A 111,748-nucleotide genomic window follows, 5' to 3' on the forward strand; every position below is an offset into this window, starting at 1 on the left:
CCGACCACTTGTCGGGCTCCTCGGCGAGCACGCACGCGGCGGCGCTGCCCGCGACCACGCCGTACTTCGTGACGATCTGGATGGGGTGGTACACGATGCGCACCTGGCCCGTGGCGGCGATCCGGTCGAGCAGCGGGCCGGTCTCGGCCTCGTACTGCGCGCAGTGGGGGCACGAGTAGTCCTCGTAGACGTCCATGGTCACGGGGGCGTCGGCCGCCCCGACGCTGACGCCGGTGGGCTCGGTCGCGATGCGCACCTGGTCCCCCGTGGAGAGCGCCGCCGTCGTGTCCTGCACGGGGCCCGCGGCGCTCGCCGCCTGGGACTGCCCGAGGAGGTAGACGCCGCCGGCGATGGCCGCGATGACGATGACGAGGCCGCCCGCGACGGAGAACTGGGTGATGAGGCGGCGGCGCTTGCGGCGCCGGTCGTCGAGGGCCCTCTCGATGCGTGCCTTCTCGCGGATCGCGCGTACCTTCTCGTTCTCATGCCGGGCCATGCCGACGATCCTAGGGATCCGCAGGGCCGCGCCCCTGGGAGGCGCCACAGCGCCTCGTATGGATAGGCTCGGCGCGTGCCCGACGACGTGACGTACGTACCCCGCCTCCCCACCGGTCAGCAGCACGAGCTCGTCGCGGAGGTGGACGGCCGGACCCAGCGCATCGTGATCGCCGAGGTCGGCGCCGCGCTCCGCGTGCTCCAGGTGGACGGGACCGACCTCGTGCAGGCCTACCCCGACGAGGCCCGGCCCCCCTTCTGCAGCGGCATCGTGCTCGCGCCGTGGCCCAACAGGATCCGCGACGGCGTCTGGGAGCAGGATGGCGTCACGCACCAGCTCGACATCACCGAGGTCGACCGCGAGAACGCGATCCACGGGCTGCTCCTGCACTCGCCGTACCGCCTCGTGGAGCGCGACGAGGTCTCCGTGACGCTCGCCGCCGACGTCCACCCGCAGCGCGGCTACCCCTTCGCCCTCGAGACGAGCGTGCGCTACGAGCTCACGGGCTCCGGCGTGCGCGTCACGCACGTGATCCGCAACGTCGGCGACGCGGACGCGCCCGTCGCCGTGGGGACGCACCCGTTCCTCCGCGTGGGCGACGTGCCCACCGAGGACCTCGAGGTCGTCATCGACGCGCCCACCCACATCGAGGTGGATCCCGTGCGCCTCAACCCCACGGGCGCCCAGACCCCGGTCGAGGGCACCCGCTACGACCTGCGCCAGGGCGTGCGCGTGCGCGACGCGCAGCTCGACGACGCGTGGGCCGACGCCCGCGTGGTCGACGGCGTCACGCGGCACGGCGTCCAGGCTCCCGACGGCCGCCGCACCGAGATCTGGGCCGATGGCGAGTTCACCTACTGGCAGGTCTTCGTCACGCCGTGGTACCCCGTCGCCGACGGCCACGTGTGGGCCGTCGCGGTGGAGCCGATGACGGCGCCGGCCGACGCGTTCAACTCGGGCGACGGCCTCATCACGCTCGCGCCTGGATCCGAGTGGTCGGGCACCTGGGGCATCGACCTGCACGACTGACCGGTGCGCGGTCGTCGCCTCCGGGCGCCGCGTGCGGGGCCGTGGTCGGAAACCGAAGCGGCCCGGGACGCCCGGCGCCGACCGTTCTAGCGTCGGAGGATGACCGTCACCAGCGCGACCACAGCCCTCGACTCCATCACCGGCGTGCACCACGTGCGCCTCTCCGTCACCGACCTCGGCCGCTCGCGCGCCTTCTACGAGGGCGTGCTGGGCCTCACCCCCGCCATCGAGAGCGAGGGCGACGTGAGCGACCCCGCCGTGCGCGAGGATCCCGCCCAGTACTTCGGCGGCGTCATCTACGGAGTGGGCTCGCAGCTGCTCGGCCTCCGTCCCGTCTCGGACGGCGGGGCCGCGGGCGACGGCGCCGCATTCGACCCCGCGACCCGCGGCCTCGACCACGTGAGCCTCCAGGTCGGGTCGCGCGACGACCTCGTCCGTGCGGCGGCGCTGTTCGCGGAGCGCGGCATCGCGCACGGCGAGGTCATCGACTTCCCGACGGGCATGTCGATCCTCTCGGTGCAGGACCCGGACGACATCAACGTGGAGCTCGTCGTCGCGGGCTGATGCGCGCATGTGCGTAGCATCTCCCCCAGTGCCGAATAGTTCACGGCGCCGGCCGAGGAGGATGCGATGACGGTGACGGACCCCCTGGCGCTCGAGAGCCAGGTCTGCTTCCAGGCGGTCGTCGCCGCCCGCACCGTGGTGGCCGTCTACCGGCCGATCCTCGAGCCGCTCGGGCTGACGCACACGCAGTACCTGGTGATGCTCGCGCTGTGGGAGCGGGACGAGCGCTCGGTCTCGGACCTCGGATCCGCGCTGCAGCTGGAGCCCGCGACGCTGACCCCGCTGCTCAAGCGCCTCCAGACCGCCGGGTTCGTCGACCGGGCTCGGAGCGCCGCGGACGAGCGCGTGGTCGTGGTCTCCCTCACCGCCGCGGGCCGCGACCTCCGCGACCGCGCGGTCGACGTGCCCGCGCAGGCGGCCGCGCGCACCGGCATGACCGTCGCCGAGCTCGAGGCGCTGCGCGACGCGCTCGACGACGTGGTGGGGCGCCTCACGGGCGCGCTGGCGGAGGACGCGGCCGCCGGCTGATCGGGGGCGCGCTGCCTCCGCGACGGGCTGCTCAGCGGCCGACGTCGAACGGGGTCCAGCTCGCGTCGGTCACGCGCGTCGTGCCGTCGACGGCCTCGACGGAGAGGCCCGCGGCGTCGAGCGTCCCGACCGTCGCGCTCGTGAGGACGGCCCCGTCGCCGTCGACGAAGGCCTCCAGCGTGCGGTCGTCCAGGACGATGTCGAGCGTGACCGGATCCCCGGCCGCCACGTCGGGCAGCGGGGCGGTCGCGGGCCGGTCGTAGGCGTCCGGCATGATCCCGTCCGGGTCGTCGTCGCGCACGACAAACGCCTGCCGGCGCTCCGCGTCGTAGCCGACCGTCACGGTGCCCCCCTCGGGGGAGGCGAGCCGCACGCGGGTCTCGCGCGCGGGATCCGCCGGGTCGGGCGTGAGGGTGAGGCGGAGGCGCGACGGGCCGCCCGGGGCGGGGGCGAGCGGGGTCGTCGCATCGACGCGCGTGTCGGCGACGGGCTGCGGGTCGCCCTCGCGCGCGGCCAACGCGTCGAGGGGCGACGACCGCAGCGCCCACCCGTCGCCGTCCGGCACCAGCCGCAGCTCGCGCACGAGCGACTGGCCGCCGCCCGCGCCGCCGTCCCGGAGCGGGAGCCGGTCCGCGTAGTCCCAGCTGCTCGTCCAGCCCATCGCGTAGCGGCGGGTGGACGCTGCGCCGTCGGCCGGATCCGCCCACGTGACCGCGGCGTAGAGGTCCGCGCCCTGGTCGAGCCAGCGCGGCGCGTCGTCGTCGGTCGTGAAGCGCTCGCCGTCGAAGTCGCCGACCCAGTACGCATACCCGGTGCCACGGCCCTGGGCGGCGCCGTTCGCGCCCGCCCCGAGGACCCAGCGGACGCGGTCGGGATCGCCAGCGCTCGTGATGGGGAACACGTCCGGGGTCTCGAGCGTGCCGAGGTCGCCGCGCGCGAAGTCGGAGCGGTAGGTCCAGTGGATGAGGTCGGGCGACGTGTAGAAGCCGATGCGCCGGCCCTCCGTGAGCGCCATGCTCCACCGGCCGTGCGCGCCGTCCCACACCACCTTCGGGTCGCGGAAGTCGGGGCCGCCCGGGTTGTCCATGACCGGGTTCTGCGCGTAGGCCTGGAACCGGTAGCCGCCGTCGGTCGAGTAGTAGAGGGACTGCCGCTGCACGCCATCGGACTGCTGCGTGAGGATCGCGATCACCGTCCCCGCGCCGAGCCCGGACGTGTTCCCGGTGTCGACCACGACGCTGCCGGTCTCGGCGTCGCCGAGCGGGGTGTCGTACTTGTCGATCGCGATGCCCTCGTCGTGCCACGAGACGAGGTCGGCGGACGTGTAGTGCCGCCACGAGGATCCGTCGCCGCCCGGGTGGTCGACGTTGACGAGGGCGTAGGCGTGCCAGACGCCGTCGAGGAGGAACGGGCGCTGCGGGTCGTTCATGAACTCGCCCGACGGGCGGATGTGGATCCGGTCGTCGGCGGCGCGGGGCGAGGGCGGCGGGGCCTCGACGGGGCCGCGGTCGGCGCCCGTGATGCCGCGGCAGGCGACGACGAGCGCCGCGACCAGGAGGATCGCGCCGATCGTGATGAGCGCGCGGCGATGGCGGCGGGCGAGGGGGCGGATGCGGTCGCGCAGCCGGGTCGCGACGCCCGCGGCGGGCGGGCGCGACGGGGATGCGGTCATGTCGTCGGACTCCTCGCGGTGGGCGATCGGGGGCAGACGGGTGGCGGAGCGGAGCGGGAGAGCATGCACCGCCGCACGACCGATCCGGAGACAGTACAGGGTCAGCCGGGCCACGTCCACCCCATCCGGGGGACACGCCCGGGATCCGTGGCCGACCCCGTCCGGGGGCGCGGGAACGGCCCGTCACCCCCTAGGCTCCCCGACCGGGGGAGCGTGCACCGCGCGACGCGATCGGACTCATTGACACGAGAACGAGAGTGAGAACAGGTGACAAAGAGAATCAGGCGCGGGCTGTCCGCGTCCGCCGCAGTGACCCTGGTGGTGGCGTCCGCGCTTCTCGCCGGGGGACCCGCCCAGGCCGCGGGCACGACGCCGCCGCGGCCCACCGTCCACACCCAGAAGGCGTACGCGCCCGAGGACGACTTCACGGCCCACTGGACCCGGGCGGACGCCAAGCAGATCGCGAAGCTGTCCGACCCGAAGGCCCCGTCCCGGCAGAACTCCATGCCCGAGGCGCAGACCATGCCGCAGGTGCCGCAGGACTTCCCATCGATGACCGACCAGGCGTACGTCTGGGACACCTGGCCGCTGACGGACTCCTCGGGCCAGACCTATAGCGTCGACGGCTACGACGTGATCTTCGCGCTCACGGCTCCGCGCACCCTGTCGTTCGACGAACGGCACACGGCGGCGAAGATCGGCTACTTCACGCGACCCACCGGCATCCCGGCGGAGCAGCAGCCCGAGAACGGCGGCTGGACGTACCAGGGCAACGTGTTCGAGTACGGCGTCACGGACGGGATCTTCCCCGACCAGTCGTTCACGCAGCAGGCCGAGTGGTCGGGCTCCGCGCGGATCATGGCGGACGGCACGGTCAAGCTCTTCTTCACCGACGTGGCGTTCTACCGCGACGCGAAGGACCAGGATGTGAAGCCCGCCGACCCGGTCATCTCGCTCAGCCAGGGACGCCTCGAGAAGAGGGACGGCGCGGTCAAGGTCGCCGGCTTCGAGACGGTGACCCCGCTCCTGCGACCTGACGGCCAGCGGTACCAGACGAGGGACCAGAACCCGTACGTGAACTTCCGCGACCCCTTCACGTTCACGGATCCGGACCACCCCGGCAAGACGTACATGGTGTTCGAGGCGAACGTCGCCGGCAAGCGCGGCGAGCGGCAGTGCGACGCGACCGACCTCGGCTACCGCAAGGGCGACCCGGCGGCGGAGTCCTCGAAGGAGGTCACCGCCACGGGCGCGAACCTGCAGATGGCGTCCATCGGCCTGGCGGTCGCGGACGACGCGGACCTCACGAAGTGGCACTACCTGGATCCGCTGCTCGAGTCGGCGTGCGTCACCGACCAGACCGAGCGGCCCGAGGTGATGATCCAGAACGGCAAGCACTACCTGTTCACGATCAGCCACCGGTCGACGTTCGCGAACGGCATCGACGGCCCCGAGGGCGTCTACGGCTTCGTGGGCAACGGCCTCCGCAGCGACTACAAGCCGATGAACGGCGGATCCGGCCTCGTGCTCGGCAACCCGACGAACCTCAACTACGCGGGCGGCACCGCGTACGCGCCCGACTACAACCAGACGCCGGGCGCGTTCCAGGCGTACTCGAGCTACATCCTCCCGGGCGGGCTGGTGGAGTCGTTCATCGACGCCGTCGGCACGAAGGAGTCCTTCCGCCGCGGCGGGACGCTCGGGCCGACGGTGAAGCTCCAGTTCCGCGGCGACACCTCGAAGGTCGACCGCGGATACGGCGAAGGGGGGCTCGGCGGGTTTGCCGACATCCCGACGACCAAGGCGTTCGACCCGGCGAACCCGCCGCAGTAGCGCCAGGCGCGGCGACGGCGGCATCCGCCGTCGCCGCGTCCTCCCGGGCCGCTCATCTACACTCGCTGTCGATGCCCGCCCCGTCCCCGTCACCGATCCCGCCGCGCGTCCAGCGCGTGATCCGGGGGCTCGCCGCATCCGCCACCGCCACGTTCGTGGCCGCGCTCTTCCATGAGGCCGGCGGCGGGGCCGCTCCGTCGTGGGGCGTCGTCGCGTTCGGGCTCGCCCTCGCGTCGCTCGCGGCCATCGCGCTCGCCGGCGCCCGCACCGCGCTGTGGCGCCTCGTCGCCGCGGTGGGCGTCAGCCAGCTCCTCTTCCACGGGCTGTTCACGGCGGCCGGGGACGCCTCCGCGGCCTCCGTCGCGGCGGATCCGCACGCGGGCATGGGGCACGGTGCGGCGACGATCGTGCTCCCGGGCCTCGACGCCGCGCCCTCGGGAGCGGCCGGCGCGGTCGACCCCGGCATGCTCCTCTCGCACGGCGCGGCCCTGGTCGTCACCGTGCTCGCGCTGCGGCACGGCGAGGCCGCCATCCGCGCGCTCGTCGACGCGTCCGCGCTGCGCGTCGTGCACGCCCTCGCGATCCCGTTCCTCCGGCCCGAGGGGCGGCGCACCACCGAGCTCGCCCGGGCCGCCCGCGCGCCGCTCGCGCTGCGCGACCTCTGCGCCCGGCTCGGGCGCCTGCGGCACCGCGGCCCGCCGCGCGCTCGCGCCCTCGCCGCAGCCTGACGCGCCGGCCGGATCCCGCGACCCGCGGATCCTCCGCCCACCGCGCGAGCCCGCTCGCGCCGCGGACGCGATGCCCGAGCATCGCCCGCCCTCCTCTCTCCCTCCCCGGACGCCGGCACCGCCGCGTCCGCTCCCGGGGCCGCCCCGCGCGGCCCGGAACAGGACATGCCATGAACCGCTCATCCACCTCCGCCCCCCGCCGCCGGATCCTCCGCTCGGCCACCGCGCTCGTCGGCGGCGTCGTGCTCGCCGTCGCCGTGCCGCTCGCGGCCTCCGCGCACGTGCGCGTCTCGCCCGACCAGGCGGCCGCCGGCAGCTACAGCACGCTGACCTTCAAGGTCCCCACCGAGTCCGCGACCGCGACCACCACGAGCGTCACGGTCGACCTGCCGAAGGACACCCCCTTCTCGAGCCTCTCCACCGAGCCCGTCCCCGGCTGGACCGCGAAGGTCACCACCGAGAAGCTCGACACCCCGGTGAAGACGGACGACGCCACGATCACGGACGCGCCCATCGAGGTCACCTGGACGGCGGACGACGGCGTGGGCCTCAAGGCCGGCGAGTTCCAGCGCTTCACGGTCTCCGTGGGACCGGTGCCCGACACCGGCAGCATCATGCTCTCGGCGCACCAGGGCTACTCGGACGGATCCGTCGTCGACTGGGACCAGGCCACCCCGGCCTCCGGTGAGGAGCCCGAGCACCCCGCGCCCACGCTCTACGTGGACGATGCCCCGCCCGCCGACTCCATGAGCGCGATGACGACCACCGCGGCGCCCGACGCCACCGTCACCACGGCCGCGTCGGACACCAGCGCCACGAGCAGCGCGGTCGCGGTCGGCCTCGGCGTGGGCGGCCTCGCCCTCGGCGCGGTGGCCCTCGTGGTCGCCGTCTTCGCCCTCACCCGCGTGCGCCGCGAGGGCGGCGGCCAGGCGTGACGCCCGGCGGACGGATCCCGGCCAGGGGCGGCGCCGGCCGGCGGCCGCTCCGGACGCTCGCCGCGGCGGTCGCGGGCGCCGCGCTCGCGACCGGCGCCTTCGCGCTCGCGGGGCTGGCGCAGGGGAGCGGGCCCGACGGCGCGCTGTCGGCGTCCGCGCACGACTACCTCGTGTCGAGCTCGCCCGCGGCCGGATCCACGATCGACGCGCCGCCGTCGGAGGTGACGCTGACCTTCAACGACGTGATCCTCGACCTCGGCACTCCGGGCGGTGCCGGCGGCGACGCCTCGACCGGCTCCGGGACCGGGGCGGGCGGCTCGTCCATCGTGCAGGTGACCGGACCGGACGCGCAGGGCATGCACTTCGAGACCGGCTGCGCGACCAACTCCGGGCGCACCGTCTCGGTGCCCGTCGCGCTCGGGGGATCCGGGCAGTACACGGTCACGTGGCGCGTGGTCTCGGCGGACGGGCACCCCGTCTCCGACTCCATCGCGTTCATGTACCAGGCGCCGGCGGGGGTGACCGCCTCCTCGGGCACGGCCGACGGCCCGGGCTGCGCGGCGGCGCAGGAGGGAGCGGCCGGATCCGGCGCGGCCGCGTCGGGCGGGTCCGGCGGCGCCGGCTCGTCGACGGACGCGGGCACCGCGGCCGGGCAGGAGCAGGGCGTCACGCCCTACCTCGGCGTCATCGTCGGCGTGAGCATCGGGATCGTCGTGCTGGCTGCGGCCGCGGTCGTGCTTATCGTGGTGACCGGGCGGCGGAAGCCGGCCGCGAGCGCCGCGGCCCCGGTGATGGGCGACGCTCCGCCCGAGGGCGGACCGCCCGCGGCCTGACCGCGCACGCCCCGCGACGACGGGCCCGGATCCCGCGCGGATCCGGGCCCGTCGTCGTCCGCGCCCGGATGCGCGCGCCCGGCCGCGGGTCAGCCCGCGCCGGTCCCCATGACCTCCACGGCGCGCGCGAGGGCGTCCCGGCATGCGCGGATCCCCGGCCGGTCGAGGCTGCCCACGCGCGACGACGTGAACACCGTGCGCCGCGGCGAGCCGGGCAGGCCGATCAGCCGCACGTCGGGCTCGCGACCGGCCCACACGAGGTCGGGCAGCACGGAGGCCGCGTGCCCGCCGCGCACCAGGTCGATGTGCGCCTGCAGGTCGGCCGTCACGTACCGCACGTCCGGCTCGAAGCCCGCGACGCGGCACACCTGCTCGGCGAAGTGGCGCGAGGCCGTGCCGGCGGGCTCCATCACCCAGGGCAGGCGGCGCGCGTCGGAGATGGAACGCACGTCGTCGCGGCCGGGCGGGAGGCCGAGGCGGAGCGGATCCACGCACAGCTCCTCGCGGTCGAGGTCGGCCGGCCTGGGTGCCGCGTGCGCCGGGTACTGCTCGGCGATGACGAGGTCGTGGTCGCGCGCCCACACGTCGTGGAGGCCCGACTCGGGCTCGCGCATCGTGATCTCGACCCGCAGGTCCGGGTAGTCGTCGCGGAGGATCGTGAGCGCGGGCGGCACGAGCGCGAGCAGCGCCGACTGGAACGCGGCCACGCGGATGGTGCCGGACACGTTCGCGAGCGACGCGTTCACCTCGGTCTCGGCGCGCTCCAGCCGCTCGAGCAGGGCCGTCGTGTGCTCGACGAGGATCTCGGCCTGCGGCGTGAGCACCACCCGCCGGCCGACCCGGCGCAGCAGCGTCACGCCCGCCTCGCGCTCCAGCTGCGACAGCTGCTGCGACACCGACGACGGGCTGAACGACAGCGCGTCGGCGACCGCGCCGATCGTGCCGCGGAGCTTGAGCTCGCGCAGGAGCCGCAGCCGTCGCATCTCGAGCACGTGCGCCTCCCGGGGATCCGCGACGAGCATGGAATCATCGGCAGGGCCGCACGATGATCATCGGAAACGTTCAGCGCATCCGATGTGAGCATGGTCGCACACTGGGAGGACGCGCCCGCAGCGCGGCCGACGACGGGGCTCCGGCCCACCTGAGACGAAGAGGTTCCCGCATGACCGCCGAGACCGCATCCGCCCCCGAGACCGCTGCCGTCCCCACGGTCGACGGCGCATCCGCCGCCCCCGACCGCGAGGCCCTCGCTGACCGCTCCGTCGCGCTCGTCCGCACCTGGCTCGCGGAGGCGGCCCAGCACCCCGCCGACCCGTCCGCCGAGCGCCTCGCGGGCGTCCTCAAGGACGAGAACGGCCTCGACTTCACCATCGGCTTCGTCGACCGGGTCGTCCGCCCCGAGGACCTGCCCGTCGCCGGCAACAGCCTCGCCGCCCTCACCGCCAAGACCCCCGGCTTCCTGCCCTGGTACATGCAGGGCGCGATCCGCGCGGGCGGCATCCTCGGACCCGTCCTCCCGCAGGTCGTCGTGCCTGTCGCGCGCCGCGTGCTCCGCGAGATGGTTGGCCACCTCATCGTCGACGCCACGAGTGACAAGCTCGGGCCCGCCATCGAGAAGCTGCGCGCCGGTGGATCCCGCCTCAACCTCAACCTGCTCGGCGAGGCCGTGCTCGGCGAGAAGGAGGCCGCGCGCCGCCTCGAGGGCACGCGCGAGCTGCTCGCCCGCGACGACGTGGACTACGTCTCCATCAAGGTGTCGAGCGTCGTCTCGCAGCTGTCGATGTGGGCGTTCGACGAGGCCGTCGACAAGGTCGTCGAGCGGCTCACGCCGCTGTACGAGCTGGCGCTCGCGTCGCCGCGGCCCAAGTTCATCAACCTCGACATGGAGGAGTACAAGGACCTCGACCTCACCATCGAGGTGTTCACGCGCGTGCTCGATCAGCCGCAGCTGAAGGACCTCGAGGCCGGGATCGTCCTCCAGGCCTACCTGCCCGACGCGCTCGCCGCTCTCCAGCGGCTCACCGCGTGGGCGCAGGAGCGGCGCGCGGCCGGCGGCGCGCCCATCAAGGTGCGCATCGTCAAGGGCGCGAACCTCGCGATGGAGCAGGTCGACGGCCGCATGCACGACTGGCCGGTCGCCACCTGGGCCACCAAGGAGCAGACCGACAAGCACTACAAGCGGATGCTCGAGCACGCGCTCCAGCCCGCCACGGCCGACGCCGTGAAGGTCGGCGTCGCCGGCCACAACCTCTTCGACGTCGCGTACGCCTGGCTGCTCGCGGAGGAGCGCGGCGTGACCGACCGGATCGAGTTCGAGATGCTGCTCGGCATGGCGACCGGCCAGGCCGAGGCCGTGAAGCGCACCGTCGGCGGGCTCCTCCTCTACACGCCCGTCGTGCACCCGACCGAGTTCGACGTGGCCATCTCGTACCTCATCCGCCGACTGGAGGAGAACGCGAGCCAGGAGAACTTCATGTCGGCGGTGTTCGAGCTGAGCACCTCGAGCGAGCTGTTCGCGCGCGAGGAGTCGCGGTTCCGCTCGTCGCTCCGGGCCGTGGACGACACGATCCCGGCGCCCAACCGCACGCAGGACCGCCGGTTCCCGCCGGAGCTCGACGACGTGGATCCGCTCGCCGAGCCCGAGGCGACCGAGGAGCCGGAGGACGAGGTCGACCCGCAGCTCACGAGCGTGGTCATGGGCTTCACGCGCGGCTCGCTGCTGACGCCCGACGCGCTCGTCGACCCGGACGCGTCCACCACGCCGTTCCACAACGCGGCCGACACGGATCCGGCGCTGCCGACGAACCGCGCCTGGGGCCGCGAGATCCTGTCGCGCGTCGGCGCCTCGCAGCTCGGCGTCGCGACCATCGACGCCGCGCGCATCGACTCCACCGACCAGCTCGACGATCTCATCGACGGCGTCCGCACGGCCGCCGCGTCGTGGGGCGCCCGCCCCGGCGACCAGCGCGCCGCCCTCCTGCACCGCGTCGGCGTCGCGATCGAGCGCAACCGCGCGCGCCTCATCGAGGTGATGGCGTCGGAGACCGGCAAGACCATCGCCGAGGCCGACCCCGAGGTCAGCGAGGCCGTCGACTTCGCGCACTACTACGCCGAGCGCGCCCGCGACCTCGACCGGGTGCAGGGCGCCCGCTTCGTGCCGTCGCGCGTCACCGTCGTGGCGCCGCCGTGGAACTTCCCCGTCGCGATCCCCGCGGGCAGCATGCTCGCGGCCCTCGCCTCCGGCAGCGGCGTCGTCGTCAAGCCCGCCGGCCAGGCCCGCCGCTCCGGCGCCGTGCTGGTCGAGGCGCTCCGCGAGGCCGGCGTGCCGCGCGAGCTGCTCGCGCTCGTCGACGCGGGCGAGGCCGAGTTCGGCGAGCACCTCATCTCGCACAAGGCGGTCGACAGGGTGATCCTCACGGGCGGCTACGAGACCGCCGAGGTCTTCCGCTCCTGGAAGAGCGACCTGCCGCTCCTCGCCGAGACCAGCGGCAAGAACGCCATCATCGTCACGCCCAGCGCCGACCTCGACCTGGCCGCCGCCGACGTCGTGAAGAGCGCGTTCGGCCACGCCGGCCAGAAGTGCTCGGCGGCGAGCCTCGTGATCCTCGTGGGCTCGGTCGGCAAGTCGCGCCGGTTCCTCACGCAGCTCACCGACGCCGTCTCGTCGCTGCGCGTCGGCTACCCGTCGGACCCGACCACGCAGATGGGCCCGATCATCGAGCCCGCCGCCGGCAAGCTCAAGCACGCGCTCACGCAGCTGGGCGTCGGCGAGAAGTGGCTCGTCGAGCCCGAGGCGAAGGACGAGACCGGCCGCCTCTGGTCGCCGGGCGTCCGCGACGGCGTGAAGCCCGGGTCGTACTTCCACCTCACCGAGTTCTTCGGGCCCGTGCTCGGCGTGATGCGCGCGCGCACCCTCGAGGAGGCGATCCGCTTCCAGAACGCCATCCCCTACGGCCTCACCGCGGGCCTGCACAGCCTCGACGCGCGCGAGCTCGAGCAGTGGCTCGAGACCGTGGAGGCGGGCAACCTCTACGTGAACCGCGGGATCACGGGCGCGATCGTGCAGCGCCAGCCGTTCGGCGGCTGGAAGCGCTCCTCGGTCGGATCCGGCACCAAGGCCGGCGGCCCGAACTACCTCATGGGCCTCGGCTCCTGGGTCGCCGACGAGGGCCGGCACTCGAGCTCGCTGCACCTGCGCGGGCTCGCGCCGCGGGTCACGGAGCTCATCGAGTCGGCGCAGCCCGCCATCCGCTACGAGGACTTCGACCTGGTCCGCCGCTCGGCGCTCAGCGACGCGGTGGCCTGGCACGACGAGTTCGGCCAGGTGAAGGACCCGAGCGGCCTCGGCGTGGAGCGCAACCTGTTCCGCTACCGGCCGCTGCCCGTCACGGTGCGCCTCACGGAGTCGGGCGCGCTCGCCGACCTGCTCCGCGTGCTCGCGGCCGGGCGCCTGGCGCGCGCCGAGATGCACGTGTCGGTCCCCGGGATCCTCCCGGCCGGCCTCGGCCAGGTGCTCGACGACCTGCCGAGCGTGCACGTGACCATCGAGACGGACGACGTGTGGCTCGCCCGGGTCGCCGCGGACGGGATCGCGACCGAGCGCGTGCGCCTCGTCGCCGCGCGCGACTCGCGGCTCGTCGAGGCGCGCGCCCTGTCCGACGCGCTCCGCGGCACGCCTGACGTCGCCGTCTTCGCCGACGAGGTCACCGCGGCCGGCCGCGTCGAGATGCTCACGTTCCTGCGCGAGCAGGCCATCAGCATCACGGCCCACCGCTTCGGCAACCCGGACGACTGGAGCGAGGCGGTCATCTAGGTGACCGCGATCGAGGTCCGCGCGCTCGCGGCCTCGGAGGTCGGGCGGCTCGAGCAGGAGGAGCCGCCCGGCCGCGGGTTCGCGCGCGCGATGTGGGCGGCGCAGGCGGCGGGCGGATCCACGCTGCTCGTCGCGTGGGACGGCGACCGGCCGCTCGGATCCGGCCAGCTCGACACCCGCGGAGCCGTGCCCGAGCTGCGCAACCTGCGGGTGGGCGCGGCCACGCGGGGTCGCGGCGTCGGCACGGCGATCGTCCGCGCGGCCGAGGAGCGCGTCACCCCCGGCCGCCTCACCGTCGGCGTCGCCCTCGCCAACCCGCGCGCCCGGGCGCTGTACGAGCGGCTCGGCTACCGCGGCACGGGGGAGATGACGACGAGCTCGTACGCGTACGTCGACGACGCGGGCGTCACCCGGCAGGCGACGGAGACGGACGAGCGGCTGGCGAAGGGCCTGGGATAAACGGGAGCGGGGTCCGCCGGGATCCGCGACCCTGGGCGCATGCAGACCTCCGAGGCCGTCGACCGCGCCCGGACGCTGTGGGACGGGGGCCGGCGCCGCGACGCGATCGTCGCGCTGCGGACCCGGGTGCGGAAGGAGCCGGGTGACGCGGTTGCGCGGCTGCTCCTCGCGTCCTGGTACCGCGAGGTCCGCGCGCCCGACCAGGCAGCCCGGTGGGGGATCGCCCTGCCCGGTTGGACCACCGCGCGCGAGCGCGAGCTGCTGGCGCGCCTGATCGCCTCGTCCGGCGTGCGCGACGAGCACCTCGGGCGCTTCCTCGCGCTGCCCGCGGGCGAGCGGCCCGCGGAGCTCGACGAGGTCATGGCGATCGTGGACGGCCTGCGCGCCCCCGACGGCTGGCGCGGCGCGAAGCCGCTGCGACCGTGCGACCTGCGGAGCCGGATCACGCACGCCGTCCACGTGCTCGGCTGGCTGATGCTCGCCGGCGCCCTCCTGACGTCCGGGCTCGTGGCGCTGATCGGCGACGATGCCACGTCCCCCGCGCGCGGCGGCGTCGCGGTGGGGCTCGTCCTGCTCGCCGTGGCCGCGGTCGTGGAGGGCACGCGGGCCCGCCAGGGCTGGTGGTGGATCGGCCCGTCGGCGGTGCTGCTTGCCGCGGCCCTGACGGCGGCCGCCGTGGCGCTCGCGCGCATGGCCGTCTGACCGCCGCCTAGGGTCGACACGTGATCCCCGGACCCGCGCTCGTGCACGTCGTGGTGGTGCCGGGGCCCGAGACCGCCGACCGCGCCGCCCGCACCGCCGCCGGCCGCGTCGCGCTGCGGTCGCTCGCCGCGGAGCTCGTGGGCGCGGATCCCGCCGACGTGACGGTCCGCGCCCGCTGCGCCACGTGCGGCGGCGCGCACGGGCGGCCGGTGCTCGGCGGATCCGGCGCGCTCGACGGACTCCATGCGAGCGTCGCGCACGCGGGGGACGCGGTGGTGGTCGCGGTCAGCGCGGACGGCCCGATCGGCATCGACGCCGAGCCGCACGGCCGGGAGGCGCCGCCCGGGACCACTCTCGCGGAGTGGGTGCGGATCGAGGCGGTGCTGAAGGCCGACGGGCGCGGGCTCCGGGTGGACCCGGGGCGCGTGCGGTTCGCCGACGAGGGCGCCGACGGATGCCTCGCGTGGATCGATGGAGAGGACGCGCGCTACCGCCTCGTCGACACGGACGTCGGCCCCGACCTCGTGGCGGGCGTCGCCCGACGCGGCCTCGGGGAGCTCGACGTGCGGATCCACCGTCTGAGCGGACCGGGCGTCGGGATCTGACCCCTCAGCGCCGCCCCACCCGCGGCAGCGCCGGCAGCGGCGCGTCCGCGAGCCACGCCCGCAGCAGCGCGCCCGCGTCGCCGGCGGCGCCGACGAGGTCGGCGGTGGTGCGCGGCGCCGTCCATGCCGGATCCGTCCAGCGGAGGAGCAGCGCGCGCCACGCCGCGTCGCCGAGCGTCAGCCGGAGCGCGTGCACCGCGAGGGCGCCGCGCTTGTAGACGACGTCGTCGAACATCGCCTCGGGGCCGGGATCGCCGATGCGGACCTGCGTGCCGTACCGGTCGAGGCGCGCGTGGTGCTGGCGCGCGAGCTGATCCGCGGTCGGACCCCCGGACTCCTCCGACCACAGCCACTCGGCGTAGCAGGCGAAGCCCTCGTTGAGCCAGATGTGCTGCCACGACGCGAGGCCCACGGAGTTGCCGAACCACTGGTGCGCGAGCTCGTGGGCGACGAGCCGCTCGGATCCGCCCGTGCCGTCGGCGTGGTTCGCGCCGAGCACCGCCATCGCCTGCGCCTCGAGCGGGATCTCCAGCTCGTCGTCCGCCACCACGACCCGGTACTCGTCGAACGGGTACGGCCCGAACAGCGTCTCGAAGAACGCCATCATGCGCGGCACGAGCGCGAGGTCCTGCAGCACGCGGGCCTCGCGCGGCTTCGGGTACGCGAAGACCGCCTGGGTGGATCCGGCGGGCACGCGCTTCTCGACGTACCGGCCGATCTGCACGGTCGCGAGGTACGGCGCGGTGGGCGCGTCCTGCTCGTAGGTCCAGGTGGCGCGGCCCGAGCGCTCGAGCCGGGAGACGAGCCGGCCGCTCGCGATCACGGAGTAGTCGACCTCGCACGCGACGCGGATCCGGAACGCGGCCCGGTCGTCCGGCCGATCGTTGCAGGGGAACCAGGTGGACGCGCCGCTCGGCTGCGACGCGACGAGCACGCCGTCGCCGAGCTCCTCCCAGCCGAGGTCGCCCCAGACGGTGCGGCGGGGGCCGGGCTCGCCGGAGTAGGCGACGTCGACCGTGAAGGTGGTGCCCGCGGGGATGGGCGCCGCGGGCGTGACGACGAGCCGCCCGCCGCGCTGCACGTGCCGGGTCTCGCGGCGGCCGTCGACGCGCACGTCGCCCGCGCGGAGGCCCGTCAGGTCGAGCTCGAAGCGGGGGAGCGGCTCGCGGGCTACCGCGGTGATCACGGCGCGCGCCTTCAGGCGGTTGCGGGCGACGCGGTAGTCGAGGTCGAGGTCGTAGCGCTCGACCGCGAAGGCCGTGGATCCGACCTCGGGCGTGTACGCGTCGCCGGACGACGGACCTGCGGCGGCCCTCACCGGTGACCGGCGGTCGCGCGCGCGGCGGCGTCGGTCGGAGCGGCGGCGGATGCTGCGGGCAGGTACCGCCCGAGCGTCACCTCGCGCCACGGGCCGATCGGGTTGCCGCTCCAGCGGCTCGCCTCGGGCACGAGCTCCCCGCGCATCACGAGGCTGGCGGGCCCCACGGTGGCCTGCGGGCCGATGCGCGCCGCGGGGAGGATGACGCTGTGCGGCCCGAGGGTCGCACCGGCGTCGAGGGTGACGGTGTCCATGCTCATGATCCGATCATGGAACAGATGCGTCTGCACGACGCACCCGCGGTTGACCGTGGACGCGTCGCCGAGGGTCACGAGGTCGGCCTCGGGCAGCCAGTGCGAGTCGCACCACACGCCGGATCCGATGCGCGCGCCGAGGCTCCGCAGCCACCACACGAGCGCGGGCGTGCCCGCGGCGGGCGACGCGAACCAGGGCGCGGCGACCATCTCGGTGAACACGTCCGAGACCTCGCTGCGCCATACGAACGACGACCACAGCGGGTGCTCCTCCGCGCGGATGCGGCCGATGAGGATCCACTTCGCGGCCGTCGAGATCCCCGCCGCGACCGCGCCGGCCACGAGCAGCACCACGCCGCCGAGGAGGAACGCGACGAGCGGGCCCCACGCCTCGGTGATGGCGGCGAGCGCCACGAGCACGGCCAGGCCGATCGCGCAGGTCACGAGCACGGGCACGACGCGCAGCAGCTCCCACAGGATGCGGGCGACCCGCAGCCGCGTCGGCGGGCGGAACGTGCGGGAGTCGTCGGCCGCCGCGACCGTGCGCCGGAGCCGCACGGGCGGGGAGCCGAGCCACGAGGATCCGGCCTTCGACTTCGTGGGCGCCGCCGAGAGCACGGCGACGAGGCCGTCCTTCGGGACCTTGTGGCCGGGCCCGGCCATGCCGGAGTTGCCGAGGAACGCGCGCTGGCCGATCTCGGCGCGGGCGACGCGCATCCACCCGCCGCCGAGCTCGTAGCCGGCCACGAGCGTGTCGTCGGCGAGGAAGGCGCCGTCGCGGATCGTCGTCATGGCGGGGATGAGGAGCACGGTCGACGCCTCGACGTCCCTGCCGACGCGCGCGCCGAGGAGCCGCAGCCACACGGGCGTGAAGAGGCCCGCGTAGAGGGGGAAGAGCACCGTGCGGGCGAGGTCGAGCAGGCGCTCGGTGGTCCACAGCTGCCAGCCGACGCGGCTGCGTACTGCGTGGATACCCTCGGTGACGCCGAGGCCGAGCAGGCGCACGGATCCGACCACCAGCAGCGCGAGCACGATCCCGGTGACGAGCACGGCGGGCACGAGCGCACCGAGGCCGCGCCACCACGCGTCGCCGAGGTCGGCGGATCCGCGGATGGCCGCCGCGAGGATCCCGCCGCCCGCGACGAACGCGACCACGGGCACGAGCGCGGTCGCGACCGAGGCGGCGCCGTACGCCGCGACCCAGCGCGTGTTGCGCGGCGGCCGGTGGTCGGGCCACCAGACCCGGGCCTTGCCCTCGCGCGCGGCGGGGGATCCGGCCCAGCGCTGGCCCGACGGCACGCGCCCGAAGACGGCCGAGCCCGGCGCGATCTCCGCGCCCTTGCCGATGCGCGTGCCCGGCAGGAGCGTCGAGCGCGTGCCGACGGTGGATCCCGCGCCGATGCGGACCGCGCCGACGCGCACGGTGTCGCCGTCGATCCAGTACCCGGAGAGGTCGACCTCGGGCTCCACCGAGGCGCCGCGGCCGATGCGGAGCATGCCCGTGACGGGCGGCAGCGTGTGCAGGTCGACGTCGTCGGCGATGCGCGCGCCGAGCGCCCGGGCGTAGTAGGTGATCCACGGCGCGCCCGCGAGCCCGACCGCGCCGATCTGCTGCGCGATCTGCTCGGCCAGCCAGAGCCGCAGGTGCCAGCGTCCGCCGCGCGGGTGGTCGCCCGGCTCGAGGCCGCGGAGGAGCAGGCGCGCGGCGACCGCGGAGATCGCCATGCGCCCGAACGGCGTCGCGAAGAGCAGGAGGCCGGGGACGAGCAGCAACCACGACACCTCGGGGAGCGCGTCGAACCCGCCGAGCGGGCGGAGCAGCGCGCTCGCGGTGAGGAGCAGCGCGAGCCAGCGGAGGCTCTGCAGCGCGAGGAGCGGCGCGCCGAGGAGCGTCTGGATCCACTGCGTGCGGCGCGGGGTCGGCGTCACGTCCACCTGCGGCCCGCGGCTCTCGGCCCGCGGCGCGCGCCCGGCGATCGCGGCGTGCATCGCGCCGAGGCGCGGGTGGGCGTAGACGTCGGCGACCGTGAACTCGGGGGCGATGGTGCGGATGCGGGCCACGAGCTGGGCGGCCGAGAGGGATCCGCCGCCGAGGTCGAAGAAGTTCGCGTCGGCGCTCGCGACGGGGGTGCCGAGCGCGGCCGACCACATCTCGGCGAGCGGGCGCAGCTCGGCGTCGAGGTCGGCGCCGTCGTCGCCCGCGGCACCCGGCAGCGGCCAGGGGAGCGCGGCCTTGTCGACCTTGCCGGAGGTGCGCGTCGGCAGCGACTCGACCACGCCGATGAGCGGCACGAGCGCGGCCGGCAGCGCGACGCGGAGGCGCTGCACGGCATCCTCGCGCGAGAAGGTCGCGGGATCCCGCGGCACGAGGTAGCCGACGAGCACCGGGTTGCCCGCGCCCGTGGTCTGCACGGCGACGGCGGCGCCGTGCACGTCGTCGAGCGCCTGGAGCGCCGCCTCGATCTCGCCCAGCTCGATGCGCCGGCCGCCGACCTTCACCTGGTCGTCGGCGCGGCCTTGGAAGACGAGCCCCTCCGCCTCGAAGCGCACGAGGTCGCCCGAGCGGTAGGCGCGGTCCCAGCCGAGCGCGGGGAAGGGGGCGTACTTCTCGGCGTCCTGGGCGGGATCCAGGTAGCGCGCGAGCCCGACGCCGCCGATGATCAGCTCGCCCACGCCGCCCTCGGGCACGCGCGCGCCCTCCGGGTCGACGACCGCGAGGGTCCAGCCGTCGAGCGGCAGGCCGATGCGCACGGGGCCCGGCCCGCCGAGCGGCGCGGCGCACGCGACGACGGTCGCCTCGGTGGGGCCGTACGTGTTCCACACCTCGCGCCCGTCGGTCGCGAGGCGCTGGCCGAGCTCGGGCGGGCAGGCCTCGCCGCCGAAGATGAGCAGGCGCACGTTCTCGAGCGACTCCGCGGGCCACAGCGCCGCGAGCGTCGGGACGGTCGAGACGATCGTCACACCGTGCGTCGTGAGCCAGGGCCCGAGGTCCATGCCGCTGCGGACGAGGCTGCGCGGCGCCGGCACGAGGCACGCGCCGTGGCGCCAGGCGAGCCACATCTCCTCGCAGCTGGCGTCGAAGGCGACCGAGAGGCCCGCGAGCACGCGGTCGCCGGGGCCGATCGGCTCCTCCTGGAGGAACAGGCGCGCCTCCGCGTCGACGAAGGCCGCGGCCGAGCGGTGCGAGACGGCGACGCCCTTGGGGGTGCCGGTGGATCCCGAGGTGAAGATGATCCAGGCGTCGTCGTCCGGCGCGGGCGGCGCGACGAGGGGGAGCGCGGAGGTGGAGGCGTGCGCGGCGGCGGCGGGGAGGATCCGGAGCGCGGCGGCGTCAGCCGTCTCGGCGGCGTCGGCGGTGTCCGCGGCGCGCGGCGTGTACTCGCCGGTGCCCGTCACGACGCCCGCGACGCGCGCCTCGCCGAACACGAGCCGCGCGCGCTCGTCGGGGTCGTCCGCGTCCACGGGCACGTAGGCGGCGCCGGCCGCGAGCACACCGAGCACGGTGACGTAGAGGTCGCGGGATCCCGACGGCATGCGGATCCCGACCCGGTCGCCCTTGCCCACGCCCGCGTCCCGCAGCGACGCGGCGACCTGAACCACGCGGGCCATGAGCTCGCGGTAGCTGAGCGCGCCGTCGCCGTCCTGGATGGCGGACGCGTCGGGGTGCGCGGCGACCGTCGCCCGGAGCACGTCGACGAGCGTGCGCGGCGGCGTGACGGCGTCGGCCCGGTCGAGCACGCGCTGGGCGTCGTCGTGCGGCGTCGCCGCCTCCGGGGAGGACTCGGGCATGTGGTCTCCGTTCGGATCGGGCGGCGTGAGCACTGTCGGGCCTCCGGGTGAACGGGAGGTGGAATCGCGGCGACCCGGCGTCGCCGCCGCGCCCGAGCCAGCCGTCATCCGGCCGCGAGCGCCTCGTCCACCAGGCGGCGCGCCTCCTCGTCGGCCACGCCGAGCCGACCGGCGAGCCGCGCGTACGCGACGGCCGCCTCCCGGAGCGCGCCGGGCACGTCGTCCCGCGCGGCGACGAACGAACCCGCGCGGCCGCGCGTCTCGATCACCCCGTCGGCCTCGAGCTCCTTGTACGCGCGGGCCACCGTGTTCACGGCGACGCCCGCCTGCTCGGCGAGCGCGCGCACGGTCGGCAGCCGCGCGCCGACGGGCAGCTCGCCCTCGGCGGCGCGGCGCGCGACCTCCGCGCGGAGCTGCTCGTAGGGCGGGGTCGCGGAGCCCGGGTCGATGCGATAGCCGGGCGCGGGATCCATGCGCCGAGGCTAGCGAGGCAGGGGTGGCCGGCGGGCGCGAGATGCACGGCGGTGGGCGCGGGGGACACCCGCGGCGGGGCAGGATGGGAGGGCGGCGCACCGGCCGCCGACGGGAGGATCCGCATGTCCGAGCTCGAGCTGATCACGATGTGGTCGCGCGCCCGCAAGCAGATGATCACGAGCCAGCTGGGCCCGATCTTCCTGCTCACCTCCACGGTGGTCCTGCTCCGCACGGGTCTCGCCGACGCCGACCTCGGCACGCGCCTCGCGGCGGCGCTCATCCTGCTCGCGACGGGCGTGCTCGGATCCGCCGTGCAGTTTTCCATCAACTCGCAGGCCATCGCCATCGCCCGCGACCTCCGCGACGCGGGCGCGACCTCGCACGCGGGCCGCGCGGTCATCGCCTCCGAGGGCCTCACGAACCTCATCCGCTACGTGATCCCCGCGCTCTTCGTCGTCATCTACGTCGTGATCCTGGTGGCGCTCTTCTCCTAGCGCGAGCGCTACTCCAGCGTCCGGTTCACCAGCCGCGACAGCACGATCGCGCTGCGCGTGTGGTCGACGTTCGGGGCGAGGCGCACCTTCTCGAGGGCGTCCTCGAGGCTCGGGATGTCGCGGGAGCGGATCCGGACGATGGCGTCCGCGTCGCCCGTGACGGTGCCCGCGTCGACGACCTCGGGCACGCCCTGGAGGATCCGGCGGAGCTCGTCGGGCGCGACCGTCCCGCGGCAGAACAGCTCGACGTAGGCCTCGGTGCTGAGGCCGTCGACCGCGGGGTCGACCTGGATCGTGAAGCCGCGGATCACGCCGTCGGCCACCAGTCGGTCGACCCGCCGCTTCACCGCGCTGGCCGAGAGGCCCACCGTCCCCCCGATGTCGCCGTAGCCCGCGCGGCCGTTCTGGCGGAGGAGGTCGATGATCCGGTGGTCCAGGTTGTCCATGCTCCGAGCCTATGGCGGGATCGTGCGTGCGAAGGGTCTCTCACGCGCGGGATCCGCGTCGCACCCCCTCGAACGGGCGCGATCCGCATGCCAGGCTGGCGGCAAGGCGTCCCCTCGGGGCTCTGGGACATCGTCCGCCTCCACGACCGCGCCGCGAGGCGCGCCGCACGAAGCAGGAGCACCATGCCCTCCACCCTTCCCCTGCCCACCGAGACCGCAGCCGGCCGCACGCCCGTCGCGAAGCGCGTGCTCATGTGCCGGCCCGACCACTTCGACGTGGTCTACAAGATCAACCCCTGGATGGATCCCGCCGTCCCGACCGACACGTCGCTCGCGGTCCGCCAGTGGCAGACCCTCTACGACACGTACGTGGGCCTCGGCTTCCAGGTCGACCTCATCGACGGGATCGCCGGGCTGCCGGACATGGTCTACGCGGCCAACGGCGGGTTCACGCTCGACGGCATCGCGTACGGCGCCGCGTTCCAGCACGCGGAGCGCCAGCCCGAGGGCCCCGCGTACATGGACTGGTTCCGCGAGGCGGGCTTCGACGTCCGCGTGCCCGAGCAGATCAACGAGGGCGAGGGCGACATCCTCCTCGTCGGCGACACGATCCTCGCCGGCACCGGCTTCCGCAGCGACAGCACCAGCCACGCCGAGGTCGCCCGGATCTTCGACCGCGAGGTCGTGACGCTGCGCCTCGTGAACCCGTCGTTCTACCACCTGGACACCGCGATCGCGGTGCTCGACGACACCAACATCGCCTACCTCCCGAGCGCCTTCGACGCCGCGAGCCTCGACGAGATCGAGCGCCGCTACCCCGACGCGGTCGAGGTGAGCGAGCAGGACGCGTCGATCCTCGGCCTGAACTCGTACAGCGACGGGTACAACGTCGTCATCGCCGAGAGGGCGGTCGGCTTCGAGGCGTCGCTGCGCGAGCGCGGGTACGAGCCGATCGGCGTCGATCTGTCCGAGCTGCTGCTCGGCGGCGGCGGCGTGAAGTGCTGCACGCTCGAGCTGCGGAAGTAGGGGGCGGCGAGATGACCGACACCATCGACCGCCCCGCCGCGTCCGGCGCCGGCGCCCTGGCCATCCACGCCGAGGAGGCGCACGCCGCGCACAACTACCACCCGCTGCCCGTCGTGGTCGCGTCCGGCCAGGGCGCCTGGGTCACCGACCTCGACGGCCGACGCCTGCTCGACTGCCTCGCCGCCTACTCGGCCGTGAACTTCGGGCACTCGCACCCGGACCTCGTGCGGGCCGCGACCGAGCAGCTCGGGCGGATCACGCTCACGAGCCGCGCCTTCCACAACGACAAGCTGGGGCCGTTCGTGACGGCGCTCGCCGAGCTCGCCGGCAAGGACATGGTCCTGCCGATGAACACGGGCGCGGAGGCCGTGGAGTCCGGGATCAAGGTCGCGCGCGCCTGGGGCTACCGCGTGAAGGGCGTGGCCGCGGGCCGCGCGAAGATCATCGTCATGGCCGGGAACTTCCACGGCCGCACCACCACCATCGTGAGCTTCAGCGACGACGAGGAGGCGCGTGCCGACTTCGGGCCGTTCACGCCCGGGTTCGTCACGGTGCCGTACGGCGACGCCGCGGCGCTCGAGGCCGCGATCGACGAGGACACGGTCGCGGTGCTCGTGGAGCCGATCCAGGGCGAGGCCGGCATCGTCGTGCCGCCCGCGGGGTACCTCGCCGACGTGCGGCGGATCTGCACGCGCGAGCAGGTGCTGATGATCGCCGACGAGATCCAGTCGGGCCTCGGCCGCACGGGCGCGACCTTCGAGTGCGACAACTCCGACGTCGTGCCCGACCTGTACCTCCTCGGCAAGGCGCTCGGCGGCGGCATCGTGCCCGTCTCCGCGGTCGTCGGCGACGCGGACGTGCTCGGCGTCATCCAGCCGGGGCAGCACGGATCCACGTTCGGCGGCAACCCGCTCGCCGCGGCCGTGGGCCACGCGGTGGTCGAGATGCTCGCGTCGGGCGAGCCGCAGGAGCGCGCGCGTCGCCTCGGCGCCGTGCTGCACGCGCGGCTCGCGGATCTCGTGGACCACGGCGTGCTCGAGGTGCGCGGCCGCGGCCTGTGGGCGGGCATCGACATCGACCCGGCGCTCGCCACGGGCCGCGCGGTGTGCGAGCGGCTCGCCCAGCGCGGCGTGCTCGCGAAGGACACGCACGGTTCGACGATCCGGCTCGCGCCGCCCATCGTGGTGGAGGAGGAGGACCTCGTCTGGGCCGTCGGCCAGCTCGCCGAGGTGCTCGCGGAGCTCGGGGCGCGCTGACCCGCGTCCGATCGATCCGCGCCCGGCCGCCCTACGACGCGGCCGGGCGCGATCGTGTCCGGGGCTGGGCGTCGGCGGGCGCCCGCGTCGCGATGGCCACGCCCGCGGCGACGCACACCACGACGATCGCGCCGAGCTGCATGGGTGACAGCGTCTCGCGCAGCACGATCACGCCGAGGACCGCCGCCACCACCGGGCTGAGGCTCGTGAGCACGGCGAACAGCCGCGGGGTGATGCGGCGGAGGATCACGGTGTCGAGCGAGTAGGGCACGGCGGACGACAGCAGGCCGATCGCCACGAGCAGGCCGAGGATCCGCCCGTCGAGCGCCGCGACGTCGAGCGTGAGGAGCGCCCACGGCACCAGCACGACCAGGCTCACGATGCTCGCGACTGCGATCCCCTGGAAGCCCGGCAGCCGCTCCGCCACCCGGCGCGTGAACACGATGTAGCCGGCCCAGGTGACGGCCGCGGTCGCGCCGCAGACGAGGCCGAACGCGTCGATCCGGCCCTCGAGCCCGGTGAGCACGACGACGCCCGCGGCCGCCACGAGCGCGCACGCGGCGTCGAGCAGGCGGCGCGAGGCGAGCAGCGCGATCGACAGCGGGCCGAGGAACTCGATGGTCGCGGCGATGCCGAGGCCGAGCCGGTCGACGGCGGCGTAGTAGGACAGGTTCATCAGCGAGAGCGCGAGGCCGAGCATCACGGCGGGAACGAGCTGCGCGCGCGTCATCCGGTGGATCCGGGGCCGCGCCACGGGCAGCACGAGCGCCGCCATCATCACCTGACGCGCGGCGACGACCAGCACGGGGCCGACCGCGGGGATCACGAGCCCGGCGAGCGACGACCCGTAGCTGACGCTGACGATGGTGCCGACCTGCAGCGCGGCGCCCGCGGCGGTGGTGCGGGCGCCGGGGTCGGCCGCCGCCGATGGCTCACCCGGAGCCCCGGCGATGGCGCCCTCCAGCGCGGCGGGCGTGGATCCCGACCGGGGAGCGGGCCCGCGGTCGGATCCGGCCGTGCTCATCGCGGCAGCGCGTTCCCGTCGGCGTCGAGGTGGTCGCGCCAGCTGCGCGTGGGCTCCCAGCCGAGGAGGCGGCGGGCCTTCGCGGTCGAGATCCCCGACGAGTCCACCCGCTCGATCGCCCGCAGCTCGATGGCGTCGCCGTAGTACCGGCGCAGCTCGGTGGCGAAGTCGTGGCCGCCCGCGTTGTCGGCGGCCGCGATGTAGAAGACCTCGTGGCCGGGCAGGTCGGAGGCGACCGACAGCACGATCGCGTCGGCCAGGTCGTCCGCGTCGATGTAGCTCCAGAGGTTCGCGGTGAGGACGGACGCGTCGCGCACCTGCTTGCCGAGGTTCGACGCGTAGTTGTCGCCGTTGTGCACGGTGCTCGGCCGCAGCGAGATGATACGGATGTCGGAGCGGCGCACGGCTGCGTCCATCAGCTGCTCGCCGAAGGCCTTGGAGAGCGCGTACGGATCCTGCGGGCGGAGCGGGTGCTCCTCGTCGACGGGTGCGTAGTCGGGCAGGAACGGCCGCTCGGGGAAGAAGTTGCCGACGATGCTCTCGCTGGAGATGTTGACGAAGCGCGGGACGCCGAAGCGCACGGCGGCCTCGATCATGTTGAACGTCGACATCAGGTTCGTCTGCAGCACGACGTGCGCGGGGTTGCCGGTGGGCTGCGGGATCGCGGCGACGTGGACGACGGCGTCCATGCCGGCGACGACCGCGAACGCGGATCCGGCGTCGGTGAGGTCGGCCATCACGTAGCGGCCCGGCACCACGACGCCGGCGTCGAAGACGGGGCGCACGAGGTCGACGCCCGTGACGTCGTGGCCCGCGGCGACGAGCGCCTCGACGGCGGCGCGGCCGACCTTGCCGCGGGATCCGGTGACGAGGACCTTCACGACGCGGCCCCGTCCTGGGCGACGTCGGCGGGCGCCTTCATCACGACGGGCACGAAGGGGTCGTCGTCGAGCCGCTCGGCGAACCACGCCTCGTCGACGTAGCCCTCCGACCACAGCTTCAGCGGCGTCGCGACCGTGGGCGTGAACAGCTCCCACCGGGTCCAGAGGCGCGCCTCCTCGGTCATCATGCGGCCGACCTCGCGGGTCCAGCGGACGACGACGTGGTCGGCGGGCAGCAGGCGCTCGAACGCGGCCTGCGCCTCGGCGAGGCGGGCGGACCTCGTGCCGTCGCCCGACACCTGCTCGGCGCTCAGGGCGAGCACCAGCGTCCAGGTCGTGCTCTGCAGCTCGGGGTCGCGGGGCGCGACGGCGGCGTCGGCTCCCGTCGTGACGGGGGTGGTGTCGTGGCTCATGCGGCGTCGCGCTCCTCGTGTCGATCGAGTCTGTCACGCGGTGTGGCGCGCGTCCGGGGCGCGGAGGTGCGCCGGGACGCTCGATCCGCCGTCGCCCCGCGGATTTCCTCAGGCACGGAAACGAAAGTGGATGGTGTTGTCCGCCCATATTTCGGTTACCGTCGAAAGGTCCGCGCTCCACCGACCTCGACGAGGCCCGCCATCTCCCGCACCGCACGCACCTCCCGCCCCGCCGTCCGGCGCCCGCGGAACGCGACCGCGCCGCGCGTCCGACTGGCCGCCGTGCTCGCCGCGTCCGGTCTCCTGCTCGGCCTCGGCGTGCCGTCCGCCCAGGCCGCGGAGGAGTACCCCACCTGGTCCGAGGTGCAGGCCGCGCGCTCGAGCGAGCAGGCCACCGCCGACCAGGTCACGCGCATCACCTCCCTCATCTCCGGCCTCTCCGCCGAGGTCGAGGCCGCAACGGCCCTCGCGCTCCAGCGCGCCGACGAGCACGCCGCCGCGGTGGACGCGCTCGACGAGGCGACCGGCGAGCTCGAGGCCCTCGAGTCCAAGGCCGCCCGGGCCCAGGCCGACGCCGACGAGGCGAAGCGCCAGGTCGGCCAGCTCGTCGCCCAGCTCGCCCGCAGCGGCGGGGGCGGCGACGTCGCGCTCCGCCTCTTCACGAGCGGCGGCGAGGACGCCGACGCCCTCCTCGCCCGCATGGGCACCGCGACCAAGCTCGCCGACCGCCAGGACACCGCGTTCACCGCCGCCGTCACCTCGGCCCGCACGGCCGCGTCGCTCGGCAAGCAGGCCTCCGTCGCGAAGGAGGCGCTCGCCGCGCTGGCCGCCGACGCCGAGGCCAAGCTGCAGGAGGCGTCCGCGGCGCAGGCCCGCGCCGATCAGGCGCTCGCCGAGCAGGAGGCCCGCAGCTCCGAGCTGCAGGCGCAGCTCACCACGCTCCGCGACTCCCGCATCTCCGTCGAGGAGGGCTATGCGATCGGCGAGCGGAAGCGCCAGGAGGAGGCGGCCGCCGAGGCCCGTCGCCAGGCCGACGCCCGAGCGGCGGCCGCGGCCGCGGCCGCCGCCGCGAACGCCGCGGCGCGCCCGCCGGCCAACGCCCCGCGCCCGCCGTCGTCGGGCGGCCAGCCCTCCGCGTCCGGCTGGACCATGCCCATCCGCAGCTACGGCTCGTACCAGTCCTACGGCATGCGCCTCCACCCGATCCTCGGCTACTGGCGCCTGCACGCCGGCGACGACTTCGGCGCCGGCTGCGGCACGCCCATCTACGCGACGGCGGCCGGCACGGTGCAGTTCGCGGGCGGATCCAGCGGCTTCGGCAACGCGATCACGCTCAACCACGGCGGTGGCGTCACGAGCGTGTACGGCCACATGTACTCGTACGGCGTGATGGTGCGCACCGGCCAGACCGTGCAGGCGGGCCAGCAGATCGGCGCGGTCGGCAGCGCCGGCCTCAGCACCGGCTGCCACCTCCACTTCGAGATCCGGCAGGGCGGCGTCGCCACCTCGCCCATGCCCTTCCTCCGCAACCGCGGCGTCTGACGCGCCGAGTACGTTGGGCGCGTCGATGACCGGGGGGTGCGACGCGTGACGGGACGCATCAGGCGGTTCGCGCAGGCCGTGGCCCGGCCGGCGATCTTCGCGCAGTACGTGGCCCTGCGCACCGGCCTCCAGGGCACCGTCTTCCCGCGCGACGCGGCGTCCGGCGTCGTGCCGGGCGACTTCCCGCACCGCGTGCTCGTCATCGGGGAGGCGACGGCCGTCGGCATGGGGGTCCTCTCGCACGAGCTCGGCATGGCCGGGCACTTCTCCCGCCAGCTGTCCCGGCGCACGGGTCGCGGCGTGGAGTGGGCGACGCGCCCCTTCTCCGACCTCACGATCCACACCGCCGCGGGCGCGGTCCGCGACCGGGCCCTCCTCGACGGCGTCGACGTGGTGCTCCTGATGGTGGGCGTGGGCGACAGCATCCGCCTCACGCCGCAGCGCGTGTGGCGCAGGCTGCTGTGCGGGGCCATCGAGGACCTGGCGCGGGGGCTGCCGGAGGGCGCGCGCGTGCTCATCCCCGAGGTCCCGCCGCTGAACGAGAGCGTGGGGATCCCCTCGCCCTGGCGCGCGGTCGCCGCCCGGCACGCGCGGCTGCTCAACCGGATCACGGCCGAGATCGTCGCGTCCCGCCCCGATGCGGACGCCGTCCCCTTCCCCGGCGAGAGCGTCATCGACCTGGGCGATCCGGACGCCGCGCAGGCCTCCCGCGTCTACGCCTCCTGGTCGCGCGCCTTCGTCCACCGGATGCTCGGCCCCTCCCACGCCGCCGACGCGTGATGCGAGGTTGACCGTTCCCTGTGCATTCCTCGGGTGCCGGATACCCGGCGGGGCCCGGGCGTAGCGTCGAAGACGTGCCCGCGCCGGTGTCCACATCGGCGCCCGGGCTCTCGGATCGCCCGACGATCCGACCCCACGCACCGAATCCGAACGAGGAGAAGCCATGCCCCGAGTTATCGAGACCGTCGACGTCAACGTCCCCGTCAGCACCGCCTACAACCAGTGGACCCAGTTCGAGTCGTTCCCGAACTTCCTCAGCTACGTGGAGTCGATCACGCAGGTCACCGACACGCTCACCGAGTGGAAGGTGAAGATCGGCGGCGTCGAGCGCACCTTCGAGGCCAACATCACCGAGCAGCACCCCGACGAGCGCGTCGCCTGGAACTCCACGGGCGGCGACGAGGACCACGCCGGCGTCGTCACGTTCCACAAGCTCAGCGACACCGAGACCCGCGTCACCGTCCAGCTGGACTGGGAGGCGAAGGGCCTCGTCGAGAAGGTCGGCGCCGCGATCGGCGTCGACGACCACGTCATCAAGGCCGACCTCAAGAACTTCAAGGAGTTCATCGAGAAGCGCGGCTCCGAGGACGGCGCCTGGCGCGGGGACGTCCAGGCCTGATCATGGACGCATCCGAGATCGTCTGGAACCAGGAGGCGCGCGACAAGATCCTCACGGACAGCGACCGCGTGCTCCAGGAGGCCGTGCTCACCGTGGCGAAGGAGCTCGAGGGCCAGGACTGGGAGACCGTGTACCAGCGCCTGTTCGAGCAGCTGAAGGACCGGTTCATCGACTTCGAGCCGGGACCGGACCTCCGCAAGTACGCCGAGGCCGTCTCCCGCGGGGAGATCCGGGGCTGAGGCAAGCGTCACCAGCACGACCGGGAGGGCCCGGCATCCGGGAGGGTGCCGGGCCCTTCCGCGCCCGCCGTCGCCGTTTCCCCGTCTGCTGGATAATCTGGGTCGGCGCCGCGGGGCGCAGTGACCAAGGGAGACGCGATGAGCGACACGCACGACGACGGACGGCCGGTCGCGGGGGCCCGCCGGCGTACGCACCCGCTACCCAGCCCGGACCCGGGTACCCGGCGGCCGTCCCGCCGCCCGGCTACGGGATGGTCCTCCTGCCGCACGCGCTGCGTCCGCTCCCCGCGCACATCGACCCGACCTGGCGACTCGCGGGCGTCGGCCGGCGCGCGGCCGGGCGGATCCTCGACCAGGTCGTCTTCGGGATCGTCGGCGGGCTCTCGGCCGCGGCGTTCGTCATCCCGCTGCAGGGGATCGCGCAGCAGCGGATCAACGACCTGCAGCTCTTCGGCCAGGCCGCCGTCGACATGATGGACTCCTACGTCGGCGGAGCCGTGTTGGCCACCTTCATCAGCCTCATCGCCTACCTCTCTCATCGCCACGTGGTGGCTCGGCTGGAAGGGCTCGACGCCCGGCAAGGCCATGGTCGGGATCCGCGTGCAGCGCTTCTCGGAGCCCGGCACGCTCGGCTTCGGCCGGGCCCTCCTCCGCGGCGTGGTGCAGAACGGGTTCGTCCTCGGCTGGCTGTTCACGATCTGGCTGCCGTACGCGTCCGTCGGCTGGGACTCGCGCCACCTCCTCCGCGGCTGGCACGACCTGGCCGCCGACGACGTCGTGCTCGCGCGCCGCGTCGAGGCGTTCCTCTCCTACTGACGCGGGCGTCCGCGGACGCGCCCGGGGCGCCCGGAGCCTGACGAGGGCCTGGGAGAAGGATGCGCGGAGGAATGCCGCCGCGGGGCCAAAGGGTTGCCCCAGGGCGGTCCGTTGGGGCCGCAGGCCCCGCCGCCCGCCCCGACGCGATGCGTCAAAGCGCGCGCCGGCCACCCGCGAGACGAAGGATCCACCACGTGAAGCTGTTCTCCCCCGTCGCCCTGGGCGCCCTCGAACTCCCCAACCGCGTCGCCATGGCGCCCCTGACCCGCATGCGCTCCGACGAGCACGGCGTGCCCGGCGACCTCGTCGTCGAGTACTACCGCCAGCGCGCGTCCACCGGCCTCATCGTCTCCGAGGGCGTGTTCACGAGCGAGCGCAGCAAGGCGTACCCGGGCCAGCCCGGCATCGTGACGGACGAGCAGATCGCCGGTTGGCGCCGCGTCGCCGACGCCGTGCACGAGGCCGGCGGCCGCATCGTCATGCAGCTCATGCACGGCGGCCGCGTCTCGCACGAGGACATCACGGGCGGCCTGCCGCTGCTCGCGCCGAGCGCCATCGCGATCCAGGGCGAGGTGCACGTGCCCACCGGCAAGAAGCCGTACCCCGTGCCGAGCGAGCCCGAGACCGACGAGGTCCCCCTCATCGTCGACGAGCTGACGGTCGCCGCGCGCAACGCGGTCGACGCCGGGTTCGACGGCGTCGAGATCCACTCGGCCAACGGCTACCTGCTGCACGAGTTCCTCTCGCCCGTCTCGAACGTGCGCACCGACGCCTACGGCGGATCGCCCGAGAACCGCGCGAAGCTCGGCATCGACGTGGCGCACGCCGTCGCGCGCGAGATCGGCGCCGAGCGCGTCGGCATCCGCATCTCGCCGTCGCACAACATCCAGGACGTGCTCGAGGAGGACGCCGACGAGACGCGCGCCACCTACGAGGCGCTGCTGTCCGGCATCGCGCCGCTCGGCCTCGCCTACGTGAGCATCCTGCACGCGGAGCCCGCGGGCGAGCTCGTGCAGGGCCTGCGGACGACGTTCGGCGGACCGCTCATGATCAACAGCGGCTTCGGCGTGCAGACCGAGTACGACGAGGCCGTCCAGCTCGTCGACGAGGACACGGCCGACGTCGTGGCCGTGGGCCGCATGGTCATCGCGAACCCCGACCTCGTCGAGCGCTGGGAGTCCGGCGCGCCCACGAACGAGCCGAACCCGGCGACGTTCTACGGCCCCGGCGCCGAGGGCTACACCGACTACCCGGCGCTCGCGAGCTGATCCGCGCCAGGTGACATGACGAGAGCGGCCGTCCCGAGGGGCGGCCGCTCTCGTCGTCGCGCGCGTCAGCGGGTGGTTCGGGCGGCGCGGCGCTCGGCGCGGGAGGCGCGCCAGCGGCGCCAGGCGTCCCAGAAGCGGTGCAGCTGGCGCTTGAGGAACACGTTCACGCGGTGGGCGGCGGGGAACTCGGTGCCGAGCACGGCGATCCCGAGGAAGACGATGAGCCAGCCGGGGCCGGGGAGCGGGATGAGCACGATGCCGACGAGGACGATGCCGAGGCCGAGGATCCCGACGAGGATCCGGTACAGCCAGCGGGCCTTCGGGTGCAGCTCGATCCAGGCCCGGCAGCGGCGCAGGAACCGTCGGAGCGGATGCGCGTGGCTGGAGCCCGCCTCGTACTCGCGGGTCAGGGTGTCGGACATGGGTCAACGCTACGGGCGGGACTCGGGCGGCGTCTCCCTCACCCGGGGAATCCGCAGGGTGCCGGGACGGATGCACAGGGGAGGGCGGCGTCAGCGCCCGGGAGGGGCCGTGATCCGTCGGGCCGCCTCCACGACGGCCGCCCGGTCCGCGGCGCGGGCGCGGGGCGTGTCCGCGTGCATCGCCGGGTAGGGCGACTGCACCCACGCCTGCGCCAGCGCGAACAGCATCGTGAGGAGGCGCTGCGGATCCCACGACGGGTCGATGTGGCCCTCCTCCTGCCCGCGGCGGATGGCCTGCACCTTCGCCGACGGCGACGTCTCGCTGTGCGGCACGTCGAGCGCGACGCCGTCGAGCCGCGCCCACGCGAGCATGCGGCGGTGCTGCGGGTGCTCGTAGGCGTGGTCGAAGAGCTGGCCGACGAAGCCGGGCAGGTCGGCGGGATCCAGGGTCACGGCCGAGAAGAACTCGGTGCCGTTGAGCTGCAGCACCGCGTGGAACAGCGACTCCTTGTCGGTGAAGTGCGCGTACAGCCGCTCCTTGCTCGCGCGGCCCGAGCGGGCGATGCGGTCGACACGCGCGCCCGCCAGCCCGTGCGCAGCGAACTCCTCGCGCGCGGCCAGGAGGATGCGGTGCCGGACGTCGTCCGGCTTCTCGTCGGTGGTGCGGGCGGACCCCGTCGTCTCTGCCATGTGAACAGCGTATGTCAAACGAACCGGTTCGTTTGACTCTTCGCGTGGGGCGGCCCTAGATTGGACCGTCCTCGCCCGCCCGGGCGCCGCACGACCATCCAGGAGCACCAGATCTCGCACGCACGCACCCCCGAGAACGCACCGCCCTCGCCGTCCGCCGCCGCGACCCCCGGCCAGCCCGCGCCCGCCGCGCCCGCGGGCCCCGCCGCGCCCTCCGCCGGCAGCAAGTGGATCCTCCTCGCCGTCGTCGCCCTCGCCCAGCTGATGGTCGTGCTCGACGGCACCATCGTGAACATCGCCCTGCCCGCCGCCCAGCGCGACCTCGGCATGACCGACGCCGACCGCACCTGGGTCGTCACCGTCTACGCGCTCGCGTTCGGCTCGCTGCTCCTGCTCGGTGGCCGCATCGCCGACTACTGGGGCCGCAAGCGCTCGTTCCTCCTCGGCATGGTCGGCTTCGCGGCCGCCTCCGCGCTCGGCGGCTTCGCCGTCTCGAGCGAGATGCTCCTCATCGCGCGCGGCCTGCAGGGCGTGTTCGCGGCGCTCCTCGCTCCCGCCGCGCTCGCGCTGCTCTCGGTGACGTTCCCGTCCGGCCCCGACCGCGTCAAGGCGTTCGCGGTCTACGGCACGATCGCGGGATCCGGCGCGGCCGTCGGCCTGCTGCTCGGCGGCGTGCTCACCGAGTACCTCAGCTGGCACTGGTGCCTCCTCGTCAACGTGCCCATCGCGATCGTCGCCATCGTCGCGGGCATCCCGCTGGTAAAGGAGAGCCGCGCCGACGGCGACCGCAGCTACGACGTGCCGGGCGCGCTCCTCGTCACCCTCGGCCTCGCGTCGATCGTCTACGGCTTCTCCCGCGCGGAGAACGGGTGGGGCGAGCCGGACACGATCGGCTTCCTCGCGCTCGGCGTGGGGATCATGGTCGCGTTCGTCTGGTGGGAGTCGCGGGCGAAGAACCCGCTGCTGCCGCTCCGCGTGGTGGCCGACCGCACCCGCGGCGGCGCGTACCTCACCTCGGTGATGGTGGGCGCGGCGCTCCTCGGCGGGCTGCTCTACCTCACGCTGCACTTCCAGATCGTGCTCGGCATGTCGCCGCTGATCTCGGGCCTCGCGTCGCTGCCGATGGCCGCGACCATCATGCTCACGGCCCCGCAGGTCGCGCGGCTCCTGCCGAAGGTCGGCCCGCGCATCCTCATGACGGTCGGCCCGCTCATCGCGGCCGCCGGGCTCCTGTGGTTCAGTCGGATCACGGTCGACGGCGCGTACGCCGTGCAGGTGCTGCCCGGCCAGATCCTGCTCGGCATCGGGCTCGCCTGCGTGTTCGTGCCGATGCAGAACGTCGCGCTGTCCGGCATCGAGCCGCGGGACGCGGGCGTCGCGGGCGCGGCGCTCACGGGCACGCAGCAGATCGGCGGATCCATCGGCACGGCCGTCTTCACCGCGCTGTTCGCGTCGGCCGTCACCGCGTCCGTCACGGACGGCGTGGCGAACCCGCTGCAGCAGCAGGTCGACGGGTACCACGTGGTGTTCCTCGCCGCGGCGGTCGGCGTGGCCTGCGCCTCGATCATCTCCTGGTCGATGGTGCGCGTCCCGCTCGAGCGCTTCCGCGAGGGCGCGTCGACCGAGGCCGTCAGCATGCACTGATCCCGCGCCGGATCACGACGACGCCCCTCCCGCAGCGCGCGGGAGGGGCGTCGTCGTGTGCCCGCCGGGTCGGCACAGGAAGTCGCGCTGACCCCCGCCTCGTCCGGGGTGTGTGCGCTTCGCTCGCGCATGTGCGCGACCCGCGAAACTGCCGCGAAGTCCACCAACTGTCCAGGAGCGACCATGTGCATTCATCCGATCCCCATCATGGGGGTCGTCGTAGCCGTCGCACTGTCGTCGCTCTCCGTCGCCTCCAGCGCCTCCGCGACGCCGACTGACACTCCTCTGAGCCGCGTCAGCGCCTCATCCTCATCCGGACTTGCTCGAACGGCGGACGTCTCCGACGCGGTTCCATCCACGGAGCGCATCGAGAGGGCCGGTATCGCGCTCCGCGAGAGCGCGGTTCCGCGGGACGCCGTCACTACCGCATTCGGCCAGCGCGTGACGTACCGGATCGGCGACGGAGCGACCATCACCTACACCTACTCACCCGGAGGAGCGCCGGTGGTCGGGGTACCGACACAGGAGGAGCTGGGCAGGTCTCTCGCACGAGCCGGGGCGGATCCGTTCCCGTATGTCAGCCGCGACCCCTCCGAACAAGCAGCGGGCGCGGCGGGCACGCTGGGCTTGCTGATCTGTGCGGCACTCGGCCCGGAGAGCGGTGGCCTCGGGTGCGCAGTGGGCGTAGGCATAGGAGCGACCATCGTCGCGGTAGCCACAGCCCATGGCATCTGCACACGCAACCGCGACGTGCGGATCTACCTCCCGACGTTGGAAGTCCAGTGCCGTCGTGATTGACCCCGAGGACCACCGAGCTGATCGAAGCCGTGCGCTCGCGTCGTCGAGCATCGTCGTCGCGTTCTTCCTCTTCTCGCAGCTTGTGATCGTGCCCGTGCTCGACGGCCGTTCCCCTGCCTCGCAAGCCGTGCCCGCGAGCGTGGTGGCCGTGCTCATGTTCGTCGTCACGTACCTGGTCTCCGCGACCTTCCAGAAGCGCCGCCGGCGCAGAAGTCGCGACTAGGGCGGAGGACGGCGCCCCTCTCGCAGCGCGCGGGAGGGGCGTCGTCATGCGTGGGCCGTGGATCAGGCGGCGGGCGACCACCCGAGGGCTGGGCCGAGGCGCTCCGCGATGTCGGTGAGGATCTGCTCGAGGTCGGCCTCGCCGAACGTGAACGGCAGCGCGAACGCGACCTCGTCGACCGCCTGGAACCCGGCGTCGGCGTGCAGGGTCGCGGCGATCTGCTCGGACGTGCCCACGAGGTCCGCCGCGAAGAGCATCTTCCGGGGCCCCATCGGCACGCCGACGCGATACGCCCGGGAGGCCGCGTACGCCTCGTAGCGGGCGACCTGCTCGGGCGTCGCGCGGTCGGTGGGGATCACGACGAGGCCCTGCGAGACGCGGGCCTCGGCGCCGCGCGGGTGGGCGGCGCGGTAGGCGTCGATCTGCGCGCGCTGGTTCGCGGCGAAGTCGTCGCCGATCTCGCCCTGGATCACGCTGGAGGTGAGCAGGTGGAAGCCGTTCTCCGCGGCCCACACCGCGGAGCGCGTGCTGCCCGCGCCGTACCAGAGCCGGTCGACGAGGCCCGCAGCGTGCGGCTGCACGGTGGACGCGAACTCCTCCTGGCCCTCGCGCCCCGCGCGGTCGTTCACGGCGTCGCCGCGCACGTAGTCGCGGAAGCGGAGGAGCCGCTCGTAGCCGAGGTCCTCCTGCTCGAGGGTGTCGGGGTAGATGGCGTCGCGGTACCGGTCGAACGACATGGGCGCGCCGGCGCTGAAGCCGGGCTGCAGGCGGCCGCCGGTGAGGAGGTCCACCGTGGCGAGGTCCTCGGCGAGGCGGAACGGGTTCTCGGCGCCGATGGGCGTGACGGCGGTCCCGAGCTGGATGCGGCTGGTGCACTGCGAGGCCGCGGCCATCACGGCGACGGGGGAGGAGATCCCGTGCTGGAGGTGGCGGTGCCGCAGCCACGCGCTGTCGAAGCCGAGCTCCTCGCCGCGCTCGATGACGCGGAGCGTGGTCTCGTGGCCGGCCGCGGGATCCGCCGGGTCGAAGGTGCCGATCGTGAGGAAGCCGAGGCGCGTGAGCGGGGTACCGGGGACGGGCATGGATCGAGGGTAGGCGACCCGGGCGGGTCAGGTCGTCGCGGGTGACCAGCCGAGCGCGGGGCCGAGGCGCTCCGCGACGTCGGTGAGGATCCGCGCGCGGTCGCCCGCGGGCAGCCCGGCCGGGAGCGCGATCGCGAGCTCGTCGGCGGCCTGGACGGCGGGATCCGCGAGGAGCGCGGCGGCGAGCTCGTCGGACGGGCCCACGAGGTCCGGCGCGCGGACCATGCTCGACGCGGCCCGCGGATCCTCCGACTGGTCGGCCCGCGCGGCCCGCGCGGTCCGCTCGGTGCGCGCGGCCGCGTACCTGGCCCGCTGCTCGGCCGTGGCGCCATCGGTGGGCACCACGACGAGGGCGAGCGTGACGTGCGCGGCGGCTGAGTCGGGGTGCGCGGCGCGGTAGGCGTCGATGAGGTCCCGCTGGTCCTGCGCGAAGCCGCGGCCGCGGGATCCGCGCTCGGTCACGTCGGACGCGAGCAGGCGGAAGCTGTGCGCGCCCGCCCACGAGGCCGTGCGGAGCGTCGCCGCGCCGTAGCCCAGCCGGTCGGCGAGCCCGGCCGAGGCCGGCTGCACGGTGGAGGTGAGGGCCTCGTCGTCGTCGCGCTCGTCGTCGCGGTCCTCCGCGCCCGGCACCGGCCCGCCGCGGAGCAGGTCGCGGAAGCGGAGCAGGCGCTCGCGGCCCGGCTCCTCGTGCTCCGCCGTCGTCGGGTGGATCGCCCGGTCGACGGCCGCGACGCGCGTCGGGTTGCCGACGGAGAGGCCGGGGCGGAGGCGTTCGCGGGAGAGGAGGTCGACGGTCGCGAGGTCCTCCGCGAGGCGGAGCGGGTTCTCGGCGCGGACGGGGATCGAGGCGGTGCCGAGCCCGATGCGGCGGGTGCGCTGCGACGCCGCGGCGAGCATCGCGACGGGGGAGGAGACCGCGTGCCGGAGGTGATCGGGCCGGAGCCACGCGGTGTCGAGGCCGAGCGCGTCGCCGAGCTCGACGAGCCGGAGCACGTCCTCGAGGCCGGTCGCGGGGTCGGCGGGGTCGAACGGGCCGGTGGTGAGGAAGCCGAGGCGCGTCGGCGCGGATCCGGGTGCGGGCATGGCACGAGGGTAGGCGGTGCGGATCCGGGCCGGCTCAGGGGGTGAGCACGATCGACCCCGTCGTGCGCCGGGCCTCGAGGTCCTCGTGGGCGCGGGCCGCGTCGGCGAGCGGGTACGTGGCGCCGACGCGCACGTCGAGGGATCCGTCGAGGAGCCCTGCGAACAGCTCACCCGCGCGCCACCGCCGCTCCTCCGCGTCGAGCAGGAAGTGGGCGAGCGTGGGGCGCGAGACGGAGAGGGATCCGCCGGAGTTGAGCCGCTGCAGGTCGAACGGCGGCACCTGCCCGCTCGCGCCGCCGAAGAGCACGAGCGTGCCGCGGATGCGCAGGGACGCGAGCGAGCCGTCGAACGTGTCGCGGCCCACGCCGTCGTAGACCACGTCGACGCCGCGGCCGCCCGTCAGCTCGCGGACCCGCACGGGCACGTCGTCGTAGCCGAGCACATGGGCGGCGCCGGCCGCACGCGAGAGGGCGGCCTTCTCGTCGTTCGACACCGTGGTGATCACCTCGACCCCGCGATCCACGAGCAGCTGCGTGAGCAGGAGCCCCACGCCGCCGGCGCCCGCGTGCACGAGCGCGCGATCCCCGGGGCCGGCCGGGTACGAGCTCGTGGCGAGGTAGTGCGCGGTGAGGCCCTGGAGCGGGAGCGCGGCGGCGGTCTCCATCGCGACGCCGTCGGGCACGGGCAGCAGCGTCTCCGCGCGGACGAGCGCGTGCTGCGCGTACGTGCCCTCGGCCTCCGCGGTGGCGACGCGGTCGCCCACGTGCACGCCGCTCACGCCGTCGCCGAGCGCCTCGATGACGCCCGCCGCCTCGGACCCCGGCACGTACGGGTGCGCCATCGGGTACACGCCGCTGCGCCGGTACGTGTCGATGAAGTTGACGCCCGCGGCGTGCACGCGGATCCGCACCTCGCCGGGCCCCGGATCCGGCACCGGTCCGTCCGTCAGTGCCATGACCTCGGGCCCGCCGGGCCCCTCCACCTCGATGCGCGCGCTCATGGGTCCAGCCTGCCGCGTCGGCGGGCGGCGGTCACGCGTCGCGCGGCGATCGGTCCCCCTCGTCAGGCTCCTGCTCCTCGTGACGCGCCCGCTGCGCCTCGCGCTCGGCGATCTTCCGGCGGTACCCGTCCATCGCCCGCTCATCCAGCCGATGACGGACATCCGCGACGTCCGGCGCGAAGGTCTCCTTTGTGAGCTCCCGGAACGCGACCCACTTCTCGTGGAACTCGGCGTCGGTGTCGCCGGGGCGCCAGGCGCGGGACCACGCGAGCTCGACCGCCTCCACGACCGTCATGGCACTCGCCAGGGCCAGGGAGGCCGGACCTGGCAGGAGGACGCCGGCCAGAGCGAAGGCACTGATCGCACCCGCGAGCCATGGCGCGAGGGCGAAGCCCCACCCGCCTGGGACCGAGCTGCGACGCCTGAGGACGAATGGCCGCTCAGTGGCGACCGTCACGCAGATGTTGACGGCGGTCAGCAGGATGGTGCCGCCGATGATCGCGGAGAGGGCGGGGTTGGCGAAGCCGAGGATCCGAGTCGACGCGAAGCAGATCAGGACCACCAGAGGCATCTTCAGGAAGGCGACGGAGATGTGCCCGGCGACCGGCGCCCAGATGGGCGGCGCCTCCCAGGTCGGAGGAGTGCGGTCGTCGTCAACGGGCTCGCCTGCGGACACGTCAGACGTCCATGGCGGCGACACCGAAGCACGCCGAGACGACGCCGTCGACCCCGAGGAGCGCTTCGATGATCTGCGTCGCCTCTTCTCCCATCTCGGCGGCCGCACGGCCGTAGCGGATGGCTAGATAGATGTCATAGGCGCTGCCGAACAGTGCACGTGCCTCCCTGATGAAGCTCACCACCTTGAACACCGGCAAGCCGTACTGCGCGATGACGCCAGCGATCGACGCGGCGCAACCGATCCAGTCGACGGCGAGTTGAGCCGTCGGAGCGGGGCTGCGGAGGTCCGCTGCGAGCGCGCCCCGTCCCGTGCCGATCATGGGGAGCCCAACTTCCGCCGCTGAGGACCGGGTGGTGTTGCCGGTGTCCGACGATGCGGTCACCCGGTCGATGGCGCGACTCAGCCGCCGCTCGTAATCCGGAGTCGTGCGGGGATCGGCGGACTTCATGTCATCGGGCAGGGCATCCAGCACGGCGACGAGGCCGTCGAGGTCGGCGTCGGTCATGGCGGGGATGGAAGCCAGGGTGGCCGCTGGCGTCGTCCGATCGGCGGTGTCGAAGCTCGCGTGCATGGCCCCTGTCTGGCGCTGCGCTGTGTCCGGGACGGTGCTGGGAGCGGTTCCCAGGGCGGCGGTCATCGCCCCGACCAGCGAGGCCGCGGTGACGACGAGCATCGGTGTGAGTGGACGCGCGGGATGGGCATGTCCCTCCTTCGTGAGCAGCAGGAGGCATCCCGGTTCGGGTGCGGATGACGTACGCCGCGGGATCGCCTCGGGGTGGTCGCGCGCATCCTTGCCTGGGCGCCACCGGCGGCGGCGGACTCCTCCACAGGCTGTCGAGTCTCAGACCCGCCCCCCGCCCAGGAATGCCGCCGCGACACGCGCGGTTGGGGCTCGCATAGGCTCGAAGTCGAGCAGGTGCGCGCGGCAGCGCCCCGCACCGACCAGGATCACGACGAAGGTGGAACCCATGGCAGGTCGCGTCTACGACGAAATCACCCAGCTGGTCGGCGGCACGCCGCTCGTGCGGCTGAACCGGCTCACGGAGGGGCTCGACGCGACCGTCCTCGTGAAGCTCGAGTCGCACAACCCGGCATCCAGCGTGAAGGACCGCATCGGCGTCGCGATCATCGACGCGGCCGAGGCGGCCGGCGCGTTGAAGCCCGGCGGCACCATCGTCGAGGGCACGAGCGGCAACACGGGCATCGCGCTCGCCATGGTCGGCGCGGCGCGCGGCTACAAGGTCGTCCTCACGATGCCGGAGACGATGAGCGTCGAGCGCCGGCTGGTGCTGCGCGCGTACGGCGCCGAGATCGTGCTCACCCCCGGCCCCGAGGGCATGCGCGGCGCGGTCGACCGCGCGAAGCAGATCGTGGACGAGACCCCCAACGCCATCTGGGCGAAGCAGTTCGCGAACGCGGCCAACCCCCAGAAGCACCGCGAGACCACGGCCGAGGAGGTCTGGGCGGACACCGACGGCGGCGTCGACGTGTTCATCGCGGGCGTCGGCACGGGCGGCACCATCACGGGCGTCGGCCAGGTGCTCAAGGAGCGGAAGCCCGGCGTGCAGATCGTGGCGGTCGAGCCGCTCGACTCGCCCATCCTCAACGGCGGCAGGCCCGGGCCGCACAAGATCCAGGGCATCGGCGCGAACTTCGTGCCCGAGATCCTCGACACCGAGGTCTACGACGAGGTCGTCGACGTCTCCCTCGAGGACTCCATCCGCGTCTCCCGCGCGCTCGCCACCGACGAGGGCATCCTCTGCGGCATCTCGTCGGGATCCATCGTGTGGGCCGCGCTCGAGATCGCGAAGCGCCCGGAGAGCACGGGGAAGACCATCGTCGCGATCGTGTGCGACTACGGCGAGCGGTACCTCTCGACCGTGCTGTTCGACGACCTGCGCGACTAGGCGTGGGGATCGTCGCCCGCCTCGCCGAGGACCTCCGCACCGCGCGCGCGCATGATCCAGCGGCGCGCGGGTACCTGGAGATGGTGCTTGGCTACCCGGGCCTGCACGCCGTGTGGCTGCACCGGGTGTCGCACGCGCTGTGGCGGCGGCGGCTCCGGCTGGCCGCGCGGCTGCTGGCGCAGGCGGGGCGGACGCTGACCGGGGTGGAGATCCACCCGGGCGCGCGCATCGGACGGCGGCTGTTCATCGACCACGGCATGGGCGTCGTCATCGGGGCGACGGCCGAGGTCGGCGACGACGTGCTGATGTACCACGGCGTCACGCTCGGGGGGAAGAGCCTCGTGCGCGGCAAGCGGCACCCGACGGTGGGCGACGGCGTGACGATCGGCGCCGGGGCGAAGCTGCTCGGGCCCATCACGGTCGGCGCGGGCAGCGTCATCGGCGCCAACGCGGTGGTGGTGAAGGACGCGCCCGCGGGATCCGTGCTCACGGGCATCCCCGCGGTGGAGACCGGGAAGCGGGCCGGGCGCGGGCCCGACGCGCATGTGGATCCCGCGTTCTTCGTGGATCCCGGGATCTACATCTGATGCCGCAGCCCGAGGAGCCGGCGCCGACGGTCGAGCTCTCCACGCACGGCGTCGGCCCCTGGCCGGGCGGCCCCGACGCCTGGCCCGACGAGCCGCACCTGGATCCGGAGCTGCTCGAGCGCGGCGACACCCGCAACGTGATCGACCGCTACCGGTACTGGCGCATGGACGCGATCGTCGCCGACCTCGACCAGCGCCGGCACCCGTTCCACGTGGCCATCGAGAACTGGCAGCACGACATGAACATCGGGTCGATCGTGCGGAGCGCCAACGCGTTCGCGGCCGATACCGTGCACATCGTGGGCCGCCGCCGCTGGAACAAGCGCGGGGCGATGGTCACCGACCGGTACCAGCACGTCGTGCACCACACGACCATCGCCGACCTCGTGGGGTGGGCGCGCGGGGAGGGCCTGCCGATCATCGCGATCGACAACGTCGACGGATCCGTGCTGCTCGAGACCACCCGTCTCCCGGAGCGCTGCGTGCTCGTCTTCGGCCAGGAGGGCCCGGGCCTCAGCGACGAGGCGGTGGCCGCGGCCGACATGACCGTCGCGATCTCGCAGTTCGGATCCACCCGCTCCATCAACGCGTCGGCGGCGGCCGCGGTCGTGATGCACGCGTGGATCACGCAGCACGTGGCGTTCGACTGACCCGCGGGGCGGTGCCTGTGAGGATGTCCCGGTGATGGACGACCGCGACCGCCGCCGACCCGACGTGAGGACCGTGGAGGTCGTGGGCGGGCAGCCACCGCTCACCGTCGGACTGCAGGAGCACGACCCCGGTTGGGCGGAGGCGTACCTCGCGCACCGGCGACGGATCCTCGAGGCCGTGGGCGACGCGGCGCTCGCCGTCGAGCACATCGGCTCCACGTCCGTCCCCGGCCTCGCCGCGAAGCCCATCGTGGACATCGTGGTCGTGGTGGCCGACATCACGGCCGAGGAGGACCACGTCGAGCGGCTCGTCGCCGCCGGCTACGACCTGCGCATCCGCGAGCCGGGGCACCGTCTGGTGCGCACGCCCGCGCGGGACGTCCACGTGCACGTCTACGAGGAGGGCGCCCCCGCGGTCGAGTCGTACCTGCTGCTCCGCGGCCGGCTCCGCACCGTCCCGGCCGACCGCGACCTCTACGAGCGCACGAAGCGGGAGCTCATGACCCGGCGGTGGGAGTCGATGGACGCCTACGCGGACGCGAAGACCGCGGTGATCCAGGGGATCCTCGCCCGGGCGCGGGCGGCGCGCGGGATCTGAGCGCCGCCGCGACCCGGCGCGGTCAGCCGAACGGCCAATCCTCGTGCGTGTGCGGCACCGCGACCACCTGCACGTCGTCCTCGTACACGATGCGGCCGGGCGTGCGCGTGCGCAGCTCGTGCCAGGGGACGTCGTGCCGGTCGAGCAGGGCGAGGTAGTCGGCCGTGAACGCGAGGAGGTCCGTCGCGCTCGCCAGGTACCAGGCGCGGGCGCCCGGGTTCCTCACGCGGTCGTAGCAGTCGGGGTCGACGCTGCGCGGATTCGGGTAGGCGGCGGTGGCCCGCGCGTTCACCGCGTCCATCCACTCGACCTCCTCCGTCGAGAGCATGCCGCTCTGGCGCATCCCGTCCGCGAGGGCGAAGACGCCGGGGAAGGTGCCGCGGCGGTTGGGCGCGGCGCTCTGGAAGCGGATGTACTCGGGCACGCGGTGATGCTAGGGAGCGGTCCGGGGAACCGGCCGGTCGGGTGCGCAGCGGACATCCGCGCATCGCTGGGCGGACATCCCGTGCTGCACGTGGGCCTGGCAGGCTGGTCGCGTCGCGGGCACGGACCCGCGCGAGACGTCAGACCCGCGCCCGCCGTGACCCTGGTCCGCGCCGTCGTCGACGGGGCGCGTGCGGCCGGGAGGCACGGCGCAGCGCAGCGCCGCGCCACGAGCGAGATCGCGTCGGGCCTCAGTAGTCGCGTCCCGTGTCGCTCGGCGCGCCGCCCCCGATGCGGGTGAGGTGCACCCGGCGACCCAGGCGGATGAGCGGTCGGATCATCAGCTGGATGCTGCCGACGAGGAACAGCCACGTCCCCGCCGTGGTGGTCGACTCGGAGAAGGAGAGGATGCTGCCGACCACGAACCACGCGGCGACCATGATGTCGTTGACGATGCTCGCGACCTCGTACTTGTGGCGGATGACGAGCTCGTCGTCCCCGATCGTGAACGTCATCGAGCGGCTGTCCTCGGGATCCTCGTGCGGCGTCATGCTCCGATTCGATCACGTACCCGAACCCGCGCGTCGTGTCAGGGCGCTACCCGGAAGCCGTGGGGCTCCGCCGGGGTTGGCGTCAGAACGCGGAGGCGCGCCAGGCGTCGACCGCGGCGAGCAGCTCCGCACGGCGGTCGTCCGGGAGGAACGACGCCTCGAACGAGTTGCGGGCGAGGAGTGCCAGCGCGTCGTCGAAGGCGTGCGCGCGGCGCAGCTGCCGGAGGTTCTCGCCGAGGTAGCCGCCGAAGTAGGCGGGGTCGTCGCTGTTCACGGTCGCGAGCACGCCGCGCGCGAGGAGCTCCGGCAGCGCGTGCTCGTCGAGCGTCTCGTTCACCCCGAGCCGCACGTTCGAGAGCGGGCAGACCGTGAGCGGGATCCGGTCGGCGACCAGCCGGTCGACGAGCGCGGGATCCTCGAGGCAGCGCACCCCGTGATCCACCCGCTCCACGCGCAGCAGGTCGAGCGCCTCGTGGATGTAGGAGGGCGGCCCCTCCTCGCCCGCGTGCGCGACCGCGTGCAGGCCGAGCTCGCGGGCCCGCGCGAACACGTCGACGAACAGGGACGGCGGGTAGCCGACCTCGGCGGAGTCGAGCCCGACGGCGAGCAGCTCGTGCGCGCGTCCCGCGACGGACTCGAGGGTCGCCATCGCCTCCTCCACCGGCCGGTCGCGGAGGAAGCTGAGGATCAGGCCGCCCGAGATGCCGTGGCGCACGCGCGCGTCGCGGAGGGCGTCGAGGAGGCCGTCGATCACCTCGTCGACGGCGACGCCGCGGGTCGTGTGCGCCTGCGGGTCGAACGACATCTCGACGTGCCGGATCCCGTCGGCCGCGGCCCGCTCCAGGTACGCGGCAGCGAGGTCGTGGAAGTCGCGGCGGGTGCGGAGGACCGCGGTGCACGCGTAGTAGAGGTCGAGGAACGACTGCAGGTCGGTGAAGGCGTAGCGCGAGCGGAGGTCCTCGATGCCCGCGTACGGCAGGTCGACGCCGTTGCGCTCGGCCAGCTCGAACACCAGCTCCGGTTCGAGCGTCCCCTCGACGTGCAGGTGCAGTTCGGCGGTGGGCGGGAGCGTGGAGATCATCCGTCCACGGTAACGGGCGGGGGCGGGGCTATCCGCGGCCGGAGCCCGGCGCGGAGGCGGCCGTCGGCGAGCATGGCCGCATGGATCCCGACGCCGAGCCCGACCTCGTCCCCGAGCTGCTGGTGACCGACCTCGCCGCGAGCCTCGCGTCCTGGCGCGACCTCTGCGGCTTCGCCGTCCGATACGACAGGCCCGCCGAGGGTCGCCCGCGGCGGCGCGCACCTCATGCTCGAGCAGGCGGGCATCATCCGGAACTGGGTGTCGGGGCCGCTGGAGCGGCCGTTCGGGCGGGGGATCAACTTCCAGATCGCCGTCGAGGACGCCGACGTCGTGGCGGAGGCGCTATCCGCGGCCGGAGTTGCGCTCTTCCTGGAGCCCGAGACGACCTGGTACCGGATCGACGACGAGGAGACGGGCGTCCGCCAGTTCCTTGTGCAGGATCCGGACGGCTACCTGGTGCGCTTCCAGCCGTCCATCGGGCGGCGGCCCGCTCCGGGTCCCGCGGCCGGAGCGCCCGCCTAGGCCGCCGGGTCGCCCGTCGGGCCGGACGGCGCGCCATCGCCCACGCCGCTCGCGGGATCGCCCTCCCAGGACTCGAGGGCCCAGTTGCGGCCGGACCCCTCGAGCACCACGACGCCAGTGTTCTCCAAGGGGTGCGCGGCGACGAAGGCCGCGTCGAGGCCGCGGGCGCGGATCCCCGCCCAGCAGCGGATGGCCGCGCCGTGGCTGACGAACGCCACCGTTCCGTGGCCCGACCCCTCCGCCTCCGCGACGACGGCGTCGAAGCGGGCGAGGAAGCCGCGCCCCGTCTCGCCGCCCGCGAGCGGGAGGTCCTCCTCGCCCGCGACCCAGCGGATCATTGTGTCGAGGTACTCCGTGACGGCAGCGCGGTCGCCGCGCATCTCGAGGTCGGCGGCGGCGATCTCGCGGATCCCGTCGCGCTCGACGGGCGCGAGGCCGAGCGCCCGCGCGAGCGGCGCGGCCGTCTCGTGGGTGCGGACCATGGTCGACACGTGCAGCGCGCCGATCGCCTCTTCCCGCAGCGTCTCGGGCAGCCGCGCCGCCTGCGCGCGCCCGAGATCCGTGAGCCCGGGTCCGGGGATGCGGGTGTCGAGGACGCCCGCCACGTTGGATGCGGTCTGGCCGTGGCGGATCAGGATCAGGCGCATGCCCCGACGGTATCGCGGCTCCCCGGACGCGGAAGGGCCCCGCGGATCTTTGGATCCGCGGGGTCCGTCGACGTGGGTCGCCGCCTACGCGAACGTCTTCGCGTCGATGACGAAGCGGTAGCGCACGTCCGACTTGAGGACGCGCTCGTAGGCCTCGTTGATCTGGTCGGCCGAGATGAGCTCGGTCTCGGGCACGATGCCGTGCTCGGCGCAGAAGTCGAGCATCTCCTGCGTCTCGGCGATGCCGCCGATCATGGATCCGGCCCAGCTGCGGCGCGCGGGGATGAGCGCGAACGCGGGGATCTCGAGCGGCTCCGACGGGGCGCCGACGTTGACGAGCGTGCCGTCGATCGCGAGCAGGCCGATGTACTTGCTCATGTCGAGCTTCGCGGAGACCGTGTTGATGATCAGGTCGAACGAGCTGGCGAGCTCGGTGAAGGTGGCGTCGTCGCTCGTGGCGAAGTAGCGGTCGGCGCCGAGACGCAGGCCGTCCTCCTTCTTGGAGAGCGTCTGCGAGAGCACGGTGACCTCGGCGCCCATCGCGTGCGCGATCTTCACGGCCATGTGGCCGAGGCCGCCCATGCCGACGACGGCGACCTTGGTGCCGGGGCCCGCGTTCCAGTGGCGCAGCGGGGAGTAGGTGGTGATGCCGGCGCAGAGCAGCGGCGCGACCTTCTCGATGTCGAGGGACTCGGGGACGCGGAGCACGAAGTCCTCGTCGACGACCACGGCCTCGGAGTAGCCGCCCTGCGTGATGGTGCCGTCGGCCGGATCGGTGCCGCCGTAGGTCTGGATGTTGCCCTTCAGGCAGTACTGCTCCTGGCCGGCCTTGCACTGCTCGCACTCCTTGCAGGAGTTGACCATGCAGCCGACGCCGACGAGGTCGCCGACCTTGTGCTTGGACACGTCGGAGCCGACCTCGGTGACGCGGCCGACGATCTCGTGGCCGACGACCTGCGGGTACTGGATGGGGCCCCACTCGCCGCGGACGGTGTGGATGTCGGAGTGGCAGACGCCCGAGTAGGCGATGTCGATGGAGACGTCCTTCGGGCCGACGTCGCGGCGCTCGATGGTGGTCTTGATGATGGGATCGGTGGCGGACGGGGCCGCGTAGGCGTTGACGGTGCGCATGGGTTCTCCTTGTGCTGTCCGGTGGGGGAGGGGAGGGATCGGGTCGATCCGGCCGCGCCCTCTTCGGATGCGGTACCCCTCGACGCTACGCCCGCCCGGCCGGTTCGCCGAAACCGCGCGGCTTTTCCTCGGCCGCCGGATACCGTGGCGGGATGCCCGCTCCCACCGTCCCCGGCCCGACTCCGACGCGATCCGGCCCCGTGACGGGGGTCCGGGACGGCGACGTGATCCGGTACCTCGGCATTCCATACGCGACGGCGGCCCGCGGCGTCCCGCCCGTGTCGGCGGTGCCCGTGCGCGGATCCGACGGGCGGCCGGTCGTGCTCGCAGCCGTGCACCCGGCGCCCGCGTGCCCGCAGCCGTCGTCGCGGATCCTCGACGCGCTGATGCAGGGCGCCCTCGACGGCATGGAGCGCTCGGAGGACTGCCAGCGGCTCTCGATCACGCTGCCCGCCGACCGCGCGCCCGGCGAGACCCTGCCCGTGATCGTGTGGTTCCACGGTGGCGGCTACACGACGGGCGCGGGCGACCTCGCCATCCACGACCCGCGCGCGCTCGTGGTGGAGCAGCGCGTGATCGTGGTCGCGGTGACGTCGCGGCTAGGGCTGCTCGGCTTCGGCGGCGGCGCTCCCGGGGGCCAGCCCGCGAACCTCGGCCTGCTCGACCAGCTCGAGGCGCTGCGCTGGATCCGCGACTCCATCGGGGCGTTCGGTGGCGACCCCGAGGCGGTCACGGCGATGGGCCAGTCAGCCGGTGGCGACGCGATCCTGCACCTCATGATCAGCGCCGGTGCGCGCGGGCTCGTCCGGCGGGCCATCGTGCAGAGCCCGCCGGTGGGGATCACGGGCGGGCGCGAGCGCATGTTCCGCGCGATGGGGCGCGTGACGCGATCGCTCCCGGCCGATGCGCCGCTCGACGCCGTGCTGCGCCGTCAGGCCCGGGCCGAGCGCGCGTCGTGGGCGTCGGGGATCCGCGCGGGCCTGCCCTGGGGGCCGCGGTACGGCCACGCGCCGCTGCCCGCCGAGGCCGACCGCGATGCCGCGTGGCGGGCCGTCGCCCCGGAGGTCGACCTCCTCATCGGCACGACGCGCGACGAGACTGCGATGTACCTGCCGGCGCTGCCGGTGATCGCGCCGCTCCTCCGCGTGCCGGTCGTGGGCCGGGCGCTCCGCCGCGTGCTGATGCGGACGGTCGTCCGGCCCACCAGCCGCGCCGTCTACGCGCGGCCCGTCCGGGCGTTCGCCGCCCGGCATCGCGCGGCGGGCGGCCGGGCCGTGCGCTACGTCCTCCGCGCGGCGCCCGCGTCGAGCCCCATCGGCGCGGGCCACACCGCCGACGTGCCGCTGATCCTCGGCACGCGCGAGGCGTGGACCCGGATGCGCCTGGTCCCGCCGGAGTCGTGGCCCGAGGTCGCCGCGCGTGGGCGGGCGGTGCGTCAGGTGTGGGCCGACTTCGCGCGCACGGGCGAGGTCGCGCCGGACGCGGACGCGCGCGCCTGCGGCATGCGGTTCGACCACGGCTGATCACGCCGCCGGATCCGCGGATCAGTCGAGCTGCACCCGCCGCGGCCCCGCGCCCCGGTCGCCCAGCGCATCGTCCGGGTTCAGCAGCCCGCAGGCGCGCATCGACAGGCAGCCGCAGCCGATGCAGCCCGTGAGCTCGCGCTCCAGGCGCTCGATGCGCCGGCGCCGCTCCTCGAGCAGGCGCTTCCACCGGCGGGACGCGCGCTGCCAGTCGGCGTGGCTCGGCGGGCGGTCGAGAGGCGCGTCGTCGAAGGTGGCCTGCACGTCGGCCAGCGGGATCCCGAGGCGCTTGGCCACCGTGATCAACGAGACGCGGCGCAGCATGTGCCGGGCGTAGCGGCGCTGGTTGCCCGCGGTGCGCTCGGCGGCGATGAGGCCGAGGTCCTCGTAGAAGCGGAGGGCGGAGGCGGCGACGCCCGTGCGGCGGGTCATCTCGCCGACCGTGAGCAGCTCGCCGGGCGCGTGCCGCGGGCCTGCCTGCGCATCCGCCACGACGTCCCCTCCCGATTGACCTCAAGGGTACGTGAGGTTCTAACGTGGACACCATGCGCATCACCCGCCCGGCCGTCACGACGGCCCCCACCCGTGGAGACGCCCTGTGACCTACGTGATCGCCCTCCCGTGCGTCGACGTGAAGGACCGCGCCTGCATCGACGAGTGCCCGGTCGACTGCATCTACGAGGGCGAGCGGTCGCTGTACATCCACCCGGACGAGTGCGTGGACTGCGGCGCCTGCGAGCCGGTGTGCCCGGTCGAGGCGATCTACTACGAGGACGACCTGCCCGAGAAGTGGTCGGACTACTACACCGCGAACGTCGAGTTCTTCGCCGAGATGGGATCCCCCGGCGGCGCCGTCAAGGTCGGCGCCGTCGCGTACGACCACGCGGTGGTGGCCGCCGTCCCGCGCCAGGTCGAGCCCGCGTGAGCGCCGACCCCGACCTCTTCAAGGCCGCGTTCCGCGGTCACCCGGCCGGCGTCGCGCTCATCACCGCGCGCACCGCCGACGGGCCGTCCGGCCTCACCGCGTCGAGCGTCGCGTCGCTGTCGGTGGATCCGCCCGCGCTCTCGTTCTCGGTGACGCGCGCCACGGGATCCGCCGGCGCGATCCTCTCCGCCGACAGCTGCGTCGTGCACCTGCTCGCCGGGCAGCACGCCGCGCTCGCCCGCGCGTTCGCGGTCTCCGGGTCGCCGCGCTTCACCGAGGAGCAGGGCTTCCAGGAGCTGCCGACCGGCGAGCCGCTGCTCGCCGACGCGCGCGCCGCCCTCCGCTGCCGCACGCTGCAGACCGTGCCGGTCGGCGGATCCGTGCTGGTCGTCGCGGAGGTCCTCGACGTGATCCTGGGGCAGCCCGCCCCGCCGCTCGTCTACCGCGACCGCCGCTTCCACCTGCTCGAGGACGACCACCCGGAGCTCTGAGGCCGGGAGGCCGCCACGGTCGCATCTCACCGGCGGACGGGGCCGCCCCATCCGCCGGGGCTCTCCGGCAGGTAGCGGAGGGGCGGGTCGCCCTCGTCCGTGCCCTCCTCGGGCCTCGATGCGGGCGCATCGTCGAGCAGCTGTGCGCAGATGGCGGAGATGGAGTGCGCGAGGTCGGGTGCGGCACCGGCGTGCGGCCTCTCCGTCGCCACGAATCCCGAGATCTCCGCGATGGTCCTCCCGACCAGCTCATCGGCGTCGCGCAGTCCCCATGACCGCGCCTCGGCGATGAGGTGCCCGGCTCGGAGGTCGCGGTGCTGTCGCACACCGTCGACGTGGAGGGCGACGACCGGGTCGACGTCCTGGTGCAGCTGCGGGACGATGTCGTAGGCCGGTGCCAGGGTCATGGAGCCGTCCGGGCGGTGGAGCAAGGACAGGTTCTTGGCGTGCATGTCGAGGTTCCCGACGGCAGCCGACAGGGTCATCATCTGCGCCAATCCTGCGAGCGATCCCGTGTCCGCCTGTCGCACGACGCGGGCGATGGCGGCGAGGCCCGGGTGTCCGTCGTCCTGGTACTTCCCGTCGCCGCTCATGCCGAGCGCCTGGTTGAAGTCCTCCTGATGGATGCGCCCGTCGGGTGAGTCCGGGTCGCGGTCGTAGCGCTCGATCACGAGCGCAGACGTGCGGCCGAACATCCTGATCTCCGTCGCGTAGTCGAGCAAGCCGAGATGCCGGGCGATGCGCGAGCCGTACTCCTCGTCGAAGATCAGGGTCGGCATGGTCATGAGGATGGGCTTGATGATGTGGGTGGAAGGGAAGCCGTCGAGGGGTTCCGCCCAGCCGGACGCCGTCCGGGCCAGCACGATCTTGTCCTGCACTCCGGCGAGCGAGGACATCCGGCGGGCGGTGCTGTTGCCGAGCGGTGCCGCCCTGACGGCTTTCATCGACTCCTCCACGCCGAGATCGTCGATGGGGACGGCTTCGGGTTTCCGCGGTTCGTCGGGGCCTTCCGGATCCCAGATGCGGAGGGCCCCGGCGACGTCGCGTCCGTAGCGCGCCAGCATGCCGATCGTGTAGTCGGCGGTGACCCCCGCACGTCCGGCCAGGCTGGTCCTCGCGCGCCCCTCGGGCAGCAGCTCGTCGAAGAAGTTCCGGCGCAGGGCGGCGTCCGCGGGTCGGGCGCGGGTGGTGAGCGGGACGGCGACGGAGAGGAGCCGACTGCCGATGCCGTGTGCGGCCACCGCCTGCGGGTCGGCGACGAAGTCGAAGCCGCCACGCCTCTCGATCAGCTCACCGAGGCGCTCGCCGTAGAGCTCCACCGCGAGCCGCATCAGTGGGCGTCCGGATCGTCGCCGAGGTCGGCGCTCAGCGTCAGGCCGGTCTCGCGAGCGAAGTCGAACAGTCGCTCGAGGGCCTTGATCGACTTGCCGAGCTCCATCTCCGCGATGTAGCTCTGCCGGACGTCGAGGACGGCGGCCAGCTCGCGCTGGGTCATCCCGCGCTGTAGACGCGCCTCGCGGAGGACGAGACCGAGGGCGGTCGGATCCGTGATGGCCGCGGTGCGCATGCTGTCTCCCGTCGCGATGTCGCGGACCCATGTGATCCGCTTATCCGGATCAAGCTAGCCTATCCGATTTTCCAGATCAAGCCCCATGACTCGGAAATCCGGATCGCCGGACACCATCGCACGCGTCGAGGCACGTCACGCGATCATGAACTCCGACGGCTTCAGCGCCCGCTCCACGATCCGCACGTCGCCGATCGACGCCGGCAGCACGTGGTCGAGCTTCCCCGCGTAGAGGTTCGCGCCGAGCAGCCACGAGGTCGCGGGCGACGCCGCTGCCAGGCCGCGGTTCGAGGTCGAGGGGTTGCGCACCACCGGGCAGCCGTCGACGTACATGGTCGTGTGCTGGCCGTCGTTGACGACCGCCATGTGCCACTACGTCGCGGCCGGCAGCTCGTGCGACCAGTTGGTGAGGGATCCCTGCTGAGTCGTCGGGTACACGCACCACTGGATCTCGCGGCTGCCGGAGACGCTGAGCGTCGCGGCGGGCTCGTCCGGGTCGCCCGCGTCGCCGGGCGTCTTCCCGGCGTCCTTCGCGGAGGCGGCCCGGGAGAGGATCGCGCTGAAGCCGTCGGCGTCGCCGTCGAAGTCCGCGGGGATGCGGACGAACGCCTCGACCGTATAGCCCTGGCGGAAGGTCGCGGCGTCGAGCGGGGCGCCCGGGACGGTGCGCAGGTGGTCGCCGCTCTTCTTGCCGCCCGTGAGGGTGAGGCTGCCGAAGCCGGGCTGGTCGTCGTGGTGCGCGGACGCGAAGCGCAGGGATCCGGGCGCCGCCCCTGCCCGGTTCGCGACGACGAGGTCGTTGCCGCGGCCGGACGCGTCCGGGATGCGGGTGGCCGTGCCGAGCGCGGATCCGTCGGCGTGCCCGTCGAAACGCCAGTACGCGACCGTGCCGGGGACGAGCATCTGCGCGGCCGGACGGGCGGCCCGCGCGGGGACGGGCGCGAAGCCGGCGAAGCGCTGCTCGAAGTCGACGCTGACCGTGAATCGGTCGACGTCGCCGGAGAGGGCCGCCTCCCCGTCCGCGAGCTCGTTGCCCGTGCCGAGCCCGCCGCCCAGGATGAAGGGCGACAGGGTCTCGACGTCGATCGCGTTCCGCTCGAGGTCCACGTGGTACAGCCGGATCATCGCGGCGCCGCCGTAGTAGCGGTTCTGGTAGTTCACGAGGTGCAGGTCGACGTCGTGGCCGGCGCGGTTCTCCTTCGTGGTGCGGCCGGGCTTCCAGTAGTGGCCGTTGAGGGTGAGGAAGATCTGGTCGTGCTGGGAGATGAAGGAGTCCCAGAGGCCCTGGCCGTAGTCGTCGAGCACGGCGGATCCGTCGGGCTTGGAGTCGACGATGTCGTGCGCCGTGAGGATCACCGGCAGCGTCGGGTGCGCCGCGAGCACGCCGCGCGCCCACTCCACGCCGCGAGCGCTCGTGCGCCAGTCGAGCGCGAGGACGAGCCAGTCGCGTCCGCCCGCCGTGAAGGTGTGGAACGAGTTGTAGCCGTCGGGGCTGGATCCGCGGTAGCTCGGCGACTTGCGGAACCGCGTCGGGCCGAACGCGTCGAGGTAGGGGGTGCGGCCGCGCTGGTCGTCGGTGGAGGACGGGACGTCGTGGTTGCCGGCGAGCACGCTCCACGCCGCGCCCGCCCTGTCGAGCAGCGTGAACTGCGCGCTCGCCGCCTGGATCTCGTTCGCGGCGCCGTTCTGGGTGACGTCGCCGAGGTGCGCGAGGAAGACGATGTTGTGGCGGTCGCGCTCGGCGAGCACGTAGCGGAGCGAGGCCTCGAGCGGCTCCGGGTGGATCGGGGCGCCGTCGAAGAGGTACTGCGTGTCCGGCAGCACGGCGATGGTGAAGCGGGGCGAGGTCGTGTCGGGCTTCCAGCGGGCGCCGGATCCCTGCTGCGCGGTGGGCGTCTTCGCCTTCGCGCTGTCCGCGACGTCGGCGGCGGTCGCGGCGGTCGCGGGGAGCGCACCGCCGAGGCCGGCCACGCCGAGCGCGCCGGCCGCGCCGCTCGTGAGGAGGAAGCCGCGTCGGGAGAGCGCGGAGCGAGGAGGCGTCGTCGGGTCCTGGGTCACAGACGATCACGGTAGGGCCGCCGGGTGAATGCGATGCGGCGGCGGGGTGGACGGCGGGCGGCATGCCAGCATGGGCCATGCGCATCGCCGACTTCCCCGTGCCCGACACGGTCGCCGCCCGCGGGGCCCTCGAGCTCGCGACCTCGTACCAGTCCGCCGCGATCACGGCCCACGGGATCCGCTCGTGGCTGTTCGCGGAGGCGTTCGCCGGGGTCGAGGGGCTCGCGGATGTGGACCACGAGATCCTCTACGTCTCCGCCGTGCTGCACGACATCGGCACGGTCGCGGAGTTCGACAACCACACGGTCTCGTACGAGCACGCGGGCGGGCACGTGGGCGTCGCGCTCACGGCCGGCGCCGGCTGGCCCGCCGCGCGGCGGCAGCGCGTGCTCGACGCGATCGTGCGGCACAACTGGCCGTCGGTCGATCCCGAGCTCGACGTCGAGGGGCACCTCCTGGAGGTCGCGACCGGCCTCGACATCTCCGGCGCCCGGCCCGACGCGCTGCCCGAGGCGTTCCTCCGCGAGGTGATCGCCGCCCACCCGCGCGGGGCGCTCGCCGCGGAGTTCGGCGCGTGCGTGCGCGACCAGGCGGAGCGGAAGCCCGACACGGCCGCCCGCCGCCTCGTCGACGGCGGCCTCGTGCGGAAGCTCGCCGAGAACCCGCTGGAGCGCCTCGCGTGAGCGGCCGGATCCGCATGACCGCGCTGCTCGTCGTCGCGGCGCTCGCCGTGGTGGGCGGGGCGCTGACGCTGATCTGGTCCCTGATGCAGCCGGTCACGCTGGGCTTCTTCGCCTGCGCGCCGGCGTCGGGCGGCGTCTACTCGCCCGGCGCCCACATCCTCGCGACCGGGACGCTGGTCGCGGCGGGCGTGATCGCGATAGGCCTGGTCATGCTCGCGTTCTGGGCGGGGATCCGCGTGGGCGGTCGCCGCGACCGGCGCGATCCCGGCGCGTCCTAGCGGGGACCGTCCTCGGCGCTGCCGCCGTCGGCCGCGCGCGCCGCCGTCAGCGCCCGGTCGCGCTCCTCGCGCCACGTCGCGCGGTACGGGAACGCCGCGTCGACGGCATCGCTCCGGATCACCGCGAGGGACGCGGGCGCGAGCGCGGCGACGTCCGCGTCGTCGTGCGCGTGCGCGAGCGGGTAGCCGAAGCGGCCGCGGTGGTGCGACAGCCAGAGCACCACGAGGTCGCGGTCGTCGGCGAGGTGGGAGGTGTCCACGGTGCCGCGCTCGTGGCGGGTGACGGTCCAGCCGCCGCCGCGGGCCGGGGAGGCGGTGAAGTCCGGGTCGCCCATCCACCGCCAGCCGTCCCGCGTGCGCCTCGGGCCGCCGTACGGCGCGTCGACCAGCGCGTCCGCCAGTGCGTCGGGCGTCCACGGCGCGGGGAACCACGACGTGAGGCTGACCGCGAGCTCGAGCGGCGTGAGGCGGCGGTGGTCGGATCCCGGGCGCGGAACCGGGGACGCTCGAGCGCCACGGCCAGCGCGACGGTCGGCAGCTCGGGTCCGCCGCCGTCGACGAGCGCGAGGTGCGTCTGCAGCATCCGCACGTAGCGCGTGTGCGCCGCCTCGTCGGCGAAGGGCGGCAGCGGGATGTCCGGCACGACGGCCGAACCCCAGGGCGCCCGGTCCTCGAGGAATGACACGATCCGCCCTGTCCGCGGAGGCCGGCGCGCCCGCCCGACCTGTCTAGCAGGCGGGCGGGCGGCGGGCCGAGCGCGGGATCGGGCGGGTCAGCCGATGAGCGACGGCCGCAGGTCCCGCAGCGTGCGGTGCGAGGTGATGCGGATCGCCCCGGCCAGCGCCACCGCGAGCCCGGCGACCAGCCACAGCGCGAGCACGCCGGCGTCCTGGGCGGCCTGCCCGAGGTCGCCGCCGTACATGAGCTGGCGGAGCGCATCCACCGCGAAGCTCATCGGCAGCACGTGGTGCAGCGCGGCGAGCGGGCCGGGCAGGGTCTGCCACGGGAACGTGCCGCCCGCGGTGACGAGCTGCACGACCATGAGCACGAGCCCGAGGAACTGGCCGACGCTACCGAGCAGCACGTTGAGCGCGAGGATGATCGCCGCGAACGTGATCGAGGCGAGCACCATCGTCCCGTACATGGCGAGCGGATGGGCGATGCGGAAGCCGAGCGCGCCGGCGACGATCGCGTAGAGGCCGGCCATCTGCACGACGCCGAGGAGCGCGGGCGTGAGCCAGCCCGCGAGCGTGATGCGGAGCGGCGCCGTGCGGGCCGTGATCGCGCGGCGCGACAGCGGCTTGACGATGAGGAACAGCGCGTAGATCCCGATCCACGCCGCGAGGCTGATGAAAAACGGCGCGAGCCCGGCGCCGTAGTCGCCGGCCTGCGTCACGGCATCCTGCCGCAGCGCGACCGGGTCGCCGATGGTGTCGGCCTGCGCGTTCCGCTGCGCGTCCGTGGAGGCGGGGATCTGGTCGAGCCCCGAGTCGAGGCCGTCGCGCAGCTTCGTCGTGCCGTCCTGCAGCGTGCCGAGTCCGGACGCGAGCGAGGTCGCGCCGTCGGCCGCGGAGTGCGCGCCCGTGGCGAGGGTCGCGCTGCCGTCGGCGGCCCGCGCGATCCCGTCGGCGAGGGCGGGGGAGGCCTTGGCGAGCGCGTCCGCGCCCGTCGCGACCTGCGAGCTGCCGGACGCGAGCGTGCCGGCTCCGGTCGCGAGCGCGGCGGATCCGGTCTGCAGCTTCCCGGCGCCGTCGGCGACCTGGGCGCTGCCCTGGGCGACCTGCTCGCTGCCGGCGGCGAGCTGCTGCAGCTGCGCGTTGAGGCCGTCCGTCTTCGTCGTGGAGTCGGTGATGTCGGTGCCGAGCACGTCGAGCTTGGCGAGCGCGGCGTCGATGTCGGCCTTCGGGATGCCGGCTTCCTCCATGCGCTGCTGGATCGCCGCGCGGATCGTCGGCACCTGACCGGCGAGCTCGTCGGCGCCCGCGGTGGCGGTGGATCCGAGGGCCGCGACCTGCGCGCTGCCGTCGGCCACCTTCCGCGCGCCCGCGGCGGTCTTCTGCGCGCCCGGCGTGAGCGCCGCGGCGCCGGTCGAGAGGTCGTTCGCACCGGTCGAGAGCGTGGCCGCACCCGACGCGACCTGGTCGGCCCCCGTGGCGAGCTCCTGGGTCTGCGCGGGGAGCTGCGCGGTGCCCGAGCGGAGCTGCCCGAGGCCGGAGGAGAGCGTGTCGGCGCCCGTCGCGAGCTTCCCGTTCCCGTCCGCCAGCGAGTCGGCGCCGGAGCGCGCGGTGGCGGTCCCGTCGACGAGCTGCTGAGCGCCGGATGCCGCGTCGCCGAGGCTCGAGCGCACGTCCGCGAGGCCGAGCAGGAGCTTGCCCGCGGCCTCGGTGCCGACGCGCGAGGCGACCGACTTCGTGATCCGCGCCCCGGCCTGCTGCGCGATCGTGGTGGCGAGGTAGCTGTTCGCGTCGTCGGTGGCCATGACCACGCGGGCCTGCTGCGGATCCGTGCCCGACGCCGACGAGAGCGCCGCCGAGAAGCCGGACGGGATGGTCAGCGTGAAGTCGTACGTGCCGTCCTCGAGGCCCGTGCGCGCTTCGGCGGAGGAGACCTGGTGCCAGTCGAAGGAGGCGTCAGCGAGCACGTCCTTCGCGACGTCGGTGCCGTAGTCGACCGGCTTCCCGTCGACCGTCGCGCCCTGGTCGGCGACGACGAGCGCGGCGGGGACCTTGTCGAGGCTGCTGTACGGATCCTGGTTCGCCCAGAGGTACAGCCCGCCGTAGAGCACGGGCACCAGCACGAGCGCGACGAGCGCGATCTTGGACATGGTGGTGGCGGTGAGGCGCGTCAGCTCGGCGCGCACCAGGGGGATCAGTCTCATCGGGTCTGCGTTCCGTCGATCGAGGGGGTGGGTTCGGGGGTGGCGATCGCGTCGTGGGCCGGGAGCGCGGCGATCGCCTCGGCGGCGGCCTCGCTCGTGACGACGAGGACGCCGGTGCCGGAGCGGGCGAGGTCGCGGAGGACGCGCATCCACTCGGCGACCGCGCCGCCGTGCCGCTCGGGCGAGGTGACGACGACGGCCTCGACGCCCGCGCGCGATGCGGCGAGCGTGGTGAGCAGGCGGATCCGGGCGACCGCGGGGACGGCCGAGAAGGGTGCGCGGGCGAGGTCGGAGAGGCCCTGATCGTCGAGGATCACGCCGACCTCGTGCTGGCCGGAGCGGTGCCCGGCGAGCGCCAGCTCCTCGGCGACGACCGCGCGGAGCGCGACGTCGTCGGCGGGCTCGTTGATCCGCGGGGTGTCGACGAGCGCGACCCGCTCGGCGACGCGCGCGGCGACGCCGTCGGAGTCGTCGCCGTTGAGGGCGAGGGACCCGCCGTCGATCCGCATGCGGCCGGACGCCACGAGCGAGAGGACGGTGGGCCGCAGCTCGGTCTCGGCGACCGCGACCGCCGGATCCGGGCCGCCGAAGGAGAGCGAGGTCGCGGGCAGGGCGGGCGCGGGGCCGTCGCCGACGCGCGCGTCGGTCAGCGTGACGATCACGACGCCGCCTCCGTGACGCGGGGCGCGGCCTCGCGGAGCTCGGGGGTGGCGGCGATGAGCTCGCCCGCCGCCCGCCAGTCGAGGCCGCAGAGGGCGAGCGCGGTGAGGATGACGAGGGAGTGCCCCTCGGCGCGGCCGATGTCGCTGCGCGTCGCCTCGTCGAGCACCGCGAGGGCGCCGCCCTCGATGAGGCGCGCGAGCGTCGGCGCGGGGATGTCGCCCCGCAGCTCGCCCGCCTCGATGCCGCGCTCGACGACCCGCTGCAGCTCGGCGCGCAGCGGCGCCAGCTCGGTGCCGACCTCGCGCGCGAGCGGTCCGCGGACGGCCACCCGGGCCATCACGCGCACCTGCTCGACCTCGGCCCAGAGCCGGGCGCCGATGAGGGCGACGTGGATCCGGCTGTCCTCGTGCGTGATCCCGGCCAGCGACTCCACGATGCGCCGGGCGCCGCGCTGCAGCACCTCGCGCACGAGGTCGTCGCGCGTGGCGAAGTGGCCGTAGACGGCGCGGCGGCTGAGACCGGCGGCGGCGGCGATGGTCTCGAGGGAGGCGTCCGGGTCGCGGTCGAGCGCGACCACGGCCGCGTCGACGAGGGCCTGGCGGTTGGTCGCGGCGTCCTTGCGGAGGGCGCGCGGGGAGGCGATGGGGGGCATGCGACCAGGCTAGTGATCCTGCACACTTGTGTGCAACTTAGTGCGGCGAGCTCCCAGCCGGCGGGCGCGTCGCCGGCCGGGTCAGCTCCGCAGGGTCTCGCTCGGCAGCTCGCCGAAGGCGCCCGCGTACGACGCCGCGAACCGGCCGAGGTGCGCGAAGCCCCACTCCTCGGCGACGGCGCGGACGGTCGTGGTGGCGGGCGTCGCGTCCACGAGCTGCGCGCGCACCCGGCGCAGTCGGATCCCGCGCAGGTACTCGGTGGGCGTCTGGCCGTGGTGGCGGCGGAGGGCGAGCTGGAGCACGCGCGTCGAGATGCCGGCGGCGGCCGCGGCCTCGGCGGGCGTGATCGGCAGGTGCGCGTTGTGGTGCAGGTACTCCACCGCCACGCGGATGTGCGCCATGCGCGGGGCGCGCAGCTCGTCCGGCATCTCCACGTCGTCCCACGGGAAGAGGCGGAGCGTGGCGCGGGCGAGGGAGAGGTCGGCCTCGAGGCGCATCAGGGGGGAGGCGTCCGGATCCGTGATGACGGGTGCCGCGGCGGCGACCGCGCGGCGCCACACGGCGGCCGTCTCGGCGCTCGGCACGCTGCGGTGCTCGAACAGCAGCGGGCGCGCGGGGCCGTGGTGGAACTCGGTGGCGGTCTGCTCGAGGAAGCCCGCGTCGAGGTGCACGCAGTTCTGCCGGGTCGCGGTGGCCTGGTACTGGAACGGGCGGCCGGTGGGGAAGAGGAACGGGAGCTGGCCGCGGGAGCTGACGGCGCGGTGTCCGCGGTCGACCGTGATCTGCCCCTCGAGGAACCAGGTGACCACGTGCTCGGGGAGCCGGCCGCTCTCGGCCCACTGCGTGCCGGCGATGCGCGACGTGCGGAGGGTGACGCGCTCGCTGCCGAGGATCGCGTAGCGGTAGGAGAAGGTGTTCGTGCGGCGGTCGGGGGCGAAGCGGACCCCCTCGAGGACCGACCTGAAGCTCGCGGTGGCCTCGTCGATGTCGGCCCCGGCCAGGACGGCGCGGAGGAACGGCTCGGCGGAGGCGTCGACGGGAGCCGATGCGGGGGCGGCGGCCGTGTCGGCGGGGGCGGCGGCCGGTGCCGTCGCGGTCGGCTCGGCGTCGGCGTCCTGCGGGGCGGGATCCGCGGTCGCGGTGTCGCGGGCAGCCGCGGCCGCGTCGGCGGCCATGCCCATGACGGCGGCGCCGGCGCCGGCGACGAGCGAGAGGGAGCGGGTGCCCAGCGACGAGGTATCGGGGGCAGCGGGATCCGCGGGGGAGCCCGGCGCGGACGCGGAGGTCATCGACGGCGCGACGAGAGGCGCCGCGAGCGATGCGTCGGTGTCGGCGTGCGTCGTGCGCGGGCGGCGTGAGGGATCCCTCGTTCCGGCGGGGGTCAGCGTTGTCGTCATGGTTCCTGCGGTCTCTGGGCGTCGGTCGTCTCCGCCCTCCCGCTCATCATGCATCGTGCACTCACGGTCAGGCCCCTCCGGGGTACCGGGAGGTGACAGCACTTCGGCACCGCCCCGTCAGAGAGCGGGTCGTCGCTCCGCGGATATCCGCTGAGCGAAAGCGCGTCCCCCGGCCGTTCGCGGCGGGGCGGGCCGCCGGCTCCCTCCGCGCGCCCCGGTGCCGCACCGCGGGCGCCCGGCGCACGCACCGGATCCGCACGGTCGCGCCGCCTAGGCTCGGGGATCGCGGTCGTCTTCCCCACCGCATCCGCACCCCCCCCGAGAGGCGCCGCATGACGAGCGACCGGTCCCTGGCCTTCATCCTGCTGCGCTCGTGCCTCGTGATGGTCGCGCTCGGCGTGGTCACCGTGCAGACGGGCGGCGGCCTCGGAGTGGTAGGCGTCGTCGCGTTCGTGCTGGCCGCGGGCCTCGGCGGCGGCGCGACCTTCTACTGGCGGCGGCACCTCGCGGCGAAGCGGCGCGACCCGTTCAGCTGACCGTCGACGTGAGGGTGGACGACCCGTCCGCCCGGCGGCGCACCTCGATCCGGTCGGCCACGCGCTGCTTGAGCTCCTCGACGTGGCTGACGATGCCGACCGTGCGGCCGTCGGAGGAGAGCCGGCCGAGCTCCGACATGACGGCGTCGAGCGTCTCCGGATCCAGGGTGCCGAACCCCTCGTCGACGAAGAGCGTGCCGAGCTGGAGCCCGCCCGCCTCCGCCTGCACGACGTCGGCCAGGCCGAGCGCGAGGGCGAGCGACGCGTAGAACGTCTCGCCGCCGGAGAAGCTCGCGGGCTCGCGAACGCGGTCGACGACGTGGTCGCGGATCTGCAGCGCCAGCCCCGTCTTCCGGGACCTGCTCGTCGCCTCCCGCTCCTCGCTCACCTCCAGCTCGTAGCGCCCGCTCGACATGACCCGGAGGCGCGCGTTCGCGGCCTGCACCACGTCCTCGAAGCGGCGCAGGAGCACGTAGGTGCCGAGGGTCGTGCCGCGCGTGTTCTCGGGGGTGACGGCGTTCGCGACCTCGGCCATGCGGATCGCGGCGCGCGCCTGGTCGCCCGCGCGGGCGCTCTCGAGGCGGGCGGCGTCGTGGCGCGCGAGGGCGGATGCGCTGCGGTCGGCCCGGTCGCGCGCGCGGGCGGCGCGCTCGGCGCTGGAGCGCGCGGCGGCCTGGGCGGCGTCGAGGGCGGCGCGGGCGGCGTCCGGATCCGGGTGCTCGGCGCCCGTGAGCGACGCGACCTCGGGGTCCGCGAGGCCCTCGGCGACGACGGCCTGCTCGCGCTCGTGCACGGACACCCGCCGGGCGGCGGCTTCGAGCTCGGCCAGCGGGAGCGCCGCGGCGCGGGCGTCGGCCTCGGTGGCGAAGGACTGCGCGGCGAGGGCGTCGGCGAGCTCGACCGCGCGCGCGGCGGCGTCCGCGGCGGTGCGCTCGCGGGCGGCGGCGAGGGCGATGAGGCGGTCGACGAGGGCGCGCTCGGCGGCGCGGTCGGCGACCAGGGCGGCGACGCGGGGGGTGTCGGCGTCGTCGACGGGGTCCGGTCCGGCGGCGTCCGCGTCCCGCTGCGCGTCCCGCTCCGCGAGCACCGCGCGCACGGCCGCCTCGTCCTCCACCAGGAGCTCGCGCGCCCGCATCACGCGCTCCCGCAGACCCGAGAGGGCCGCGCGGGCGTCGTCGCGGCGGGCGCGGATCCGCTCGCTCTCGGCGTCGTGCGCGACGACCGCCGCCTCCGCCGCCCGGAGCGCGCCGCCGGCCGCCTCGGCCTCCGCGAGTCGCGCGGCGCGGGCGGCGACCTCGGCGTCGGCGGCCTCCGCGGTGATCCCGCCCAGCGCCGCCTGCGCCACCTCGTGCCGCGCGGTCGCCGCCGACAGCGCCTGCGCCGCGTCGCCCTGCGCCCGCTCGGCCCGGGCGCGCGCCTCGGCCGCCCGCTCGATCTCGTCGTCGTCCGGGTGCCCGGGCGCGCTCGGCGCCGGGTGGGGGTGGTCGACCGCGCCGCACACGGGGCACGGCGCGCCGTCCTCCAGCTCCTGGGCCAGCTCGCCGGCGAGGCCGCGGATCTTGCGCTGCCGCAGGTCGGCCTCGTGGCGCACTGCGGACCCCGCGGCGGCCGAGCGCGCGTCGAGGGCGTCCCGGGCCACGTGGATCCGCGCCTCGAGATCCCCGAGCTCCGTCACCCGGAGCCGGGTCGCCTCCGCCTCCGCGACCGCCGCGCGCGCGGCCTTGAAGCCGCCCGCCGCCTCCGCCGCGGCGTCCCGGGCCTCGACCAGCGGGATCCGCGCGGCCGGCCGCTCCTGCAGTGACGCCTCCGCCTCCTGCGCCGCGGCCTCGCGCGCCGCGACCGCGTCCTCGGCGGCGCGCACGTCGGCGCGGCGTCCCGGCAGCCCGCGCTCGCGCGCCTCCGCGTCCGCCAGCGTCGTCAGCTCGGCCACGAGCGCGTCGCGCCGCTCGGCCAGCGCCGACGCGGCGGCACCGGCCAGGGCGGGCCGCTCCTCGCGACAGGCCGCGCGGGCCGCGTCGTCGGCGTCCTCGGCCGCGGCCCTGGCCGCCTCCGCCCGGTCGCGCGCGGCCAGCGGTCCCGTGACCGCCGCCGCGCGCCTGGCCTCCTCCGCGCGTCGCGCGAGCCCGGCGATCTCCTCTACGGCCGCGCGCAGGGCCTCCTCGCGCGCGATCAGCGCCCGCCGCCGGTCGAGCCCGCGCGACACCCGCTCCGCGTCGGCGAGCGCGTCGGCCGCATCGATCCGCGCCCGCTCGTCCTCGGCGCGCGCCTGCTCGGCCGCGTCGGCGAGCTCGGCCAGCAGCCGCACGGTGTCCGCTGCGTCGGCGACCTCGAGCGCATCCACCCGCGTCGCCTCGCGCAGCCCCGTGAGCGCCTCGGCGACCCTCGCGTCGGCGGCGTCGGTGCGCGCCTTCGCGGCCGTGCGCATCTCGGCGAGCTGCTTGGCCGTGGCGTCGTAGACGGCCGTGCCGAACAGCGACTGCAGCACGAGCCGCCGCTGCTCCCCGGTCGAGCGCAGGAACTCGGCGAACTCGCCCTGCGGCAGCACGACGGTCTGCACGAACTGCGCGCGCGTGAGCCCGACGATGCGCGCGATCTCCGTGCCCACCTCCTGCGTGCTGGTGCCGATCACCTCGCCCGCGTCGGCGTCGGGCGACGACAGGCGCACGAGCGTCGCGGTCGCGTTCTGGTTCGTGGTGCCCGTGCCGCGGGCCTTCGGGCGCTGGTGCTGCGGGCTCCGGCGCACGCGGTGGGTCCCCGCGGCCGTCTCGAACACCAGCTCCACGTACGGCTCCACGCCGGGCGCCGCGTGGTGGCTGTGCAGGCGGTCGCGGCTCGACCCGTCGCTCGCGAGCGACCCGTAGAGCGCGAACACCACGGCGTCGATGAGCGTCGACTTGCCGGATCCGGTGGGCCCCTCGAGCAGGAACAGCCCCGACCGCCCGAGCTCCGCGAAGTCGATGACGTGCTCGCCGGCGAACGGCCCGATGGCGCGCAGGGTGAGGCGGTGCAGGTCCATCAGGCGCTCCGGTCCGCGGCCAGGGCCAGCTCGTACGCCTGGCGGAGCACGAGCGCCTCGGCCTCGGTCGGCGGCGCCCCGGTCGCGTACGCGACGAAGTCGGCGGCGACCTCGAGCGGATCCGTCGTGGCGTCGACCACGCGCGACCGCGTGCCCTCCACACGCCCCTCCGGCTCGTGCAGCACGACGAGCGCGTGCGGCAGGGCCTCCCGCACACGCGCGACGAGGTGCGGCGGGTGCACGGGATCCGTCACGTGCACGCGCAGCCACGCGTCCGCGAGGTCGGCGTGCCGCCCGTCGACGATCTCCGCGAGCGTCCCCGTGACCTCCGCGAGCCATCGCGGCACGGGCGCGTCGACGAGTTCGACCGTGGTGGATCCGTCGGCCGCCAGCTCCACGAGCGCGCTCGACTTCCGCTGCATCCGCTCCCCGAAGGAGAACGCGAGCGGCGAGCCGGAGTAGCGGATGACGGGACGCGCCGATCCCGCCGCCCGCACCTCCTGCGCCCCGTGCAGGTGCCCGAGCGCGACGTAGTCCGCCCCGGAGAACACCGACGCCGGCACCTGGTCGAACCCGCCCACGCGGATGTCCCGCTCGCTCTCGCTCGGCGCCGCTCCCGTGACGAACGCGTGCGCCACGACGACCACGCGCGCCTCCGGTCGCCCGGCGGCGTCGGCGCGCACCCGGTCCATCGCGGCGCCCAGCACAGCCTCGTGCGAGCGGGGGAGAGGCGGCGACCCGGGCGCGACGAGCGACGCGCGCACGGCGTCGGGATCGAGGTACGGCACCCCGTAGAACGCGACGGGCCCGTCGGCGTCCTCGATGACCACGGGCACGTCGAGCGCCTCGACCGACGCGAGGATCCGCAGCCCGTCGCGCAGCAGCGCCGACGCGAACCCGAGCCGCGCGGCCGAGTCGTGGTTGCCCGGGGTGACGATGACGGTCGCGAGCGCGCTCAGCCGCGCGAGCGCGTCCCCGAGCAGCCGAACGCTGGGCACGCCCGGCACCGCGCGGTCGTACACGTCGCCGGCGACGAGCACCACGTCGACCTCCCGCTCGCGCACGAGGTCCACCAGGTGGTCGAGGAATGCGGCGTGATGCGCGTGCAGGTCCTCGCCGTGGAGGGTGCGCCCGAGGTGCCAGTCGCTCGTGTGGAGGATGCGCACGCGGGTCCTTCCTCGGGTCTGCCTCGGTGCCCGTCACGCTACCGGAGGGCGCCGACACGGCCTCGCCGGTCGGCGCCCGCGCGGGCTAGTCCTTCTTCCCGTGCGCCGCGACCGACACGTCCTCCCACTTCCGCCACGTCTCGAGACGCGACGCGTAGTCCTTCTCCGCGATGGCGAGCGGGCCGTCGCCGAGGAAGATCCGCAGCGGCGGCTCCTCCGCGTCGACGATCGCGAGGATCGCGTCGCGCGTCGCCGTCGGGTCGCCCGGCGTGACCTTCTTGTAGCCCTCGGCCCGGCGCTCGCGCATGCCGTCGTAGGCCGCGATCGGCTCGCTGCGCTTGGCCGAGGGGCCTGACCAGTCGGTGCTGTAGCCGGCGGGCTCGACGAGCGTCACGTGGATCCCGAACTCGGCCACCTCGAGCGCCAGCGACTGGCTGAGCCCCTCGAGCGCCCACTTCGACGCGTGGTAGATCCCGGTGTTCGTGAACGCGCTGATCCCGCCGATGCTGGAGACCTGCACGATGTGGCCGGATCCCTGCTCGCGCATGATCGTCACGGCGGCCTGCGTGATCCACAGCGCGCCGAACACGTTGGCCTCGAACTGGCCGCGGACCTCGTCCTCGGTGAGCTCCTCGATGGCACCGAACTGGCCGAAGCCCGCGTTGTTGACGACCACGTCGAGCCGACCGAAGCGCTCCGCCGCCTGCTGCACGGCCGCGATGCCGGCGTCGCGGTCGGTGACGTCGAGCTGGATGGGGAGCACGGCGTCGCCGTGCCGCTCGACGAGCACGTCGAGGGTGGAGGTGTCGCGGGCCGTCGCGGCGATGCGGTCGCCGCGCTCGAGCGCCGCCTCCGCCCACTCGCGGCCGAAGCCCTTGGATGCGCCGGTGATGAACCACGTCTTCATGGGGATGTCCTCTCGTAGGTACCCCTCGGCCAACGTCCGGCGCGGCCCGCGCATGCCCCGGATCCCGGGATCCCCTCCCCGGGCGCGCTCGGCGGACACCCGCGACCGGATCCGCCCGCCCTCGGGACGCGCCGGACCGCCTTGGTAGGATCGAGTGTGACTGGAGAGAACCTGCTCGGCGTGCCCGAGACGCGCCTGGCCGACGAGCCCGAGGTCGCCGCCCGCATCCAGGATGCCGACGGCCACCACGACACCCTCGGCGCCATCGCCGCCGACCACCCGCAGTCGTCGCTCGTCTGGGCGCTCCTCGCCGACTCCGCGTACGTGCAGGGCGACCGCATCGCCTCGTACGCCTTCGCCCGCGTCGGCTATCACCGCGGCCTCGACTCGCTGCGCAAGTCCGGCTGGAAGGGCCAGGGGCCCGTGCCGTGGAGCCACGAGCCGAACCGCGGTGTCCTCCGCTCCGTGTACGCGCTGCGTCGCGCGGCCGCCGCCATCGGCGAGGAGGACGAGGTCTCGCGCCTCAGCGCCTTCCTGCGCGACGCGGATCCCACGGCCGCCGGCCACATCGAGGCCGCCACCGCCGGAGGCCTCCCGCCCACGGAGGCCATCGTCATCCGCGGCCAGGACTGATCCACCGCCCCACCGCTCCGCCCGCACCACCGCACGCCACCCGATCCATACCGACCGACCCCGCCCCCGACGAGGAGTGAGCCATGCCCGCAGTAGTGATCATCGGAGCCCAGTGGGGTGACGAGGGCAAGGGACGCGCGACGGACCTCCTCGGCAGCCGCGTCGACTACGTCGTGAAGTTCAACGGCGGCAACAACGCCGGCCACACGGTCGTCGTCGGCGACGAGAAATACGCGCTGCACCTGCTGCCGTCGGGCATCCTCACGCCGGGCGTGGTGCCCGTCATCGGCAACGGCGTCGTCGTCGACATCGAGGTGCTCTTCCACGAGCTCGACGCGCTCGCCGCCCGCGGCGTGGACGTCTCGCGCCTGCGCGTCAGCGCCAACGCGCACGTCATCACGCACTACCACCGCACCATCGACAAGGTCACGGAGCGCTTCCTCGGCAAGCGCCAGATCGGCACCACCGGCCGCGGCATCGGGCCCACGTACGCGGACAAGATCAACCGCGTCGGCATCCGGATCCAGGACCTCTTCGACGAGAACATCCTGCGCCAGAAGGTGGAGGCGGCCCTCGACGCCAAGAACCACATGCTCGTGAAGATCTACAACCGCCGCGCCATCTCGGCCGAGGAGATCGTCGAGAGCCTCCTCTCCTACGTCGAGCGCCTGCGCCCGATGGTGTGCGACGCGTCGCTCGAGCTGAACGCCGCGCTCGACGACGGCAAGACCGTGCTGTTCGAAGCCGGCCAGGCGACCATGCTCGACATCGACCACGGCACGTACCCGTTCGTCACGTCGTCGAGCGCCACGTCCGGCGGCGCGGCCACGGGCTCCGGCGTCGCGCCGAACCGGCTCGAGCGGATCATCGCGGTCGTCAAGGCGTACACGACTCGCGTCGGCGCCGGCCCCTTCCCCACGGAGCTGCACGACGAGTCGGGCGAGTACCTCCGCGCCAAGGGCTTCGAGTTCGGCACCACCACCGGCCGCCCGCGTCGCTGCGGCTGGTACGACGCGCCCATCGCGCGCTACACGGCCCGCATCAACGGCGTCACCGACTTCGTGCTCACCAAGCTCGACGTGCTCTCGGGCCTCGCGACCATCCCTGTCTGCGTCGCCTACGACGTCGACGGCGTGCGCCACGACGAGGTGCCCGTCTCGCAGTCCGACTTCCACCACGCGACCCCCGTCTACGAGGAGTTCCCAGGCTGGCAGGAGGACATCACGGCCTGCCGCCGCTTCGAGGACCTGCCGAAGAACGCGCAGGACTACGTGACGGCCATCGAGCGCATGAGCGGCGCCCGCATCTCCGCCATCGGCGTGGGCCCGGAGCGCGAGCAGGTCGTCGTGCTGCACGACCTCCTCGAGGCCTAACCCTGATCCACGACGGCTGGGCCGACGACGCCCGCCTCGGCACGGACGCGTCGGACCTCGCGCGCTTCCTCAGCCGCGCGGACGCCCGCACCATGAACCGCGAGCGCCTCCAGGCGGATCTCGACATGGGCCAGGAGCAGTACGTCACCGCGTGGCGCGAGCTGCACCGCTTCGGGTACGTGTCGTCGGCGGAGCTCAGGCGGCTCGTCGTCGAGCGGTGACGCAGGGGAAAGCTTCGACCAGCACTTGATGTGATTTTCACATTTGACCCAATTGGATACTAGGCGATGTGGCCGCAATGCATCTAGAGTCTCTGCTTATGAAGCTCATTGGCGAGTGGTGGTCACCTAGTCATCCAGAGCAACGTGCTCACGGCTATTTACGGATTCGACGGTCCGGCCGGCCTTCCCTGTATGTCGATTCATCTACTTCACCAGCGACCTTGTCGCGCCTTCACTCGAAAACCCTTTACGGCCGAGCGGCTGGCGGTGTGGCCCTTACTCTATGGTTTGATGATTTTAGTCCGCTGCAAGAAGCGCCCCGCTCGTCGACCGTTGAGTGGTCTCGGAAAAGAGACGTTGGTACTGCTCTAGTCGGTGCCAATTGTGGAGATGAGGGGACGACGCTTTTCGATGAGATGACATACTCGTACGAAGGCCTCGGTTCATGGTCGAGGTATTCCAAAACGGTTGATCATGAAGAGCCTGGGCCTCAGTATGGGGCTGCAAGATTTGTACCATACGTTGATGATGACATTGAAATGACAATTCGAGTGGATGACCCGGAGACTCTTCACCGCAGACCTGATATGGATGTTGCCATGATTAGGGATGGATCAGGCGACGCTACACGAGTGGTGATGGTCACTAATCCACCGGCCCCGCTCGCTTTTTATAATCATCTGGCACTAGATCTCTCGAATCTACTTTCATTCTGCTTTCAGAGACAAGCCCATTTGTCTGGTAGATCTGGTCGAATCGGCGGCAAAGTCGTGACCATACACCGGCGTGTGGCCACGAAGTCTTCCGTCGTCCGCCCACACGGAAGCTCCATGATCCTCACGTGCAACCGTTTCGACCCAGTGCTTCTTTTTAGTGCTTGGTGGGAGGCATGTAGGCATTTGTATCCTTTGCCGCAAATTCTTGCCGGTCGCTACTCTACTCGGCGGGCCTTTCTTGAGCATCATGTGATCAGTGCTACGGCCGCCCTTGAGTCGGCGTACGAGCGTTTGAGCGACTACCCGCAAGTGGCTATGAACGAAGAATTGTTTTTGGAGCGCCAGGAGTGGCACGCGGCGCATGAGGATAACGAAGACTTCAAGAAGCTTTTATCAAACCTTGTGAATCGCGTGACACTTAAGACCAAGCTGATGGGTGTCAAGTCCTATGTGGGTGCGGATCTAGTCGCAAACGCGGGCGTGCGTCAGAGGCAGTGGGTAAGCGACGTAATGGCGACGCGTAACCGCCTCGCGCACTCCGGTTCTCACGTAGAGGGCGTGACTGACGGTGGCCAAGAACTCCTCTCAAGGGTCGATCAAAATACGAGGGCTGTCTTATCGCTGGTCTTATGCAAACAGCTTGGTGCTGATGCAGCTGCGCTCGACGCTGCGGCCTCAGTGCTGTCTCAGCGGGGTAGCTAGGCGAATAAGGGCGGCGGCTCGTCGTCGAGCGGTGATCCTCTAGCGGTCAGGCGCCGTCTGCGCGCAGCGACCGCACCATGCTGCGGAGTATCCGCGTCGCCGCCTCGCGGTCGGCGTCGCTGAGGCTGCCGAGCATGCGCAGCTCGACCGCGCGCACGGCCGCGCTCGCCGTCGCCAGCTGCCGACGGCCCGCCGCCGTGAGGCGGGTGGGCTGCACCCGGCCGACCGCCTCCTCCGCCGGGCGCGTGACGATCCCGTCGCGCTCGAGGGACTGCAGCAACACGTTCATCGACTGGCGCGTCACGAAGGCGCCGCGGGCGAGGTCGGAGTTCGAGGACCCGGGGCGCTGGGCGAGGAGCTCCAGGCACGAGTAGTGCGTGATCGTCATGCCCAGGGGTCGCAGCGCCTCCTCCATCGCCGCGCGCAGGGCGCTCGCGGCCTCCTTCAGCAGGTAGCCGAGCGAGGTCGGGAGGTGGATGCCGTCGTCGCCTTGACTCATGTCAGCATTCTGACATACGCTCATATATGTCAGGCATCTGACATCGAACTGAGGAGACACCATGCCCGTCACCGGACCCGACTTCATCTCGCTCCAGGTCACCGACCTCGACGCGTCACAGGCGTTCTACGAGCGGTTCCTCGGCCTCGTCCGCTCGCCCGCCGGACCCCCGCACGCCGTCGTCTTCACCACGACGCCCATCGCGTTCGCGCTCCGCGACGTCGTCCCCGGCACCGACATCGCGGGCACGCCGCAGCCCGGGATCGGCGCGGCCCTGTGGCTGCACGCGACGGACGTGCAGGCGATCCACGACGCGCTCGTCGCGGACGGGCACTGCATCGTCTCCGCTCCGATGGACGGCCCCTTCGGTCGGACCTTCACGTTCGCGGACCCGGACGGCTATCACGTGACGCTGCACGACCGGGCCTGACGGTCCGTAGCATCCGGCATCCGACGGGTCCCGCCGTGACGAGGTCGCGGCGGCCGACCCGGACCAGGCTGGAGGGGCGGCGGGACCCGACCCGTCCCGGGCCACGCGGCCCCGCGCACCGGGAAGGACCCCATGCTCTCCATCGTCTACTCCAGCACCGCCGAGCGGTCCTTCGACGACGTCGACCTCGCCCAGCTCCTGGCGCAGAGCCGGACGACGAACGAGGCCCACGGGCTCACCGGGCTTCTCGTGCACCGCGAGGGGCGATTCCTCCAGCTGATCGAGGGGGAGGAGGACGACGTCCGGGAGCGCATGGCCGCGATCCTCGCCGACGACCGCCACGGGCGCATCGCCATCCTCATGGAGGAGCGGATCACCGAGCGCCAGTTCCCCGACTGGACGATGGGCTTCGCGCGCTACGACGCCCGCGTCGCCGAGCGGCTCCCCGGCTACCGCGAGTCCTTCGAGGACCTGGAGGGCGACCGCCCGGACGACCGCATCCGGCCCGCCCTCCGCGAGCTGATCCGGTGGTTCCAGGAGGACACCGGCCGGCTGTCCTGAGGGGCGGCGGCCCGACCCCGGCTCACGCCGCGGGCGCCACGCCCCGCCAGAACCCCGCGAGCAGGTCCGCGCTCGCCTCCGGCTGGTCGACCTGGGCGGAGTGGCCCGCGTCCGCGACCACCTCGTAGCGGGCGCCCGCGCGCCCGGCCATGTCGCGCTGCCAGTCCTGGGGCCAGGCGTCGTCGGCGTCGCCGCGGGAGACGAGCACCGGGAGCCCCGTCGCGCGGAGCTCGTCAACGCGGTCGGTCTGGGCCTGCATGATCTCCAGCGCGCCGAGCAGCTGCGCCGACGCCGTGCCGAGCAGGCGTGTGCGGAACCACGCGACCTCGGGGTCGTCGCCGTCGAGCTGCTCGGGCAGGAACCAGAGCGGCCAGAGCCCGGCGCTGCCCGACGCGCGGAGGGCGGCGATCTGCTCTGAGCGCTCGCCGCGGCTGCGGGGGCCCGAGTTCCAGTGCGTGTAGCTGGCGAAGCGGCCGGGGTCGCGGATCACGGCCTGCAGCCCGACGACGCCGCCGAAGCTGTGGCCGAGGAGGTGCACGGGTCCGAGCGGCGCGGCGGGCGCGGCGTCGTTCGCGACGTGCCGACCGCCGGATCCGCCGACGCCCGCCAGCGCGTCGACCACGTGGTGCACGTCCTGGCCGAGGGTCTCGAGCTCGTAGCCGGTCGCGTCGACGGGCGGCTCGGCCTGGCCGGGGCCGGTGGATCCCCACTGCCCGCGCTGCGAGAACGCCACGACCGTGAAGCCGCGGTCGGCGAGCGGGCCGAGCAGCGGGAAGAAGTCCTCCTTGGATCCCGTGAAGCCGGGCACCAGAAGCGCGACGGGCGCGGTCGCCGGATCCCCGGTGCGGGCGCGCACGCGCACGGCCGACAGCCGGGCCGCCGGGACCTCGATGGTCAGGTCCTCCGCGTCCTCGGGCCGGTGGTCGGACAGGGTGCGCGGGGCGCGGGCGTCGGTGCTCATCTCGTCAGCGAAGGCCGGGGGCGATGCGGCGACCGGCGGCGGGGGCGCTCAGCCGACCGGATCCGCCACGGGCAGCGTCAGCAGGAACCGCGCGCCCGCACCCGGGACGGCGGGCAGGCACACGAGGTCGCCGCCCTGGGCGCGGGCGAGCGCGCGGGCGATGGGGAGGCCGAGGCCCGCGCCGCCGTCGCGGCGGTCGCGGCCGTCGTCGAGGCGCACGAGGCGGTCGAAGATCCGCTCGCGGTCGGCGTCGGGGACGCCGGGGCCGTCGTCGACGACCGTGATCCGCACGGTTCCGTCGTCGGCGCCCTCGGCCTCCACGCGCACCTCGGATGCCGCGTAGCGGGCCGCGTTCTGCAGGAGGTTGTCGAGGATCTGCGCGAGCCGGTCGGGATCGGCGCGCACCGCCGGGGGAGCGCCGCGGACGCCTGCGACGACGCGCGTGCCGGGCGTGCGCGCCTGCTGCTGCGCGACCGCCTGCCCGATGACGGGCGCCACGCGCACGGGCCGCCCCTCGACCGAGAGGCCCTCGTCGAGGCGCGCCATCATGAGCATGTCGTCGACCAGGCGACCCGCGCGGATCGCCTCGCGCACCACGTGCACCGACAGGCGCTCGCGCTCCTCGGCGCCCGGGTCGGTGCGCACGAGGGCGTCGGCGGAGGCGCGGATCCCGGCGACGGGCGTCCGCAGCTCGTGCGCCGCGTCCGCCACGAAGGCGCGCATGCGTGCCTCGGCCGCGAGGGCCTGGCGCTCGGCGTGCTCGATGTCGTCGAGCATCTCGTCGAAGGCGGTCGCGGTGCGGCCGAGCTCGGTGCCGGGACGCGTGGGGCGGAGGCGGCGGCCCCGGTCGCCGCGGCCGATGGAGCGGGCGACGCCGGTCATGTCCTCGAGCGGCCGTAGCGTCCGGCGCACGACGACGACCAGCGCGACCGCCGCGAGCGCGAGGAACGCCACGGAGGCCACCGCGAGGATCCCGCGGAGGGACGCGAGCGTACCGTCCACGGATCCGGTGCCCGCCGACAGCTCGAGCACCGTGCCGTCGCTGAGGTCGGAGCGGAGGGTGAGCGCGCCGTCCGCCGAGCTGACGGCGCTCGAGCTGACGGTCACTGCGTCGGCGTCCGATGGGGGCGTCGCGGTCGTGGCGGACCCGGGCGGGGAGCCCAGCGGATCCGGCCCGGGCTGCGTGGCGCCGAGCGGATCCCGGCCGGGCCGTGCCGAGACCTCGCCGCCGTCCGGGCTCGTGATCTGCACCGCCACGCCCTGCGCGCTCAGCCGCTCGGCGAGCGCGTCGTCGTCGAGCACGCCCACGAGCGCGGCCGCGGCGGACGACCGGTCGGCGAGCCGGTCCTGGATCTGCTGCCGGAGCTGCGCCCCGAGGATCGCCTGCACGGTGAGCGACAGCGCCACGAGCAGCACGGCGAGGAGCGCGAGCACCGCGAGGACGGTGCGGGTGCGGAGGGATCCGGTGCGCAGCGGCGCGTCCGGCGCGGCAGCACGACCGAGGCCGCGCGCGCTCACGCCTCCACCCGGTAGCCGAGCCCGCGGACGGTGTGCAGGAGCCGCGGCCCGTGCGCCTCCATTTTCTTGCGCAGCGCGCTGATGTGGACCTCGACGAGGTTCGGGTCGGCCTGGTCGTAGCCCCACACCTGCGTGAGCAGCTGCGTCTTCGAGAGCGTGCGGCCGCGGTGCGCGGCGAGGTAGGCGAGGAGCTGGAACTCGATGGAGGTGAGCTCCAGCTGCTCGCCGCCGCGCCGGGCGAGGCCCGCGTCGGGATCCACGAGCAGGTCGCCGATCTCCACCACGGACGTGAGCCGACCGCGCCGCCGCAGCACCGCGCCGACCCGTGCCACGAGCTCCGCGAGCGCGAAGGGCTTCACGATGTAGTCGTCGACGCCCTGGCCGAAGCCGCGCAGGCGGTCCTCGACGGCGTCGCGGGCGGTGAGCATGATGACGCTCGCGTCGCTCCATCGGCGGATCCGCTCGGCCAGCTGGATCCCGCTCGGGCCGGGCAGCATCCAGTCGAGCACCACGAGGTCGGGCAGGAACCCCTTGACCTCCTCCTCGAGCTCGACGCCGGACGCGAGGCCGCGGACGACGAAGCGCTCGGCGGTGAGGGTGGCGACGACGGCGGCGCGGATGGCGGCGTCGTCCTCGACCACGAGGACGCGTGCGGGAGGGAGCATGCCCCGACTGTAGGAGCCGCGCATGGGCGCTTCCGGCCGCATGTCCGCTCCGGGCGCCGAACTTAAGGAGGACTTCAGATCCGCTGCCGAGCCTGGATCCACGACCGCGACGCACCCGTGCCGCGGCGGACACGGAAGGACCACCATGGACGACACCATCACCGTCTTCGAGAAGGGGTGCGGCGCCCGGGAGCCCGGCGCGCCGACGCCCGCCCCCCGGAAGCACCGCGCCGGCATCGCCGTCGGCATCGCGGGCGCCTCCCTCGGCCTCGTCGCGCTGTTCTCCTCGCCGGCGTTCGCCGACGGGAACGGCGGCGACACGAGCGGTGCGGCCGGATCCGGGAGCGGCACCACCGCGACCTGCCCCGCCCCGCCCGCGCTGCCCGACGGATCCACGCCCCCCGCCCCGCCCACGAACGCGGACGGGACGCCAGCGACGCCGCCCACGCCCCCGACGAACGCGGGCGGCACGCCGGTGACGCTCCCTGTGCCGCCGACGAACGCGGGCGGCACGCCGGCGACGCTCCCCGCGCCGCCCACCAACGCGGACGGGACGCCCGCAACGCCGCCGACGCCGCCCACCCCGCCGACGAACGCGGACGGCACCCCCGCGACGCAGCCCGCGCCCCCCGCCGACGGCTGCGTTCCGCCCGCCCCACCCGTCGGCGCGGACGGCACGGCGCCCACCCCGCCCGCCGGCCCCGCCGCTCCGGCGACGAAGCCCGGGTCCTCCGAGGGCTCGACGTCGGGAGGCACGCCCGCCACGACGCCCGCGCCCGCGGCGACGTCCGGCAGCTGACCGGATCGCCCGCCCGGCCGGGGCCCGCGACCACCGCGGGTCCCGGCCGCGCGTCTGCCACCATGGCCGGGTGACCGCCACCGTCCCCGCGCCCGCGTCCCTGATCGGCACCCACGTGCGGCTCGACCCGCTGCGCCCCGCCCATCTCCCCGCCCTGCGCGCGGCGATCGCGCACCCTTCCGTCTTCGCGGGCGGCTTCGGCGGCGGCGCGGCCGGGCTCCCCGCCGATGCGGACGCCTTCGACGCGTGGGCCCGCGGCTACTTCCGCTGGGACGACCTGCCGACCGCCGTGATCCTCGTCGGCGGCCCCCACGACGGCCAGCTCGTCGGCACCACGAGCCTCACCGAGCTCGACGTGCGCCGCGAGCGCGCGCACGTCGGCTGGACCGCCTACGACCCGCGCGTCTGGGGCACCGTCGTCAACGCGGAGGCCAAGCGCCTCCTGCTCGGTCGCGCCTTCGACTCCGGCTTCGGGCGGGTCAAGCTGCAGGCCGACGCGCGGAACGACCGCTCGCGGGCGGCGATCCTCAAGCTCGGCGCCACCTTCGAGGGCGTGTGCCGGCGGGATCAGCGGCGGGCCGACGGCACCTGGCGCGACGCCGCGATCCACTCGATCCTCGCCGACGAGTGGCCCGCCGTCCGCGCCGGCCTCGACGCGCGCATCGCCGCCCACGAGGGACGGCCGGTCCTGTTCCGCACGCCCGCGACCTGAGTGGCCGCGCCCCGGGGGGACGGGTCAGTCGGCGTACGGATCCGCGTCGTCGGGCTCCGCGGGGTAGTGGAACTGCATGCCGATGGAGTCGATGGCGCCGGTCCAGACCATGTCGGCCCCCTCGCGGTGCAGCGGGGGAGCGGTGGAGTCGATGACGTCGGCGAGGCCGAGCTCCGCGATCCAGTCCTCGATGATCTCCCGGCGCGCCCCGTGCGAGTAGGCGTCGGCGCTCCCGATGAAGTGCACGAAGTCCGCGTCGCCGACCTCCCACGCCAGCGGGCGGAGGCCGCGCGTGCGCCCCTCGGCGTTCCAGGCGATCGCGACCATGAGCTCGATGTCCGCGCGTCGCAGGGAGCGGCGTCCGAGTGGCATGGGTGCTCCGGCGGTCATGGGGTCTCCTGGATCGTCGTACGGCTGCGGGACGGGCACGTGCGAGAGCGGATCCGACGCTCCGCCGTGCAGGCGGGCGGGGGCGGAGCGGGGAGGTGCGTCACCGAGCCCGAGCCCGACGAACGCGCGAACGCGCGTCGGGCCCGGCTCCCAGGTGCCCGGTTCGGGCGGACTCCTGGTGTGGTCGCCGTCGCACTGCCGGCACGTCGAGTTCCGGCAGTGCCACACGACGTCCCCAGCGACGGGTGATCGATCGGGACTCGGGCGACCATAACCCCTCGGGTGGGGAAACGCCAGGCGCGGGGGCATACGGGGGGCGCTGCTCGCGGCGCATGGGCCCGCGCGCGTGACGGTTCGGACGTCGGGGCGGCGCGTCGTTCGGCCCCGGCGATGCGGGGCGACGGGCTCACCATACGGCGTCCGCGTCCGCGTCCGCGTCCGCGCCGCTCCCGCGGCGTCCCCGTCGCGCGCGGCGCCCCGGTCCGCCTCCTCGGTAGCGTGGACAGGACGGCACGACGACGGGAGGCGGACGATGGCGGACGTCCGCGGATCCCTCCACCACGTGGAGCTGCAGGTGCGCGACCTCGACAGGGCGCTGGCCTCCTGGGGCTGGATCCTCGGCGAGCTCGGCTACACGGAGGACGCCAGCTGGGCCGACGGCCGGAGCCTCCGCCTCGGTGACGCCTACCTCGTGATCGCCCGGGCGCCGCGCGACGCCCCACACGACCGGCGCGGCGCGGGCCTCAGCCACCTCGCGTTCCACGCGGGATCCGCCGCGGACGTCGACCGCCTCTGGGCCGAGGCGCCCGACCACGGCTGGGCGCGCCTGTACGAGGACCGCCACCCGTTCGCGGGCGGGCCCGACCACCGGGCCGCGTTCCTGGAGGACGGCGAGCGGTTCAAGATCGAGCTCGTGGCGGACTCCTAGACGCCCGGCCGTCGACGCCCGGCGACCCCCGCCTGCGACTCGAGTCGCAACCCGGGTGCCGACTCCCGCGCCCTGTGCGGGAGCGGCCGAGCGGGGAGCGTGGGATCCATGGACACGACACCCCGCTCCACCCCCTCCGCCCCGACCCGCGGCCGCCGTCCGCGGCGCCTCGCCGCGACCGTCGGCGCGCTCGCCCTGGCCGTCGCCCTCCCGCTCGCCGCGGGGGCCGCCACCCCCGCCACGCCCGCGGATCCACCGCCCCCTGCCCCGCCGCAGCACCAGCAGGGCGGCCACGACCTCACGAAGGACGACCTCGACGCCTGGCTCGACGGCGTCGTCGGCTCCGCGCTGCCGACCACCGGGATCCCCGGCGCCGCCGTCTCCGTGGTCGCCGACGGCGAGGTGCTCACCTCCCGCGGCTACGGCCTCGCCGACACCGGCACCGAGAGCGGAACCGCCCGCCCGGTGGATCCCGACGACACCCTCTTCCGCGTCGGCTCCGTCTCCAAGGTGGTCTCCGCCACCGCCGTCATGCAGCTCGTGGAGGAGGGCCGCCTCGACCTCGACGCCGACGTGCAGCAGTACCTCGACTTCGACCTCGACACCCCGAAGGGCGCCGTCACGCTGCGGCACCTCCTCACCCACACGTCCGGGTTCGAGGAGGTCATCACGGGCCTCATCGGCCTTCCCGGCAGCGAGCGCGCCCTCGGCGACGTGATGAAGGAGGATCCGCCGGAGCAGGTCTTCGTCCCCGGCACCACCCCCGCGTACTCGAACTACGGAGCCAGCCTCGCCGGCTACGTCGCCGAGCGCGTCGCCGGGAAGCCGTTCGTCGACCTCGTGCAGGAGGAGGTGCTCGACCGCGCCGGGATGACCTCGTCGTCGTTCGCGCAACCGCTCCCCGCCGACCTCGACGCGCGCCTCGCGGAGGGGTACCCCGACGACTCCCAGCCCGCGTACCCGACGGAGGTCGTCAACGCGGCCCCGGCCGGCGCGCTCTCGGCGACCGCGTCCGACATGGCCCGCTTCATGCTCGGCCACCTGGGCGACCTGCCCGCCGACCAGGCGCTGCTGGATCCCGCCACCCTCGACGAGATGCACCGCCCGGCCCTCGACGCCGACCAGCTCGGCACCCTCGCCGCCGGCCAGCGCATGGACCTCGCCTTCTTCGACGACAGCGCGCCCGGCGTCCCCGCCTTCGGCCACGACGGCGACACGAACGTCTTCCACACGGCCATGCGCATGTTCCCCGAGAGTGACGCCGGCATCTTCGTGACGTTCAACGGCTACGGCCGCGACGCCGTCGACACCCTGGAGCTGCGGACGACCGTGCTGCAGGGCTTCGCCGACCGGTACCTGCGCGCGGACGACGGCACGAGCGGGTCCGCCGCCGCGCCGACGGGCGATCCCGCCGCGGCCGCCGCGCTCGCCGGCACCTGGCTGTCCTCCCGCTCCCCGTTCTCGAACCCGGGCGCGCTGCTGAACCTCAGCGGCCAGACCGAGATCGTCCCGCGCGCCGACGGCACCATCGCGGTCACCCCGAAGCCGCTCGGCGTCACGACGGGCGTCTACGAGAAGGCGGGCGACGACCTGTGGCGCGAGGTGGGCGGCGACGCCGTGCTCGCGACCCGCGCATCCAGCGACGGCGGACCGGTCGACGCGATCTCCTGGGGCGCGTCCTTCACGCTGCTCCGGGCCGAGCCGTGGCAGGTCGCGTCCGTCGCGATGCCCCTGCTGCTCGCGTCCGTCGCCGTCCTGCTCGTGTCGGTGATCGTGTGGCCGGCCACCGCGATCGCGGGCTTCGGCCGACGCCGGGCCGCCCGCGCCGACGCCGAAGTCCCCGCCGCGCCGCGTCCCCGCCGCAGCCGCCCCCACCTGCTGTCCCGCATCGGGCAGGCCGTGACGCTCGTCGCGCTCCTCGGCTGGACGGCCGCGGCCGTGCAGGCCCTCTCGTTGGTCGACGTCCCCGCCGGCGCGCTCCGCACCCTGCAGGGGCTGCAGGTCCTCGGCGCCCTCGCCGTGATCCCCGCCGCGCTCGCCGCGTGGCAGGCCGTGCGGACGCGGCGCGGGGCGTGGATCGTCGCGGGACGGATCCTCGTCCTCCTCGCGCTGGTCGCCGTCGCCGCCTTCGCGGTCGGCTTCCGCCTGCTCGCGCCGAGCGTGAGCTACTGATGCGCGACGACGCGGGCGTCGGCGGCGGCCGGTCGGCCTGGCATGCTCGGAGCGTGACCGACCCGACGCCCGCCGACCTCGTCGCCGTCCGCCCGTGGGGCGTGCTCGGGGAGCGGATCCGCGCCGGCCTCGCCCGCGTCGGCATCCGCACGGACGCCGGGCGCGACGCCGCGGCCGCCGCGGCCTGGGCGGTCCTCACGGTGCTGCTCCTCGGCGTGCTCGCCGCGCTCGTCTGGGCGGACGGCACCTCGCGCAGCATGTCGCCGGCGCAGGGCGCGCTCATCGGGATCCTCGCGGTTGTCCAGTGCGCGCCCCTCGCCTTCCGCCGCCGCCACCCGCGGTCGACGCTCCTGGCGGTGTCGCTCCTCCAGGGCGCGCTCGTCGCGGTGATCCCGCCGCACTTCGGGTTCTGCGCCGCCGCCCCGGTTGTCGCGGCCTACACGGTCGGGTCGCGGCTCGCGCCGGCCTCCGCGGTGCGCGTCGTGGCCGCGGCCATCGGCATCGAGGCCGTCGGCGCCTACCTGGCCGCCACCGGCCAGGGCAGGGCGCTGCTCGTGCCCACGGCCGTGCACGCGGGGCTCAGCGTCGACACGGTGATCGCGGCCGTCTCGATCCTCGTCAGCGGCCTGCTCATCGCCGCGGCCAGCGCCGCCGTCGGCTCCTGGGTCGCGCTCCGCCGCCGCCACGACCGCGACGTGCTGGCGCGCGCCGCCGAGAGCCTCGAGCACCAGGCCGCGCTGAGCAGGGCCGCGGTCGCCGCCGAGCGCACGCGCATGGCCCGCGAGCTGCACGATGTGGCGGCGCACCACCTGACGGCGCTCGTCGTGCAGGCCGGTGCCGCGGAGCGCCTGGTGGACCTCGACCCGGAGCGCGCCAAGGACTCCCTCCGCGGCATCCGCCGCCAGGGCCGCGAGACCCTCGACGCGCTGCGCTCCATCGTCGGGATCCTGCGGCAGGGCTCCGACGGCGAGGGCGGCGACGCGGCGGGCACCGCGCCCGTGCCCGGCCTCGCCGACCTGCCGGGGCTCGTGGCGGCGGCCCGCACGTCGGGCACCGAGGTCGAGGAGCGCGCGACGGGCGCCGCGCCCGCGCTCGCGCCGCTCGCCGACGTCACCGCGTACCGCACCGTGCAGGAGTCGCTCGCCAACGCGCGGCGGCACGCGCCCGGATCCGCCGTCACCCTCACGACGGAGGCCGGCCCCGCGCGCATCGCCCTCACCATCGAGAACGCGCTGCCCGCCGCCGCCCCGGCGACCGCGCCCGGCTACGGCCTCGTCGGGATGCGCGAGCGGGCCGCGCTCGTCGGCGGCCGCCTGGAGGCGGGCCCCACCGGATCCGGCACCTGGCGCGTGCGCCTCGAGCTGCCCGTCGAGCCCGTCCTCGCGTCGGGGGCCGGCGCGTGATCCGCGTGGTGCTGGTCGACGACCAGTCCATCGTCCGCGCGGGCTTCCGCGTCGTGCTGGAGACGGCCGGCGGGATCGAGGTGGTCGGCGAGGCCGCGGGCGGACGCGAGGCCGTGGAGCTCGTGCGCCGCCTCGCGCCCGACGTCGTGGTGATGGACGTGCGCATGCCGGGCGGCGACGGCATCGAGGCGACCCGCGCGATCACCGGAGCCGACGCCGACGCCGACGCGGACACGCCTGGCGACCGGCCGGGACCGGCCGTCCTCGTCGCCACCACCTTCGACCTCGACGAGTACGTCTTCGGCGCGCTCGAGGCGGGCGCGCGCGGCTTCGTGCTCAAGGACGCCGAGCCCGAGGAGTTCATCCAGGCGGTCCGGGCGCTCGCCGAGGGCCGCGCCGCCCTCGACGGCGTCACGACCCGCCGCGTCATGGCCGAGTTCACCCGCCGCCGCGCCGCGTCCGCCGTGCACCCCGGCGCCGAGGTCCTCACGCCGCGCGAGCAGGACATCGTGCGGCTCCTCGGCGACGGCCTCTCCAACGACGAGATCGGCGGCCGGCTCGTGATCGAGACGAGCACCGTGAAGTCGCACCTCACGCGGATCATGACCAAGCTCGGCACCCGCGACCGCCTGCAGACCGTCGTGTGGGGCTACCGCTCGGGCCTACTGCCCTGACGGGCGGCGGCGCGCTCGGGCGGCCGCCGCGACGCGCCCGGGCGGCGCGCGGATCCTCGAAGTGCGACCCGCCGCGTTCGCCCGCGATCCACCGTCCGTGCCGCGAACGTCCACCGCGGACGGCGCGCTCCCAGGCCCGTCGTGGTCTGATGGATCCATGGAACCCATCTACACCGCTATCGCGCACGCCTCCGGCGGAGGACGCGACGGACACGTCCGCAGCGAGGACGACCGCATCGACTTCGACACCCGTCCCCCCAAGGAGATGGGCGGCTCGGGTGAGGGCACGAACCCCGAGCAGCTCTTCGCCGCCGGGTACAGCGCCTGCTTCCTCGGCGCCACCCACCTCGTCGGCAAGAACGCCGGCGTCGACACGAAGGACGCCGGCGTCTCCGCCAGCGTCTCGATCGGCGACAACGGCCAGGGCGGCTTCGGCCTCGCGGTCGAGCTCGACGTCTACCTCCCGAACGTGGCACCCGAGCGCCGCCAGGAGATCGCGGACGCGGCCCACCAGGTCTGCCCGTACTCCAACGCCACGCGCGGCAACATCGACGTGAAGGTCACCATCGTCGACTGATCCCCCCCGCACGACACGAGGCGGGCGTCCCCAGCGGGGACGCTCGCCTCCGTCGTCCCAGGCGCGGATGGGTAGGGTCATCGCATGCCTGAGAACACCGGCCCCGCTGGGGCGCCCCTCGACGACGACGCCCGTGCCGCCCTCGAGGAGCTGGGGGAGATCCGCGGGAGCATCGACAACATCGACGCCGCCCTCGTGCACATGCTCGCGGAGCGCTTCAAGTTCACGCAGTCGGTCGGCCGGCTCAAGGCCGCGCACGGGCTGCCCGCGGCGGATCCCGAGCGCGAGCGCCGCCAGATCCTCCGCCTCCGCGCCCTCGCCGAGGAGTCCCGGCTCGACCCGGCCTTCGCGGAGAAGTTCCTGAACTTCATCGTCGCCGAGGTCATCCACCACCACACGCGCATCGCCGAGGACCAGGGCGCGGCCACCTCCGCGGTCGCGCCCGAGGACGGCGGCCCGGCGGCCTGATCCGCCGGCCCTCCGGGGCTCAGCCTGGCGAAGCTCAGCCCTCCGGGGCTCAGCCCTCCGGGTACGTCTCCCGCAGCACGCGCTCCAGCAGCTCCGCCACGGCGCCCGGCCCCGACGCCGGCGCGACCGCCTCGACGCCCGCGTTGTAGTTGGTGTTCGTGTTCACGTCGTAGGTCACGAGGCGTCCGTCCGCGGTCTCGATGAACTCGATGCCGGCCACCTCGATCCCGAGCCCCGCGAGGAACGCGACGTAGCGCTCGACGAGCGGGTGCTCCGCGGTGATGTCCTCCCGCAGCGAGAAGATCGTGTCACCCGGCTCCTGGGCGATGGTCGCCCCGGGCGGCATCACGAGCGCGCCCGTGGTCGGGTCGATCGCGCACGCGTCCGCCGGGCACAGCTGGTACCCGCCGCGCGCGGTGTCGGCCTGGATCGCGTAGACGAAGCGCCCGCCGACGATCTCGACGCGCGTCACCCGCGGCGTCGCCGCCTCGAGGAACTCCTGCAGCAGCGTGATCCCGTCCTGCGGCTCCTCGAGGTCCGGCCCCTCCACGTACGCGGCCAGCTCCTCGACGCTGTCGAACCTGCGGACGCCGAGGCCCTTGCCGCCCTGGTTGTGCTTGGTGATGAAGGGCGTCGGCAGGCCGCGCGCCGCCTCGACGATGCGGTGGCTGCCGATCACGGCGCGCGTCCGGGGCACCTCGATGCCCGCCGCCCGGAGCGCCGTGAGCTGGTCGACCTTGCTCACCTCGAGCTCGATCGTGCGGCGCCCGTTGACCGTGCGGCGACCGTGCGCCTCCAGCCAGCTCATGAGCGCGCGCGTGTAGTCCTTCGAGAGCGCGTGGTCGCGCGTGTGCGCGGAGGCGCTGATCCTCGACCAGAAGATCCCCTCGGGCGGCGCCTCGTCGATCTCGAGCACGCCGTCGGTGAGGAGCCACTCCTCGTACGGCACGCCCCGCGCCTCGAGCGCGGCGGCGAACGGGCCGAACCACTCGGGGTTCTCGTGGATGGCGAATACCTTCGGTGCGGTGGTCATCCCCCCAGGCTACGAGGCGGGCGGGGCGGCGACGGACGCGTGACGGCCGGCGTCAGCGCGGTGACGTCAGCTCAGGCGGCGGTGTCAGCTCAACCGCACGAGCGCCTGCACCGGCAGGTGGTCGCTCATCATGCGGCCGCGCCAGGCGAAGTCGTTGACCGCGGCGGCGCGGACGTCCACGCGGTCGCTCACGAGGATCCAGTCGATGCGCGGACCGTCGACCACCGGCGGCCGGTAGTCGGGGAACGTGCCGAAGGCGGGCGTCGCCTGGCGCGCGGTGTCGAGCCAGGAGTCGCGGAGGCCGGCCCGGCGGGTGAGCGCGTCGTAGGGGAACGAGTCGACGGGCGCGTTGAAGTCGCCCATGAGCACGAGCGGCAGCCCGGCGAAGCGCGTGCGCACGAGCTCGGCGATGGCCTCGGCGGCGCGGTCGCGCGCCTCGGCGACGTCGTGGTCGAGGTGCGTGTCGAGCACCACGAGCGAGTGGCCGGTGGCCTCGTCCTGGAAGCGGGCCCAGGTGAGGATCCGGGGCATGGGGTTGCCCCACGTCATGCTGCCGATCACGTCGGGGGTGTCCGAGAGCCACATCACGTCGTGCTCGAGGAGGGTGAGGCGGGAGGCCTGGTAGAAGATCGCGCCGTGCTCGCCGTGGCTGCCGCCCTCGCGGCCCTGCCCGACCATGCGGTACGACGGCGGGAGCGCCTTCTCGATGGCCTGGATCTGCGGCCAGAGCGCCTCCTGCACGCCGAGCACCGTGGGCCGCTCCTGCTGCAGGAAGCGCGTGAGCACCTCCTGGCGCTCGGGCCAGTGGTCGGCCTCGCCCTCGCGGGTGCCGTGCCAGGGCATGCGCACGTTGAGCGAGATCAGGTGGATGTCGTCGCCGGTCGTCGGGCCGATCGCGGGGGTCATGACCACCATTCAACCCCGTGCGGCTGACCGCCTGGCCGCGCGACGACGATGAGGTGGCGAGCGGGCGTCAGCAGCCGGGCGTGACGAGCGCCTTGACGAAGGCGCCGGTCTGGTACGTGTACTGCGACACCCACTGGCGGAGGTCGAAGTCCACCGGGTCCTCGACCACCATGAGGTCGCCCGTGAAGCAGCGCGAGAAGATCAGCTGCGTGCGGGTCACGTGGGGGGTCCAGGTGATGACGATGGCGCTCGTCCAGTCGTTCTCCTCGGACTTCTCGCGCAGGTAGCGGGCCTCGCCCTGGGTGGTGAAGGGCGACGGGGTGTCGCACGTGACGGCGTAGGGGAACTCGCCGTTGCAGGCCGCGAGCTCGGCGGGCGACTGCGGGCCTGTGGGCGGCACCGAGAACACGACCGTGTCGGAGTAGCCCTCGTCCACCAGCTTCGCCGCGAGGTCGCGGCGGGTGGGGTTGGGTGGGCCGATGACGTAGATCACGTCGGCCCTGTCCGGCTGGCTCGCCGGGGGGAAGACGAAGAGCGGGATGCCGGCCAGGAGCCACGCCAGCAGGAGCACCAGCAGCGCCAGGAGGGTGCGCACGATCCAGCGGCGGACGCGATGCGCCCGGCGAGGCAGGGTGGTGGTGCTGGGTGTCAACGTGTGCTCTCGGCCTGGAGGATCCGCGGGGGCGGCATGCGGGCGTGCGGGGGCGGGTACGTCCCCCGGCGGCTCATCGAGCCTATGGGAGCGCGTGACGGGCGCTAAGCCCCCATCCGGGGCGGGCGGTGCGGCGTCGTCGGGGCGGCGTGCGGCGGATCAACCGCCCGTGGTGCAGGGGACCTGCGTGATCTCGGACTCGAGCGGGCGCACGAGCGGCGTGTGCCGCACCTCGAGCGGGCCCGGGGCTTCGGCCGCCGGCATGGTGAACGTGACGTCGACGGTCTTCGTGTCCTGCGGCGCGAGCTCGGTGCGGATGCGGATCATGCCGCGCCCCATGTCGGTGCCCCGGGCCTCCTCGGTGGTGAGGTCGGCCGCGGTGGACCAGCCCGTGACGGTGGATCCGACGGGCCCGTACACGAGGAGGTCGTCGAACTGGCGGCCCTTGGCCTTGCCGTCGAGGCCCGTGACGTAGCGCGGCAGGCTCGTCGCGGCGTCGACCGGCGCGATGCTCGTCATGTCGACGGACACCGTGTACGTGGTCGTGTCGCCGCACGTCTCCGCCTGGATCCGGGACGCGGAGCGCAGGTAGTAGCTCATCTTGGATCCGGAGCCGATGTCGTTGAAGTACAGGCCGATCGCGGTCTGGTCGGTGTTGTCGTCCGGCAGCGCGCCGCTCAGCGGCCCGCCCTCGATGAGCGCCTGCTCCTCGGGCACCGTGCTCCACAGCAGGAGGCGGCGCTCGTCGATGGCCCGGTCGATCGCGGTCACCAGCGGCACGACGGGCGGGGTGTCGGTGACGAGCTTCGCGAAGATCGTGCCGGCCGCGCTGGCGAAGTAGCGGTCCTGCGCGAGGTAGTCGGGGTACTGGCTGTAGACGGCGCCGAGGAGCGTGGGCACCGCGTTCTGGGCGTTGAGCTCGTCGCCCGTGGACAGCGTGATCGGCCCGGTCGCCTCCAGCAGGTAGCTGAGCGCGATGGGGTCGAACGACAGCACGCCGTCGACCCGGTCGCCGATGTTGGCCTCCCAGTACGACTTGGCGAGGGCGCCCGAGGTGGGGAAGTCGGGGAACATCGTGATGTTCTGCTCGAACCGGTCCGAGCGCGGCTCGATGAGGCGCACGGTCTCGTCGGGCACGTCGCCCTGGCGCACGTTCCGCGGGAAGTCGTTGCTCGACGCCTGCTTGGCGATCCGCACGCTGCCGTCCTCGACGGTCAGCAGCACGAGCGCGGCCGGGTTGCCGCCGGTGGAGCGCACCTCCGCGTTGTTCTGGAACATCAGCAGGTAGTTGCGCGCGCCGTCGGCGCCGAGGAGGTCGGGCAGGATGCCCGTGACCTCGCGGAAGGTGCCCGCGGTCTCCTCGGTGCTCGTGAGCGTGTCGTCCATGAGGTCGACGTCGTCGGCCACCTGCGCCCAGAGGCGGTCGCGGTCGATGGTGTCGAGCTCGGCGCGGGCGCCGGCGAGGCCGTCGCTCGCGGTGTCGACGGTCTGGCCGAGGGAGCGGATCCCGTCGAGGTCGATGCGGCCGAGCACGGGGGTGAACGCCGAGAGGGAGACCTCCGTGGCGGGCGTGACGACGTCGGTCGCGAGCCGGTCGCTCGTCGCGGCCAGCACGCGGGCGGCGTGGAGGTTCGGGCCGACGAACGGGATCCACTCGTAGGCGCCGAGCACGCCGTCGTCCGCCGCCTCGGCGGCCTTCGCGGTGTGGTCGCGGAGCTCGGCGGCGCCGGACTTCGCGGTGTCGATGTCGCCCGCGAGGAGCGCCGTCTGCACCTGGTCGGAGAGCGGGAGCGCGTCGCGCAGCTCGCTCTGCACCGTGTCGACGCGGGGCAGGATCAGCGCGGCCGAGACCGCGGTGCCGATCACGAGGACGCCGATGACGCCGATCGGGATCCAGAGGCGCTTGCGCTTCCAGATCGGCCGACGGGGGCGGGACGCGTCGCGGTCCGCGCGGTCGTCGCGGCGGCTGCGGCGGCCCGTCGCGCCGTCGGAGCGGGATCCGTCCGAGCCGTCCGCCGGGGGCAGGATGTCGTCGATGCCGCTCACCGGTCGGGCGTCCAGTCCACGGCGGGCTTGCCGGCCGGGAAGGCGCGGCCGTTGCCGATCACGGGGCGGGCGTCCGCGGCCGCGGGGGCGGATGCGCCGACGGGACCGAGGCCCGCGGCGCCGGCCCCGATGAGCGCCTGCTCGCGGACGGCCGCGGGCGCGGTCTCGTCGGGCAGGGGCACCGGGGCGCTGACGGGCCCGGTGACCTGCTTGCGCGTGGAGGAGATCCAGAAGAACAGCAGCAGGATCACGAGCGAGGCGATGCTGGTCGACATGCCCTGGTACGCGTCGCCGCGGATGAGGGAGAAGAGGTACGGCGTGACGACGACCGCGATGGCCGCGCCGAGGAGGCCGCGGCGGCGCATCCGGGCGCGGATGAAGAGGCCGGCCACGAGGCCGAGCAGCGCGCCGACGGCGACGACCCCGGGGATGCCGAAGTTCGAGAACGCCTCGCCGATGGCCGACAGGCTCGTCTCGACGCGGTTGACGCCGTAGAACCGGGGCACGTACGTGGACGTGAACCACGTGTTGCCGCCGCCGAAGGGCTTGTCCTCCCAGAGCCCGCGCGGGACGAACCAGGCTGGCACCGCCGCGTAGGTGGCGCCCCACTGGTAGACGAAGTCGGGCAGCGACGCGACCTCGTTGAGGCGGATGAGCACGTCGAACGGGCGCGTCTCGATGCCGCTGGTGAGGCGGTCGAGGAGGACGCCCAGCGGGTCCTGCGTGAGGCGGCCGAGCGAGCGGCCGTTGTCGAACGTGGACTCGCGGATGACGATCGAGTAGACCATCGCGACCACGGCCGTGACGCCGCCGATGAGGGCGATGGTGCGGAAGCGGAAGGGCTTCGGGCCGATCTGCTTGAGGATCAGGAACGGCAGGAACACGCCGATGATGAGCGGGCCGCGGCCGCCTGCGGACCCGGCGCAGACCACGAGCACCAGGACGGCGACCAGGCTGACCCAGTTCCAGCCCTCGAGGCCCTTCTGGCGGCGCGCGAGCACGTTGTAGACGATCGCGATCTGCACGGGGATGTAGGAGAGGCCGATGAACGACTTGCCCGAGAGGAAGTCGCTCCGGTTGGCGAGGCCCGTCGTGTACGCCTGGATGCCGCCGGAGGAGAGGACCAGGTAGACGAGGAGGCCGAGGGCCACGACCGAGGAGATGACCACGAGCGCCTGCGACACCGACGTGGTGAAGACGCGCTGCCAGCGCACCTGCGTGTCGGGGTCGACGAAGGCGGGGCCACCCGCGAGGGCGCTGTCCTCGAGGGCCTTCGCGTCCTCGCCGCCGCGGGAGACGCGACGGGTCTCGCGGGCCACCGAGTAGTAGTAGACGACGAAGAACGCCGAGAAGAAGATCAGCGCCTCGATGAGCGCGGAGCTCGCGGCGAGCTGCAGCGTGGGGGAGAAGAAGCGCGTGTCGGCGATGGCGCCGGGGCTCGTCTCCATGCTGTTGGCGACCGTGAGCGGGCGCAGCACGAACAGCAGCAGGCCCGTGAAGGCGACGATGCCGCCCGGGGTGATCGGGTCCCCGTTGGAGACCGTCTCCTTCACGAGCACGCCGACGAGCAGGATCGCGAGCACCGCGATCATGAACGGGTAGGAGAGCTCGTTGCCGAGCAGGGCCACGCCGCCGAGCGCGGCGAGGATGGTGAGCACCACGGCGGCCGCGAAGACCGCCGGGGTGGCTAGGCGGTACGTCGGACCCATGTGGTCATCTCCTCGAAAGCCGCGTCCAGGCGGGCGGTGGCGGCGACGAGCGCCGCCGCGGTGGTGGATGGGGCACCGGCGTCGGCCGGTGCGGCGATGGCGGTGCGGGCCGCCCGGTCGAACGCGGGCTCCGTGCGCGTGCCGAACTCGGTCGTGAACGCCCCGACCTTGGTGGCGCCTCCGACGGCGACCACGGGCGTCGTCAGCATCGTACCGAGGTACATGGCGTGCATGCGAGAGGCGATGACGACCTCGCGGTCTGCCATGAGCTCGGCCGCGCGGCGCCAGCCGTGGTCGCCGGGCTCGGTCGTGAGCCGGGCGCGGACCTCGGGATGCAGGGCGCCGGCGTCGGAGTCGTCGCCCTGGTCCATCGACACGAAGACGACCTCGCCGAAGCGCTCCTCGAGGGCCGCGACGTCCGCGAGGGTGACCTCGGGGGAGTGCTTCGCGTTCAGCGCGACGACGGCGCCGCGACGCCGGTCGGCGGGGGCCGCCATCGCCGCGAGCTCGGGGGCGGCGAAGAGGCTGACGTCGGCGGCGACCTCGACGGGGAGCTTCGAGTAGCCCGCGGCGCGGCCGGCGGAGTCGGGGTCGCGGGTCCAGACGCGGGCGCCGTCGAGGCCCGCGCGGAGGGCGAGGCGCGCGCGGCGGCGGGTGACGGGATCCGCGCCCACGCCGAACACGGCGAGCGGCGTGCGGTTGGTGCGCGCGATGAGGCCGGTGGCGGCCATGAGCCGGGGGAGGCCCGCGAATGGGCGGCCCGGCTGGTCGTCGGCGAGGAGGGTGCCGCCGCCGACGACGACCGCGTCGACCTGGCGCACGACGTCGGCGAGGCCGCGGACGCCGCCGACGCGGACGCGCTCCTCGGTGGAGTCGCGGCGCGCGGTCTGCCCGAAGTCGGCGATCACGGTCTCGTGGCCGGCCCGGCGGAGGCGCTCGGACAGCGCGTCGGTGAGGAAGGCGTCCCCGAGGTTCTGGGGGTGGCCGGACGCGAGGGTGCGGTCGGCGGAGACGATGAGGGTCCTCATGCGTCCTCCTTCCTGACGGTGCGGTGGCGGTGGCGGATGAGGAGCGCGGCGATGGCGGCGCTCAGGACGAGCTCGGCGGCGAGCGTGACGCCGGCGAGCAGCGCGGGTCCGGCGGTGAGCGCGGCGACGAGCGTGAGGACCACGGCGACGACGCCCGTGACGATGGTCGCGGTGAGCCGGACGCGCACGAGGCCGGAGCCCATGGCGTACGCCATGAGCGCGTAGTTGCCGAACTTGGGGGCGACCGAGAGCAGCACCACGAGGAAGATCGCCTGGTCGAACGCGTCGCCGCCGAAGACCTGCTCGACGGGCTCGCGGAGCAGGGCGAGGATCCCGGCGAGCACCAGGCCGCCGAGCGCGAACCGCCACCAGTAGGCGCGGGCGGGGCGGGCGGCGGCGCGGATCCGCGGGATCAGCTGCTGCGAGAGCGTGGCCGGCAGGACCTCGAGCGGCTGCACGATCCGGTAGGCGAGCGCCAGCGGCACGATGGCGTCGGCTCCGAGGATCGCCGTGCCGAGCACGAGCGGCGCCTGCGAGTAGAGGGCGGAGAGGGATCCGGAGAGGCCGAACTCGAGGATCTGCGGGAACACGCGCACGGCCTCGTCGCCCGTGGTGGCGAGGTCGCGGCGGACGGCGATCCAGGTGCCGGCGGTGACGAGGAGCGACACGACCGGGAGGGCCAGCAGCACGAGGATCTCGTGCACGAGCACCGCGACGACCAGCGGCACGGCCTTCAGCACCACGAGCGCGAGGTCGGGGAAGGCGTAGGAGGCGTCGCGGCGGCCGACGAGCAGGGGCGCGCGGATCGTGCGGGTGAGCGAGTCGAGCACCTGGCTCACGCCGAGCGCGACGAGCAGCAGCGCGGCCTCGCCGGGCACGGACGAGGCGGACGCGACGGTGAGCAGCACCGCGACGGCCGCGCCGACCGCGCCGAGCCCCGCGTGGAAGCCGACCGCCCGCGCATGCACGCTCCGGGTGAGGCGCGTGCGCGGCAGCGACAGCAGGAAGTTGGCGGCGCCCGAGTCGGTGATGATCGCGAACGAGCTGAGCAGCGCGAACCCGGTCACGAGCGCGGCCCGGGCCGACTCGTCGGCCAGCTGCGTGAGGACCACGAGCAGCACCAGCTGGAGCACGCGCGTGAGCCCTGCGGCTCCTGTGGGGAGCAGCAGCCCGATCCGCCTGGTCATCGCGTCCCGATGCTCTGGTAGGCGTCGTGGACGGTCTGCGCGGAGGTGCGCCAGTCGAAGCGGCAGGTGACGGCGCGGCGGATCCGGGCGGCCTCCTCCTCGTCGAGCGGGGACGCCGCGGCGAGCCGGGCGAGCGCCGCGGTGATGGCCGAGGTGTCGGCGGGGGAGAAGTAGTCGGCGTCGCCCTCGCAGATCCAGTGGAAGACGGGGATGTCGGAGACGGCCAGGCGGGCGCCCGCGACCATCGCCTCGACGAGCGGCAGGCCGAAGCCCTCCGCGAGGCTCGGGAAGACGACGCCGCGGGAGGCCGCGTAGAGCACGGCGAGCTCGTCGTCGGTGACGTAGCCGGCCAGCTTGATGTCGTCCGACTCGGCCATGTCGACGTCGCCGAACACGGCGCTCTTCGCGCCCACGAGCACGAGCGGCGTCTCGGCGCGGGTCTCCGCGGGCAGCTCGAGGTACGCCTCGGTGAGGCGCTTGAGGTTCTTGCGGGGATCCATGCTGCCGACCGCGAGCAGGTACCCGCCGTCGGTCACACCGAACCGCTCGAGCACGCGGGCGCGCTCCTCGGCGCCGCGCGGCTCGCCGAAGACGGGGCTCGGCGCGTTGGGCGCGACCACGACGGGCGCGCTGGAGAGGCCGAGCTCGCGCACCTGCTCGGCGACGGGCTCGCTCACGGTGACGATGACGCGCGCGTCGCGCAGGTTGGCGCGCAGCAGCGGCACGTGGGTCACGACGTACTCGCGGCTGTACCACTCGGGGTTCGTGAGCACGAAGAGGTCGTGCACGACCACGATGTGGCGTCGGTGCACGAGCGGCGCGCGGCTCGTGAGCGACAGCAGCACGTCCTGGCGCGTGATCCACGGCAGGGTCGTCTGCACCCAGAGCCAGCTGCGCGCGCCGGACGACGCGACGCCGTCGGACGGCGTCGCCCGGGTGACGCCCTGCTTGCCCTCGAGGGCGCGCGCGATCTCCGTCGCGTAGCGCTGCTGGCCGGTGACCCGCTGCCCCGCGTAGGCCTCGTTGACGACGAGCCGGCGCATCATGCGGCCGCCCCGTCGAGCCGGGCGCCGTCGTGGCGGACCCAGGAGGCGATGCGGCGCTCGAACACGTCCGCGTCGAAGTCGGCGGAGCGGCGGACGCTGTCGGCGGGATCCAGCGCGCCGGCCCGCGTGACGGCGTCGGCGAGGCCGGCGCCCTCCCAGTCGTGCACGTGCACGCCGGTCACGCCGTCGACGACGCTCTCGGTCGCGCCGCCCACGTCGCTCACGAGCACGCGGGCGCCCGCGGCCATCGCCTCGACGGGCATGATCCCGAAGTCCTCGACCGCGGGGAAGACGTACGCGAGCGCGCGCTGGTACAGCGCGTAGAGGAGCGCGTCGCTCGGCCGCGGCACGATCGTGACGGGCACGCGCGCGGCGACGGCCTGCGCCCGCAGCTCCTCGGCGAGCGGCCCGGATCCGGCGAGGACGACGGGGACGCCCGCGGCCTCGCCCGCACGGATCACGAGGTCGAGCCGCTTGTACGGCACGAACCGGCTGGCGCCGAGCACGAACTCGGCGGGCAGCGACGCGGCGAGGGCGGCGTCGGATCCCGTGAGCGCATCGGCCCAGGAGGCCGTGGCGCGGATGACGGAGGCGTCGACGGGCGGGTGGATGACCTGCGCGTCCACGTCCCACGCGGCGCGGATGCGGTCGCGCACGAACGCGCTGTTCGCGGCGACCTCGGCGCCGGACGCCTGCGCGCGCCGCCGATCGAGCGCGCGGAGCGGTGGAGCGGCGGCCTTGACGAGCGGGTTGGCGCCGCGCTGGTCGAGGTCGGGGGTCCAGAGATAGCGGGCGGGGCTGTGCACGTACACGTGGCGCCGGGTGCCCTGGCCGCCGTGGCCGAGGTGGTGCGCGAACAGGTGCGAGCTGGCGAGGGTCCACTCGTAGGCGGACAGGTCGACCGCGCTCCACGTGAGCGGCATGAACGGCAGGGCCAGGGGCTTCTTCCGGCGCAGCGGCGTGCGGGCGATCCAGCTCTCCCGCACCGGGCGGTCGCCGAAGCGGCCCGGGTCGTCGTTCCAGAGCGTGAAGAGGTCGGCGTCGGGGAAGGCGTGCGCGAACGCGTCGAACACCTTCTCGGATCCGCCCGACTTCTCGATCCACTCCTGGACGACCAGCCCGCCCATCAGACGGCCCCGTCCGCGCCGAAGACGGCCTTGAACGTGCGGGCGAGGATGATGATGTCGCCCGTGAGCGACCAGTTCTCCACGTAGTAGAGGTCGAGGCGGATGGCGTCCTCCCACGAGAGGGAGGAGCGGCCCGAGACCTGCCAGAGGCCGGACATGCCGGGCTTGATGAGCAGGCGGCGGCGCGCGGCGCTGTCGTAGAGCGCGACCTCGCCCTCGCGCTGCGGGCGCGGGCCGATGAGGCTCATGGATCCGAGCAGCACGTTGAGGAACTGCGGCAGCTCGTCGAGGGAGTAGCGGCGGAGGACGCCGCCGACCTTCGTGATGCGCGGGTCGTCCGTCACCTTGAACAGCGGGGTGTCGGCCGTGCCCTGCTGCTCCAGAAGCGCGAACAGCTCGGCGTCGGCGTTCATGCGCATCGAGCGGAACTTGAGCATGTGGAACGGCTCGCCGTTCAGGCCGATGCGCTCCTGCTTGTAGAAGACGTCGCCCTTGCTCGTGGCCTTGATGAGGATCGCGAGCAGGAGGAACACCGGGCTCAGCACGATGAGCGTGATCCCCGCGACGACGATGTCGAACAGGCGCTTGGAGAGCAGCTTCCGTCCCTCGAAGCGCGGCGTCTCCACGTGGATGAGGGGGAGGCCGGCCACCGGCCGCGTGTGGATGCGCGGGCCGCCGATGTCGGTGAGGCCGGGCGCCATGACGAGGTGGTGGCGGCCGGGCTCGAGCGACCAGCTGAGCTCGCGGATCCGCTCGGGCGGCAGCTCGTCGCTGGAGGTGAGCACCAGCGTGTCGGCGCCGAGGCGCTCGAGCTCGGCGAGCACGTCGTCCGCGTCGCCGACCACGGGCACGTCGAGGCCCGGGAGGCGCGAGGGCCGCGCGTCGCCGGTGAGGCACGCGCCGACCACGCGGTAGCCGGCCTTGGGGGCGCGGGCGAGGGTGGTGGCGGTGTGGGTGGTGCTCTCCAGGGATCCGACCAGGAGGATCAGCGAGGAGAACTCGCCCCGGCGGCGCTGGGCCGACAGCCACACGCGCCAGAGCGCGCGGGACAGCAGCAGGAGCACGAGGCCGAGGGGCAGGCCTGTGATGATGTAGCCGCGCGCCAGGTCGATCTTCACGAGGAACGCGACGATGGCGATGATCCCGAAGAGCCGCAGCGTCGCGTCGGCGACCTGCTTGTACTCCTGCGTGCCGGTGCCGACGATGCGGTAGTCGCGCGTGCTGTAGACGGTGAGGACGAAGAGCCACGCGAGGATCAGCACGACGGAGACCATCGTGTAGGTCACCGCGACGCCCTGCGCGTTGCCGCCGAGGTCGACCGTGCCGGCCGTCGTGCCGAACCAGAGGAACTGCACCCCGAAGGTCGTGAGGACGATGACGATCGCGTCGCTCAGCGCGAGGCGCCGGGCGTAGACGACCCGCCAGCGCGACCCCTCCTGGGCCTCGTCCGTGCGTCGTGTCTGTTGCGTGTCCACTGGTCCCCCGGGGCAGGCGGCTCCGATGGGGAGCCGGTGGTGTCTGATGGAGCGGCGTGCGCTCGCGTGTGCGGTGGCGGGCTGGTCGGGTCAGCCCCGGAGGCGTGGCGCGTCCGTGCGGGTCACGGCCCGCACCGACTCGAGGATCGACTCGATGGCGCCCCCGGCCTGCTCGCCCGAGGCGTCGTAGGTGGCCTGCGACCGGCGGTAGGGGTCGACCACGTCGTAGTCGTCCTCCTGCGCGGGAGGCAGGGTCACGCCGCGCTGCGCCGCCACGAGCGGGATGAGCGCCCGCAGCTGCTCCGGCACGTCGCCGTCGCACGCGATGTGCTTCTCGTCCCCGGTCACCTCGACGAGGTGCTCGAAGAGCGCCGCGAACTCGCGGATCGTGAAGGTGAAGCGGTTGGCGCGGGGCACCGCGCGCACGACGGCGCTGCGGTGCTCGCGCGCCATGGTGAGCACCAGGTCGACGCCCTGGATGATGCCGGGCGTCAGGAACCGCGCCTGGTGCTCGCTCGGGTCCCCGCCGTAGCGGACGGACAGCTCGGCCGCCTGCTCGGGCATGCGCTGCCCCTCGGCCGCGATCGTGCCGGCGCTGGAGAAGCGCACGACCGAGTCGGCCTCGGCGGCGTGGCCGCCGAAGATCGCGCGGACGCGGGCCCGCAGGACCTGCTCCGCGAGGGCGGAGCGGCAGATGTTGCCCGAGCAGACGAACAGGACGCGGAACGAGCCGTCGTCGACGCCCTCGGAGGACGCGTCGCCGAGGGCCGCGCGTGCGGCCCTGCGGCTCGTGGGGGGGAGTTCCGACATGGAGGGGAGCTACGCCTTGATCTTCTCGATGGGCGCCTTGGTCTTCTGGCCGTCCTCGTCCTCCGTGTACCCGTACCCGTACCCGTAGTGGCCGTAGCCGTACGCGTCCGGGCCCTTGGTGGGGAGCATGGTGATGACGAGGCCGAGCACGTCCGCGCCCACGTTGGTGAGGTTGGCGATGGCGCTCTTCAACTGGGTGCGGTGCGTGCGGCCCGCGGCGACGACGACGATCGCGCCGCCGGCGTTCTTGGACAGGATCGCCGCGTCGGTGACGGGCAGCAGCGGCGGGGCGTCGATGAGCACCACGTCGTAGCGCGCCTCGAGGTCCTGCAGCAGGCGGGCCATGCCCTGCGAGCCGAGCAGCTCGGAGGGGTTCGGCGGGATCTGGCCGGCGGGGAGGATCGAGAGCATGCCCGAGCCCCAGGGCTGGATGACGTCCTCGATCTCGGCGCGGCCGATGAGGATGTCGGTGAGGCCCACGGCGCCCTCGAGGCCCATGTAGGAGGCGAGGCGCGGACGGCGGAGGTCGGCGTCGATGAGGACGACCTTGATGCCGGAGTCGGCCAGCGCCAGCGCGAGGTTCGAGCTGGTGGTCGACTTGCCCTCGCCCTGAATGGAGGAGGTGATGACGAAGCTGCGCGAGCGGCCGCCGAACTCCAGGAACTGGAGGTTCGTGCGGAGGCTGCGGAAAGACTCGGCGCGGGGGCTGCGCGGGTCGTCCTGGACGATGAGGGGACGTTCGGTCGCCTTCGGGTCGTACGCGATGCCGCCGAGGATGGGCTTGGTCGTGACGAGCTCGACGTCGCGCTCCCCGCGGATGCGGTTGTCGAGCGTCTCGCGGAGGAGGCTGACGCCCACGCCGATGAGGAGGCCGATGAGCGCGCCGACGATGATGTTGACGGTCAGGTTCGGGGAGGACGGCGACTCGGGGATCTCGGCCTGCTCGAGCTGCGTGATCTGCACCTGCGGCGTGCCCTCGATGGTCTCGGGGACGAGCGTGCCCACGACCGTGGTGAGGCTCGCGCCGATCGCGTCGGCGAGGGTCGCGGCGTCCTGTCGGGACTGGTCCTTGACCGTGATGTCGATGATCGTGGTGTCGAGCGGCGCGGAGGCGCGGACCGACTCGGCGAGCTCGCGCGACGTCATGTCGAGGCCGAACTCGTCGATCACGGGCTGGAGCACGGCGCGGGTCGTGACGACGTCCGCGTAGCTCTTCACCGCCTGCTGGATGAAATTGTTGCCCTGCTGGAGGTCCTGCACGCTGCCCGAGCTGCTCTGGGCGACGTACATCTTGGTGGATGCCTCGTACTCGGGGGTCTGGAGGAGGGAGAAGGCCGCTGCTGCGCCCACCCCGACCAGGAGCGTCAGGATGATGAGCACCGCGCCCCTACGCAGCATCCGAATGAAGTCACGGAGCGCCATAACTTAGAACCCTTCCCCAAAAAAACACAGGCGCGGAGTATCCGCAAACGTGGGATATCCACAGCCTCGGCTGTCTATCATCACACAGCTCACGAGCGGCGCCAGCAGCCTGGAACGCCCCCGTCCGGGGCATGGTAGGGCCTGAGGAGCCCTGTTAGGGTCGCTCAGACAGCAGTGCTGCACGGCGGTACACGAGTGAGTAGGGACCTGGGCCATGAGCTCGCAGACATTTCGCCGGGGCACGCCCGCGCTCCCGGACCCGTCGGAGCTCCGCTCCGCGCCGGACGACAAAAACCCACCACCTGCGGGGGATTCGCCGACGGTGAACCGGGGCTTCCGCCCAGACGTCGAGGGCCTCCGCGCCCTCGCCGTGGTCGCCGTCATCGTCGACCACCTCTTCGACTGGCCGTCCGGCGGCTTCGTGGGCGTCGACGTCTTCTTCGTCATCAGCGGCTTCCTCATCACGGGCTTGCTGCTCAAGGAGTATGAGCGCACCAAGACCATCTCGTTCCTCGACTTCTACAAGCGCCGCGTCCGCCGCATCATGCCGGCCGCGCTCCTCGTGCTGGTGGTCTCGACGGCCGTCTCGTTCCTCGTCTTCAACGTGGTGCGCGCGCAGGCCAGCCTGTGGGACGCCGTCTGGTCGGCCCTCTTCGTCTCCAACTGGCACTTCGCGAGCGCGGGCACCGACTACTTCGCGTCCGACGGCCCCATCTCGCCGTTCCGCCACTACTGGTCGCTCTCGGTCGAGGAGCAGTTCTACCTCGTCTGGCCCGTGCTGATCTTCCTCGTGATCACGTTCGCCCGCCGCCGCACCCCCAAGAACCGCACCAAGCGCGCCCGCCTCTTCACGCAGACGATCGGCATCACGGTCGGCGTCCTCATCGTCGCGTCGCTCGCGTGGGGCTTCTACGAGACCTCGGCCCGCCCGACGGTCGCGTACTTCTCCACCTTCTCCCGCGCGTGGGAGCTCGGCATCGGCGCGCTCCTCGCGATCTTCGCGGCGCGCATCGCCACGCTGCCGGCCGCGATCCGCCCGGTGCTCGGCTACGTCGGCCTCGCGGGCATCGTCGTCTCCTTCTTCCTCGTCTCCGGCGACACCGCGTTCCCGGTGCCCTTCGGCCTGCTGCCGGTCGTTGCGACCGCGCTCGTGATCGCGTCGGGCATCGGCGGGGTGTCGAAGGCCATGGTGCCGATCACGAACCCGGTCACCACCTACATCGGCCGGCTGTCGTTCTCGCTGTACCTCTGGCACTTCCCGGCGATCATCCTGCTGGCGTCGCTGCTCGGCACCGGCACCCCCGAGTACTACGGCGCCGCGATCGCCGCGACCCTCGTGCTCGCCGTCGCGTCGTTCCACCTCGTCGAGGACCCGATCCGCCGCTCCAGCTGGCTCGACCCGAAGAAGGCCGGCCGCCGGTCCTCCGGCGCCCAGCTGAAGATGACCGTCGCGGCGCTCTCGGTCGTCGCGGTCGCCGTGGTGGGCGTCGTGGCCGTCGCCGTCGTGCGCGACGAGCCGAGCGGCCAGAGCCAGCTCGGGAACGGCCCGAGCACAGGTGGCACCGCGACCCCGCCTCCGGCGACCGGCACCGCGCTCGAGACCCGCGGCGAGCAGGTCTCCGCCGCCCTCGCCGCGGACGAGTGGCCGGCCCTCGATCCCGCCGTCGAGTCATTCGGCGACTTCGGCCGCGACGTCATCGCGACCGAGTGGGCGAAGGACGGCTGCCTCGGCGCCGACCTCGCCGAGGAGAAGGACGCCATCAAGAACGCCGAGCACTGCGTCTACGGCAACCAGGCGGCGGGACCGGAGAAGACCGCGGTCATCTTCGGCGACTCGCTCGCGATCAGCTACGCGCCCATGCTCCGCTCGACCCTCGGCGACGACTGGAAGGTGCGCGTGCTCACGATGGCCCGTTGCCCCGCGTCCACCGTCACGAGCACGGACACCGACGGCTCCGAGTACACGGAGTGCACGGACTTCCGCAACTGGGCGCTCCGCGAGATGAACGCGACGAAGCCCGCGCTCATCCTGATGAGCGAGGCCGTCGACAACTCGTACCTGTCGAGCGGGGCGACGGGCGGCGCCGCCGACCGCGAGTGGCAGGCCGGCGCGCTCACCACCATGGGCTCGCTGAAGACCGCGGCGTCCAACGTGATCGTCCTGTCCCGCCCGCCGGCAGCCACCGCCCTCGTGGAGTGCAAGACGCCGACGAGCTCGCCGAACGACTGCCAGTCCACGGTGTCGCCGTCGTTCATCAGCCACGCCCGCACGATGGAGGCCGCGGCGACGGAGGTCGGCGCGCCGGTCCAGTTCATCAACACGCAGGGCTGGTTCTGCAGCCAGGGCACGTGCCCGGCGTTCGTGAACGGGATCCCCGTGCGCGGCGACACCTCGCACCTCACGGCCCGTCAGTCGCAGGACCTCGCGCCGATCATGGCGGACATCCTCGCCCCGCTCGGCATCGGCGCGGCCCCGGCTCCGGCCGCCGGCTGACCCGCCCGCACCACCGCACGCCACGACGGGCGCTCCTCCTGAGGGAGTGGCGCCCGTCGTCGTGCGTCCGGCGGCGTGACCGCGGCGTCGTGCGCCGGAGCAGGTGCCGGAGCTGGCGCCGGTGCCGGTACCGGCGCCTCGCTGCCGGACGTGGCCCTGTTCGCCACCCGCGGGCGGGCCGGGCGCGCGTCCGCATGCACCCCACATCGGGGAGATCAGGGCACGACGGCGCGGGTGCCCGATCCCTCGAGGCCGGGTGCGGGATCCGCGGTGCGGGCTCTAGCCCCGCGATGCCTTCGCAGCCGCCGGGCGGCTCGTGAGGCGGCGGGCGACGCCGACGAACGGCACCTCCACGAACCGGTGCACGAGCCACGAGACGACGAGCGTCAGGGCGATGGCGGCGATCACCCGCACGATCCCCTCGGGCGCGTCCACGGCCCGTACCACGCGGTAGGCGAGCGGGTGCAGGAGGTACGCGGCGTAGGAGATCGCGCCGAGCCAGATGAGCACGCGCGAGTGGGCCGCCCCGCGCGACGCGTAGAACGCGAAGAACAGGCCGAGGCCGAGCAGGAACGACACGGCGTAGTCGAACGGCGGCCACGCCGCGTCCTGCCCGCCGTTGAGGTACGTGAACAGCGGCACGCCCACGACGCCGGCGACGAGGAGGCCGCGCCAGGCGGTGGATCCGTCGCGGTCGCGCAGGTGGATCGCGTGCCCGAGCGAGGCCGTGTAGAGCAGCAGCGGCAGGGTCCAGGGCAGCTCGCGCTCGAGCACCCGGCCGGCGATCGCCGCCGCGACGAAGCCCGCGAGCCACACGTACCCCATGACCACGCTGCGGTCGAGGCGGCCGATGAGCTTCGCGACGAGGGACTGGCCGTAGAAGATCAGCTCGATGCCGAGGGTCCAGGCCGTCGGCACGATCGTGAAGATGCCCACGGCGCCCTGCACCATGAGCACGTTCGCCATGATCACGAGAGGGCCGCCGAGCTCGCCGTCGCCCGTGGCCGCGACCCAGAGCATCATGACGCCGAGCACGAGCCAGTAAAGCGGGAAGAGCCGGTAGAGGCGGCGCACCAGGAAGGTGCGGGTGTCCTGCCGCTGGAGGCTCAGCGGGATGACGTACCCGCTCACCAGGAAGAACGCGACGACGCCCACGCGCCCGGCGTCCACCCACTGCCGGCTGAAGTCCTCGAACGCCGGGTGCTCCGCGGCGATGAGGTGCTGCAGCACCACGATGAACGACGCGACGCCGCGGACCGCCTCGAGGAACTCGATCTTCCGACCGGTCTCGCTTTTCACAGTCACGGTGCTGGTCACGCGGGCTCTCCTCTGGTGCGGGCGCGACGCTTCGGAGGCACCGCTTCGACCCTAACCGCCGGGTCGCCGACGGGAGGGCGGGGAATTGCCCCTACTTCTGGGCGTCGTCCGCGAGCACCTCGGTGCGCACGTACTTGCGCACCTCCGCGCCCATGAGCTTGTAGCCCGTCATGTTGGTGTGGATCCCGTCGCGGAAGAACTCGGTCCGCCACTTCATGTCCTTGTTCGTGAGGTTCTTCCACGGGTTGAAGAAGTGGTACCCCTGCGCGCCGGCGAACTCCTCGAGGTGCGCGTTGACCTCGGGCGGCGTCTCGGGCGACGCGTTCTGCGGCGGGATGCCGAGGATCACCGTCTCCTTCGGCGCGAGCTTCTCGACCGTCTGGAGGATGTCCGCGTCGAGCTGCGTGTCCGGCACGCCCGCGATGCGGTTGTTCGTGCCGATCATGATGAGCGCGACGTCGACGTCCTCGACGGTGGGCGTGTTCGCGGCCATGACGGTGCTCGTCGCGCCGTCGGTGCCCCAGCCGCCCGCGAAGGTCAGGGGGTCGCCCACGACGTAGTCGACGTAGGCCATGCCCTGGTCGATGCCCTGCGGCAGCGTGCCGACGAAGCCGTTCGTGTTCGAGTCGCCCATGACGACGATGCGGACCATGTCCTCGGGCGCCGTCGTGGCGGATGCGCCGGGCGCGGGCTCGCCCTCGGTCGCGGTGGGGGCGGGCTGCGGCGCGCTGGTGCACCCGGCGAGCAGGAGGACGGCGGCGAGGGCGCCGAGAGCGCCCCGGGCCATGCGACGTGCGGGCATAGGTGTTCATCCGATCGTGGAGGGGTCCGCGGCAGCGGCGAGCCGGTGACCCCGCCAGCCGCTGCGATCACGGGGCCGCTCGGAAACCATTGTGGCATGCGGTTTCCATCGCCCCGGGTGGCGGCGTGGCGGACCGCCGATCGGCGGAGGGCGTGATCGGGCCCCGGCCGACGTGCGGCCGGGCCTCGGTGCAGCGCGGGTCAGGCGGTGCGGGCGAGACGCACGAGCGCCTGGACGGCGGCGTGATCGGAGGGGGAGCGGCCCTCGAACGTGTACGGGTTGATGGCCGAGTCGACCACCTCGACGCCGTCGCCCGCGAGGATCCAGTCGATGCGCTCGCCCTCGGGCACCGGGTCGCCGTAGGCCGTGAAGGTGCCGATGCCCGGGGTCGCGTGGTGCGCGGCCGTGGTCCAGGTGTCGGCGAGGCCCGCGTCGCGCGTGAGGATGTCGTACGCCGCCGACTCCTCGGCCGGCGCGTTGAAGTCGCCGGTGACGACGACGGGCGCGCCGGACGCGACCTCCTGCAGCCGCTCCGTGATGAGGTCGGCGCTCTTCACGCGCGCGAGCTCGGACTCGTGGTCGAGGTGCGTGTTGAGGTGCACGAACTCGGCGCCGCTGCGGCGGTCGCGGAAGCGCGCCCACGTCGCGATGCGCGTGGTGCTGCAGCCCCAGGAGCGGGATCCGATGAGCTCCGGCAGGTCGGACAGCCAGAACTGGTCCCACGCCACGACGTCGAGGCGGCGCTCGTCGTAGAAGATCGCGCTGTACTCGCCGCCGGAGCCGCCGTCGCGGCCGTAGCCGAGCATGCGGTGGTGGGGGAGCGCCCGGGCGATGGCGGGCAGCTGGGCCGAGAGGGCCTCCTGCACGCCGAGGACGGTGGGCTGCTCGAGCTGGAGGAACCGGGCGAGCACGGGCTCGCGGTCGGCCCAGTGGTCAGGGTCGCCCGGCTCGGTGGAGGGCCGGGCCAGGCGGATGTTGCAGGTCATGACGTGCACGAGGTCGCCCTCGGCGGAGCCGATGGTCGCCTGCTGGGGCGGGGCGGGAGCGACGGAGGTCGCTGCCGCCTGACGAGACGGAGGGGGGTCGGCCTCCGCGGTGCCGTCCGGGCCGTCCGTCGTCGTGGTCGTCTCGTCCGCGCGCGGCCGCTCGAGGAGCGCCGTGCCGGAAGCGCGGGTGGGCCTTCCGACGCCGGGATCGGAGGATCCGGCACCGTCGAACAGGTCGCGTCGGCTGAATCCGCCGCTGGCCATCATGGAGATCTCCTCGGGTCGCACGTGTCTCGCATGATCAGCCTGCGCGACGGGACCCCTGCGGGGACCAACGGCGCATGGCGGATGCGTGAACTGCACGGACAGGTCTACGCGAGGGGTGCGGGGATGGCAACCCGAGGGCGGCGTGTCGGCGGGTCGCGGAGGTTTCCACCAGCCGGCGCATGGCCCGCGGATAGACGCGCGCGCCGCCGGCTCGTGCCGGCGGCGCGCGGGTCGACGCGGAGGAGGGTCAGCCCAGGTGCTCCGCGAGGAAGTCCGTGAGCGCGCGCCACGAGCGGCGCTCGGCCCGGTCCTGGTACTGCGCGCCGTGATCCGGGGAGTCGACGCCCGGCACGGAGAAGGCGTGCATGGCGCCGCTGTAGGTCACGACCTGCCAGTCGATCGCGGGACGCGTGCGCATCTCGTCCTGGAACGCGGCGACCTTCTCGTCGGGGACCATCGGGTCGTCCGCGCCCGTGAGCACGAGGATCGCGGCCTTCACGTCGGCGACGTCGGCGGGCTCGTGCACGACGAGGCTGCCGTGCAGCGAGATCGCGGCCTTGACGTCGGCGCCCGCGCGGGCGACCTCGAGCGAGGCACTGCCGCCGAAGCAGTAGCCCATGACGGCGATGCGCGACGGGTCGACGTCGGGCTCCGCCGCGAGACGGTCGATGCCGGCCTGCACGCGGGCGCGCATGAGCGGGAGGTCGCCGTAGAAGGATCCCGCCACCTGGCCGGCCTCCTCCGGGCCGGGGCGCACGTCGCGGCCGTAGACGTCGGCGGCGAACGCGACGTAGCCGAGGCGCGCGAGCATCTGGATCCGCGCGGCCACGTGCCCGCCGACGCCGAACCAGTCGTGGATCACGAGCACGGCCGGGCGCCGGCCGCTCTGCGCGGCGTCGCGGGCGAGGAGCCCCTCGAGCTCGGTGCCCTCGTGGTCGTACAGCACGGGGCCCATCTGGATGTCGGCGCCCGCGGGCAGCGGCACGCGCTCCGTGAGCTCGGCGAGGGACGGTGACCAGAAGGGGGTCGATGCGGGGTCGGTCATGCTCATGCCTCCACGGCGGTGCCGAAGCGCGCGGGGAGCGTGGCGCGGTGGACCCCGCGCAGCTCGTCCACGGACAGGGTGAAGAGACCCTGCAGCTCGAGGCCGGGCGCCTGCGCGTCCGTCACCCCGATGCGGAGCACAGGGTAGCCGCGCCCCTCGCAGAGGCCCTGGAACTTGACGTCGTCCTCGCGCGGCACCGTGACGAGCATGCGGCCGGTGGACTCGGAGAAGAGCGCGGTCGCCTGGTCGACGCCGTCGCGCTGGACGATGCCGTCGAGCCACACGCGGGCGCCGACGCCGAAGCGCATCACGGACTCCGCGAGCGCCTGGCCGAGGCCGCCGTCCGAGAGGTCGTGCGCGCTCGCGATGAGCGACTGCGTGGCGCCTGCGGCGATGAGCGAGGCGAGGTCCTTCTCGGCGGCGAGGTCGACGACGGGCGGGACGCCGCCGAGGTGGTCGTGCACGGTGCCGGCCCAGGCGGATCCGTCGAGCTCCTCGCGCGTGACGCCGAGCAGGTAGATGTTGTCGCCCTCGTCCTGCCAGCCGGAGGGGATGCGGCGCGCGACGTCGTCGATCACGCCGAGCACGCCCACGACGGGCGTGGGGTGGATGGCCTGCGTGCCCGTCTGGTTGTAGAGGGAGACGTTGCCGCCCGTGACGGGGATCTCGAGCTCGAGGCAGCCGTCCGCGAGGCCCTCCACCGTGCGGCTGAACTGCCACATGACTTCGGGGTCCTCGGGGCTGCCGAAGTTGAGGCAGTCGCTCACGGCGACGGGCGTGGCGCCGGATGCGGCGACGTTGCGGTACGCCTCCGCGAGGGCGAGCTGCGCGCCGCGGTACGGGTCGAGCTGGCAGAAGCGGCCGTTCGCGTCGGTCGCGACCGAGAAGCCGAGGCCGCTCTCCTCGTCGACGCGGACCATGCCCGCGTCGTCGGGGAAGGACAGGGCCGTGTTGCCCATGACATAGCGGTCGTACTGGTCGGTGATCCACGACGCGTCGGCGAGGTTCGGGCTGCCAAGGAGCTGCAGGAACTGGTCCTTGATCTCCTCCGGCGAGGTGGGCCGGGCGAGGCGCGACGCGGAGTCGGCCTGGAGGGCGTCGATCCACGCGGGGTAGGCGACGGGCCGGTCGTAGACGGGGCCGTCGACCGCGACCGTGCGCGGCTCCACGTCGACGATGCGCTCGCCGTGGTGGTCGATGACGAGGCGGCCCGTGTCGGTGACCTCGCCGAGCACGCTGGTCTCGACGTCCCACTTGCGGACGACCTCGAGGAAGCCCTCGAGCTTCTCCGGCGTGACGACCGCCATCATGCGCTCCTGGCTCTCCGACATGAGGATCTCCTCGGCCGTGAGCGACGGGTCGCGCAGCAGCACCTCCTCGAGCCGGATGTGCATGCCGCCGTCGCCGTTGGACGCGAGCTCGCTCGTGGCGCAGGAGATGCCCGCGGCGCCGAGGTCCTGGATCCCTTCGACGAGGTCCTTCGCGAACAGCTCGAGGCAGCACTCGATGAGCACCTTCTCCGCGAACGGGTCGCCGACCTGCACCGCGGGGCGCTTCGTCGGGCCGCCGTCGGCGAAGGTGTCGCTCGCGAGGATGGACGCGCCGCCGATGCCGTCGCCGCCCGTGCGGGCGCCGAACAGCACGACCTTGTTGCCCACACCGCGCGCGTTGGCGAGGTGGAGGTCCTCGTGGCGGAGGACGCCGACCGCGAGCGCGTTGACGAGCGGGTTGCCCTGGTAGACGCGGTCGAAGTAGGTCTCGCCGCCGATGTTCGGGAGCCCCAGGCAGTTGCCGTAGAAGCTGATGCCCGCGACCACGCCGTGCACGACGCGCGCGGTGTCCGGGTCGTCGATGTCGCCGAAGCGCAGCGCGTCCATGACGGCGACCGGGCGCGCGCCCATCGAGATGATGTCGCGGACGATGCCGCCGACGCCCGTAGCCGCGCCCTGGAACGGCTCGATGTAGGACGGGTGGTTGTGGCTCTCGATCTTGAAGGTGACGGCCCAGCCCTCGCCCACGTCGACGACGCCCGCGTTCTCGCCCATGCCGACCATGAGGTCCTTCTTCATGGACTCGGAGACCTTCTGGCCGAACTGGCGCAGGTACTTCTTCGAGGACTTGTAGGAGCAGTGCTCGCTCCACATGACCGAGTACATGGCGAGCTCGCCGCTCGTGGGGCGGCGGCCGAGGATCTCGCGGATCTTGAGGTACTCGCCCTCCGTGAGCCCGAGCGCCGCGTACGGCTGCTCCTTCTCGGGGGTGCGCTCGGCCATCTCGACGGTGTCGGCGACGTGGCGGCGGTTGCTGCGTCCCTCTCCCGCGGGGTCGGTGGGGACGGAAGCGGGATCGGGGTGGACGCTCACTGCGCGAGGACTCCTTCGAGGACGGACGTGAAGAGACGGAGGCCGTCGACACCGGAGCGCATGGCGGCCGGGGTGTCCGGTCCGAAGCCCTCCTCGACGGCGTGCTCGGGGTGGGGCATGAGGCCGACGACGTTGCCGCGGGCGTTGGTGATCCCGGCGATGTCGCGCAGGGATCCGTTCGGGTTGCCGCCGAGGTAGCGGAAGGCCACGCGGCCCTCGCCCTCGAGGCGGTCGAGCGTGTCGGCGTCGGCGATGAAGCCGCCCTCGCCGTTCTTGAGCGGGATGGTGATCTCCTCGCCCTCGGTGAACGCGTTCGTCCACGCGGTGCCGGTGGCCTCGACGCGGAGGCGCTGGTCGCGGCAGACGAAGTTGCCGGCCTCGTTGCGGATCAGCCCGCCGGGCAGCAGGTGCGCCTCGGTGAGCATCTGGAAGCCGTTGCAGATGCCGAGCACGGGGACGCCGCGCTCGGCCGCGTCCACGACCTCGCGCATGATCGGCGCGAAGGCCGCGATGGCGCCCGCCCGCAGGTAGTCGCCGTAGCTGAAGCCGCCGGGGAGCACGATCGCGTCGACGCCCTGGAGATCGTGGTCGCCATGCCAGAGCGCGACGGGGGTGGCGCCCGCGAGACGGACGGCGCGCTGCGCGTCGCGGTCGTCGAGGGATCCCGGGAAGGTGATGACCCCGACGCGCATCAGCGCTGCTCCGCCGCGGCGGAACCGTGGGGGAGCGGGTGCGCGGCGACGTCGGTGTCGGCCGTGCCGCCGTCGGCGACGGTGTGGTCGTCGGTGACGTTGCCGGTGGACATGTCGGCCTCGGCGCTGATGCCGAAGCCGTCGAGCCCGGCGACGTGGACGCTGATGACGTCCTCGATGACGGAGTTGGACAGCATGTCGGCGGCGAGGGTCTGGACGTCGGCGAGCAGCGCGTCGTCCACCTCGCCCTCGACGGTGAGCTCGAAGCGCTTCCCGATGCGGACGCCGGTGAAGCGGTCCTTGCCGAGGCGGGCCAGGGCGCCGGCCACGGCCTTCCCCTGGGGGTCGAGCAGCTCGGCCTTGGGCATCACTTCGACGACGATCGTGGGCACGATGGATCTCCGGCTTCCTGCAGGCGGGTGGATGCGCTCAGCGTACCGGACGGCCGCGCCCCGCCGGGATGGGCCGGCGGGGCGGGCGCGGGACGGTCGCCGGTCGGGCGCGGGTCGGGATCAGCCGATCGCCTCGGGGAGCAGCTCCACGCGGTAGGCGGCGTCGATGGTCTCGCCCGTGGCGGGATCCTCGAGCTGCACGCGCCAGCGGGACGCGAACTGGTCGACGCCCGGGACCATGGCGACCGTGCCCGAGATGAGCACCGTGCCGGGCACGCGGAGGCCGCGCTGCTCGAGCACCTCGAGCCAGTGGTCGGGCGTGAGGAGCGCGGCGAGCGTGGAGTCCTGGATGAGCTCCTCGGCGCCCTCCTCGCCGACCCAGCCGCGCAGGCGGATCGCGTCGAGGCGGTCGCGCACGTCGGCGAGGCGCCATGCCTTGCGTCCCAGGACGTCGGGTCCGGCGTTCTTGCTCCACGCGACGCCGTGCACCTCGAGCGCGCGGTCGGTGTGGTCGCACGCGACGGTGAGGAGCACGTCGTCGTCGGTGATCACGAGGGCCCACTCGGCCTCGCCCGAGGTGCGGCCGTGCTGCGCGGGGACGGTCGCGGCCTGCGACGCGAGGTACGGCGCGACGGGGTAGAGCGCGGGCGTGGTCTCGGGCCCGGGCACGCCGAGCTCGGCCAGCTCGTCGATGTGCGCCTGCACCTCGGCCTGGTCGCGGCCCGCGTAGCCGGCGTTGAGGAGCGACACGACCTCGACGCTCGGGGTGGATCCGTCGGGCAGCTGGAAGCGCAGGGTGGTCATCGGTCCTCCGGTGGTGTTTCGAGCGTGTGAAGAAATGCGGATCCGGGTGTCCCGGCCATGGTGCCGGGGCTCCGGTATGCCTACTGTATACAGCACACCGACCGGACGCCGGGCGGGATCCGATCGCCGGATCCTCCAGCCCGGCTCCCTCACCCGAGGAGCCCCATGGCCGACGAACCCACCGCCTCCCCGGCGGCGACCGCGCCCGCATCCGGCGCGCACGCGGCACCCGCCGCGACCGAGAAGCCCACCCGCCGCGAGCTCGTCAAGGCGTTCACCGCGAGCCTCACCGGCACCTCGCTCGAGTGGTACGACTTCGCCGTCTACTCGGCGGCCAGCGCCGTCGTGTTCCCCGTCGTGTTCTTCCCCGCTTCGGACCCCTACACGGCGACGATCCTCGCGTTCTCCACCTACGCGGTCGGCTACGTCTCGCGCCCCGTCGGCGGGTTCGTCTTCGGGCGGCTCGGCGACAAGATCGGCCGGAAGCCGGTCCTCGTGCTCACGCTGCTGCTCATCGGCATCGCGACCTTCCTCATCGGCGTGCTGCCGGGCTACGCGACCATCGGGCTCGCGGCGCCGATCATCCTCGTGCTCCTCCGCTTCGCGCAGGGCGTGGGCGTCGGCGGCGAGTGGGGCGGCGCGGTGCTGCTCTCGAGCGAGTTCGGGGATCCACGGAAGAGGGGCTTCTGGTCGTCGGCCGCGCAGGTCGGCCCGCCCGCGGGCAACCTGCTCGCCAACGGCGCGCTCGCGCTGCTCACGGTGCTGCTCACCGAGGAGGACTTCCTCGCCTGGGGCTGGCGCGTGGCCTTCCTCCTCTCGGCGCTGCTCGTGGCGTTCGGCCTCTGGATCCGCCTGAAGCTCGAGGACACCCCCGTGTTCAAGGCGCTGCAGGAGCGCGGCGACCGGCCGAGCGCGCCCATCTCGGAGATCTTCCGCACCCAGACCCGCCCGCTCGTCGCGGCGATCCTCTCCCGCGTCGGACCCGACGTCCTCTACGCGCTCTTCACCGTCTTCACGCTCACCTACGGCGTGAACACGCTCGGCTTCGAGCGCTCGCAGGTGCTCGTGGCGGTGCTCGTGGGATCCGCCGTGCAGCTGTTCACGATCCCGTTCGCGGGCGCCGTGAGCGACCGGATCAACCGCCGGGCGCTCTACGCGGCCGCCGCTCTGGGCGCGGCCGTCTGGGCGTACGTCTTCTTCGCGATCACCGACGGCTCGTCGACCTTCGTGCTCGGCGTGGGCATCGTGCTGGGCCTCTTCTTCCACTCCTTCATGTACGGGCCGCAGGCGGCGTACATCATCGAGCAGTTCTCGCCGCGCCTCCGCTACACGGGCGCCTCGCTCGCGTACACGATCGCCGGCGTGATCGGCGGGGCCATCGCGCCGCTGATGTTCACGATCATCTACGAGGAGACCGGCAGCTGGGTCGGCATCGCGCTGTACCTCACGGCCGCGGTCGTGCTCACGCTCGTGGGCCTCGCCATGGGCCGCGACTCGGACGTGTCCGAGGACGAGGAGTACGTGCGCACGGGCGCCGAGGGCGTGGCGGCGCCGGTCACCGCGGGCTGACCCGAGGGATCCGGCTCACTCGGCGGCGTCGACGGTCCCCGGCCGTCGGCGCCGTCCTCGTCGTGAGGGGTGTTTCGGGCGCGTGAAGAGTCTGTTGCCGATCGCGGACGGGGCTCGTCCCGTCGTCGCGCGCCGCATACCTTCTCCCTCACCCGGGCCGGGCATCCGGTCCGCCCGCCTCCCCGGCGGCACCGCCCCCGTCGCCGCCGTGCGCTCCCGAGAGGACACCGTGACCCGCTCGCTCCCCGACGATCCCGCCCCCGTCCGCAGCGTCCACTCCTTCGACGCCTCCACGGGCGTGCCGCCGCAGGTCGGCCCCTTCGCGCATGCCACCCGCTGGGGCGACACGCTCTACGTGACCGGGCAGATGCCGACGGATCCCGCGACCGGCGAGCTCGTGGCCGGCGGCCTCGTGGCCGAGACCCGGCAGGTGCTCGCGAACCTCACGGCCGTGATCGCCCAGTTCGGCGCCACGCTCGACGACGCGCTCATGGTGCGCGTGTACCTCACCGACTTCGGCGACTTCGACCGCTTCAACGCGGAGTACCGCTCCTGGTTCGCGGGGTCCCTGCCGAGCCGCACCTGCGTGGGCGTCACGGGGCTCGCGGTCGGCGCGACCGTGGAGATCGACCTGGTTGTCGGGATCCCGGGCGGGGGCACGCGATGAGCGGCGCCGTCCTGCAGCCCGGCACCGGACCGGTCCTCGGGCGGCACCACCTGCCGTCGCGGGCGGACGAGATCCGCTGGGGGTGGCTGCCGACCGAGGCGAGCCGCGCCGCGCTGACGGTCGCGTCGGGGGAGACCGTGACGATCGACACCGTCAGCCACGAGGGGATCCTCGACGACCAGGGCCGGGATCCCGTCGCCTACCTCGCCCAGTTCGGCGTCGGGCGCGACCGCGTGCTCGACGACGCCGTGGAGATCGCGGCGAGCGGGATCCCGAACACGGAGGCGGACGGCCCGCACGTGGTCACGGGTCCCGTGGGCGTCCGGGGTGCGCGACCCGGCGACGTGCTGCGCGTCGACGTGCTGGACCTGGCGCCCCGCGTGCCCTACGGCTTCATCAGCAACCGGCACGGCTTCGGCGCGCTCGCCGGGGAGATGCCGGCCGACCCGCACTCGCTGGCCACGCGCGACGTCGACACGATCATCACGGGCGGATCCGTCAGCCACTTCGCCTGGGTCGAGGAGCGAGCCGGACGCCCCGTCGGCGTGATCCACGCGGGCGACGCCCGCACGCTCGCCTTCCCGCTCGCGCCGTTCCTCGGCCTCATGGCGGTGGCGACGCCCGGGTCCGACGCGCACCACTCGGTGCCGCCGGGCCGCTTCGGCGGCAACATCGACGTGAAGCACGCGATCGCCGGGTCGACCCTCTACCTGCCCGTGCTCGCCGACGAGGCCCTCTTCTCCACGGGCGACCCGCACTTCGCGCAGGGCAACGGCGAGGTCGCGCTCACCGCGTTCGAGGCGCCGCTGCGGGCGACCCTCCGGCTCACGACCCTCTCGGGCGCCGAGGCGCGGCGCGCGACGGGCGGCCTCGCGGAACCGGTGCTCGAGAACGCGACCCACTGGATCCCCACGGGCATGGACGTGGACCTCGACGTCGCGATGCGGAACGCCGCGCGCAACGCGGTCGACTTCCTCGCGACGCGCTTCGACCTCCCGCGCTCGGTGGCGCTCGCCTACCTCTCGGCGGCGGGCGACTTCGAGGTGTCGCAGGTCGTGGACCAGGTGAAGGGCGTGCACTGCATGATCCGCAAGGCGGACTTCGCGGCCTGGCACTGAGGCGCGCGGTGGAGGGTCGGGCGGATCCGCGTCAGGTGCGCAGCAGCACGTCGAGCGTGACGGCGAGGTGACGGTCGATCGCGTCGCGGGCCGC

Annotated in this window: 112 protein-coding genes and 2 pseudogenes (2 of these 114 only partly in view); 53 read left to right on the forward strand and 61 right to left on the reverse strand. The window is 73.8% G+C overall.

The features are described from left to right. Window positions 1-496 carry the 5' portion of a DsbA family protein gene (locus CMN_RS02775; RefSeq protein ID WP_015489334.1) on the reverse strand. The gene continues 305 nt to the left of window position 1, outside the view, so the window shows 496 of its 801 coding nt (coding positions 1-496); its start codon is at window positions 494-496; its stop codon lies off the left edge, out of view. Window positions 497-571: 75 nt separating this feature from the next. Between CMN_RS02775 and CMN_RS02780 the strand changes: the two genes are divergently transcribed. The 3 genes from CMN_RS02780 to CMN_RS02790 all read left to right on the forward strand — a co-directional run bounded on the left by CMN_RS02780 (window position 572) and on the right by CMN_RS02790 (window position 2,617). After that, on the forward strand, window positions 572-1,525 hold the full coding sequence (locus CMN_RS02780; RefSeq protein ID WP_015489335.1) for an aldose 1-epimerase family protein: 954 nt from the start codon (window positions 572-574) through the stop codon (window positions 1,523-1,525). 99 nt (window positions 1,526-1,624) lie between these two features. Further along, window positions 1,625-2,089: a VOC family protein gene (locus tag CMN_RS02785; protein ID WP_015489336.1), complete on the forward strand. Its 465-nt coding sequence runs from the start codon at window positions 1,625-1,627 to the stop codon at window positions 2,087-2,089. A 66-nt stretch (window positions 2,090-2,155) separates the two neighbouring features. Beyond that, window positions 2,156-2,617 (forward strand): MarR family winged helix-turn-helix transcriptional regulator, encoded by a 462-nt coding sequence (locus CMN_RS02790; RefSeq protein WP_015489337.1) that lies wholly within the window; start codon window positions 2,156-2,158, stop codon window positions 2,615-2,617. A 31-nt stretch (window positions 2,618-2,648) separates the two neighbouring features. Here the strand turns inward: CMN_RS02790 and CMN_RS02795 are convergent, their stop codons facing one another. Next, a complete protein-coding gene (locus CMN_RS02795) occupies window positions 2,649-4,289 on the reverse strand; it encodes a glycoside hydrolase family 32 protein (RefSeq protein WP_015489338.1) in 1,641 nt (546 codons plus the stop codon). 267 nt (window positions 4,290-4,556) lie between these two features. Between CMN_RS02795 and CMN_RS02800 the strand changes: the two genes are divergently transcribed. The 4 genes from CMN_RS02800 to CMN_RS02815 all read left to right on the forward strand — a co-directional run bounded on the left by CMN_RS02800 (window position 4,557) and on the right by CMN_RS02815 (window position 8,618). Beyond that, complete coding sequence (locus CMN_RS02800) at window positions 4,557-6,122, forward strand: glycoside hydrolase family 68 protein (protein WP_015489339.1); 1,566 nt, start codon at window positions 4,557-4,559, stop codon at window positions 6,120-6,122. A 71-nt stretch (window positions 6,123-6,193) separates the two neighbouring features. Next, window positions 6,194-6,850, forward strand: a complete 657-nt coding sequence (locus CMN_RS02805; protein ID WP_015489340.1) for a hypothetical protein — start codon at window positions 6,194-6,196, stop codon at window positions 6,848-6,850. Window positions 6,851-7,020: 170 nt separating this feature from the next. Continuing rightward, complete coding sequence (locus CMN_RS02810) at window positions 7,021-7,785, forward strand: YcnI family copper-binding membrane protein (RefSeq protein WP_015489341.1); 765 nt, start codon at window positions 7,021-7,023, stop codon at window positions 7,783-7,785. Continuing rightward, the gene (locus CMN_RS02815) at window positions 7,782-8,618 is read left to right on the forward strand and encodes a copper resistance CopC family protein (protein WP_015489342.1); all 837 of its coding nucleotides are present in this window, start codon (window positions 7,782-7,784) and stop codon (window positions 8,616-8,618) included. The genes CMN_RS02810 and CMN_RS02815 overlap by 4 nt, the downstream gene beginning before the upstream one ends. Before the next feature lie 89 nt (window positions 8,619-8,707). Here the strand turns inward: CMN_RS02815 and CMN_RS02820 are convergent, their stop codons facing one another. Further along, window positions 8,708-9,610 (reverse strand): LysR substrate-binding domain-containing protein, encoded by a 903-nt coding sequence (locus CMN_RS02820; protein ID WP_015489343.1) that lies wholly within the window; start codon window positions 9,608-9,610, stop codon window positions 8,708-8,710. 170 nt (window positions 9,611-9,780) lie between these two features. Here CMN_RS02820 and CMN_RS02825 point away from each other — a divergent pair, with 170 nt between their 5' ends. The 4 genes from CMN_RS02825 to CMN_RS02840 are packed head-to-tail and all read left to right on the forward strand — an operon-like array spanning window position 9,781 to window position 15,197. Then, window positions 9,781-13,431 carry a proline dehydrogenase family protein gene (locus CMN_RS02825; protein WP_015489344.1) on the forward strand — a complete coding sequence of 1,217 codons (3,651 nt, stop codon included), beginning with the start codon at window positions 9,781-9,783 and terminating at the stop codon, window positions 13,429-13,431. After that, window positions 13,432-13,890 (forward strand): GNAT family N-acetyltransferase, encoded by a 459-nt coding sequence (locus CMN_RS02830; RefSeq protein WP_015489345.1) that lies wholly within the window; start codon window positions 13,432-13,434, stop codon window positions 13,888-13,890. It abuts the gene before it with no gap. Window positions 13,891-13,929: 39 nt separating this feature from the next. Continuing rightward, complete coding sequence (locus CMN_RS02835) at window positions 13,930-14,592, forward strand: hypothetical protein (RefSeq protein WP_015489346.1); 663 nt, start codon at window positions 13,930-13,932, stop codon at window positions 14,590-14,592. A 20-nt stretch (window positions 14,593-14,612) separates the two neighbouring features. After that, on the forward strand, window positions 14,613-15,197 hold the full coding sequence (locus CMN_RS02840; protein ID WP_015489347.1) for a 4'-phosphopantetheinyl transferase family protein: 585 nt from the start codon (window positions 14,613-14,615) through the stop codon (window positions 15,195-15,197). A gap of 4 nt (window positions 15,198-15,201) precedes the next feature. Here the strand turns inward: CMN_RS02840 and CMN_RS02845 are convergent, their stop codons facing one another. The 3 genes from CMN_RS02845 to CMN_RS02855 form a co-directional block, all read right to left on the reverse strand. Next, window positions 15,202-16,515 carry a M1 family metallopeptidase gene (locus CMN_RS02845; RefSeq protein WP_015489348.1) on the reverse strand — a complete coding sequence of 438 codons (1,314 nt, stop codon included), beginning with the start codon at window positions 16,513-16,515 and terminating at the stop codon, window positions 15,202-15,204. Next, window positions 16,512-20,558, reverse strand: coding sequence for a Pls/PosA family non-ribosomal peptide synthetase (locus tag CMN_RS02850; RefSeq protein WP_015489349.1), 4,047 nt, complete (start codon window positions 20,556-20,558; stop codon window positions 16,512-16,514). Before CMN_RS02850 ends, CMN_RS02845 begins: the two co-directional genes overlap by 4 nt. Before the next feature lie 104 nt (window positions 20,559-20,662). Beyond that, window positions 20,663-21,031, reverse strand: a complete 369-nt coding sequence (locus CMN_RS02855; RefSeq protein ID WP_015489350.1) for a GntR family transcriptional regulator — start codon at window positions 21,029-21,031, stop codon at window positions 20,663-20,665. A 123-nt stretch (window positions 21,032-21,154) separates the two neighbouring features. Between CMN_RS02855 and CMN_RS02860 the strand changes: the two genes are divergently transcribed. Next, window positions 21,155-21,526 carry a hypothetical protein gene (locus CMN_RS02860; protein ID WP_015489351.1) on the forward strand — a complete coding sequence of 124 codons (372 nt, stop codon included), beginning with the start codon at window positions 21,155-21,157 and terminating at the stop codon, window positions 21,524-21,526. Between the two features lie 8 nt (window positions 21,527-21,534). Here the strand turns inward: CMN_RS02860 and CMN_RS02865 are convergent, their stop codons facing one another. Then, on the reverse strand, window positions 21,535-21,972 hold the full coding sequence (locus CMN_RS02865; protein ID WP_011931848.1) for an Lrp/AsnC family transcriptional regulator: 438 nt from the start codon (window positions 21,970-21,972) through the stop codon (window positions 21,535-21,537). Between the two features lie 183 nt (window positions 21,973-22,155). Here CMN_RS02865 and ddaH point away from each other — a divergent pair, with 183 nt between their 5' ends. Further along, window positions 22,156-22,998 carry a dimethylargininase gene (gene ddaH, locus CMN_RS02870; protein WP_015489352.1) on the forward strand — a complete coding sequence of 281 codons (843 nt, stop codon included), beginning with the start codon at window positions 22,156-22,158 and terminating at the stop codon, window positions 22,996-22,998. An 11-nt stretch (window positions 22,999-23,009) separates the two neighbouring features. Further along, window positions 23,010-24,254: an ornithine--oxo-acid transaminase gene (rocD, locus tag CMN_RS02875; protein WP_015489353.1), complete on the forward strand. Its 1,245-nt coding sequence runs from the start codon at window positions 23,010-23,012 to the stop codon at window positions 24,252-24,254. A 31-nt stretch (window positions 24,255-24,285) separates the two neighbouring features. Here rocD and CMN_RS02880 read toward each other — a convergent pair whose 3' ends face one another. The 3 genes from CMN_RS02880 to CMN_RS02890 are packed head-to-tail and all read right to left on the reverse strand — an operon-like array spanning window position 24,286 to window position 26,572. Next, the gene (locus tag CMN_RS02880; protein ID WP_015489354.1) at window positions 24,286-25,278 is read right to left on the reverse strand and encodes an EamA family transporter; all 993 of its coding nucleotides are present in this window, start codon (window positions 25,276-25,278) and stop codon (window positions 24,286-24,288) included. Next, on the reverse strand, window positions 25,275-26,159 hold the full coding sequence (locus tag CMN_RS02885; protein WP_015489355.1) for an NAD-dependent epimerase/dehydratase family protein: 885 nt from the start codon (window positions 26,157-26,159) through the stop codon (window positions 25,275-25,277). Before CMN_RS02885 ends, CMN_RS02880 begins: the two co-directional genes overlap by 4 nt. Next, the gene (locus CMN_RS02890) at window positions 26,156-26,572 is read right to left on the reverse strand and encodes a hypothetical protein (protein ID WP_015489356.1); all 417 of its coding nucleotides are present in this window, start codon (window positions 26,570-26,572) and stop codon (window positions 26,156-26,158) included. The genes CMN_RS02885 and CMN_RS02890 overlap by 4 nt, the downstream gene beginning before the upstream one ends. A 282-nt stretch (window positions 26,573-26,854) precedes the next feature. Between CMN_RS02890 and CMN_RS02895 the strand changes: the two genes are divergently transcribed. From CMN_RS02895 to CMN_RS02920, 6 genes are all read left to right on the forward strand, one after another. Then, on the forward strand, window positions 26,855-28,114 hold the full coding sequence (locus CMN_RS02895; protein ID WP_015489357.1) for a M23 family metallopeptidase: 1,260 nt from the start codon (window positions 26,855-26,857) through the stop codon (window positions 28,112-28,114). 45 nt (window positions 28,115-28,159) lie between these two features. Beyond that, window positions 28,160-28,894 (forward strand): SGNH/GDSL hydrolase family protein, encoded by a 735-nt coding sequence (locus CMN_RS02900; RefSeq protein ID WP_015489358.1) that lies wholly within the window; start codon window positions 28,160-28,162, stop codon window positions 28,892-28,894. A gap of 163 nt (window positions 28,895-29,057) precedes the next feature. Then, window positions 29,058-29,513, forward strand: a complete 456-nt coding sequence (locus CMN_RS02905; protein ID WP_015489359.1) for an SRPBCC family protein — start codon at window positions 29,058-29,060, stop codon at window positions 29,511-29,513. Window positions 29,514-29,515: 2 nt separating this feature from the next. Continuing rightward, window positions 29,516-29,752, forward strand: a complete 237-nt coding sequence (locus CMN_RS02910) for a hypothetical protein (RefSeq protein ID WP_015489360.1) — start codon at window positions 29,516-29,518, stop codon at window positions 29,750-29,752. A gap of 537 nt (window positions 29,753-30,289) precedes the next feature. Next, window positions 30,290-30,568, forward strand: a complete 279-nt coding sequence (locus CMN_RS14615; RefSeq protein ID WP_080605988.1) for an RDD family protein — start codon at window positions 30,290-30,292, stop codon at window positions 30,566-30,568. Between the two features lie 194 nt (window positions 30,569-30,762). Continuing rightward, window positions 30,763-31,836: an alkene reductase gene (locus CMN_RS02920; protein WP_015489361.1), complete on the forward strand. Its 1,074-nt coding sequence runs from the start codon at window positions 30,763-30,765 to the stop codon at window positions 31,834-31,836. A gap of 65 nt (window positions 31,837-31,901) precedes the next feature. Here CMN_RS02920 and CMN_RS02925 read toward each other — a convergent pair whose 3' ends face one another. Both CMN_RS02925 and CMN_RS02930 read right to left on the reverse strand, forming a co-directional pair. Next, the gene (locus CMN_RS02925; protein ID WP_015489362.1) at window positions 31,902-32,258 is read right to left on the reverse strand and encodes a TIGR02611 family protein; all 357 of its coding nucleotides are present in this window, start codon (window positions 32,256-32,258) and stop codon (window positions 31,902-31,904) included. A 90-nt stretch (window positions 32,259-32,348) separates the two neighbouring features. After that, a complete protein-coding gene (locus CMN_RS02930) occupies window positions 32,349-32,948 on the reverse strand; it encodes a TetR/AcrR family transcriptional regulator (RefSeq protein ID WP_015489363.1) in 600 nt (199 codons plus the stop codon). Window positions 32,949-33,008: 60 nt separating this feature from the next. Between CMN_RS02930 and CMN_RS02935 the strand changes: the two genes are divergently transcribed. From CMN_RS02935 to CMN_RS02940, 3 genes are all read left to right on the forward strand, one after another. Continuing rightward, window positions 33,009-34,592 (forward strand): MFS transporter, encoded by a 1,584-nt coding sequence (locus tag CMN_RS02935; RefSeq protein ID WP_015489364.1) that lies wholly within the window; start codon window positions 33,009-33,011, stop codon window positions 34,590-34,592. Between the two features lie 207 nt (window positions 34,593-34,799). Beyond that, window positions 34,800-35,390: a hypothetical protein gene (locus tag CMN_RS15085; RefSeq protein WP_165583279.1), complete on the forward strand. Its 591-nt coding sequence runs from the start codon at window positions 34,800-34,802 to the stop codon at window positions 35,388-35,390. Next, the gene (locus CMN_RS02940; RefSeq protein WP_015489366.1) at window positions 35,383-35,613 is read left to right on the forward strand and encodes a hypothetical protein; all 231 of its coding nucleotides are present in this window, start codon (window positions 35,383-35,385) and stop codon (window positions 35,611-35,613) included. Before CMN_RS15085 ends, CMN_RS02940 begins: the two co-directional genes overlap by 8 nt. Before the next feature lie 62 nt (window positions 35,614-35,675). Here CMN_RS02940 and CMN_RS02945 read toward each other — a convergent pair whose 3' ends face one another. From CMN_RS02945 to CMN_RS02965, 5 genes are read right to left on the reverse strand one after another with little or no spacing between them, the layout of a single operon-like run. Then, window positions 35,676-36,695, reverse strand: coding sequence for an LLM class flavin-dependent oxidoreductase (locus tag CMN_RS02945; RefSeq protein ID WP_015489367.1), 1,020 nt, complete (start codon window positions 36,693-36,695; stop codon window positions 35,676-35,678). Window positions 36,696-36,722: 27 nt separating this feature from the next. Then, entirely contained in the window at window positions 36,723-37,778 is a 1,056-nt protein-coding gene (locus CMN_RS02950; RefSeq protein WP_015489368.1) for an LLM class flavin-dependent oxidoreductase, read from the reverse strand. A gap of 34 nt (window positions 37,779-37,812) precedes the next feature. Further along, window positions 37,813-38,778: a quinone oxidoreductase family protein gene (locus CMN_RS02955; protein ID WP_015489369.1), complete on the reverse strand. Its 966-nt coding sequence runs from the start codon at window positions 38,776-38,778 to the stop codon at window positions 37,813-37,815. Window positions 38,779-38,809: 31 nt separating this feature from the next. Beyond that, window positions 38,810-39,454 carry a hypothetical protein gene (locus tag CMN_RS02960; RefSeq protein ID WP_015489370.1) on the reverse strand — a complete coding sequence of 215 codons (645 nt, stop codon included), beginning with the start codon at window positions 39,452-39,454 and terminating at the stop codon, window positions 38,810-38,812. A 1-nt stretch (window position 39,455) separates the two neighbouring features. Further along, the gene (locus CMN_RS02965; protein WP_041465227.1) at window positions 39,456-40,130 is read right to left on the reverse strand and encodes a hypothetical protein; all 675 of its coding nucleotides are present in this window, start codon (window positions 40,128-40,130) and stop codon (window positions 39,456-39,458) included. A 295-nt stretch (window positions 40,131-40,425) separates the two neighbouring features. On the opposite strand from CMN_RS02965, the gene cysK reads away from it, so the two are divergent. Genes cysK through CMN_RS02985 form a run of 4 tightly spaced genes read left to right on the forward strand, consistent with a single transcriptional unit; the run spans window position 40,426 to window position 43,199 of the window. Next, on the forward strand, window positions 40,426-41,364 hold the full coding sequence (cysK, locus tag CMN_RS02970) for a cysteine synthase A (protein WP_015489372.1): 939 nt from the start codon (window positions 40,426-40,428) through the stop codon (window positions 41,362-41,364). 2 nt (window positions 41,365-41,366) lie between these two features. After that, window positions 41,367-41,951 (forward strand): serine O-acetyltransferase EpsC, encoded by a 585-nt coding sequence (gene epsC / locus CMN_RS02975; protein WP_015489373.1) that lies wholly within the window; start codon window positions 41,367-41,369, stop codon window positions 41,949-41,951. Continuing rightward, a complete protein-coding gene (locus CMN_RS02980; RefSeq protein WP_015489374.1) occupies window positions 41,951-42,601 on the forward strand; it encodes a TrmH family RNA methyltransferase in 651 nt (216 codons plus the stop codon). Before epsC ends, CMN_RS02980 begins: the two co-directional genes overlap by 1 nt. Window positions 42,602-42,635: 34 nt before the next feature. After that, on the forward strand, window positions 42,636-43,199 hold the full coding sequence (locus CMN_RS02985) for a GrpB family protein (protein ID WP_015489375.1): 564 nt from the start codon (window positions 42,636-42,638) through the stop codon (window positions 43,197-43,199). A gap of 22 nt (window positions 43,200-43,221) precedes the next feature. On the opposite strand, the gene CMN_RS02990 is transcribed toward CMN_RS02985, so the two are convergent. From CMN_RS02990 to CMN_RS03000, 3 genes are all read right to left on the reverse strand, one after another. Then, complete coding sequence (locus CMN_RS02990; protein WP_015489376.1) at window positions 43,222-43,623, reverse strand: hypothetical protein; 402 nt, start codon at window positions 43,621-43,623, stop codon at window positions 43,222-43,224. Window positions 43,624-43,873: 250 nt separating this feature from the next. Beyond that, window positions 43,874-44,173, reverse strand: a complete 300-nt coding sequence (locus CMN_RS02995) for a YrhK family protein (RefSeq protein ID WP_015489377.1) — start codon at window positions 44,171-44,173, stop codon at window positions 43,874-43,876. A gap of 82 nt (window positions 44,174-44,255) precedes the next feature. Then, entirely contained in the window at window positions 44,256-45,254 is a 999-nt protein-coding gene (locus CMN_RS03000; protein ID WP_015489378.1) for an adenosine deaminase, read from the reverse strand. A 225-nt stretch (window positions 45,255-45,479) separates the two neighbouring features. On the opposite strand from CMN_RS03000, the gene CMN_RS03005 reads away from it, so the two are divergent. Then, window positions 45,480-45,776: a VOC family protein gene (locus CMN_RS03005; RefSeq protein ID WP_197536740.1), complete on the forward strand. Its 297-nt coding sequence runs from the start codon at window positions 45,480-45,482 to the stop codon at window positions 45,774-45,776. Here the strand turns inward: CMN_RS03005 and CMN_RS03010 are convergent. Further along, window positions 45,773-46,423, reverse strand: a complete 651-nt coding sequence (locus CMN_RS03010) for a histidine phosphatase family protein (RefSeq protein WP_015489379.1) — start codon at window positions 46,421-46,423, stop codon at window positions 45,773-45,775. The two genes, CMN_RS03005 and CMN_RS03010, sit on opposite strands and share 4 nt — an antisense overlap. 84 nt (window positions 46,424-46,507) lie before the next feature. Next, window positions 46,508-47,554 carry an NAD(P)-dependent alcohol dehydrogenase gene (locus CMN_RS03015; RefSeq protein ID WP_015489380.1) on the reverse strand — a complete coding sequence of 349 codons (1,047 nt, stop codon included), beginning with the start codon at window positions 47,552-47,554 and terminating at the stop codon, window positions 46,508-46,510. A gap of 152 nt (window positions 47,555-47,706) precedes the next feature. Between CMN_RS03015 and CMN_RS03020 the strand changes: the two genes are divergently transcribed. Then, window positions 47,707-49,077 (forward strand): carboxylesterase family protein, encoded by a 1,371-nt coding sequence (locus CMN_RS03020; RefSeq protein WP_015489381.1) that lies wholly within the window; start codon window positions 47,707-47,709, stop codon window positions 49,075-49,077. Window positions 49,078-49,098: 21 nt separating this feature from the next. Here the strand turns inward: CMN_RS03020 and soxR are convergent, their stop codons facing one another. Then, the gene (soxR, locus tag CMN_RS03025; protein ID WP_015489382.1) at window positions 49,099-49,569 is read right to left on the reverse strand and encodes a redox-sensitive transcriptional activator SoxR; all 471 of its coding nucleotides are present in this window, start codon (window positions 49,567-49,569) and stop codon (window positions 49,099-49,101) included. 106 nt (window positions 49,570-49,675) lie between these two features. Between soxR and fdxA the strand changes: the two genes are divergently transcribed. Together fdxA and CMN_RS03035 are read left to right on the forward strand one after the other, a co-directional pair. Then, the gene (fdxA, locus tag CMN_RS03030) at window positions 49,676-50,002 is read left to right on the forward strand and encodes a ferredoxin (protein WP_015489383.1); all 327 of its coding nucleotides are present in this window, start codon (window positions 49,676-49,678) and stop codon (window positions 50,000-50,002) included. Further along, the gene (locus CMN_RS03035) at window positions 49,999-50,493 is read left to right on the forward strand and encodes a flavin reductase family protein (protein WP_015489384.1); all 495 of its coding nucleotides are present in this window, start codon (window positions 49,999-50,001) and stop codon (window positions 50,491-50,493) included. Before fdxA ends, CMN_RS03035 begins: the two co-directional genes overlap by 4 nt. Window positions 50,494-50,519: 26 nt before the next feature. Here CMN_RS03035 and CMN_RS03040 read toward each other — a convergent pair whose 3' ends face one another. The 4 genes from CMN_RS03040 to CMN_RS03050 form a co-directional block, all read right to left on the reverse strand. Beyond that, window positions 50,520-51,824, reverse strand: a complete 1,305-nt coding sequence (locus CMN_RS03040; RefSeq protein ID WP_015489385.1) for a type II toxin-antitoxin system HipA family toxin — start codon at window positions 51,822-51,824, stop codon at window positions 50,520-50,522. Then, a complete protein-coding gene (locus tag CMN_RS03045) occupies window positions 51,824-52,060 on the reverse strand; it encodes a helix-turn-helix domain-containing protein (protein ID WP_015489386.1) in 237 nt (78 codons plus the stop codon). Before CMN_RS03045 ends, CMN_RS03040 begins: the two co-directional genes overlap by 1 nt. Window positions 52,061-52,195: 135 nt before the next feature. Then, complete coding sequence (locus CMN_RS15255; protein WP_227077727.1) at window positions 52,196-52,426, reverse strand: LamG-like jellyroll fold domain-containing protein; 231 nt, start codon at window positions 52,424-52,426, stop codon at window positions 52,196-52,198. 6 nt (window positions 52,427-52,432) lie between these two features. Beyond that, a complete protein-coding gene (locus CMN_RS03050) occupies window positions 52,433-54,118 on the reverse strand; it encodes a metallophosphoesterase family protein (RefSeq protein WP_227077728.1) in 1,686 nt (561 codons plus the stop codon). A gap of 62 nt (window positions 54,119-54,180) precedes the next feature. Here CMN_RS03050 and CMN_RS03055 point away from each other — a divergent pair, with 62 nt between their 5' ends. Beyond that, window positions 54,181-54,801 (forward strand): HD domain-containing protein, encoded by a 621-nt coding sequence (locus CMN_RS03055; RefSeq protein WP_015489387.1) that lies wholly within the window; start codon window positions 54,181-54,183, stop codon window positions 54,799-54,801. A gap of 14 nt (window positions 54,802-54,815) precedes the next feature. After that, window positions 54,816-55,079 carry a hypothetical protein gene (locus CMN_RS03060; protein ID WP_231853775.1) on the forward strand — a complete coding sequence of 88 codons (264 nt, stop codon included), beginning with the start codon at window positions 54,816-54,818 and terminating at the stop codon, window positions 55,077-55,079. Here the strand turns inward: CMN_RS03060 and CMN_RS03065 are convergent. The 5 genes from CMN_RS03065 to CMN_RS03085 form a co-directional block, all read right to left on the reverse strand. Continuing rightward, window positions 55,076-55,414, reverse strand: coding sequence for a hypothetical protein (locus CMN_RS03065; RefSeq protein WP_041465229.1), 339 nt, complete (start codon window positions 55,412-55,414; stop codon window positions 55,076-55,078). The genes CMN_RS03060 and CMN_RS03065 overlap by 4 nt on opposite strands. A 437-nt stretch (window positions 55,415-55,851) precedes the next feature. Beyond that, window positions 55,852-57,957: a YhgE/Pip family protein gene (locus tag CMN_RS03070; protein ID WP_015489389.1), complete on the reverse strand. Its 2,106-nt coding sequence runs from the start codon at window positions 57,955-57,957 to the stop codon at window positions 55,852-55,854. After that, window positions 57,954-58,619 (reverse strand): hypothetical protein, encoded by a 666-nt coding sequence (locus CMN_RS03075; protein WP_015489390.1) that lies wholly within the window; start codon window positions 58,617-58,619, stop codon window positions 57,954-57,956. Before CMN_RS03075 ends, CMN_RS03070 begins: the two co-directional genes overlap by 4 nt. Continuing rightward, entirely contained in the window at window positions 58,616-59,272 is a 657-nt protein-coding gene (locus tag CMN_RS03080; RefSeq protein WP_015489391.1) for a TetR/AcrR family transcriptional regulator, read from the reverse strand. The genes CMN_RS03075 and CMN_RS03080 overlap by 4 nt, the downstream gene beginning before the upstream one ends. An 81-nt stretch (window positions 59,273-59,353) precedes the next feature. Beyond that, a complete protein-coding gene (locus CMN_RS03085; protein ID WP_015489392.1) occupies window positions 59,354-60,670 on the reverse strand; it encodes an AraC family transcriptional regulator in 1,317 nt (438 codons plus the stop codon). Between the two features lie 332 nt (window positions 60,671-61,002). On the opposite strand from CMN_RS03085, the gene CMN_RS03090 reads away from it, so the two are divergent. Next, the gene (locus CMN_RS03090) at window positions 61,003-61,206 is read left to right on the forward strand and encodes a hypothetical protein (protein WP_011931895.1); all 204 of its coding nucleotides are present in this window, start codon (window positions 61,003-61,005) and stop codon (window positions 61,204-61,206) included. Here CMN_RS03090 and CMN_RS03095 read toward each other — a convergent pair. From CMN_RS03095 to CMN_RS03105, 3 genes are all read right to left on the reverse strand, one after another. Then, complete coding sequence (locus CMN_RS03095) at window positions 61,199-64,222, reverse strand: AAA family ATPase (protein WP_015489394.1); 3,024 nt, start codon at window positions 64,220-64,222, stop codon at window positions 61,199-61,201. The two genes, CMN_RS03090 and CMN_RS03095, sit on opposite strands and share 8 nt — an antisense overlap. Next, a complete protein-coding gene (locus CMN_RS03100; RefSeq protein ID WP_015489395.1) occupies window positions 64,222-65,388 on the reverse strand; it encodes an exonuclease SbcCD subunit D in 1,167 nt (388 codons plus the stop codon). Before CMN_RS03100 ends, CMN_RS03095 begins: the two co-directional genes overlap by 1 nt. Window positions 65,389-65,473: 85 nt before the next feature. Next, window positions 65,474-66,295, reverse strand: coding sequence for an SDR family oxidoreductase (locus CMN_RS03105; protein ID WP_015489396.1), 822 nt, complete (start codon window positions 66,293-66,295; stop codon window positions 65,474-65,476). A gap of 156 nt (window positions 66,296-66,451) precedes the next feature. Here CMN_RS03105 and CMN_RS03110 point away from each other — a divergent pair, with 156 nt between their 5' ends. The 5 genes and pseudogenes from CMN_RS03110 to CMN_RS15475 all read left to right on the forward strand — a co-directional run bounded on the left by CMN_RS03110 (window position 66,452) and on the right by CMN_RS15475 (window position 69,940). Then, window positions 66,452-66,928, forward strand: coding sequence for a DUF3151 domain-containing protein (locus tag CMN_RS03110; RefSeq protein ID WP_015489397.1), 477 nt, complete (start codon window positions 66,452-66,454; stop codon window positions 66,926-66,928). 83 nt (window positions 66,929-67,011) lie between these two features. Beyond that, on the forward strand, window positions 67,012-68,301 hold the full coding sequence (locus tag CMN_RS03115; RefSeq protein ID WP_015489398.1) for an adenylosuccinate synthase: 1,290 nt from the start codon (window positions 67,012-67,014) through the stop codon (window positions 68,299-68,301). Window positions 68,302-68,393: 92 nt separating this feature from the next. Continuing rightward, entirely contained in the window at window positions 68,394-68,522 is a 129-nt protein-coding gene (locus tag CMN_RS15415) for a hypothetical protein (RefSeq protein WP_015489399.1), read from the forward strand. A 98-nt stretch (window positions 68,523-68,620) separates the two neighbouring features. Further along, window positions 68,621-69,247, forward strand: a pseudogene (locus tag CMN_RS15540) (ApeA N-terminal domain 1-containing protein); the annotation flags it as partial. Between the two features lie 105 nt (window positions 69,248-69,352). After that, window positions 69,353-69,940, forward strand: coding sequence for a HEPN domain-containing protein (locus tag CMN_RS15475; protein WP_131666472.1), 588 nt, complete (start codon window positions 69,353-69,355; stop codon window positions 69,938-69,940). Window positions 69,941-69,986: 46 nt separating this feature from the next. Here CMN_RS15475 and CMN_RS03120 read toward each other — a convergent pair whose 3' ends face one another. Next, the gene (locus tag CMN_RS03120; protein WP_015489401.1) at window positions 69,987-70,439 is read right to left on the reverse strand and encodes a MarR family winged helix-turn-helix transcriptional regulator; all 453 of its coding nucleotides are present in this window, start codon (window positions 70,437-70,439) and stop codon (window positions 69,987-69,989) included. 61 nt (window positions 70,440-70,500) lie between these two features. On the opposite strand from CMN_RS03120, the gene CMN_RS03125 reads away from it, so the two are divergent. Both CMN_RS03125 and CMN_RS03130 read left to right on the forward strand, forming a co-directional pair. Then, window positions 70,501-70,869: a VOC family protein gene (locus tag CMN_RS03125; protein ID WP_015489402.1), complete on the forward strand. Its 369-nt coding sequence runs from the start codon at window positions 70,501-70,503 to the stop codon at window positions 70,867-70,869. A gap of 132 nt (window positions 70,870-71,001) precedes the next feature. Further along, a complete protein-coding gene (locus tag CMN_RS03130) occupies window positions 71,002-71,430 on the forward strand; it encodes a BLUF domain-containing protein (protein ID WP_015489403.1) in 429 nt (142 codons plus the stop codon). Between the two features lie 22 nt (window positions 71,431-71,452). On the opposite strand, the gene CMN_RS03135 is transcribed toward CMN_RS03130, so the two are convergent. Genes CMN_RS03135 through CMN_RS03145 form a run of 3 tightly spaced genes read right to left on the reverse strand, consistent with a single transcriptional unit; the run spans window position 71,453 to window position 74,574 of the window. Further along, a complete protein-coding gene (locus tag CMN_RS03135; RefSeq protein ID WP_015489404.1) occupies window positions 71,453-72,391 on the reverse strand; it encodes an alpha/beta fold hydrolase in 939 nt (312 codons plus the stop codon). Window positions 72,392-72,439: 48 nt separating this feature from the next. Next, window positions 72,440-73,909, reverse strand: a complete 1,470-nt coding sequence (locus CMN_RS03140; protein ID WP_015489405.1) for a sensor histidine kinase — start codon at window positions 73,907-73,909, stop codon at window positions 72,440-72,442. After that, the gene (locus CMN_RS03145; protein WP_041465230.1) at window positions 73,906-74,574 is read right to left on the reverse strand and encodes a response regulator transcription factor; all 669 of its coding nucleotides are present in this window, start codon (window positions 74,572-74,574) and stop codon (window positions 73,906-73,908) included. The genes CMN_RS03140 and CMN_RS03145 overlap by 4 nt, the downstream gene beginning before the upstream one ends. Window positions 74,575-74,719: 145 nt before the next feature. On the opposite strand from CMN_RS03145, the gene CMN_RS15170 reads away from it, so the two are divergent. Both CMN_RS15170 and CMN_RS03155 read left to right on the forward strand, forming a co-directional pair. Next, the gene (locus CMN_RS15170) at window positions 74,720-75,373 is read left to right on the forward strand and encodes a hypothetical protein (RefSeq protein ID WP_015489407.1); all 654 of its coding nucleotides are present in this window, start codon (window positions 74,720-74,722) and stop codon (window positions 75,371-75,373) included. 70 nt (window positions 75,374-75,443) lie between these two features. Then, complete coding sequence (locus CMN_RS03155; protein ID WP_015489408.1) at window positions 75,444-76,085, forward strand: GNAT family N-acetyltransferase; 642 nt, start codon at window positions 75,444-75,446, stop codon at window positions 76,083-76,085. A gap of 24 nt (window positions 76,086-76,109) precedes the next feature. On the opposite strand, the gene CMN_RS03160 is transcribed toward CMN_RS03155, so the two are convergent. Beyond that, window positions 76,110-76,475, reverse strand: coding sequence for a hypothetical protein (locus CMN_RS03160; RefSeq protein ID WP_015489409.1), 366 nt, complete (start codon window positions 76,473-76,475; stop codon window positions 76,110-76,112). Between the two features lie 532 nt (window positions 76,476-77,007). Here CMN_RS03160 and CMN_RS03165 point away from each other — a divergent pair. From CMN_RS03165 to CMN_RS03190, 6 genes are all read left to right on the forward strand, one after another. After that, entirely contained in the window at window positions 77,008-77,403 is a 396-nt protein-coding gene (locus CMN_RS03165; RefSeq protein ID WP_015489410.1) for a VOC family protein, read from the forward strand. 108 nt (window positions 77,404-77,511) lie between these two features. Beyond that, window positions 77,512-79,575 (forward strand): serine hydrolase domain-containing protein, encoded by a 2,064-nt coding sequence (locus CMN_RS03170; protein ID WP_015489411.1) that lies wholly within the window; start codon window positions 77,512-77,514, stop codon window positions 79,573-79,575. A 53-nt stretch (window positions 79,576-79,628) separates the two neighbouring features. Then, a complete protein-coding gene (locus CMN_RS03175; RefSeq protein WP_015489412.1) occupies window positions 79,629-80,978 on the forward strand; it encodes a sensor histidine kinase in 1,350 nt (449 codons plus the stop codon). Next, window positions 80,975-81,652 (forward strand): response regulator transcription factor, encoded by a 678-nt coding sequence (locus tag CMN_RS03180; protein WP_015489413.1) that lies wholly within the window; start codon window positions 80,975-80,977, stop codon window positions 81,650-81,652. Before CMN_RS03175 ends, CMN_RS03180 begins: the two co-directional genes overlap by 4 nt. A gap of 157 nt (window positions 81,653-81,809) precedes the next feature. Further along, window positions 81,810-82,229 carry an organic hydroperoxide resistance protein gene (locus CMN_RS03185; protein ID WP_011931929.1) on the forward strand — a complete coding sequence of 140 codons (420 nt, stop codon included), beginning with the start codon at window positions 81,810-81,812 and terminating at the stop codon, window positions 82,227-82,229. An 84-nt stretch (window positions 82,230-82,313) separates the two neighbouring features. Next, window positions 82,314-82,697 (forward strand): chorismate mutase, encoded by a 384-nt coding sequence (locus CMN_RS03190; protein ID WP_015489414.1) that lies wholly within the window; start codon window positions 82,314-82,316, stop codon window positions 82,695-82,697. Between the two features lie 49 nt (window positions 82,698-82,746). Here the strand turns inward: CMN_RS03190 and CMN_RS03195 are convergent, their stop codons facing one another. The 12 genes from CMN_RS03195 to CMN_RS03250 all read right to left on the reverse strand — a co-directional run bounded on the left by CMN_RS03195 (window position 82,747) and on the right by CMN_RS03250 (window position 97,138). Further along, window positions 82,747-83,730 (reverse strand): ATP-grasp domain-containing protein, encoded by a 984-nt coding sequence (locus CMN_RS03195; RefSeq protein ID WP_015489415.1) that lies wholly within the window; start codon window positions 83,728-83,730, stop codon window positions 82,747-82,749. A gap of 84 nt (window positions 83,731-83,814) precedes the next feature. Beyond that, entirely contained in the window at window positions 83,815-84,636 is an 822-nt protein-coding gene (locus tag CMN_RS03200; RefSeq protein ID WP_227077731.1) for an endonuclease/exonuclease/phosphatase family protein, read from the reverse strand. A gap of 67 nt (window positions 84,637-84,703) precedes the next feature. After that, window positions 84,704-85,231 (reverse strand): YdcF family protein, encoded by a 528-nt coding sequence (locus CMN_RS03205; protein ID WP_227077732.1) that lies wholly within the window; start codon window positions 85,229-85,231, stop codon window positions 84,704-84,706. Window positions 85,232-85,447: 216 nt separating this feature from the next. After that, the gene (locus CMN_RS03210; RefSeq protein ID WP_015489418.1) at window positions 85,448-87,334 is read right to left on the reverse strand and encodes a DUF4012 domain-containing protein; all 1,887 of its coding nucleotides are present in this window, start codon (window positions 87,332-87,334) and stop codon (window positions 85,448-85,450) included. After that, the gene (locus CMN_RS03215; protein WP_015489419.1) at window positions 87,331-89,043 is read right to left on the reverse strand and encodes an O-antigen polymerase; all 1,713 of its coding nucleotides are present in this window, start codon (window positions 89,041-89,043) and stop codon (window positions 87,331-87,333) included. Before CMN_RS03215 ends, CMN_RS03210 begins: the two co-directional genes overlap by 4 nt. Further along, window positions 89,022-90,071, reverse strand: coding sequence for a polysaccharide pyruvyl transferase family protein (locus tag CMN_RS03220; protein WP_015489420.1), 1,050 nt, complete (start codon window positions 90,069-90,071; stop codon window positions 89,022-89,024). The genes CMN_RS03215 and CMN_RS03220 overlap by 22 nt, the downstream gene beginning before the upstream one ends. Further along, complete coding sequence (locus tag CMN_RS03225; RefSeq protein WP_015489421.1) at window positions 90,068-91,258, reverse strand: polysaccharide exporter; 1,191 nt, start codon at window positions 91,256-91,258, stop codon at window positions 90,068-90,070. The genes CMN_RS03220 and CMN_RS03225 overlap by 4 nt, the downstream gene beginning before the upstream one ends. Continuing rightward, entirely contained in the window at window positions 91,255-92,304 is a 1,050-nt protein-coding gene (locus tag CMN_RS03230; protein WP_015489422.1) for a glycosyltransferase family 4 protein, read from the reverse strand. The genes CMN_RS03225 and CMN_RS03230 overlap by 4 nt, the downstream gene beginning before the upstream one ends. Next, window positions 92,301-93,431, reverse strand: a complete 1,131-nt coding sequence (locus tag CMN_RS03235) for a glycosyltransferase (RefSeq protein ID WP_015489423.1) — start codon at window positions 93,429-93,431, stop codon at window positions 92,301-92,303. Before CMN_RS03235 ends, CMN_RS03230 begins: the two co-directional genes overlap by 4 nt. Continuing rightward, the gene (locus tag CMN_RS03240; RefSeq protein WP_015489424.1) at window positions 93,431-94,906 is read right to left on the reverse strand and encodes a sugar transferase; all 1,476 of its coding nucleotides are present in this window, start codon (window positions 94,904-94,906) and stop codon (window positions 93,431-93,433) included. Before CMN_RS03240 ends, CMN_RS03235 begins: the two co-directional genes overlap by 1 nt. 90 nt (window positions 94,907-94,996) lie before the next feature. Continuing rightward, window positions 94,997-95,716, reverse strand: coding sequence for an arsenate reductase/protein-tyrosine-phosphatase family protein (locus tag CMN_RS03245; RefSeq protein WP_015489425.1), 720 nt, complete (start codon window positions 95,714-95,716; stop codon window positions 94,997-94,999). A 9-nt stretch (window positions 95,717-95,725) separates the two neighbouring features. Beyond that, window positions 95,726-97,138 (reverse strand): tyrosine-protein kinase domain-containing protein, encoded by a 1,413-nt coding sequence (locus CMN_RS03250; RefSeq protein ID WP_015489426.1) that lies wholly within the window; start codon window positions 97,136-97,138, stop codon window positions 95,726-95,728. Window positions 97,139-97,460: 322 nt separating this feature from the next. On the opposite strand from CMN_RS03250, the gene CMN_RS03255 reads away from it, so the two are divergent. Then, window positions 97,461-99,632 (forward strand): acyltransferase family protein, encoded by a 2,172-nt coding sequence (locus CMN_RS03255; RefSeq protein ID WP_045929109.1) that lies wholly within the window; start codon window positions 97,461-97,463, stop codon window positions 99,630-99,632. 279 nt (window positions 99,633-99,911) lie between these two features. On the opposite strand, the gene CMN_RS03260 is transcribed toward CMN_RS03255, so the two are convergent. The 8 genes and pseudogenes from CMN_RS03260 to CMN_RS03295 form a co-directional block, all read right to left on the reverse strand. Further along, window positions 99,912-100,949, reverse strand: a complete 1,038-nt coding sequence (locus CMN_RS03260; RefSeq protein ID WP_015489428.1) for an acyltransferase family protein — start codon at window positions 100,947-100,949, stop codon at window positions 99,912-99,914. A gap of 91 nt (window positions 100,950-101,040) precedes the next feature. Continuing rightward, window positions 101,041-101,751 (reverse strand): SGNH/GDSL hydrolase family protein, encoded by a 711-nt coding sequence (locus CMN_RS03265; RefSeq protein WP_015489429.1) that lies wholly within the window; start codon window positions 101,749-101,751, stop codon window positions 101,041-101,043. A 200-nt stretch (window positions 101,752-101,951) separates the two neighbouring features. After that, window positions 101,952-103,004: an endonuclease/exonuclease/phosphatase family protein gene (locus tag CMN_RS03270; protein ID WP_015489430.1), complete on the reverse strand. Its 1,053-nt coding sequence runs from the start codon at window positions 103,002-103,004 to the stop codon at window positions 101,952-101,954. 247 nt (window positions 103,005-103,251) lie between these two features. Next, window positions 103,252-104,049 (reverse strand): dienelactone hydrolase family protein, encoded by a 798-nt coding sequence (locus CMN_RS03275; protein WP_015489431.1) that lies wholly within the window; start codon window positions 104,047-104,049, stop codon window positions 103,252-103,254. Window positions 104,050-104,051: 2 nt separating this feature from the next. Then, window positions 104,052-106,412 (reverse strand): phosphoribosylformylglycinamidine synthase subunit PurL, encoded by a 2,361-nt coding sequence (gene purL / locus CMN_RS03280; protein WP_015489432.1) that lies wholly within the window; start codon window positions 106,410-106,412, stop codon window positions 104,052-104,054. After that, window positions 106,409-107,104, reverse strand: coding sequence for a phosphoribosylformylglycinamidine synthase subunit PurQ (gene purQ / locus CMN_RS03285; RefSeq protein ID WP_015489433.1), 696 nt, complete (start codon window positions 107,102-107,104; stop codon window positions 106,409-106,411). The genes purL and purQ overlap by 4 nt, the downstream gene beginning before the upstream one ends. A 152-nt stretch (window positions 107,105-107,256) precedes the next feature. Then, a pseudogene (gene purS, locus CMN_RS15480) lies at window positions 107,257-107,496 on the reverse strand (phosphoribosylformylglycinamidine synthase subunit PurS); the annotation flags it as partial. 120 nt (window positions 107,497-107,616) lie between these two features. Beyond that, on the reverse strand, window positions 107,617-108,300 hold the full coding sequence (locus tag CMN_RS03295; protein ID WP_015489435.1) for a DUF2848 domain-containing protein: 684 nt from the start codon (window positions 108,298-108,300) through the stop codon (window positions 107,617-107,619). 165 nt (window positions 108,301-108,465) lie between these two features. Between CMN_RS03295 and CMN_RS03300 the strand changes: the two genes are divergently transcribed. The 3 genes from CMN_RS03300 (at window position 108,466) to CMN_RS03310 (ending at window position 111,654) form a co-directional block, all read left to right on the forward strand. Further along, the gene (locus CMN_RS03300) at window positions 108,466-109,869 is read left to right on the forward strand and encodes an MFS transporter (protein WP_015489436.1); all 1,404 of its coding nucleotides are present in this window, start codon (window positions 108,466-108,468) and stop codon (window positions 109,867-109,869) included. Between the two features lie 229 nt (window positions 109,870-110,098). Next, window positions 110,099-110,536: a RidA family protein gene (locus tag CMN_RS03305; protein ID WP_015489437.1), complete on the forward strand. Its 438-nt coding sequence runs from the start codon at window positions 110,099-110,101 to the stop codon at window positions 110,534-110,536. Further along, window positions 110,533-111,654 carry an acetamidase/formamidase family protein gene (locus CMN_RS03310; protein ID WP_015489438.1) on the forward strand — a complete coding sequence of 374 codons (1,122 nt, stop codon included), beginning with the start codon at window positions 110,533-110,535 and terminating at the stop codon, window positions 111,652-111,654. Before CMN_RS03305 ends, CMN_RS03310 begins: the two co-directional genes overlap by 4 nt. Before the next feature lie 31 nt (window positions 111,655-111,685). On the opposite strand, the gene CMN_RS03315 is transcribed toward CMN_RS03310, so the two are convergent. Next, window positions 111,686-111,748 carry the 3' portion of a GntR family transcriptional regulator gene (locus CMN_RS03315; protein WP_015489439.1) on the reverse strand. Its footprint extends 612 nt past the window's final position, so the window shows 63 of its 675 coding nt (coding positions 613-675); the start codon falls outside the window, past its right edge; the stop codon is at window positions 111,686-111,688.

This window comes from Clavibacter nebraskensis NCPPB 2581 (assembly GCF_000355695.1).
In the GTDB taxonomy this organism is placed as follows: domain Bacteria; phylum Actinomycetota; class Actinomycetes; order Actinomycetales; family Microbacteriaceae; genus Clavibacter; species Clavibacter nebraskensis.

Coding starts and splice junctions, on each gene's coding strand:
- CMN_RS02785 (WP_015489336.1), top strand. CDS start 1,625: ATGACCGTCACCAGCGCGACCACAGCCCTCGACTCCATCACCGGCGTG.
- CMN_RS02790 (WP_015489337.1), top strand. CDS start 2,156: ATGACGGTGACGGACCCCCTGGCGCTCGAGAGCCAGGTCTGCTTCCAG.
- CMN_RS02795 (WP_015489338.1), bottom strand. CDS start 4,289: ATGACCGCATCCCCGTCGCGCCCGCCCGCCGCGGGCGTCGCGACCCGG.
- CMN_RS02805 (WP_015489340.1), top strand. CDS start 6,194: ATGCCCGCCCCGTCCCCGTCACCGATCCCGCCGCGCGTCCAGCGCGTG.
- CMN_RS02810 (WP_015489341.1), top strand. CDS start 7,021: ATGAACCGCTCATCCACCTCCGCCCCCCGCCGCCGGATCCTCCGCTCG.
- CMN_RS02825 (WP_015489344.1), top strand. CDS start 9,781: ATGACCGCCGAGACCGCATCCGCCCCCGAGACCGCTGCCGTCCCCACG.
- CMN_RS02835 (WP_015489346.1), top strand. CDS start 13,930: ATGCAGACCTCCGAGGCCGTCGACCGCGCCCGGACGCTGTGGGACGGG.
- CMN_RS02850 (WP_015489349.1), bottom strand. CDS start 20,558: ATGCCCGAGTCCTCCCCGGAGGCGGCGACGCCGCACGACGACGCCCAG.
- CMN_RS02855 (WP_015489350.1), bottom strand. CDS start 21,031: ATGGATCCCGCGCCCGGCTATCGCATCGACCCGGGCTCCGCGACCCCG.
- CMN_RS02860 (WP_015489351.1), top strand. CDS start 21,155: ATGTCCGAGCTCGAGCTGATCACGATGTGGTCGCGCGCCCGCAAGCAG.
- CMN_RS02865 (WP_011931848.1), bottom strand. CDS start 21,972: ATGGACAACCTGGACCACCGGATCATCGACCTCCTCCGCCAGAACGGC.
- ddaH (WP_015489352.1), top strand. CDS start 22,156: ATGCCCTCCACCCTTCCCCTGCCCACCGAGACCGCAGCCGGCCGCACG.
- rocD (WP_015489353.1), top strand. CDS start 23,010: ATGACCGACACCATCGACCGCCCCGCCGCGTCCGGCGCCGGCGCCCTG.
- CMN_RS02880 (WP_015489354.1), bottom strand. CDS start 25,278: ATGAGCACGGCCGGATCCGACCGCGGGCCCGCTCCCCGGTCGGGATCC.
- CMN_RS02890 (WP_015489356.1), bottom strand. CDS start 26,572: ATGAGCCACGACACCACCCCCGTCACGACGGGAGCCGACGCCGCCGTC.
- CMN_RS02905 (WP_015489359.1), top strand. CDS start 29,058: ATGCCCCGAGTTATCGAGACCGTCGACGTCAACGTCCCCGTCAGCACC.
- CMN_RS02910 (WP_015489360.1), top strand. CDS start 29,516: ATGGACGCATCCGAGATCGTCTGGAACCAGGAGGCGCGCGACAAGATC.
- CMN_RS02925 (WP_015489362.1), bottom strand. CDS start 32,258: ATGTCCGACACCCTGACCCGCGAGTACGAGGCGGGCTCCAGCCACGCG.
- CMN_RS02930 (WP_015489363.1), bottom strand. CDS start 32,948: ATGGCAGAGACGACGGGGTCCGCCCGCACCACCGACGAGAAGCCGGAC.
- CMN_RS15085 (WP_165583279.1), top strand. CDS start 34,800: ATGGGGGTCGTCGTAGCCGTCGCACTGTCGTCGCTCTCCGTCGCCTCC.
- CMN_RS02945 (WP_015489367.1), bottom strand. CDS start 36,695: ATGCCCGTCCCCGGTACCCCGCTCACGCGCCTCGGCTTCCTCACGATC.
- CMN_RS02950 (WP_015489368.1), bottom strand. CDS start 37,778: ATGCCCGCACCCGGATCCGCGCCGACGCGCCTCGGCTTCCTCACCACC.
- CMN_RS02955 (WP_015489369.1), bottom strand. CDS start 38,778: ATGAGCGCGCGCATCGAGGTGGAGGGGCCCGGCGGGCCCGAGGTCATG.
- CMN_RS02965 (WP_041465227.1), bottom strand. CDS start 40,130: ATGCTCGTCGTCACCGCGGCCTCGCTGGTCGGGGCGATGACCGCCGCC.
- cysK (WP_015489372.1), top strand. CDS start 40,426: ATGGCAGGTCGCGTCTACGACGAAATCACCCAGCTGGTCGGCGGCACG.
- CMN_RS02980 (WP_015489374.1), top strand. CDS start 41,951: ATGCCGCAGCCCGAGGAGCCGGCGCCGACGGTCGAGCTCTCCACGCAC.
- CMN_RS02985 (WP_015489375.1), top strand. CDS start 42,636: ATGGACGACCGCGACCGCCGCCGACCCGACGTGAGGACCGTGGAGGTC.
- CMN_RS02995 (WP_015489377.1), bottom strand. CDS start 44,173: ATGACGCCGCACGAGGATCCCGAGGACAGCCGCTCGATGACGTTCACG.
- CMN_RS03000 (WP_015489378.1), bottom strand. CDS start 45,254: ATGATCTCCACGCTCCCGCCCACCGCCGAACTGCACCTGCACGTCGAG.
- CMN_RS03005 (WP_197536740.1), top strand. CDS start 45,480: ATGCTCGAGCAGGCGGGCATCATCCGGAACTGGGTGTCGGGGCCGCTG.
- CMN_RS03010 (WP_015489379.1), bottom strand. CDS start 46,423: ATGCGCCTGATCCTGATCCGCCACGGCCAGACCGCATCCAACGTGGCG.
- CMN_RS03015 (WP_015489380.1), bottom strand. CDS start 47,554: ATGCGCACCGTCAACGCCTACGCGGCCCCGTCCGCCACCGATCCCATC.
- CMN_RS03020 (WP_015489381.1), top strand. CDS start 47,707: ATGCCCGCTCCCACCGTCCCCGGCCCGACTCCGACGCGATCCGGCCCC.
- CMN_RS03040 (WP_015489385.1), bottom strand. CDS start 51,824: ATGCGGCTCGCGGTGGAGCTCTACGGCGAGCGCCTCGGTGAGCTGATC.
- CMN_RS03045 (WP_015489386.1), bottom strand. CDS start 52,060: ATGCGCACCGCGGCCATCACGGATCCGACCGCCCTCGGTCTCGTCCTC.
- CMN_RS15255 (WP_227077727.1), bottom strand. CDS start 52,426: ATGGCGGTCGTCAACGACGGCCAGCACACGACCATGTACGTCGACGGC.
- CMN_RS03055 (WP_015489387.1), top strand. CDS start 54,181: ATGCCAGCATGGGCCATGCGCATCGCCGACTTCCCCGTGCCCGACACG.
- CMN_RS03060 (WP_231853775.1), top strand. CDS start 54,816: ATGACCGCGCTGCTCGTCGTCGCGGCGCTCGCCGTGGTGGGCGGGGCG.
- CMN_RS03065 (WP_041465229.1), bottom strand. CDS start 55,414: ATGGGCGACCCGGACTTCACCGCCTCCCCGGCCCGCGGCGGCGGCTGG.
- CMN_RS03070 (WP_015489389.1), bottom strand. CDS start 57,957: ATGAGACTGATCCCCCTGGTGCGCGCCGAGCTGACGCGCCTCACCGCC.
- CMN_RS03080 (WP_015489391.1), bottom strand. CDS start 59,272: ATGCCCCCCATCGCCTCCCCGCGCGCCCTCCGCAAGGACGCCGCGACC.
- CMN_RS03085 (WP_015489392.1), bottom strand. CDS start 60,670: ATGACGACAACGCTGACCCCCGCCGGAACGAGGGATCCCTCACGCCGC.
- CMN_RS03090 (WP_011931895.1), top strand. CDS start 61,003: ATGACGAGCGACCGGTCCCTGGCCTTCATCCTGCTGCGCTCGTGCCTC.
- CMN_RS03095 (WP_015489394.1), bottom strand. CDS start 64,222: ATGGACCTGCACCGCCTCACCCTGCGCGCCATCGGGCCGTTCGCCGGC.
- CMN_RS03105 (WP_015489396.1), bottom strand. CDS start 66,295: ATGAAGACGTGGTTCATCACCGGCGCATCCAAGGGCTTCGGCCGCGAG.
- CMN_RS03115 (WP_015489398.1), top strand. CDS start 67,012: ATGCCCGCAGTAGTGATCATCGGAGCCCAGTGGGGTGACGAGGGCAAG.
- CMN_RS15415 (WP_015489399.1), top strand. CDS start 68,394: ATGAACCGCGAGCGCCTCCAGGCGGATCTCGACATGGGCCAGGAGCAG.
- CMN_RS15475 (WP_131666472.1), top strand. CDS start 69,353: ATGATCCTCACGTGCAACCGTTTCGACCCAGTGCTTCTTTTTAGTGCT.
- CMN_RS03120 (WP_015489401.1), bottom strand. CDS start 70,439: ATGAGTCAAGGCGACGACGGCATCCACCTCCCGACCTCGCTCGGCTAC.
- CMN_RS03125 (WP_015489402.1), top strand. CDS start 70,501: ATGCCCGTCACCGGACCCGACTTCATCTCGCTCCAGGTCACCGACCTC.
- CMN_RS03130 (WP_015489403.1), top strand. CDS start 71,002: ATGCTCTCCATCGTCTACTCCAGCACCGCCGAGCGGTCCTTCGACGAC.
- CMN_RS03135 (WP_015489404.1), bottom strand. CDS start 72,391: ATGAGCACCGACGCCCGCGCCCCGCGCACCCTGTCCGACCACCGGCCC.
- CMN_RS03145 (WP_041465230.1), bottom strand. CDS start 74,574: ATGCTCCCTCCCGCACGCGTCCTCGTGGTCGAGGACGACGCCGCCATC.
- CMN_RS15170 (WP_015489407.1), top strand. CDS start 74,720: ATGGACGACACCATCACCGTCTTCGAGAAGGGGTGCGGCGCCCGGGAG.
- CMN_RS03160 (WP_015489409.1), bottom strand. CDS start 76,475: ATGACCGCCGGAGCACCCATGCCACTCGGACGCCGCTCCCTGCGACGC.
- CMN_RS03165 (WP_015489410.1), top strand. CDS start 77,008: ATGGCGGACGTCCGCGGATCCCTCCACCACGTGGAGCTGCAGGTGCGC.
- CMN_RS03170 (WP_015489411.1), top strand. CDS start 77,512: ATGGACACGACACCCCGCTCCACCCCCTCCGCCCCGACCCGCGGCCGC.
- CMN_RS03185 (WP_011931929.1), top strand. CDS start 81,810: ATGGAACCCATCTACACCGCTATCGCGCACGCCTCCGGCGGAGGACGC.
- CMN_RS03190 (WP_015489414.1), top strand. CDS start 82,314: ATGCCTGAGAACACCGGCCCCGCTGGGGCGCCCCTCGACGACGACGCC.
- CMN_RS03195 (WP_015489415.1), bottom strand. CDS start 83,730: ATGACCACCGCACCGAAGGTATTCGCCATCCACGAGAACCCCGAGTGG.
- CMN_RS03200 (WP_227077731.1), bottom strand. CDS start 84,636: ATGACCCCCGCGATCGGCCCGACGACCGGCGACGACATCCACCTGATC.
- CMN_RS03215 (WP_015489419.1), bottom strand. CDS start 89,043: ATGGGTCCGACGTACCGCCTAGCCACCCCGGCGGTCTTCGCGGCCGCC.
- CMN_RS03220 (WP_015489420.1), bottom strand. CDS start 90,071: ATGAGGACCCTCATCGTCTCCGCCGACCGCACCCTCGCGTCCGGCCAC.
- CMN_RS03225 (WP_015489421.1), bottom strand. CDS start 91,258: ATGACCAGGCGGATCGGGCTGCTGCTCCCCACAGGAGCCGCAGGGCTC.
- CMN_RS03230 (WP_015489422.1), bottom strand. CDS start 92,304: ATGATGCGCCGGCTCGTCGTCAACGAGGCCTACGCGGGGCAGCGGGTC.
- CMN_RS03235 (WP_015489423.1), bottom strand. CDS start 93,431: ATGGGCGGGCTGGTCGTCCAGGAGTGGATCGAGAAGTCGGGCGGATCC.
- CMN_RS03245 (WP_015489425.1), bottom strand. CDS start 95,716: ATGTCGGAACTCCCCCCCACGAGCCGCAGGGCCGCACGCGCGGCCCTC.
- CMN_RS03250 (WP_015489426.1), bottom strand. CDS start 97,138: ATGGCGCTCCGTGACTTCATTCGGATGCTGCGTAGGGGCGCGGTGCTC.
- CMN_RS03265 (WP_015489429.1), bottom strand. CDS start 101,751: ATGCCCGCACGTCGCATGGCCCGGGGCGCTCTCGGCGCCCTCGCCGCC.
- CMN_RS03270 (WP_015489430.1), bottom strand. CDS start 103,004: ATGATGGCCAGCGGCGGATTCAGCCGACGCGACCTGTTCGACGGTGCC.
- CMN_RS03275 (WP_015489431.1), bottom strand. CDS start 104,049: ATGACCGACCCCGCATCGACCCCCTTCTGGTCACCGTCCCTCGCCGAG.
- purQ (WP_015489433.1), bottom strand. CDS start 107,104: ATGCGCGTCGGGGTCATCACCTTCCCGGGATCCCTCGACGACCGCGAC.
- CMN_RS03295 (WP_015489435.1), bottom strand. CDS start 108,300: ATGACCACCCTGCGCTTCCAGCTGCCCGACGGATCCACCCCGAGCGTC.
- CMN_RS03300 (WP_015489436.1), top strand. CDS start 108,466: ATGGCCGACGAACCCACCGCCTCCCCGGCGGCGACCGCGCCCGCATCC.
- CMN_RS03310 (WP_015489438.1), top strand. CDS start 110,533: ATGAGCGGCGCCGTCCTGCAGCCCGGCACCGGACCGGTCCTCGGGCGG.